This window comes from Pseudomonas sp. TR47, assembly GCF_044143025.1.
Taxonomy (GTDB): Bacteria; Pseudomonadota; Gammaproteobacteria; order Pseudomonadales; family Pseudomonadaceae; genus Aquipseudomonas; species Aquipseudomonas putida_E.
Map to the genome: position 1 here is coordinate 1 of NZ_JBHFCS010000012.1, position 112,301 is coordinate 112,301.

Below are 112,301 nucleotides of genomic sequence, written 5' to 3' on the forward strand. Positions count from 1 at the left end.
ACGATCAGGCGATCGAAGCACCACCAGCACTACCTGGATTAAGCAACTCTTTGAATTTCAAGGAGTTTCTCGTTCCGACTACGCTGGAAGTGGGGCGCATTATAAGGGGATTCGGACGCCCGTCAAGGCTTAATTCCAATAAACCTTACTATCGCTAAAAAGCAAAGCGGGGAGGCCTGTCGGCCTCCCCGCTTTTCATCACCTATATATAGCCTCAGAGCACACCAGCACTGCGCAAGCGCCCAAGCGCATCGCCATCCAACCCCAACACATCACCTAGAACTGCCTCCGTGTGCTCACCCAGCAGCGGCGGCGCACGACGATACTCAACGGGCGTTTCCGATAACCTGATAGGGCTGGCCACCTGCGGCACACTCCCAGCCAAGGCATGGGGCATGCTCACAGCCAGGCCGCGCGCAAGCACTTGCGGGTCCTGGAACATCTGCGCCAGATCATTGATCGGCCCACAGGGCACGCCTGCAGCTTCCAACTGGCTCACCCACTCAGCCGTTGTCTTGAACACCGTGGCCTGGCGAATCAACGGAATCAGCTCCGCCCGATTGGCCACCCGCAGCTTGTTGGTTGCGAAGCGTGGGTCATCAGCCCATTGAGGCTGACCAGCCACCTCGGCGAACTTGCGGAACTGGCCATCGTTGCCGACGGTAAGAATGAAGTCGCCATCTGCGGTCGGGAAATCCTGATAAGGCACAATATTAGGATGTGCATTGCCCAGCCGTCGCGGCGGGTTGCCAGTAGTGAGGTAGTTCATCGCCTGATTGGCCAGGCAGGCTACCTGCACATCCAGCAAGGCCATATCGATGTGCTGCCCGACACCGGCCTGGTCGCGATGGGCGAGGGCCGCCAGTATGGCCACGGTCGAATACAGCCCAGTCAGAATATCGGTAAGCGCTACCCCCACCTTCACAGGTCCGGCACCCTCATCACCGTCGGGGCGCCCGGTCAGGCTCATCAGCCCGCCCAGCCCCTGGATCATGAAGTCATAGCCCGCGCGCTTAGCGTAGGGCCCGGTCTGACCGAAGCCAGTGATCGAGCAATAGATAAGCCGGGGATTCACCGACTTCAGGCTCGCGTAATCCAGCCCATAGGCAGCCAGCCCGCCAACCTTGAAGTTTTCAATGACGATGTCCGACTTCGCAGCCAGCTCACGCACCAGGCGCTGCCCCTCTGGCTGAGTAAAGTCGATGGTCACCGAACGCTTGTTACGGTTGGCCGACAAATAGTAAGCCGCCTCACTGGTGTTCTCGCCTTGTACATCCTTGAGGAAGGGCGGCCCCCAGGCGCGAGTATCGTCGCCGCTGCCTGGGCGCTCGACCTTGATCACGTCGGCGCCCAGGTCAGCCAGAATCTGACCAGACCAGGGCCCAGCCAGCACACGGGAGAGGTCCAGCACCCGCAGATGAGATAGCGCGCCCATACCCTGGCTCCTTATCAATAGAAGGCCTGGATGCCGGTTTGCGCGCGCCCCAGAATCAGCGCGTGTACGTCATGGGTGCCCTCATAGGTGTTGACCACCTCAAGATTGACCAGATGACGCGCGACGCCGAACTCGTCGGAGATACCGTTACCACCCAACATGTCACGGGCCATACGCGCAATGTCCAGCGACTTGCCGCACGAGTTGCGCTTCATGATCGAGGTGATTTCCACTGCAGCGGTGCCCTCGTCCTTCATACGCCCCAAACGCAGGCAGCCTTGCAGGGCCAGGGTAATTTCGGTCTGCATGTCGGCCAGCTTCTTCTGGATAAGCTGATTGGCAGCCAGCGGGCGGCCGAACTGCTGACGGTCCAGGGTGTACTGGCGAGCGGTGTGCCAGCAGGCTTCAGCAGCCCCCAAAGCACCCCAGGAAATACCATAACGGGCAGAGTTCAGGCAGGTGAACGGACCTTTGAGGCCACGCACATCCGGGAAGATGTTTTCCTCAGGCACGAACACATTGTCCATCACGATTTCGCCGGTGATCGACGCGCGCAGCCCGACCTTGCCATGGATCGCCGGTGCACTGAGGCCCTGCCAACCCTTTTCAAGAACAAAGCCGCGGATATCGCCAGCGTCATCCTTGGCCCAGACCACGAACACATCGGCGATCGGGCTGTTGGTGATCCACATCTTGCTGCCGCTCAGGCGATAGCCACCGTCCACCTTCCTGGCACGGGTGATCATCGAGCCCGGGTCGGAGCCATGGTTGGGTTCGGTCAGGCCGAAGCAACCGATCCACTCACCGCTGGCAAGCTTGGGCAGGTACTTCTGCTTCTGCGCTTCGGTACCGAACTCGTTGATCGGCACCATCACCAGTGAAGACTGCACACTCATCATCGAGCGATAGCCAGAGTCGATACGCTCCACTTCCCGGGCAATCAGCCCGTAGCACACGTAGTTGAGCCCACTCCCGCCATATTGCTCGGGAATGGTCGCGCCCAGCAGGCCGACTTCACCCATTTCGCGAAAAATAGCGGGGTCGGTCTGCTCATGACGGAAAGCCTCCAGCACCCGCGGGGCCAGCTTGTCCTGGGCGAACTGATAGGCGCTGTCACGAACCATGCGCTCTTCTTCAGTGAGCTGCTGGTCCAGCAGCAGCGGGTCGATCCAGTTGAAGCTTGCTTTACCGGCCATGAGTGAAATCCTCGAAATAGGGGAGCAGATTCTTGTGCCTTTGATCCTAGGCCTGATCTACAACGAGGACAAACGAGGATTGCGCACGTATTAGTGATAATTTATCACTCCGAAACACACAAAAACCCCATCTTGCAAACCCTATAAGTGAGGTTGCCGTACATGCGTCGCAAGATCCCCAGTACCACCGCATTGGTCTGCTTCGAAGCGGCAGCGCGCCACGAGAGCTTTACCAAGGCCGCTCAGGAACTTGCCCTGACCCAAGGCGCCGTCTGTCGCCAGATCGGCGGCCTCGAGGGGTTTCTCAACGTGGAACTGTTCCGGCGCTCGCGGCGCGGCGTCAAGCTGACAGAGGCGGGACTGTCGTATAGCCGCCAGGTTGCCGCACAGCTGGATGCTGTAGAGCGTGACACCTTGTCGGTAATGCGCCAGCAAGGTGCCAACGTGATCGAACTGGCCGTAGTACCGACTTTCGGCACCCAATGGCTGCTGCCGCGGCTCAAGGACTTCCAGCAACGGCACCCGGATGTCACTGTCAACCTCACCAACCGCACACGGCCGTTCCTGTTTGCCGACACCACCTTCGATGCCGCTATCTATTTTGGCGATGCCGACTGGTCAGGCACGCACTCCCACCGCCTGATGGGCGAAAACCCGGTACCCGTGTGCAGCCCAGCCTTGCTGGACGGGCAAGGCATGCTCGACGCGACGCGAATCGCCCACCTGCCGCTACTGCAGCAGACCACGCGGCCCTATGCCTGGCGACAGTGGTTCAATGGTCTGGGCATGAACGTTTCCGGGGACATGACAGGCCCGCGCTATGAACTGTTCTCAATGCTGGCCCAAGCTGCCACCCACGAGATGGGCATCGCGCTGATACCACCGTTCCTGATCCAGCGGGAACTGGAGGAAGGCAGACTGGTGGTCGCTAACAGATACGCCCTGTCCAGCGACAAGGCCTATTATCTGATGATTCCCGAGCGCAAGGCCGAATCGGCGTCGCTGCGGGCATTCCGTGATTGGCTACTGGGGCAGGCACAGCATTACATCGCACCTTCCCTACCCTTGTAGTCAATTATTTTGAACACCTACAGATGTATGTTTTTGTCGCATATAAGCAAACTGTTCAGGTGAATCGAAAAACCCCGACAAAACCGCTAAACACGCGGCTTTCAGAGGGTTTTACGACCTTCGCGAGTCCATCTGCGAAATCAGCGCAAAAAATTTCAAAAAATCCCCTAATCTGCCAATAGCCCATGTTTGACGGGCTGCGCCCTATTCGTTGCGACATACGGTCACAGGGTGACTTGTAGTTTTAACTTCGTTTCGCTCCAGAACCGGTTGAAGGCCCCTGGGTTCGTCTGCAAAATGCTCCGCCCGCCCTGGATTCGGCGGACTGGCGCTCAACAGCCAAACCCGCGCACCACCCGAAGTGCGCTGGCTTCTATAAAGACAAAAAGGTCACCGCAGGAGAAATAGTCGTGCACATTGGTGTTCCTCTCGAGACGCAGACCGGTGAGACAAGGGTCGCTGCGACCCCGGAAACCATCAAGAAACTGATTGGCCAGGGCCATCAGGTCACCGTCCAACGGGGGGCAGGGCTCAATGCCAGCATTCCGGACAGTGCCTATGAGGCCGTGGGCGCTTCCCTGGGAAGTGCAGCCGATGCCTACGGCGCCCAACTGGTCCTCAAGGTGGTCGGTCCCAACGACCAGGAGCTGGCCCTGATCAACAGCGGCAGCCTTCTGGTGGGCATGCTCAACCCATTCAACAACGAGCTGATCGGCAAGATGGCAGAGCGCGGTATCACTGCCTTCGCCCTGGAGGCCGCGCCGCGTACATCCCGGGCCCAGAGCTTGGACGTGCTGTCGTCCCAGGCCAACATCGCCGGTTACAAGGCCGTGTTGCTGGCTGCCCATCATTACCCGCGCTTCATGCCCATGCTGATGACCGCCGCCGGTACTGTGAAAGCCGCGCGCGTGCTGATCCTGGGCGCTGGCGTTGCCGGCCTGCAGGCCATCGCCACCGCCAAGCGCCTGGGCGCAGTCATCGAGGCGTCCGACGTACGCCCGGCTGTCAAGGAGCAAATCGAGTCGCTGGGCGCCAAGTTCATCGACGTGCCCTACGAGACCGATGAGGAGCGCGAGTGCGCAGAAGGCGTCGGCGGCTATGCCCGGCCAATGCCGGCCAGCTGGATGCAGCGCCAGGCCCAGGCCGTGCATGAGCGAGCCAAACAGGCCGACATCGTCATCACTACGGCGCTCATCCCCGGCCGCAAGGCACCGACCCTGCTCAGCGCCGAAACCGTGGCGCAGATGAAACCAGGCTCGGTGGTCATCGACCTGGCCGCTGCCCAAGGCGGTAATTGCCCGCTGACCGTGGCCGACCAGGTCGTGATGGAAAACGGCGTGACCATCGTCGGCCCGACCAACCTGCCGGCCCAGGTGGCAGCAGATGCCTCGGCACTGTATGCACGCAACCTGCTGGATTTCATGAAGCTGCTGTTCGACAAGGACGGCGCGCTGGTCATCAACCTCGAAGACGACATCGTCGCCGCGTGCCTGATGTGCCGCGACGGCCAGGTCGTGCGCAAGAACGGCTAAGGAGCACGACAATGGAAGACATGCTGATTTCCCATGGCATCTACAACCTGATCATCTTCGTGCTGGCCATCTATATCGGCTACCACGTGGTCTGGAACGTGACCCCGGCACTGCACACACCCCTGATGGCGGTCACCAACGCCATCTCGGCCATCGTCATCGTCGGCGCCATGTTGGCTGCTGCGCTGACCGTGACCCCGGCCGGCAAGCTGATGGGCACCCTGGCGGTGGCCCTGGCTGCGGTCAACGTGTTCGGTGGCTTCCTGGTCACCCGTCGCATGCTTGAGATGTTCAAGAAGAAAACCAAGAACGAGGCGCAGAAGTAAGCATGAGCATGAATCTGGTAACGCTCCTCTACCTCGTCGCCTCGGTCTGCTTCATTCAGGCGCTCAAGGGCCTGTCGCACCCGACCACGTCGCGGCGCGGCAACCTGTTCGGCATGATCGGCATGGGGATCGCGATCCTCACCACGGTTGGCCTCATCTATAAGCTTGGGGCAGAGCTGGCAACTGCCGGGATTGGCTACGTCATCGTCGGCCTGCTGGTCGGCGGTACCGCAGGCTCGATCATGGCCAAGCGCGTAGAAATGACCAAGATGCCGGAGCTGGTCGCCTTCATGCACAGCATGATCGGCCTGGCGGCGGTATTCATTGCCATCGCGGCAGTACTCGAGCCGCAATCGATGGGCATTGTCGCCAGCATCAGCGACCCGATACCCACCGGTAACCGCCTGGAGCTGTTCCTTGGCGCTGCCATCGGTGCAATCACTTTCTCCGGTTCCGTGATCGCGTTCGGCAAGCTGTCGGGCAAGTACAAGTTCCGCCTGTTCCAAGGCGCACCGGTACAGTTCGCCGGCCAGCACAAGCTGAACCTGATTCTGGGCCTGACCACGATTGCCCTGGGCCTGCTGTTCACCTTCACCGGCCACTACAGCGCCTTCACCTTGATGCTGGTCCTGGCCTTCATCATGGGTGTACTGATCATTATCCCGATCGGCGGTGCAGACATGCCGGTGGTGGTGTCGATGCTCAATAGCTATTCGGGTTGGGCGGCGGCCGGTATCGGCTTCTCGCTGAACAACTCGATGCTGATCATCGCCGGCTCCCTGGTGGGCTCCAGCGGTGCGATCCTCTCGTACATCATGTGCAAAGCGATGAATCGCTCGTTCTTCAACGTCATCCTCGGCGGCTTCGGCGGGGATACCGATACCGGCGCAGCGCAAGGCTCGAAAGAGCAGCGCCCGGTGAAGTCTGGCTCGGCCGACGACGCGACCTTCCTGCTGAGCAACGCCGACACGGTGATCATCGTGCCCGGCTACGGCCTGGCGGTAGCCCGTGCCCAGCACGCGCTCAAGGAGCTGACCGAGAAGCTGACCCACAACGGCGTGACCGTGAAGTACGCGATCCACCCGGTGGCAGGGCGCATGCCCGGGCACATGAACGTACTGCTGGCCGAGGCCGAAGTGCCCTACGACCAAGTGTTCGAGATGGAAGACATCAACGCCGAGTTCGGCCAGGCCGACGTAGTGTTGGTGCTGGGCGCCAACGACGTGGTCAACCCGGCGGCGAAGAACGATCCAAAGTCGCCGATCGCGGGCATGCCGATCCTGGAGGCGTACAAAGCCAAGACCATCATCGTCAACAAACGCTCCATGGCCAGCGGCTACGCCGGCCTGGACAACGAACTGTTCTACCTGGACAAGACCATGATGGTGTTCGGTGACGCGAAGAAGGTCATCGAGGATATGGTCAAAGCCGTCGAGTAACCCCGCTTCCACCACCCAGTGGACTATAAAGAAGCCCCGGCGAGATCCCTCCCGGGGCTTTTTCATTTTGCTGATCCAGATCAATGGCTCTATTCCCGGGCTCCTCATACGACCATGGTCGCGGGACGGCGCCGGGGTAAATCTCTAGACTGCGCTGCAGTAGCTTCAGTAGCCCGAGATAACAATCCATGTACCGTGATCGTATCCGCTTGTCCTCCCTGCACAGCAAGGTAATGAGTGCGGCTGACGCCGCTGGCCTGATCGAGGACGGCATGACCGTCGGCATGAGCGGGTTCACCCGCGCCGGCGAAGCCAAGGCCGTACCGCATGCCTTGGCCGAACGCGCCAAGCTGTCGCCTCTGAAAATCAGCCTGATGACCGGCGCCAGCCTGGGCAATGACCTGGACAAGCAACTGACCGAGGCTGGCGTGCTGGCGCGCCGCATGCCGTTCCAGGTCGACAGCACCCTGCGCAAAGCCATCAACGACGGTCAGGTGATGTTCATCGACCAGCACCTGTCGGAAACCGTCGAGCAACTGCGCAACCAGCAGCTCAAACTGCCGGACATCGCGGTAATCGAAGCGGTGGCCATTACTGAACAGGGCCACATCGTGCCGACCACTTCGGTGGGCAACTCGGCGAGCTTCGCGATCTTCGCCAAGCAGGTGATTGTCGAGATCAACCTGTCGCACAACGCCAACCTCGAAGGCCTGCACGACATCTATATCCCGACCTATCGCCCAACCCGCACGCCGATCCCGCTGGTGAAAGTGGATGACCGCATCGGCAGCACCGCAATCCCGATCGACCCCGCCAAGATCGTCGGCATCGTCATCAGCGACCAGCCAGATTCGCCCTCCACCGTGCTACCGCCGGACGATGAAACCCAGGCCATCGCCGACCACCTGATCAACTTCCTCAAGAACGAAGTGGATGCAGGCCGCATGACCAACAGGCTCGGCCCGCTGCAAGCCGGCATCGGCAGCATCGCCAACGCGGTGATGTGTGGCCTGATCGAGTCGCCGTTCGAAGACCTGACCATGTACTCCGAAGTACTTCAGGACTCGACCTTCGACCTGATCGACGCTGGCAAGCTGAGTTTTGCCTCGGGCAGCTCCATCACCCTGTCGGGCCGTCGCAATGCCGACGTATTCGGCAACCTGGAGCGCTACAAGGACAAGCTGGTACTGCGCCCGCAGGAGATCTCCAACCACCCTGAAGTCGTGCGCCGCCTTGGCATCATCGGCATCAACACGGCGCTGGAGTTCGACATCTACGGCAACGTCAACTCCACGCACGTCTGTGGCACCCGGATGATGAACGGTATCGGTGGCTCCGGCGATTTCGCCCGTAATGCCCACCTGGCCGTATTCGTCACCAAGTCGATCGCCAAAGGCGGCGCGATCTCCAGCGTGGTGCCTATGGTGAGCCATGTCGACCACACCGAGCACGACGTGGACATCCTGGTGACCGAACAGGGGCTTGCCGACCTGCGGGGCCTCGCGCCACGGGAACGGGCACGGGCGATCATCGATAACTGTGTCCACCCGGATTACCGTGCAGCGCTGAACGACTATTTCGATCGCGCTTGCCTGCGTGGCGGCCACACTCCGCATATCCTGCGTGAGGCGCTGAGCTGGCACGAAAATCTGGAAGAAAGTGGGCGCATGCTCGCCAGCTGATCTGTAGCAGCGGCCTGCCTTTGCCCGAGGCCGCCACGCATTCCGGACGCCATAGCAATACCTCGAGGGCTGCTCTGCAGCCCTTTCTCGGCACAAGCCCGATTCAGCAAGCACTGAATAAGATAAAACTGTACTACTGTACCGTTAATTCGCCACGCTCCCGCCTGCTCAAAGCCATATAAAACCTGAAAAAGCACCATAACGGTGCAGACCAGTACAGTTGCGCCTGTTTCGAGTGCAACAGTAGGGTTACACAGTTAACTGAACCATCGTAATGCAGTAGAACTGTATCTACTGTTATGGACAGCAGAGGAGGATCATTGGCATCAGTTAAACCACTCCCTAGTCCCGCCATAAGCGGAAGGATGAAACATCATGGAACGTACCCTCAGTTCCGGTCTCGTTTTCGAAAACAACGCCCAGCAAACCAACGCTTCGCTGCCGCTGCGCGCGCTCTCTACCCTGCTGCTGTGGCAGCGCCGCATGGCCAGCCGCCGTCAGCTGGCGCGTCTCGATGCCCGCCTGCTGGCCGATGCCGGTATCAGCGAGTCGCAGCGTTACGAGGAGCTGAGCAAGCCGTTCTGGCGCTAAGCACCGGCTCGCCGGCTTCAGCTGGCACCGTGAATCCCAAACCCGTTGCAGGAGACTGCAGCGGGTTTTTTTATGGGGTAACTCCCGGCCACCCTTGAAGCAGAGCCTGCCATCACTGAACAAGTACAATTTTCAAAGTATCAAAATAGACCATAACAGTTACCTTGTGCGCCGTTCATTGACATCCATAAATTCCGGCGCGTGATACGCTTGACTGGGCGGTCTGGTAAAAACCAGATGTTCAAAGCCACCGTGACGAACCGTGTGAGCGTCCAATAAGCAGATCCACCCGAATCTTCCCCAGGAGTGCACGACCATGACCCGTAATTACCTGATTGGCGCAGCCCTGCTGCTCGGCCTGGCCGGCACTGCCCACGCCACCAGCTTCATTGTCACTACTGATGCAGTCGTTGGCGCGGTTGCCGCCTCCACCGACGCTACCTCCGATGTGTCCTCGTCTTTCCGTGATGACAAGATCGTTCAGGCCGCTCGCGATGATGCGGCCAGCTACGTGGGCAGCCAGGGCGCCATTCGCGGCGCCAAGCTCGAGAGCGCTTTGCTGCACATCCGCTCGAGCATGCCAGCCCTGCAGGCCAGCGATGCGCAATTGGCCCAGGCCATCTTGGCGATCTGACCTGCTACAGCCCACAAGCGCTGGCCCTGGCCGGTACTTGTGGGCTAGCCTTCGACGTTCCTGTTCCTGTCGTAAGAAAGCCAATGCGTTATCTGTTGCCGCTGCTGTTTTCCGTAGTCGCCATGGGCAGTGCCCATGCCATGGACACCACCACGCAAGGCCTGGTCATCACAGGCTACGTCACCAGCCAAGTCACGACTGCCCCATTCGACCGAAAGCTGGTCAGGCAGGCTCGCGACGATGCCGCGGCCTTCGTCGCCAGCGACGGCCTGATTCACGGAGCACGCCTGGAAGCAGCACTCAAGTCGCTGCGCCATGACGGCGGCCGTCAATCTGTCGGCGACCTTGAACTGGCAGAAGCAATTCTCGTCCAATCACTAAATCTGACTCCCTGCATTTCCGGAGATGCTCCATGCGTAAACCGCTGATCGCCGCTACCCTCGGCATGTTGCTGCTGGCCGACCTGGCCCAGGCACAAACTCTGGTGGCCACCAGCAACATCATCGTGCGGGCCTTTGGCCGCTCGATCGACTTCACCTCTGACACCACCACCTCGATCCGCGACTCCAAGGTCGTGCGTGAAGCCCATGACGATGCCGCCAGCTTCGTCGCCAGCAACGGTGATATTCGTGGCGCCCAGCTTGAGGCCGCCTTCAACACCCTGCGCGAACGCGTGCCTGAAGCGCGCGGCGCCAGCGACCAGGTGCTGGCCGAAGCCATCCTGGCACTGTGAACCGCGTACGTGCCTGGTTGCTCGGCTGCGCCCTGACGCTGCTGGGCACGCCCGCCCTGGCCGGCCTGCAGCTCGAGCTGCAGGCAGCCGGCCTGGCCCCACAGCAGGCTCAAGCCACCCAAGCCCTGCTTGATGAGGCTTTGGCCAAGCTCCCTCCCCGCTTCAAGCAACAGCTCGACCGGCGCATTGAGGTCAGCTGGAGCGACAACATGCCAGCCGATGCCTACGGGCAGGCCTCCTTGGTCTCGACCCTGCAGCTCAACCGGCGCCTGCTGCCCGGCCTGACTGACGGCAGTGCTGCACAGGAGCGCACCAACCGTCCGCATGGCACGGTGCGTGAGGAGTTGCTGGCTACAGTCCTGCACGAACTTACCCACATATACGACCGAGCCCGGCTCTGGCCCAGTGCTGAACATTCGCTGATCGCCCGCTGCAAGCGCCAGCAAGGCACCGTTGGCAAGGTCGGTCTTCCCGAGCAATGCCGCGGCCAGGCCGAGCGCCGCTTTACCCTGAGCGATGACCCGCGCCTGCTCGACCTGGCCGGCTGGCAGCAATACGTCGGCCGCCGCGGTGAGCGCGAACAGCACAATGGCCAGTTCCTGCGCAGCCCCGACAGCTATGAGCTGAGCAGCCCCAAGGAATACATCGCGGTCAACATGGAGTACTTCCTCCTGGACCCGAGCTACGGCTGCCGTCGGCCAGCACTCAATCAGTACCTGGCTGATCATTTCGGCTGGGCGCCCGAGCAGGCAACGTGCGCCAAGGGCTTGCCATTCCTCAACGCCGGCAGCGACTTCGCCCGCCAGCCGTTGGGCGAAATCGACCCGGAACGGGTCTATGAGGTGGACTTTCTCCTGGCCGAGGCCAACCAGAACCTGGTGAGCCGCTGGGGCCACAGCATGCTGCGCCTGGTGATCTGCAAACCCGGCCGGCCTCGCGGGCCAGACTGCCGACTGGACCTCGACCAGCACCTGGTGCTCTCCTACCGTGCCTTCGTCAATGACGTTCAACTGTCCAGCTGGGATGGCCTGGTTGGCGCCTATCCGTCGAGGCTGTTCGTGCTACCGCTGGCCCAAGTGATCGACGAATACACCAAGACCGAACTGCGCAGCCTGGCGTCGGTGCCGTTGAAGCTCAACCGCGACGAAATTGAAAATCTGGTACGCCAGGCCGCCGAGATGCACTGGAGCTATGACGGCAACTACTGGTTCCTGTCCAACAACTGTGCGGTGGAGTCATTGAAACTGCTGCGCAGCGGCACCGCCAACCCGCGCCTGAACGACCTCGACAGCATCATGCCCAACGGTTTGCTTGCAGTATTGAAGGGCCGGGGGCTGGCCGATACCAGCGTGCTCGACGACCCGCGCGAAGCCTTGCGCCTGGGCTACCGTTTCGACTCGTATCGCGACCGCTATCAAGCGATGTTCGATGTGCTGAAGCAACAGCTGCCAGTCAAGCAGGACAAGGTCGAGGACTGGCTGGCCCAGGACGCCGAACAGCGCCGCGGCTGGTTCTTGCAAGCCGACCTGCGCACCAGCGCCGCCTTGCTTCTGCTGGAACAGGCCAGCCTGCGCCGCCAACTGCTGCTGGCTCAGGATGAAGTGAAGCAGCGCTATCTGAATGCGGCCGCGCTGAAAGATGGCAGTATCAACAAGGCCGACCAGACCCTGAAGCAGATGCTCGCCAACAGTGGCTTCCTCAGCCGCCCGGCCGAACTGCTGGATACAAAGGGATACGGGCTGCCGCAGCCGGATGAGCGCAAGCATCTGGAAAAAGTCAGTAGTGAACGGCAGGCCCAGTTGCTGCGCTTGAGCACTGACCTGGACAGAGAAGTCAGGGCGCTGCTGGAGCCTTCGCGGGCCAAGGAAATTGCTGCGGTCGAGGCCAATGTGAAGCTGATTGGTGAGCACCTGCGGGCGCTGCACAAGGCAGCAGGCGGCCTGCAACTGCCTTGATTGCCCTCCTGGCCCTGTCGCCGGCAAACCGGCGACAGGGCGGGCAATGCCATCCAGAGGCTAGCGTTTTTCCTCTTCCTCTTCAGGCAAACCTTCATCCACATGCAGCCAGGGCAACCGGCTCCCGGTCCAAATGTGCCGCGTGGCCCGCACCCGTTCCGGGTGGTCCAGCGTCGCTACCGTTACATCGATGCTGCCCGGGCTATGCGACGTCACCAACGCCACATGTGCACCACAATCACCGCAGAAGTAGCGCTTGCAACTGGCCGGAGCCACATAGCACTGCGGCCTGCCCGCCACCCATTGGAAACCGGAGCGAGGCACGGTGAGCCAGGTCACCAGCAGGCCGCCGCTGACCCGCCTGCAGATCGAGCAATGGCAATGGGCGATATCCGTCAACTCACCCTTCAAGCAATAGCGCAAGGCGCCGCAATGGCAGCCACCTTCAGTTACATCAGACATCTCCTACCTCCCGTCGCCCTTTTCCTGGCGAAAGCTGGCTGAAAGCTTGCCCCCATAGGATAGCCACCACTACCGGCACAAGACCGGTCAGCCAGGGCACCCGGAATCTTCCGCGCCCGGCCCAATCAACAACAACAATGGTGATTCTGATGTATTCCTGTGCCCGCCCTTTCGCAGTAACCCTCCGCTTGCTCCCCGCGCAGCGCTCAACGCGCTGATTCGCCCGATCGACTTTCCTTTCGCCGCGCCACGCCTGGAGTATTGCCATGCTGACCTTCCTCGGCTTTGCCATGGTCATCACCTTCATGTACCTGATCATGACCAAGCGCCTGTCGGCCTTGATCGCGCTGATCCTGGTACCGATCCTGTTCGCCCTGTTCGGTGGTTTTTCCGCCAAAATCGGCCCGATGATGCTCGAAGGCATCAGCAAGCTCGCGCCCACCGGCGTCATGCTGATGTTCGCCATCCTTTACTTCGCCCTGATGATCGACTCCGGCCTGTTCGACCCGGCGGTGCGCAAGATCCTCAAGCTGGTCAAGGGCGACCCGCTGAAAGTCTCGGTCGGCACCGCCGTGCTGGCCCTGGTGGTCTCGCTGGACGGTGACGGCGCCACCACCTACATGATCTGCTGCGCCGCCATGCTGCCCCTGTACAGCCGCCTGGGCATGAGCCCGCGGATCATGGCCGGCCTGATCATACTCGCCGGTGGGGTAATGAACATGACCCCATGGGGCGGCCCTACTGCCCGCGCAGCCAGTGCCCTGCACGTAGACCCTTCGGACATTTTCGTACCGATGATCCCGGCCATGGTCTTTGGCGTGCTGGCGATCCTGGCCATCGCCTACATGTACGGCAAGCGTGAGCGTGCCCGCCTGGGTGAACTGCACCTGCCTACCGACGACATCGATCACAGCGAAATCACCGTGTCGCAGTTCCCCGACGCACGCCGGCCGAAGCTTCTGTGGTTCAACGGTGCGCTCACCGCTGCGCTGATGGCTGCACTGATCGCAGGCCTGCTACCACTGCCGGTGCTGTTCATGATCGCCTTCAGCATCGCCATGATCGTCAACTACCCTTGCCTTCAGCAGCAGAAGGACCGTATTGCCGCCCACGCTGGCAGCGTACTCGCCGTGACCGGGCTGATCTTCGCCGCCGGTATCTTCACCGGCATCCTGTCGGGCACCGGCATGGTCGAGGCCATGTCCAAAAGCTTGCTGGCGGTCATTCCCGAAGCGCTGGGCCCTTACCTGGCGGTGATCACCGCGATCGTGAGCATGCCGTTCACCTTCTTCATGTCCAATGACGCCTTCTATTACGGCGTGCTGCCGGTGCTGGCCGAAGCGGCCAGCCACTACGGCATCAGCCCGGTGGAAATGGCCCGCGCTTCGATTGTCGGCCAGCCGGTACACCTGCTGAGCCCGCTGGTACCCTCGACCTACCTGCTGGTGGCGCTGGCAGGCATCGAATTCGGTGATCATCAGCGCTTCACCCTCAAGTGGGCAGTACTGGTGTGCATGTGCATAATGCTCGCCGCACTGCTGATGGGCATTTTTCCGCTGTTCAGCAGTCTGTAAATAAACGCCTGTCACCGCAACGCGAAGTGCCCTGTGCAGGGGCGCTTCGCCACTATCGTTCGAAGGAATACACATGGAATGGCTGACCAGCCCGGAAATCTGGGTTGCCTTTTTCACCCTCACTGCGCTTGAGATCGTTCTCGGTATCGACAACATCATCATGATCTCGATTCTGGTCAGCCGCATGCCCAAGCACATGCAGGCGCGCACCCGAATCTTCGGTCTGGCCCTGGCCATGGTCACCCGCATTTTGCTGTTGCTGTCGATCACCTGGGTCATGCGCCTGACTGCCGACCTGTTCGTGGTATTCGGCCAGGGCATCTCGGGCCGCGACCTGATTCTGTTCTTTGGCGGCCTGTTCCTGCTGTGGAAAAGCTCGCAGGAGATCTACCACGGCCTGGAAGGCGAGGACGAAAGCGGTGACGAGCCCAAGGGCAAGGGCGGCACGTTCCTCTTCACCATCATTCAGATCGCCATCATCGACATCGTGTTCTCCCTGGACTCGGTGATCACTGCTGTAGGCATGGTTTCGCATGTGCCGGTGATGGTCGCAGCAATCATCGTTGCAGTACTGGTGATGATGTTGTGCGCCGGTGCCATCAGCAACTTCATCGACAAGCACCCTTCGCTGAAGATGCTTGCGCTTTCGTTCCTGATCGTCGTAGGTACCGTGCTGATCGCCGAATCTTTCGATGTGCACGTGCCCAAGGGCTACGTCTACTTCGCCATGGCGTTCTCCCTGGGGGTGGAGGCCATCAACATCCGCATGCGCACCGCCATGGCGCGCAAGCGCGGCAAGGAGCAAGACGCAGTTAAATTGCGCAAGGACATTCCGGGTCAGTAAGCACCGCGAACGCAGTATTCGAGGGCCCTCATCAGGGCCCTTTTTCATGCCTTGGGTTTCGTGACAGACAGGTTTCAAATACTGGCCGAGCATGCCAAGCTGGCGACAGGCCCGCAAAACAACTAAAGCTTGAGTAAGCACTGGATAAAAACACCCACCCCCGGGCCAGGCTTACCGCTTCACCCATTGGCTCCGCCTTTGGAGCCCGGATAAGAGGGGGCTACACCATGCTGACCCTGCTCAACCTGCTTTCCGCCGTCGCGTTGCTGGTATGGGGCACGCACATCGTCCGTACCGGCATCCTGAGAGTGTTCGGCTCCAACCTGCGCCGGGTCCTGAGCCAGAACATGAACCGGCGGCCATTGGCATTCATCGCCGGTATCCTGGTCACGGCCGTAGTGCAGAGCAGCAACGCGACCGCCATGCTGGTGACGTCATTCGTGGGTCAGGGCTTGATGGCCATGACCCCGGCCTTGGCAATCATGCTCGGTGCAGATGTCGGCACTGCACTGATGGCCAGGGTGCTTACCCTGGACCTTTCATGGCTCTCGCCGTTGCTGATATTCCTGGGTGTGATCTTTTTTCTGTCGCGCAAGCAAACGCGCGCGGGCCAGCTGGGCCGGGTAGGCATCGGCCTGGGTCTGATCATTCTGGCGCTGGAACTGATCGTTCAGGCGGCTACCCCCATCACCCAGGCTCAGGGTGTGAAAGTGCTGTTCGCCTCATTGACCGGAGACATCCTGCTCGATGCTTTGGCTGGCGCAGTGTTCGCCATGGTTTCGTACTCCAGCCTGGCAGCAGTGCTGCTGACCGCTACCCTGGCCGGCGCTGAACTGATCAGCCTGCCAGTGGCCATCGGCCTGGTGGTCGGCGCCAACATCGGCAGCGGGCTGCTGGCCTTTCTCAGCACCAGCATGCAGAACGCCGCGGGCCGGCGAGTGGCCTTGGGCAGCCTGTTGTACAAGCTGATCGGCCTGGTGCTGATCATTCCGGTGCTCAATCCACTGGTGGCGTGGATGGACTCGCTGAGCTTCAGCCCACAGGAGCTGGTGATCGGCTTCCACCTGCTCTACAACACGCTGCGTTGCCTGGTCCTGCTGCCCACCGTCAAGCCCATGGGGCGCCTGTGCAACTGCTTGTTGCCGGAGCGCGAGAACGGTAACGGCCAAGTGCGCCCACGCCACCTGGACGCCTCGGCACTCACCACACCCAGCCTGGCCTTGGCCAATGCTGCCCGCGAAACGTTGCGCCTGGGCGATATCGTCGACAGCCTGCTCGAGGCCATGCTCAACGCCCTGCGCGGCACCCAGACCGCCCTCCCACAGCAGGTCCGTGCCCTGGGCGAAGATGCCGAAGCGCTGTACAGCGCCATCAAACTGTACCTGGCCCAAATGCCCCGAGAAGACCTCAGCGATCAGGACAACAGGCGCTGGGCCGAAATCATCGAACTGGCGATCAACCTCAAGCTGGCCTGTGACCTGGTCGAACGCATGCTGCGCAAGGTCCAACAGCAGAAGACCAGCCAACGCCGGGAGTTTTCCCAGGTCGGCCTGCAAGAGCTGGCCGGCCTGCAAGAGCAATTGCTGACCAACCTGCGCCTGGGCCTTTCGGTATTTCTCAGCGCCGACCCAGAGAGCGCACGCTTGCTGTTGCGGGAAAAACGCCGCTTCCGTGCCCAGGAAAGACGCCTGGCCCATGCCCATGTCAGCCGCCTGCAACGCAAGGTAGTGCAAAGTATCGAGACCAGTTCGCTACACTTGGAGCTGATCGCTGACATGAAGCGGTTGAACTCTTTGTTCTGCAGCAGTGCCTATGTGGTACTGGGTGGCTCGGACACCGGCGGGCTAATGCTCGACAGTGTGCCGGACGAAGCCCGCCTACCCTGATCTCGCCTACCTGGAGACCCAAGCTCGCCCATGCGTTGCCTGACCTTCGTTTGCCTGCTGATCTGTAGCCTGCACTCCTTCGCCCTCGATCGTTCGCGGGTCGAGGGCTACCTGCTGCCCAACGGTCTGCAGGTTATTCTTAAATCCGGCTACGAACGCGATCATGTGGCGATCCGCCTGGTGGTGGGTGTGGGCCTGGACGACTTCGACTGCGAGCAGAAAGAGCTGCCGCACCTGCTCGAGCACTTGCTGTTCAGCGGCATCGACGAGACCGGTGAGGGCGGCCTGGAAGAGCGCCTGCAGGTTTTGGGTGGCGAATGGAATGCCTTCACCAGCAGCGCCGACACCACCTTCGTCATCGAGGCCCCGGCGCGCAACCAGCGCAAAGTGCTCGACCTGCTGCTGGCGGTACTGCGCGACACCCGCATCGACGCCAAGGCGTTGGCCACGGCCAAGCGCATCATCGAACGTGAAGACGGCGGCCACTATGGCCATCTGCAACGCTGGCTCGACCGCCAGGACATCGGCCATCCGGCCAGCGATCAGTTGGCAACCGAACTGGGCCTCAAATGCCCGGAACGCTCCAACCTCGATGGCATGACGCTGGAGCAGGTGCAGGCCCTGCGTGATCGCTGGTACGCCGCCAACAACATGACCTTGATCATGGTTGGCGGCCTCGATCGGCTGCTGCCGGCCTACCTGGAGCGCACCTACGGCGAGCTGCCCGCCACCGAGCCGCAGGAGCGGCGCAACCTGGAAAGCATCAGCCAGCAGGCCGAACAGCGACGCGACCTGACCCGTGGTTTTCTGGGCGACAGCGTCAAACTGCACTGGTTGTTCATCGAGCCGGTACTGGACAACGACCACCAGTCGACCCTCGACCTGCTCTCACGCTATCTGGACTGGGCCCTGTACGACCAGTTGCGCCTGCGTAACGGCCTGTCCTATGGGCCTTCGGCACAACGCGAAAGCTTTGGCGACAGCGGCCTGCTCAGCCTGAACGCTGACCTTGAGCGCGACGACGTCGACGAGGCGGTCAAGGTGATGCAGAAACTGTTCGACCACTTGCGCGAGGACGGCCTTGATCCGGATACATTCGCCCGTATCAAGGAGGCCGCCGTCGCCAAGGAAAGCTGGAGCACCCAGGGCAACAGCGCGCTGGCCGATTATTACTGGGGGGCACTCAACGCCTACAGCAACGGGCGCTTTGCCGACCCGGCCCGGCAGCTGCGACAGGTCAGCCTGGAGCAGGCCAACGAGGCGCTGAAGGCATTGCTCAAGGATGAGGGTTATCTGCGCATCGAGAAGCCGTTGCTTGGGTATGACGAGCTGTATGGGCTGATTGCGCTGCTACTGGGGGTGATCCTGGCTGCCGGGCTGCTACGTCGCCGGCGTACTTCACCCCAACCACCGAGCGGTGCTACACGGCAGCGGTGATTCGGCGGTATCCTTTCGCCAGTACCGGCCTCTTCGCGGGTTTACCCGCGACGGCGCGGCACAGTCACCCTATCACTCTGTTGTATACCCATGCCCCCTATTCCCCATATCGTCCAGCGCGTCATCGAACTGCTCAAACGCTACCCCGGCATCATCGCGCTCGGCGGTTTCCTCTCCGGTATCGGCAGCTTCATTCTGGTCGACCGCCAGGCCAGCCTGGCCAGCTGGGTCGCCATTCTCATGCTGGTGAGCTGGATCTGGCTGATGCTGGAGAACACCCTGACAGGCCTGTTCGCCCGCACCTTCAAACGGGAAATTCCTCAGCCGCTGCTGCGCTACGCGACGCAGATGATCCACCAGGAAAGCCTGTTCTTCGTACTGCCGTTCTTTTTCATCACCACCACCTGGAACAGTGGCCAACTGGTATTCACCGGCCTGCTCGGTGCCGCCGGGCTGGTCTCGATCATCGACCCGCTGTACTACAAGTGGCTGGCACCGCGGCGCTGGCTGTTCATGGCGCTGCACACCCTCACCCTGTTCGCCGCGCTGTTGACGGCCCTGCCGATCATCCTGCACCTGACCACCGCGCAAAGCTTCAAGCTGGCACTGGTTGCGGCCATGGTGCTGTCGTTCCCGAGCCTGGCCAGCAGTTTCCCGATCAACACCTGGCGGCGCGGCGTGGCGCTGGTACTGGTGACCCTCGCGGTCGGCGGGGGCGGTTGGTTACTGCGCTCGTGGGTCCCACCGGCCACCCTGTGGATGACCGAAGTGGCGGTCAGCACAGAGGTATTGAACCGCCAGCCCGGCGAATCGCTGGATGAAGTTGCCGCCAGCCGCATTCGCAGCAGCGGCCTGTATGCCTACACCGCCATCAACGCACCGCGCGGCCTCAACGAGCGCATCTACCACGTGTGGCAGAAGGACGGCAAGGAAGTGGACCGTATCGCCCTGGATATCCATGGCGGGCGCAAGGAAGGCTACCGTGCGTGGACCCACAAGCAGAACTTCCCGCCAAACCCCGCAGGTAAATGGCAGGTGCGCGTACTGACCGAAGATGGCCAAGTGATCGGTGTGCTGCGCTTCAAGGTGGTAGACGACGCGCCGGCGAAGTAAGCGCTCCTGTGGGGGCCGGCTTGCCGGCGATTGGGCCGCAACGCGGCCCCAACAGCACTCAGCACATTTCAACAAACCCCGCCATGCCTGCTGCGCTATGATCAGCCTCTACGCCTGTCAGATGCATGGAGCCTATGACCACCCCCAGCGCCACTCTGGACACCAGCAGCCAACCGGCCTGCCTGCGCATTGCCGGTGACTGGACCCTGGCCCACTACGCCAGCCTCAAGCGCGACAGCGAACACCTGCGCACCCAATACGGCGCCGACGCCGTAGCCGATCTCAGCCAACTGGGCCAGCTCGATACCGCCGGTGCCTCGCTACTGGCTGAGCTGCTGGGCTCTGAGCGCCTGTCGCACTGCACTCAACAGCTGCCCGCTGCCAGCCGCGCCCTGCTCAAGAACGTCTACTGCTCGGTTCAGGACTACTGCATCCCGGTAAAGGAACCCGAGCGCCCTGTGCTGCTCCTGCTGCTGGAGCGCATCGGCCGCGCGGTCAATACGTTGTGGCAAGACACCCTGCAGTTGCTCGGCTTCATCGGCCTGATCCTGGAGACCCTGCTGCGCCGGGCCTTGCAACCGCATCGCTGGCGGCTCACCCCGGTTGTCTCGCATATCGAGCAGACAGGTCTGGACGCCGCGCCTATCGTCGCGTTGCTGACGTTTCTGGTGGGCGCGGTGGTCGCCTTCCTCGGGGCGACCGTGCTGGCCGATTTCGGCGCAACCGTATTCACCGTCGACCTGGTGGCGTTCTCGTTCCTGCGCGAATTCGCCGTGTTGCTGACTGCCATCCTGATGGCCGGCCGCACAGCCAGTGCCTTTACTGCCCAGATCGGCTCGATGAAGGCCAACGAGGAGATCGACGCCATCCGTACCCTGGGCCTGAACCCGATCGAACTGCTGGTCGTACCCCGGGTGCTGGCACTGCTGATCTCGCTGCCGCTGCTGACCTTCGTCGCGATGATCTGCGGCATCGTCGGCGGTGCTGTGGTGTGCGCGCTTTCACTGGATATTTCGCCGGCCATGTTCCTCTCGCTGCTGCAAAGCGATATTGGCGTGCAGCACTTTCTCGTCGGCCTGGCCAAGGCACCTTTCTTCGCTTTCCTGATCGCGGCCATTGGCTGCCTGGAAGGCTTCAAGGTCAGCGGCAGCGCTGAGTCGGTAGGCGCCCATACCACCTCCAGCGTGGTGCAGTCGATCTTCGTGGTCATCGTGCTCGACGCAGTGGCTGCGCTGTTCTGCATGGAGATGGGCTGGTGAGTACCCCGGAAGCAGTGATCCAGGCGCGGGGCATCTGCAACCGCTTCGGCAGCCAGAGCGTGCACGAAAACCTCGATCTGGACCTTTACCGCGGTGAAATCCTGGCCGTGGTTGGCGGTTCGGGCAGCGGCAAGTCGGTGCTGTTACGCAGCATCATAGGGCTACGGCTGCCGAATGAAGGCCAGATCAAAGTGTTTGGCCAGAACCTGGCCGGCCTGCATGAAGAGCAACGCTCATTGGTCGAACGGCGCTTTGGCGTGTTGTTCCAGAAGGGTGCGCTGTTCTCCTCGCTGACCGTCATCGAGAACGTCGCATTGCCACTGATCGAGCATGCAGGCCTGTCGCGCGCCGATGCAGAACACCTGGCCGGGGTGAAGCTGGCCTTGGCCGGCCTGCCGATTTCGGCCGCAGACAAATACCCCTCTTCACTGTCTGGCGGCATGATCAAGCGCGCCGCACTTGCCCGCGCACTGGCCCTGGACCCGGACATCCTGTTCCTTGACGAACCCACTGCCGGCCTCGACCCGATCGGCGCCGCCGCCTTCGACCAACTGATCCTCACCCTGCGCGACGCCCTGGGCCTGAGCGTGTTCCTCATCACCCACGATCTGGACACGCTCTACACCATCACTGACCGCATCGCGGTACTGTCGCAGAAGAAGGTGCTGGTGGCAGGCCCGCTGGCCCAAGTCGAACAGACCGACGACCCGTGGATTCACGATTACTTTCACGGCCCACGCGGACGGGCGGCTGAACAGGCCGCCAACCGTGCCGGGCAGGAGCGCTGAACGATGGAAACCCGAGCTCATCACGTCCTCATCGGCCTGGTCACCGTGCTGGTGGTGGCCGGTGCCATGCTGTTTGGCCTGTGGCTGACCAAGTCCAGCGTCGACGACGCCTTCAAGGACTACGAAGTGATCTTCAACGAAGCCGTCTCCGGGCTGTCCCGCGGCAGCCCCGTGCAATACAACGGCATCAAGGTCGGTGACGTGACCAGCCTGCGCCTGGACCCCAAGGACCCGCGCCGGGTGCTGGCCCGGGTTCGCCTGAGCGGCGATACGCCGGTCAAGGAAGACACCCAGGCGAAACTGACCCTCGCCGGCGTCACCGGCAACTCGTTCATCCAGCTCAGCGGCGGCACTCCGAAAAGCCCAGAGCTCAAGGGCAAAGACGGCAAGTTGCCAGTGATAATCGCCTCGCCCTCCCCCATCTCGCAGCTACTCAATGACAGCAGCGACCTGGTCACCAACATCAACCTGCTGCTGCACAATGCGAACCAGATGTTCTCGGAAAACAATATCGACCGCCTGAGCAACACCCTGGCCAATCTGGAACAGACCACCAGTGCGTTCGCCAACCACAAAGGCGGCATTTCCCAGGCCATAGAACAGCTGGCCCAGGTCGGCAAACAGGCCAACGCCACGCTGGCCGAAACCCAAGCGCTGATGCGCAATGCCAACAGCCTGCTCGGCACCCAGGGCAAACAGGCCATCGGCAGCGCCGAGCAGGCCATGCAATCGCTGGCCGCCAGCACTGCGACCATCAACAGCCTGCTCAATGACAACCGCCAGTCCATCGACGACGGCGCGCAAGGCCTCAACCAGCTGACACCGGCCATCCGCGAACTGCGTGAAACCCTCAACTCACTCAAGGGCATTTCCCGACGCCTGGAAGCCGACCCGAGCGGCTACCTGCTTGGCCGCGACAACAACAAGGAGTTCCAGCCATGAAGCTGTCGCTGCGCCTGCTGGCCCTGACGGCCGCGCTGAGCCTGTCTGCCGCCTGCTCGATCCTGCCCCAGAGCGAGCCTGTGGATATCTACCGGCTGCCGGTCAACCAGGCCAGCCACAGCGCGACCCCGGTGCCATGGTCGTTACGCTTGAACAAGCCGCTGGCAAGCGAAGTGCTGGCCGGGCCACGCATCGCTGTGATCCCCAAGGGCGATGTGGTCAGCAGCTACAAAGGCGCCCGCTGGAGCGACCCGGTGCCGTTGCTGTTACGCAACCGCCTGCTCGATGGCTTCCAGCGCGACGGGCGTGTACAGCGTCTGAGCGCCGACGACAGCAACCTGCAGGCCGACTATGAACTGGCCGGTGAACTGCAGGCATTTCAGAGCGAGTACCGGCCAACCGGTACGGTGGAGGTGGTGATCCGCTATGACGCGCGTCTGGTTCACGGGCGCAGCCAGCGAATCCTTGCCAGCAAGCGTTTCGAGGTGCGTCAGCTGCTGGCAGATACGCAGCTTTCGGCCGTGGTGGCCGGCTTCGGCATGGCCAACGATCAACTCGCCGCGCAGGTGGTGAACTGGACCGTCGCGCAAAGCGCTCAGGCTCAGGCAAAGAACCAATAGCAGACCAGGATGGCCGCAATGACACCGGACAGTTCGGCCAGCAAGGCGCAACCTACGGCATGGCGCACGCGCTGGATGCCGACAGCACCGAAATACACCGCCAGCACGTAGAACGTGGTTTCGGTGCTGCCCTGAACGGTAGCGGCTACCAGTGCCGGGAAGCTGTCCACGCCGTGGGTCTGCATGGTCTCGATCAGCATCGCCCGCGCCGCACTGCCGGAGAACGGCTTGACCAATGCGGTCGGCAGGCCCTCGACGAAGCGGGTGTCCATACCCATCCAACTTACCGCGTGACGAATGCCATCCAAGGCCAGCTCAAGGGCCCCGGAGGCGCGCAGCACACCAACGGCTACCAGCATGGCCACCAGGTAGGGCAGCAGGCTCTTGGCCACGTCGAACCCTTCCTTGGCGCCTTCGACAAAGGCCTCATACACCTTCACCCGCTTCAGCGCACCGATCACCAGGAACAGCATGATCACACCAAACAGCGTGAGGTTGCCCAGGACAGACGACAGGCTGGCCAGCGCAGCAGCCGACAGGGTACCGAGGAAGGCCATGAAGCCGCCCAGCAGCAGAGCACCCGGGATCATGTAGGCCAGCACCACCGGGTCCCACAGGCGCAAACGCTGCATCACCGCCACTGACAGCAGGCCGACCAGGGTCGAAACGCTGGTCGCCAGCAGGATCGGCAGGAACACCAGGGTCGGGTCAGTAGCGCCTTGCTGGGCGCGGTACATGAAGATGGTGACCGGCAGCAGGGTCAGCGATGAGGCATTGAGCACCAGAAACAGGATTTGCGCGTTGCTCGCGGTGGTGCTGCTGGGGTTGAGCTCCTGCAGGGCGCGCATGGCTTTCAGGCCGATCGGCGTAGCGGCGTTGTCCAGGCCCAGGCCGTTGGCAGCAAAGTTCATGGTGATCAGGCCCAGTGCCGGGTGGCCGGGTGGCACTTGCGGCATCAGCCGGGCGAACAGCGGGCCGAGCATTTTGGCGAGCCATTCTACGATACCGGCCTTTTCCGCAATCTTGAGGAACCCCAGCCAGAGGGTAAGGGTGCCGAACAGCAGGATCATGACTTCGACCGAGAGCTTGGCCATGGCGAAGATGCTCTCGACCATCGCGGCGAAAATGCCGGCGTTGCCGCCCACCAGCCATTGGGCCAGGGCCGATACGGCCGCCACCAGGAAAAAGCCAAGCCAAAGGCAGTTGAGCATCCGTGTGTTCCCCCTGAAAAGTGCCTGAATGATAACGCACCAACGGCTGCTTTAGCCTGCGCTGGCCACATCGCAGGTTCGCTGGCGATGAGGCCCTTACAGACAGCAAAAAGCCCCGAATAAATCGGGGCTCAATGTTCAACGCCTCAGGTTCAGCGCTTGGCGGTCTCGCCAACCAGCGCCGCTTCCTTCTTGTCCGCAATCAGCGAGGCGTAGTATTGCTCGCCCTTGGCGGCGTCGTACATGCCTTCCCAACGAGCGATCACCAGGGCAGCCAAGGCATTGCCGACCACGTTCAGAGCGGTACGCGCCATGTCCATGATGCGGTCGACACCTGCGATGAAGGCCAGGCCTTCCAGCGGGATGCCTACGCTGCCCAAGGTTGCCAGCAGGACCACGAACGATACGCCCGGCACACCGGCAATACCCTTGGAGGTCACCATCAGGGTCAGCACCAGCAGCAATTGCTGGCTCCAGGACAGGTCAATGCCGTACAGCTGGGCGATGAAGATCGCCGCGATGCTCTGGTACAGGGTCGAGCCGTCGAGGTTGAACGAGTAACCGGTCGGTACCACGAACGAGCAGATCGACTTCGGCGCACCGTACTTTTCCATCTTCTCGATGACACGCGGCAGCACGGTTTCGGAGCTGGACGTGGAGTAGGCCAGGATCAGCTCATCTTTCATGATGCGCATGATCTTGATTACCGAGAAGCCAAAGATGCGTGCGACAAGGCCCAGCACCATGAAGGCGAAGAAGGCGATGGCGAAGTACACCAGCAGCACCAGCTTGGCCAGCGGCAGCAGCGAGCTGAAGCCGAAGTTGGCGACCGTCACGGCGATCAGGGCGAATACGCCGATCGGGGCGTAGTTCATGATCATGTGGGTGACCTTGAACATGGTCTCCGACACGCCCTGGAAGGTACGCACCAGCGGCTCGCGCAGGTCTGCCTGCAGGCTCGACAAGCCCAGGCCGAACAGCACCGAGAAGAAGATGATCGGCAGCATCTCGCCACGCATCAGCGCCGCGAAGATGTTCGACGGGATCAGGTTCAGCAGGGTCTCGATGAACGCATGCTCATGCTGCACCTCGGCGGCGGTCGCCTGGTACTTGGAGATGTCGACGGTGCCCAGGGTGCTCATGTCGATGCCGGCGCCCGGGTGGAACAGGTTTGCCAGCACCAGGCCGACAACGATGGCGATGGTTGTCACCACCTCGAAGTAGATGATGGTCTTCAGGCCGATGCTGCCCAGTTTCTTCGCGTCGCCAACCCCGGCGATGCCCACGATCAGCGACGAAATCACGATCGGGACGACGATCATCTTGATCAGGCGAATGAAGATGTCACCGGCGGGCTGGAGAACGTTGCTGATCCACCATGCCTTTTCTGCACTGAAATGATTCAGTAGCGCGCCGATTGCAACGCCCAGGACCAGACCGATGACGATCTGCCAGGCGAGGCTCAATTTTGCCTTCTTCATGTCTTTACCCTTTGTTCTAGTGATCACGGGCACCGACCGGAAAAGCACGTAACAGAGCCGTTGGCAACGTCACGGGCATCGTACAGCTTCCGTCCGGAGGCCTCATGTAAGGACACCGCAAGCGAGCGACAGGGCGCTCGGGCCAGCGAAAAGGCGGCAACTATTGCGATGGGCAAGGACGAAATCTAATGCCGGAAGCGCATACCCCATGCCGATTCGACATACAGCAATGCGTCAAAATGAGGCATTCGCAAGTCATTGATTTATAACGTTCGGAAACCCGAACACGACCAAACCGCCAGATCTCGGCTGATTTGGCAGTACGCAAAAGAGGACATTGATGGCCTGTTCGACAATCCGAATGGCCGAAATGACACCTGACAACGGCAGCGTTGAGCGAAAAAAAATTGATGTGCGGTCAAGACAAAATGTGTCTCAGCAGGAAAAAGCTGAAAGGGAGATGTTGAAATGAAGATGGCATCTCGGAAGTCAGGCCAGCTCTATGTGGGAAAACTCACTGCTGACCTGAACCTCCGATTTTGCCTTGCCTGACCCGGCCCATTGCTGGAGGCACTCCCTGTACCCCTAGGCCACTCCGATCCTGCAACAATCAGAACAGCCCGGCCCCTTGGTCATGTGCGGCCCCTCCTCGGGGCAGCGCATCATAGAAGCGAGAACTATAGAAAGGTTCCACTTCTATTACGTGACAGTGCGCGACCAATCGTCCCTGACACTCAGTACCAGTTCGGGTCACGCTTGAGCTGCTCCTTCAGCATCGCCTGCATGCCTTCATCCGGCTCACCCAGCCAACGATACTGCGCATGGCGGGTTGGGGCCTTGTCACTCGGCAGGCCCTCGGGTACCTCCACCAGCATCCCGTAGGCATCGTCCTTGTCCCAGCTGAACGCTACGATCAGGCGTTTGTAGGTGCAGTTGTCCTTGGACTCACACAGCGGTCCGACCAGATATTTGTCACCATCCTCGGTCACCGCGGACATCTGCTGCTGCGCACTGCCCGTCAGGTTGATCACCCAGTCGGGCAGGCGTTCCTCGCCTTTGATCGCGTCCTGCCAGGTCTCCCGGTACTCAGGGTCAGAGCCGAGCAACTTGTCGGCGCTGACCTGGCCATCATTGGCCGCCATCGCCGCTGCGCTACCCCCCAACAGCAGAGCGGCAGCTACGGCGTTGCAAAGCTTCCTGCTCATCGTCAACCTCGACCACGTCCAAAGAAGAAGGAGGCTACGAACAGGACCAGGAAGACAATGAACAGGATCTTCGCGATACCCGTGGCAGCGCCGGCGATACCACCGAAGCCGAGTACGGCGGCGACAATGGCGATGATGAGGAAAGTGATAGCCCAACTCAGCATGATGCTTCTCCTTTCTTTTTTGAAATCGATCCGGTCGGTGTCGAAACCGCAGCGCCTTAGAACACCCAGCGTTGCTGGGGCACGACTTTTTCGACTGTGGCCGGCGAGGTGTTGGCCGAAGGCAGCTTTTGCGCTGCCCTCACCAATGTATTGGCACGTGTAGCCTGGATTTGCGCCAGCAGCGCAGTCTGCGCCGCAACCTGCTCAGTGAGTCGCGCGGTCTGCCAGCTGTAGTAAAAAAGGCCTGCGGCCAAAGCCAGCAGCAACGCCATCCCCAGTATCAGGAACTGGCGCAGTGGCAGTGCGGCGATCTGCGAACGGTTGACGGATTGGCGGTTCATGCCGGCTTCTCCTGCTGTAATTTTTCTATTCAAACCTGAACAGGTAATTGCAGCCTGCGTGCCAGTGGCTCGATTTCTAATAAATCCTTATAAATCAGATACTTATACAAACACATGATTGGGCCTGAGGACGTATCCTGCACGATGCCCGTCTTGGCGTCGTGCGTATTGCACGATTCATCCTTCAACCTTGGTCGCCACCTTGAGCAGATCGGCATCCACCCCACGTACGCCAATGATTTGCCGCGCGATCTCAACGGCGATGGTTTTCTGCTCGCTGCTGACCACCTCACCCGACAGCCGCACCATGCCGCCCTCACTGGCCACCTTGATGTTCAGGCCATCAAGGTTGCGGCTGAAGCGGAAGCTGTTCTGGATCTTGTCGATCACCCAACTGTCACTTGGCTGCGGCCCGGTGGACACGCCCACCGGCGTTTCGCGAGCCTGGGCCATGGCTGCGGAATCCAGACTGACCAGGTTGTTGACCAGGTACACACCGTCAGTGGTCCGCGCCACCACCCCAGCCAGTTCCTTGGCTTCAGCGCTGTCGACCTTGCCGCGCAGGGTGATCACACCTTCACTGCTCTGTACCTCGATAGGCGCCTTCTGCGTCGTACGGCTCCACAGCAGACGGGCACGAATGACGGCAGCCAGGGTTGCATCCTCAACACGCTGAGCGTAAGCCCGCAATTCGAGCGGGCGCTCGACCAGCCCGGCGTTGACCTGCAACTGGTTATCGACCTGTTCGATGCCTCGAGTCGCCTGTGCGACGTGTTCGGCCAGCTGGCGCTCAACCTCATTCTCGACCTCACCCGTCAGGCGTGCCCGCTGGCCATCCACCTCGACCTCAATGCGAAACGGGTTGAGCATGCGGTTGAGTGCCAGCGCAGTCTGTAGGGAGCCCTCCAGGCGGGCATCCTGAACCGGGTCGGCAAACGCTGGGGTGCAAATGGATAACAGGCTGGCCGTCAACACAGCCGTTCGAGTGGTAAAAGGCATGACCGCACTCCTTCTGTAGGCTAAATCCACAAATCATCGCAACCAATGTGCCACCTCGATGCTCTAAGGCAATCATTGAGATATCGCGGGTTCACGGCATTCTTTGGCCATTGGCTAGCATGCATAGGACAGAATCCTTCAGAATTGACCATGCAACTTGCCCGATTTTTCCCACACTAAATGAAGATCTTTCCCAAAGGAGCGCTGGAAATGGAATCAGCCCAGGACAACCAAGGCCGTATTCTGCTTGTGGATGACGAGTCCGCGATCCTGCGCACCTTCCGCTACTGCCTCGAAGATGAAGGCTACAGCGTGGCCACCGCCAACAGTGCCGCGCAGGCCGAAGCCTTGCTCCAGCGCCAGGTGTTCGACCTGTGCTTCCTCGACCTGCGTCTGGGTGAAGACAACGGCCTGGATGTGCTGGCACAGATGCGCATCCAGGCACCGTGGATGCGGGTGGTGATCGTCACCGCGCATTCGGCCATCGACACTGCAGTCGATGCGATCCAGGCCGGTGCCGCCGACTACCTGGTCAAACCCTGCAGCCCCGACCAGTTGCGCCTGGCCACAGCCAAACAGCTGGAAGTCCGCCAATTGTCGGCACGCCTGGAGGCGCTCGAAGGTGAAGTGCGCAAGCCCAAAGACGGCCTGGACTCGCATAGCCCGGCAATGATGGCCGTGCTAGAAACCGCACGTCAGGTAGCCACCACCGACGCCAACATCCTCATTCTTGGCGAATCGGGGACCGGCAAGGGCGAACTGGCCCGCGCCATTCACAGCTGGAGCAAGCGTGCACGCAAGGCCTGCGTGACCATCAACTGCCCGTCGCTGAACGCCGAGCTGATGGAGAGCGAATTGTTCGGCCACACCCGCGGCGCATTCACTGGCGCCAGTGAAAGCACGCTGGGCCGCGTCAACCAGGCCGATGGCGGCACGCTGTTTCTCGACGAGATCGGCGATTTTCCCCTGACATTGCAACCCAAGTTACTGCGTTTCATCCAGGATAAAGAGTATGAGCGGGTAGGCGACCCTGTCACCCGACGCGCCGATGTGCGCATCCTCGCGGCGACCAACCTGAACCTGGAAGAAATGGTCCGCGAAAGCCGCTTCCGTGAAGACCTGCTCTACCGCCTGAACGTCATCACCCTGCACCTGCCGCCCCTGCGCGAGCGCAGTGAGGACATCCTTACCCTGGCCGATCGCTTCCTCGCCCGTTTCGTCAAGGAGTACGCGCGCCCTGCCCGCGGCTTCAGCGACGAAGCCCGCGCCGCGCTGCTCAATTACCGTTGGCCTGGCAATATCCGCGAACTGCGCAACGTGGTCGAACGCGCCAGCATCATCTGCCCACAGGACCGGGTAGAGATCATTCACTTGGGTATGGGCGAGCAACCTGCCGGCAGCGCTCCCCGGGTTGGTGCGGCGCTGAGCCTGGATGAACTGGAGCGTGCCCACATCGGCGCTGTGCTGGCAGCCAGTGACACACTGGACCAGGCCGCCAAGACCTTGGGTATCGATGCCTCGACCCTGTACCGCAAGCGTAAGCAGTACAACCTATGAGATGGCCGATGAAGCTGCGTACGCGGCTTTTCCTCAGCATTTCAGCGCTGATCACAGTCGCTCTGCTGGGCCTGATGCTAGGTTTGGTCAGCGTGTTGCAAATGACTGCCGCGCAGCAAGCTTCGGTGAGCAATACCACCCATGTCCTGGAAATAGGCTTGAAGCTTCGGCAGAACCTGGGCGAGCAACTGATGCTCATCCTCGATGCGCAAACTTCGCCTCAGAGCCTGCGAGCGCTGCAAGACAATTTCCAGGACCTGCTTGACCAAGGGCTTGCACAAGGCGGTGAACGTACCGGCTTCAACAAGGCCAGCAGCAACTATCAGGCCTTCCTGAGTGCCTATCGCCAAAGCCCTGCACCGGCAAACAGCATGGGTGCCGACCAGCCACTGGGCGCCGCGTTCAACCAAGTGCGCACCGACCTGATCGATTCGCACAAGCTTGCCATCGATTACATCACTCGCAGCGAACAACAGTCCCGCGACCGCGCTTTACTGGTCAGTGGTGTACTCGGCCTGACGGGCTTGGTGGTGCTTATGCTCGGCTTCTTTACCGCACACAACATCGCCCGCCGCTTCGGGCAACCCATCGAAGCCCTGGCTAAAGCTGCAGATCAACTCGGCCAAGGTAACTTCGATGTCACGTTGCCCGTCAGCCAAGCCATAGAAGTCAACCAGCTGACCCGCCGCTTCGGGCTGATGGCCGAGGCGCTGCGCAAGCACCAGGAGACCAACGTCGATGAACTGCTGGCCGGCCAACAACGCCTGCAGGCTGTGCTCGACAGCATCGACGATGGCCTGCTGATCATCGACCGCCAAGGCAACCTGGAGCATCTCAACCCGGTCGCCCAGCGCCAGCTCGGCTGGAGCAACAACCGCCTGGGCAGCCCCTTGGCAGAGGCACTGCAGCGCCCAGAGCTGGAGCAACAGCTGCGCCAGGTGCTGCGCGGCGGTAGCCTGGACCGCCCACCTGAGGACCTGAGTATCGAGGTTGATGAAGAGTCACGCCTGCTGTCCTACAGCCTGACCCCGGTCAGCCACCCGCAAGGACCGATTCTCGGTGCCGTGATGGTGCTGCACGATGTGACCGAGCAGCGCGCTTTCGAGCGTGTGCGTAGCGAGTTCGTACTGCGCGCCTCCCACGAACTGCGTACGCCGGTCACCGGCATGCACATGGCCTTCGGCCTGCTGCGAGAGCGCGTGAAGTTTCCACCTGAGGCGCGTGAGAATGACCTGTTGGAGACCATCGGCGAGGAAATGCAGCGCCTGACCCAACTGATCAACGACCTGTTGAATTTTTCACGCTACCAGAGCGGGCTGCAAAAACTCGAACTCGCCCCCTGTGCCATCGACGAACTGCTCGAACGTGCCCAGGTACGGTTCAGCGAGCAGGCATCAGTCAAGCAGATCGAGCTGATCAAGGCGCTGGAGCCGCCGCTGCCTCGGATCCATGCCGACATCGCCCAACTGGATCGTGTGCTCGACAACCTGCTACACAACGCCATTCGGCATACCGGCAGCGGGGGGCGAATCCGCCTGCATGCGCGACGCCACGCGGAGCGCGTCATCATCAGCGTCGAGGACAATGGCGAAGGCATTGCCTACGGACAGCAGGGGCGCATTTTCGAACCCTTTGTACAGGTAGGGCGCAAGAAGGGCGGGGCCGGGCTGGGGCTGGCATTGTGCAAGGAAATCGTGCAATTGCACGGCGGCCGCATGGGCGTCTTCTCCCGGCCCGGGCAGGGAACACAGTTCTACATGGCTCTTCCGGTGTGATTTCTTGACCTGCAGAGGTCGTTGAGGCAACGCCTTGCCGGCCACTGCAAGTACGCTCACGGTTCATCATCTATCCGTGGCCTGCGGACTTGCCGGCCTCGCGTCACCAACTCGACGAACTGCCGGGCGTTGAGCGGATGGGCGAAGAGCCAGCCTTGGCCATAATTGACACCCTCGCTGTTGAGCAGCACTGCCTGGGCCTCGCACTCTATGCCTTCGGCTATCACCCGTAGATGAAGGTCATGGGCCATGCGAATGATATGAGGCGCCACGCCACTGCTGGCGGCATCGTGCCCGAGCGCGTCGATGAAGGCCTTGTCGATCTTCAGGCAGTCCACCGGCAAGGTCTGCAGATAAGCCAGGCTGCAGTAGCCAGTACCGAAGTCATCGATCAACACCTGATGCCCCACCGCACGAAGCGCCTGCAGGTTGTCACGGGCCACCACCACATCGATCAGCCCCCGCTCGGTAACCTCGAAGGCAATCTGGCTGGCAGCCACCCTGTGCAGTGCCAGCAACCGTGCAGCCACCCGGCCGATGCGCGGGACCATCACATCACAGGCCGCCAGGTTCACCGAGATGTAAAGGTTGCGGTGCGAACGCAGCAACTGGCCAAGTTGCTCAAGCACCCGTTGCAGGACGAAATCGGTGATCTGGCGAATCTGCCCGGTATTTTCAGCCAGCGGAATGAACAGGTCCGGGCTGGTCAGGGTCCCGTCAGGGCGCCGCCAGCGTACCAGCGCCTCAGCGCCCACACAGCGCCGGCTGTCGAGTTCGATGATCGGCTGATAGAGCACCTGCAGTTCACCGCGGCGCAAAGCGTTCTGCAATTCTGAACTCATGGAACGCCGCTGCAGGATCAGTTGCAGTACCAGCCAACCGATACAACAGGCCGCCAGAACGCTGCCTGGGAACAATAGCCAGAGCATGCCGTTCATCCGCAGTGGCAGGCTGGCTCGTGGGGCGATCAGCACGAGCTGGTAATCGGGCGATTTGGTCAGCATGCGATAGACAAGGCGGTCATGCAGTTCGAACAACGAATTGCCACTGGGTGGCGGCCAATTGTCAGCTGGCGGCCAGACTTGTGGCGGGCCCAGTACCGGTATCGCTCTGGTGCCATTGTCCAGCACCACCAACAGGCTACCTCCGGGCGGCAGGTCAACCACGTCGGTCAAGTGCCCACGCGACGTAGAAACCAGGAAGTTGCCACGTGCAAGCATCAACGCGGCAAGGTTCTCGTTGGGTTCGGTGGTGGTATTGAGCCAATAGCTGTAAGTCGGGCCCTGGATGTCCGGAGCCCGCGTGGGCACGAAAGCCCGTGCCCCCCCGCGGTTGGAGCAGGCGACATTGACGTCTACGTATGCCGCCTCATAAATGAAACGCGAGCCCAGCCCAACTTGCTGCAACAACGCCAGCATCGCCGGGTTGCAGCCGCGCAAAGGCTGCGCCTGCAGGTCGTCGACACCCTCGCGCAACTGGCCGAAAACCTGTTCGAGGCGGTCAAGAAAACGCTCGCCCTGCGCATTCATCTGCGCACTCTCGCTCTGCTTCATCTGCTGCAGCGCAATACCGATACTGGCAGTCAGCAACACCGCAGCGCTGGCCAACGCTGCCAGAGAGGCCAGCATCCAGGGACGGTAAAAAAATTGGCGCAACGCGGTAATCAGAGCCGACATGGGCAGCATCCAGTTGATATACAGGGTATAGCAACTGAATGGCGTATTGGCTTGGCCGTTTGGCGGAGCCCAAGGGCGCGCGGAGGATCAGCGCATCCGGTTGAGTACTTGAAGCATGGCAGCTGTCTGCGCATCGGGCATGCCGTCGAAGCGCTGTGGCCGGAAACGCATCTGGAACGCCGCAATGACATGGCGGGTAGCCACATCGAGCTGCCCGGTCTGTTCGATGGCGTAGCCGAAGCGTGCCAGCTCTTGCTGGTACCAAGCCATGCTCGGTGGATTGGCGTTGAAATACGCCTGCTGGCGCGCCACGGCATTGGGCTCTGGCCATACCCCAAGCCCCGCATCGGCAAGACGCTTCCATGGGAACAACGGCCCCGGATCCAGTTTGCGCAAGGGTGCGATATCACTGTGGCCAATGATATGGCGAGGGTCGATGTTGTTACGTTTGACGATATCCTTGAGCAGCGCGATCAAAGACTGAATCTGCGCTTCGCTGTACGGATACCAGACTCGCCCATTGGGCGTGGTGTCAAAGCCTGGGTTGACGATCTCGATACCGATTGAGCTCGAGTTCAACCAGGTTCGCCCCTGCCATTGGCTGTCCCCGGCATGCCAGGCACGACGGCTTTCATCGACCAGTTGATAAACCGTGGCTGGGCCATCGCCTATCAGGTAGTGGCTGCTGACCTCGCCATGGGTTAGCAGCGCCAGCGAGCGTTCCAGCGAGGCATTGGTGTAATGCAGCACGACGAACTGGATGCGGTTGTCATGGTTGGCCGAGGGATGGCTGCGGTCGATACGCAGGCCGGTCGAACAACCGGCCAGTACGATCAGCAAAAATGCAGTGAACAACGCTTTCATGGAAGAAGCCAGGGTAATTAGCAGTGACGCATTAGCATAACGTATGCGCACCCGGCTCACCCGCTCAGCTTTGTTCCACCCGATTACGGCCCAGGTCCTTGGCCCTGTACAGCGCTGCATCAGCACGCTTGAGCACCTGATCACCGCGCTCTCCCGAGCGGAATGCGCTCAAACCGATGGAGGCGGTGATAACCACCCGTTCGCCCTTGAAATGGAACGGACACGCTTCGATCGCGGCACGCAGCACCTCGGCCACTTGCGCAGCTACGGTGGGTGACGTCTGCGCCAGTAACAGTACGAACTCCTCGCCACCGAAACGGGCGATGAAATCGCGCGGCCGCAGGCGCTTGCGCAACTGGTCAGCGACGATCTTCAGTACCTTGTCGCCCGCCAGATGGCCATAGCTGTCATTGATGCGCTTGAAATGGTCCAAGTCGAGAATCGCCATCGCCAAGTGGCCGCCGTTCTCCTGCCAGGCCTGCATTTCGCGCTCTACCTGCTCGCTCCAGGCCGCGCGATTGGGCAGCCCGGTCAGCGGGTCGATCAATGCCTTCTGCCGCTGTTCCTCCAGGTGTTCGCGGTAGCCGAGGGCCTCCTGCTCCATGTTAGCGACGCGCTCGGCCAAGCCCTGAAGGCGCCCGGCGAGCTCCTGTTCGCGGCGGTCACGTTCATGCTGATGCTCATCCATGGTGCCCAGCAGCCCTTCCAGGCGGTTCTCGAGAATGTGCTTGAGGCTGTCCACATCGGCCGCCCCCTGCACGCTGCTTTGCAGGCCATCGACCTGCTCACGCAGTTGGCTGTCCAGCTCGCGCGCAGCAGAACTGTTGTCGGCATGACCGGCACTGGCTTCATGAAGGTGGCTCTGGAAGCTTTCCAGACGCTCATTGAGCTGCTGCAGGTAAGTCTCGAATTCGTGTTGCCCGCTGTCGGTGATGGCCAGCATGAGCACGGCCAGGTCATCGAGCACCGGGATCAGCTCGTACCAGTTCAGCCCCCGCGCCACGCGCTCGCGCATTTCCAGGGCTTGGGCCTTGTGGCGTTCCGGCAGGCTGAGGTCATCGAGCAGGCCGATCAGGGTTTGCTCGATATGCGCGGCAACCTGACTGTAGGGCGGCTCGACTGCGTCAGGGAGTGAATAGGGTCCGTCTTCGCCGAAGGTTTCTTCCAGGGGCTTGAGCGCTTGAGGCTCATCGACCTGTATTGGCAGCTCGGTTCGAGCGCCCTCGAGGCGCTGCGGTTGCTCAGCGCAGACGGGTGCAACCTCGACCGGCTCCTGTGCGTGCGGCTCAGGCTCGCCTGGAGCGGGCGGTGCGGCAACAGGCGTTTCAGGCACCACAGGCACCACAGGCACCACAGGCACAGGGTCATGAACCTCAGGTGCTACCAACGGCTGCAGCTCGTCGATATCCCGGGGGGGTAGATCCACCAGCACCGGCCCGTCCGGCAATGGCTGCAGTTCAGGCGCAGCGATTACAGAAGGGGCCGCCGGTTCTACAGCGTTTACACCCTGTGGTTCGCTCTCACGGTTGCCGAACAAGCGCTGCAAAAAGCCCGGCCTGGCATCCTCATCCGGCCTGTTCAACGATGACAGCGCCCGCCCCTGCAACCCGCTCAGCTCTCCGAGCAGCGGCGGCAACTCGCGCGACTGGCTGACGCCGCCGTCGAGTTTCTTCGCCAGTTTCTTGAGCGACCGCGATACGTCACCGGACAACGGCAGGCCTTGCAGTTGTGTCACGAGCGCGGTCAGCGCATCGCTGACCTGGTTCATGCGGGTTTCGCGGCGCTGCTCGGAGTCGAGCACGGCCTTTTCAAGACGCGGGATCAACCCTGCAAGGCCGGCATCCATGTTGTCGCTGCGAATGACCTCACGCATTTCCTTCATGCATTGGTCCACCGCCTTGTCGCTGCCTTCTGCGGCCAAGGTACTGCGCACCAGGCCCCGACGCAGCAGGTCAAGCCGCGCTGCCCATCGGCGCTCCAGCTTTTCCTGCTGTTCGATGCTTTTAAGGTATTTTTCTTTCCAGCGCTCGGCTTCTTCGGTCATGCCTGGATCCGCAACGGGTGATGCATCGGTGGGCTATGGTTACACGCTGTCGGCGCACGGCTGGAACTCTTGAGTGCTCCAATGGCCTTTTGCTGATCTAGCTCAGGGCCGGAAGCGTATCCACAGTCAATGCATCAGGCAATCGGATCTCTACGGCGACCGGGAGATGGTCGGAAATAGGCTGGGCCAGCACCTCGACCCGCTCCAGGGTCAGGCTCGGGCTGAGCAGGATGTGGTCCAGGCACCGCTGCGGGCGCCAGCTGGGGAAGGTGGCTTCGACCTGAGGTGCAATCAGGCCCAGATCACGCAATGGAGAATGGTCGAGCAGGTCGTTGGCATGGGTGTTCATGTCGCCCATCAGGACCTGATGGCGGTATCCACCGATCAGTTCACGGATGTAAGCAAGCTGGCGGGCGCGGGTCCTGGCACCAAGCGCAAGATGCATCATGACCACGATCAGCGCGTCCTCGCCTTCGCCGAAGCGCACCAGGATCGCACCGCGGCCGGAGGGACCGGGCAGAGGATGATCTTCCAGCAGATGCGGCTTGAGGCGGCTGAGCACCCCATTGCTGTGCTGGGCGAAATGCCCAAGGTTGCGGTTGAGCTGTTGGTACCAGTAAGGGAAGCCCCCCAACTGGGCCAGGTGCTCCACCTGATTGACGTAACCAGAACGAAGGCTGCCGCCATCTACTTCCTGCAAGGCCACCAGGTCGAAATCATTGAGCAGGTCGCCGATTTTCTGCAGATTGCCGGCGCGCCCGGTGTGCGGCAGCAGATGCTGCCAGCTGCGGGTCAGGTAATGCCGATAGCGCTCGGTACTGATGCCGACCTGGATATTGAAGCTGAGCAGCCGCAGGCGACCATCTTCCGGCAGGCCATTGGCCTGCAGATGATGCTCGTTGACCTGCGGCTGATGCAGGCCAATACCACGCGCGGCTCTGAAGCGGGGCATGGGTTCGCCGCTTACTTAGCGGCGCGCTCCTTGTCGATCAGTTGGTCAGCGACGTTCAGCACGCCTTCCGGGCCCTGAGCGGTGCCGAGGTCAAAACGGTACTTGCCGTTGACCACCATGCTAGGTACGCCGGTGATTTCGTACTTCTTCGCCAGCTCTTTGGCCTGGTTGACCTGGCCCTTGATGGCGAACGAGTTGAAGGTGGCGATGAACTTGTCCTTGTCGACGCCCTGGGTGGCGAGGAAGTCAGCCATGTCCTGGGGATCGGTCAGGCGCTTGCGCTGGTTCTGAATGGCATCGAACACTGCGGCGTGAACCTTGTGCTCGACGCCCATGGCTTCGAGGGTCAGGAACATTTGGCCGTGGGCGTCCCATGCACCGCCGAACATCGCCGGCACGCGTTTGAAGTTGACGTCCTTCGGCAGCTTTTCAACCCAAGGGTTGATCACCGGCTCGAAGTGATAGCAATGAGGGCAGCCGTACCAGAACAGCTCGACCACTTCGATCTTGCCGGGAACGGACACCGGAACAGGGTTGCTCAGCTCGAGGTACTCCTTGCCGGCTGTGGCAGGCTCCGCAGCCTGAACGGCGGACATACCGAATACGCTGGCGGCGACCAGCGCAGCGCTGAGAATCAGTTTACGCATGCTTTACTCCTGATCAGTCTTTGGTCGCCTCGACACGACCTGTACTGAGACAGGTCGGGAAGGGCCCGAGTTCTGTAGTGTACCGGCTGCGGACTGAAAAAAGGGCGGTCCGCGCCGCCCTTTCATCTTTAGCGTTGCAGCATTAACCGAATGTTAATGCGCAGATAGCTCAGTGAAGGCCCTGGATATAACTGGCCAACGCTTCGATATCATGGTTGCTCAGCTTGCCGGCTATGGTCCGCATGGTCATGGCATCACCATCATTGGTGCGGTTGCCTTCACGGAAGTCGGTGAGCTGCTTGGTCACGTACTGCGAATGCTGGCCACCCAGGTGTGGAAAGCCGGCCAGCGCGATGCCTGCGCCATTGGGCGAATGGCACCCGGTGCAGGCAGGCATGCCTTTTTCCAGATCGCCGCCATTGAACAGCGCCCAGCCACGCTCGACCAACTTGGGGTCGGCGGCGCCGACGCTGCCTTTCTGGCTGGCGAAGTAGGCGGCGATGTCGGCCAGGTCCTGGTCATTGAAGTTGGCCAGCATGCCGGTCATCTCCAGCACGGTACGCTTGCCGGACTTTATGTCATGCAACTGTTTTTCGAGATAGCGCTGGCCCTGGCCGGCCAGTTTCGGAAAATTGGGTGCCAGGCTATTGCCGTCGGGGTTGTGGCAGGCACCACAGATGGCGGTCTTGGCCTGGCCGGCGGCGGCGTCGCCTTTGACAGGTTCTGCAGCATTGGCCGCACCTGCGACACCCATGGTCAACAGCAGACTCACGACTAGTTTGTTCATCAGCTAATCCAACACGGCTAAGGGTGAAATGTTATGTATCGGGACTGCCGCTCATCCAAAGGATGACCAAACGGTAGTCCTCGGCACTGCAGTCCCTGCACAATCCACGCGGCGGCATAGCCTTGAAACCCTGAGTCACATGTGCCATGAGTACCTCCATGCCTTGCGCCAGCCTTGGCTCCCAGGCTGCCCGGTCACCCTTCTTGGGCGCCTGTGGCAACTGCCCGGCGTGACAGGCCGCACACGTGCGGTTGTACAACGCCTCGGGATCCTGTGTAGCCTGTGCGCTGAAAAACGGCAGGAACATACCGACAGCTAGCAGCCATTTCGCCATGCGGAACGACCTGACAGGGTTGGGGGACGCGCTGCGTTCTGATGCGCGAGCTATTGTTCGACACCCCATGCCCGTTCTCCTTCGCTGGGAGAATGAGCACACAAATACTGGGGCATTATATACTTCCGCCATCCAAACGGAAACGACACCGCTTGCCGGCCTAGGCTTTGGCAACACCCACATCGGATATCCCATGCAAGTCAAGAACCCCATCCTCGGCCTCTGCCAGAAAGCCACATTCGCCCTCAGCGCTGCCAAGGTCGAACAATGCCCGGACGACCAGGGTTACGAGGTGGCTTTCGCCGGCCGTTCCAACGCCGGCAAATCCAGCGCCCTCAATACCCTGACTCATGCCAGCCTGGCGCGAACCTCGAAAACTCCAGGGCGCACCCAGCTGTTGAATTTCTTCAGTCTGGACGATGAACGGCGTTTGGTCGACCTGCCAGGTTACGGATATGCAAAAGTGCCGATCCCGCTCAAGCAGCATTGGCAGCGTCACCTTGAGGCCTACCTGGGCAGCCGCGAATGCCTGCGCGGCGTCATCCTGATGATGGATGTGCGCCACCCGATGACCGACTTCGACAAGATGATGCTCGACTGGGCCAGGGCAAGCGGCATGCCTATGCACATCCTGCTGACCAAGGCCGACAAGCTGACCCACGGCGCAGGCAAGAACACCCTGCTCAAGGTGCAGTCGGAAATCCGCAAAGGTTGGGGGGATGGCGTGACCATCCAGCTGTTCTCGGCCCCCAAGCGTCTGGGGCTGGAAGAGGCCTACAAGGTGCTGGCGGGCTGGATGGAGCTGGAAGACAAGCCGGTAGCCTGAAGCGACGTCATCGCCGGCAAGTCGGCTTCCCACCCTGTGGGGGCCGGCTTTTGGCGATAGTGCCGCCATCGTCACCCCCAAATTTCGGGCAAAAAAAACCCCGGACTTCGTATGGGGAGGGGGAAGTTCGGGGTCCAAGTCCGGACCGCTAGGGCGGGGTCCAGATATCTGCCAACACTTAACACAACATAGGAGCATCGAAGGGCTTCACCAGCCATTCAGTTACTCTGAGTTCCGCTTCACCGGTTTAGTTCCAGAGCCCTCAAAACTATTTGCGATAGTTTCATGAAACCGTAGCACTAATGGCATCGAGCCATGCCAGGATCCGCGTCGCTGCAACCCGGATCCTACACAGGTTTCCCTGCTCAATCAGTGAGCTTCGTCCCAATTCGAACCAACGCCGACTTCGACCAGCAACGGTACATCCAGTTGCGCGGCCTTGCTCATGTGCCCGCGAATTTCATCTTTCACCTGTTCGACCAGGTCTTCGCGCACTTCAAGCACCAATTCGTCGTGTACCTGCAAGATCACACGAGCATCGAGGCCGCTTTCGCTCAGCCAGTTGTCCACGTTGACCATTGCCCGTTTGATGATGTCGGCGGCGGTACCCTGCATCGGTGCGTTGATCGCCGTGCGCTCGGCGCCCTTGCGTAGGGCCGGATTCTTGGCGTTGATGTCCGGCAGGTAAAGCCTGCGGCCGAACAAGGTCTCGACGAAGCCTTGCTCGGCAGCCTGGGCGCGGGTGCGTTCCATGTAGGCCAACACGCCTGGGTAACGGGCGAAATAGCGGTCGATGTAATCCTGCGACTGCTTGCGGTCTACGCCGATCTGCTTGGCCAGGCCGAAGGCGCTCATACCGTAGATCAGGCCAAAGTTGATGGCTTTGGCGCTACGACGCTGATCGGTGGTGACCGCTTCCAGGGCTACGCCAAAAACTTCCGCAGCCGTGGCACGGTGCACATCCAGGTCATTGCGGAAGGCGTGCAGCAGGCCTTCGTCCTTGGCCAGGTGGGCCATGATGCGCAGTTCGATCTGCGAATAGTCCGCCGCCAGCAACTTGTAGCCCGGGCTGGCGATGAACGCCTGGCGGATACGCCGGCCTTCGGCGGTACGGATAGGGATGTTCTGCAGGTTCGGGTCGCTGGACGACAGGCGCCCAGTGGCGGCCACGGCCTGCTGGTAAGACGTATGGATACGCCCGGTTCGCGGGTTGATCTGCCCCGGCAACTTGTCGGTGTACGTGCTCTTGAGCTTGCTCAGGCTGCGGTACTGCATCAGTACCTCCGGCAACGGGTAGCCTTGCTCGGCCAACTCGTCCAGGACTGCTTCGGCCGTGGAAGGCTGGCCCTTGGCGGTCTTGCTCAGCACCGGCATGCCGAGCTTGTCGTAGAGGATCGAGCCGAGCTGTTTGGGCGAGCCGAGGTTGAATTCCTCACCCGCCAGCTCGAAGGCCCGACGCTCGAGTTCGGCCATTTTCACGCCCAGCTCACCGCTCTGTATCTGTAACAGGGCAGCATCAACCAGCGCGCCCTGGCGCTCGATCTTGGCCAGCACCGGCACCAGCGGCATCTCGATATCCATCAGCACCGGCTGCACGCTCGGTGTCTGCGCAAGGCGGGCCTGCAGCGCCTGATGCAGGCGCAGGGTAATGTCGGCATCTTCGGCGGCGTAAGGGCCGGCCTTGTCCAGGTGGATCTGGTTGAAGGTCAGCTGTTTGGCGCCTTTGCCGGCGATGTCTTCGAACGCGATGGTGGCGTGGTCGAGATACTTCTGCGCCAGGCTGTCCATATCATGACGGGTCGCAGTGGAGTTGAGCACATACGATTCAAGCATGGTGTCATAGGCCACGCCCTGCATCTGGATCGCCGGCGAGCCATTGGCAAGGATGTTGATATCGTATTTGGCGTTCTGCCCTACCTTTGCCTTGGCCGGGTCTTGCAGGAGCGGCTTCAATGCCAGCAACACGGCTTCGCGATCCAGTTGCACCGGCGCGCCTTCATAGTCGTGTGCCAACGGTACGTAAGCCGCTTCATGGGGTTCGACAGCGAAGGACAGGCCGACCAGCTGTGCCTTTTGCGCATCGAGGCTGGTGGTCTCGGTATCGAAAGCGAACAGTGGCGCCTGACGCAGCTTTTCCAGCCAGGCATCGAAGCGAGCCTGATCGAGGATGGTTTCGTATTTCGGCTCGACCGTGGCCGCAGGCGCCTGCACAGGCGCAACTTCATCGCCGGCCCTGGCCGCGTCCCGCTGAACGTCGGCGATCCAGCTCTTGAATTCCATCTCGGTATAAAGCGCCAGCAGCGCTTCACGGTCCGGCTCGCCGCACACCAGGGCGTCCACTTCGATATCCAGCGGCACGTCGACTTTGATGGTCGCCAGTTCGTAGGACAAAAACGCCGCGTCACGGTGTTCTTCGAGCTTGGCCGGCAGGGTCTTGGCGCCACGAATCGCCAGTGCCGGCACCTTGTCCAGGTTGGCGTACAGGTCGCTGAGGCCGCCGCCGATACCGGTCAGCAGCCCTACTGCGGTTTTTTCACCGACCCCAGGTACGCCTGGGATGTTGTCGACCTTGTCGCCCATCAGGGCGAGGAAGTCGATGATGTGCTCCGGGCCGACGCCGAACTTCTCATGCACGCCAGCCACATCCAGCACACTGCCCGTCATGGTGTTGACCAGGGTAACGTGGCCGTCCACCAGCTGCGCCATATCCTTGTCACCGGTCGAGATGATCACTGGCCGCCCCTGTGCCGCACTGCTGCGCGCCAGCGTGCCGATCACGTCGTCGGCCTCGACCCCCTCGACGCACAGCAGCGGGTAACCCAGAGCCTTGACGCTGGCATGCAGCGGCTCCACCTGCACCCGCAGGTCGTCCGGCATGCTGGGGCGGTTGGCCTTGTACTCGGCGAACATGGCATCGCGAAAGGTACCACCCTTGGCATCGAACACCACGGCGAACAGGCTGTCGGGGTATTGCTTGCGCAGGCTCTTGAGCATGTTCAACACACCCTTGACCGCGCCGGTGGGCATGCCCTTGGAAGTGGTCAGCGGGGGCAGCGCGTGGAAGGCGCGGTAAAGGTAGGAGGAACCGTCCACCAGGACGAGGGGCGCTTGGCTCATGAGCAGAATCAACCTTTTCGGCGGGTCCGGAGCTAGAATAGCCGGATCAATGACGACAAAGGGACAAGGTTATCATGCGTACACTCAATCGCCTGTTACTGCTCAGCCTGTTGGCAACCATGCCAGTCGTCACCCTGGCGGCGGACGACGCCCCCTCGGCAGATCCCGAGGTGACCATTCGCACGGAAGGCGATAAAACCATCCAGGAATACCGGCAGAACGGCTTCCTGTATGCGATCAAGATCACGCCGAAAAACGGCAAGCCTTATTTTCTGGTACGCGCCGATGGCTCTGATGGCAATTTCATTCGTTCCGACCAACCGGACATGCTGATACCGTCCTGGAAGATCTTCGAGTGGTAATCTGACGCGTACCGTTCACATCAACCTGGCACTTCCCGGCGGAAGTGCCCGTATGGGCATTCTTTCATCATGTCAGTCTTCACCCCCGTGACCCGGCCTGAGCTGGAAACCTTTCTGGCGCCGTATCAGCTGGGCCGTCTGCTCGATTTCCAGGGCATTGCCGCCGGCACCGAAAACAGCAACTTCTTCGTCAGCCTCGAACAGGGGGAGTTCGTCCTGACGCTGATCGAGCGCGGCCCCAGCGAGGACATGCCGTTCTTCATCGAACTGCTCGACACGCTGCACGCCGCCGATATGCCGGTGCCTTACGCCATACGTGACCGTGACGGCAATGGCCTGCGCGAGCTGTGCGGCAAGCCGGCACTGCTGCAACCAAGGCTGTCGGGCAAGCACATCAAGGCGCCGAACAACCAGCACTGCGCCCAGGTAGGTGAGCTGCTGGCGCATATCCACCTGGCCACCCGCGAGCACGTCATCGAGCGCAAGACCGATCGCGGCCTGGACTGGATGCTCGCCAGCGGTGCCGAGCTGATGCCGCGCCTCACGGCAGAACAGGTTGCCCTGTTGCAGCCGGCGCTGGACGAAATCATCGCGCACAAGGCGCAGATCCTGGCATTGCCGCGGGCCAACCTGCATGCCGACCTGTTCCGCGACAACGTGATGTTCGAAGGCACCCATCTGACCGGCGTGATCGACTTCTACAATGCCTGCTCGGGGCCGATGCTGTACGACATCGCCATCACCGTGAATGACTGGTGCCTGGATGAAACCGGCGCGATCGATATGCCTCGTGCCCAGGCCCTGCTGGCGGCCTATGCAGCGCTACGGCCGTTCACGGCAGCCGAGGCCGAGCTCTGGCCACAGATGTTGCGGGTCGGGTGCGTGCGCTTCTGGCTGTCGCGTTTGATCGCGGCCGAGTCGTTTGCCGGGATGGATGTGATGATCCATGACCCGAGCGAGTTCGAGGTGCGTCTGGCGCAGCGCCAGCAAGTGGCTTTGCACCTGCCGTTCGCGCTCTGACCGAAGCGCCACGGCTCTCGGTAGGAGCGGCCTTGTGTCGCGAAAGGGCCGCAAAGCGGCCCCGGATATCGCGCTGCCGCAGACATGTCTGGGGCTGCTGCGCAGCCCATTCGCGACACAAGGCCGCTCCTACAGCGCCTATGCAAATGGCTTAAAGCTGCTCCAGGCACCCTGCCAGCTCTGCGCCCAGCTTTTCCAGCAAACGCTCGTAGCCCTTGGCATCCACTGGGTCATTCCCGCCCAACGCATCCAGCTCAGCCAAGCGCACCGGCAGCCCGGCCGTCAGCGTCTCAGCCAAGCGCGGTCGCAGCGGCGGCTCACTGAACACACAGGTCTTGCCCACTTCCTGCAGACGCTTGCGCATGGCAGCGACATGCTGCGCCCCCGGCTGCACTTCGGCCGCCACGCTGAACACACCCGCGTGCTTGAGCCCATAAGCAGACTCGAAGTAGTCAAACGCTTCGTGGAACACGAAGTAAGGTTTGTCGGCAATACCCGCCACCCGGGCCTTGATGCGTGCATCCAGGCTATCGAGGCGTGCAGTGAAGGCCTTCAGGTTGCTCTGGTAGCGCGCGGCATTGGCAGGGTCCGCCGACGCCAGGTCCGCCGCCATCTTCGCCGCAATCACCCGGGCGTTAACTGACGACAACCATAAATGCGCGTCCAGGCTGCCCGGACGATGATCGTGGTCATGCTCATCGTGGTCTTCTTCATCGTGTGAATGGCTGTCCTCGCCAAAGTGGCGCAACTGCATGCCCGGCAGCGACTGAACAGCCACGACAGGTTTGCTGCGGCTGCCCAACACCCGCGGCAGGAAACCTTCCATGTCGGGGCCGATCCAGTACAGCAGGTCGGCATCGCCGACGCGGCGCACGTCGGATGGGCGCAGGGCATAGTGGTGCGGCGAGGCGCCAGGAGGCAGCAGCACCTCGGGGCTACCAACCCCGTCCTGCACAGCGGCGGCAATCTGCTGCAACGGTTTGATACTGGTCAGCACACGCACGTCGGCTTGCGCCGAGCAGGCGATAAAAGCGACAAAAAGCACAAGCAATCGGGACACGGTGAATACTCGACTCGTCAGAAACAGGTAACATAATAACGTCTCCATCCAGAACCGTCGCTGCTCATGTCCATCACGCCGCTGGCCCACCGTCCCCACGATCACTCTCATTGCGTGCACAGCGCCCTGACCGAGGCCGAGGTGCTGTGCACCCGCCAGGGCCTGCGCCTGACCGCACTGCGCCGGCGTGTGCTGGAGCTGGTATGGCAAAGCCACAAGCCGCTGGGCGCCTACGACATCCTCGCCGTGCTCAGCGAACAGGATGGCCGGCGTGCTGCGCCACCAACCGTTTATCGGGCGCTGGATTTCCTGCTGGAAAACGGCTTGGTACACCGCATCGCTTCACTCAACGCCTTCATCGGTTGTAGCCACCCCGAGCACGCGCACCAGGGCCAGTTCCTGATCTGCCGCGAATGCCACGTCGCCATCGAACTGGAGCAGGACAGCATTAGCGATGCGATCATCGCCAGCGCCAAAGGCGTGGGTTTCAGCGTGGAAACGCAGACGGTGGAAATCGTCGGCCTGTGCGGCAATTGCCGGGGCGCCGCATGAGCGATGCACTGATCCGTCTGGAGCAGGTCGGCGTCACGTTCGGCGGCGAGGCCGTGCTCGACAGCATCGACCTGTCGGTGGCACCCGGCCAGATCGTCACCCTGATCGGGCCCAACGGCGCAGGCAAGACTACCTTGGTCCGTGCTGTGCTCGGGCTGCTCAAGCCGCACCGCGGCACAGTGTGGCGCAAGCCGAAACTGCGTATCGGCTACATGCCGCAAAAAATCCAGGTGGACGCCACGCTGCCGTTGTCGGTGCTGCGCTTTCTGCGCCTGGTACCCGGTGTAGACCGGCAGGCAGCGTTGTCGGCACTGCAGGAAGTGGGCGCCGAACAGGTCATCGACAGCCCGATCCAGACCATTTCCGGCGGCGAGATGCAGCGCGTGCTGCTGGCCAGGGCGCTGCTGCGCGAGCCCCAGCTGCTGGTACTGGATGAGCCGGTACAAGGCGTCGACGTGGTCGGCCAGACCGAGCTGTACAACCTCATCACTCGCCTGCGCGACCGCCATGGTTGCGGGGTATTGATGGTCTCGCACGATCTGCACCTGGTGATGAGCGCCACCGACCAGGTGGTCTGCCTCAACCGGCATGTGTGCTGCTCCGGCCACCCCGAGCAGGTCAGCAACGACCCCGCCTTCGTCGAACTGTTCGGCCAGAACGCACCGAGCCTGGCCGTCTACCACCACCACCACGATCACAGCCACGACCTGCATGGCTCGGTGGTCGCCCCTGGCACCCATGTTCACGGAGACCACTGCAAGCATGGCTGATTTTCTTCTTTACGCCCTGCTCGCGGGTCTTTCCCTGGCGCTGGTGGCTGGCCCGCTGGGCTCCTTCGTGGTGTGGCGGCGCATGGCCTATTTCGGCGATACCTTGTCCCACGCAGCGCTGCTGGGCGTGGCCATGGGCTTCGTGCTGGACGTCAGCCCGGCGCTGGCGGTAACCGTGGGGTGCCTGTTGCTGGCGTTGCTGCTGGTAACCCTGCAGCAACGCCAGCCATTGGCGTCCGACACACTGCTCGGCATCCTCGCGCCCAGCACCTTGTCGCTGGGCCTGGTGGTGCTGAGCTTCATGCACGACGTACGCATCGACCTGATGGCCTACCTGTTCGGCGACTTGCTGGCCATCAGTACCACTGACCTGGCCTGGATCCTGGGCGGCAGTGCGCTGGTACTGCTGCTGCTTGCAGTCCTTTGGCGACCGTTGCTGGCGGTTACCGTCCACGAAGAGCTGGCCATGGTTGAAGGCCTGCCGGTCGCTGGCCTGCGCCTGGCGCTGATGCTGCTGATTGCCGTGGTCATCGCCGTCGCCATGAAGATCGTCGGCGTGCTGTTGATCACCTCCCTGCTGATCATTCCTGCCGCTGCGGCACAGCGCCACGCGCGCTCGCCGGAGCAGATGGCAGTGGGGGCCAGCCTGCTGGGCGTCACGGCCGTCTGCGGCGGCCTGGCCATGTCCTGGTTCAAGGACACCCCGGCCGGCCCATCGATCGTGGTCTGCGCGGCAGTGCTATTCTTGCTGAGCCTGGCCCTGCCCAAACGCTGAAACCCGGGGTGCGCCATGGCACACCCTGCAACCTTTTCGCGGGTAAAGGGTCTGTAAGACTTGTTTTCGAGCGTGCGCACCTGGGTGTAGACTTGCTCGCTTTTTGCGCAAATAGAGAGTCGCAGGAATGAAGCCGTTCGCATCCCGTTATCTGCTTGTTGCCGCGTTTTCCCTGTTCCTGGCCGCTTGTTCAAGCGCGCCGGTCGAGCAGCCCGGTGCACCTGCCCAAGCCGATGCCTGGCAGCAGCTGCAGCAAAGTATCAACAGCAATGAACTGGCCACAGCCGAAGATCAGCTTGCCTCGCTGCAGGCTCAATCGCCCGACGATGGCCGCCTGGAACAGTACCAGCGGCAGTTGGCTGAGGCTTACCTCAAACGCAGCCAGGTCGTCCTTCAGAAGGGTGACGTCAACGCTGCCGCAACCGCGCTGGCACGTGCCCGCGCACTGATGCCGCAGGCACCTGCCGTGACTGGCGGTGACGCGGTCTCACAGGCACGCAAGGCTGAGCTGGAAAAAGCCGAGGCCGCCCTGAAAGCTGCCGAGGCCAAGCCCAAGGCGCGGGTGATCGACCCGACCGCGCCTAGCACGGTCATTGCACTGAAGACCACGGACATCCGGGCCATGCGCCGGCAGCTCGATGAAATTGCCACTGATGTGGTGAATTATCAGTGCGACGTGGTGTTCCAGGTACCTCGCACCGAAGATGCGCCTTGGTTGAAGAGCTTGCTGGAAAAGCGGGTTCGCAAGATCGACAGCGGCTTCGCACTTGAGCAAAAACACGAGATTCAGCGCAAGTTGCCCGCTCAGGTGGTATTGGTACCGCATCAGCGTTGAAACTTCTGGGGGCCCATCGCCGGCAGCCGGCGATGGGTACCAACGCAGCGTCTTACGCAGGGATCGCCTCTGCAGCCGCCTCCCGCTCCCAGACCCGATGCCCTTCCACGGCTTTGACGAAGGCATCCACTGCCTTCTGATCATCCCCAAGCAACAAGCCTTTGTCCTCCTTCAGGCCCAAGCTGCCCAGCAACGCTTTGGCCTCTTTGGCCAACACGATCGCCTTCAAATGCTTGTAACCCTCGAGCAGGAAGTGCTTGGCCACACCACTGCCGCTCAAGGCATCGATTGAAGCCTTGCCTCCCGGCACCACTATCCCGTCGAACATGATCGACGGCATACCCTCGATCGAAGCATCCACCGGCAATTGCTTGCCATCGGCGCTCTTCACCGGCGCCGAGGATGGCCCCAGCAGCATGGGCCGCGCGCTTTGTGCTTCGAGCGCCTTGACCAGCCTGTCGACGCTCGCGGCGTCCACGCCATCGGCGACCACAACGGCAATCTTGCGTCCCTTGATGCCCACATCTCCAGGGTGGTTCATCTGGCTCAAAGCCTTGGACTGCGCAAGCTTGCTACCTTTGACCTGAACCGTGCCCTGCTTGGGCGCCGGCAAGCCGAGGTTGGCCGCCACAGCCGCTGCCAGCTTCAGGTCGATATTGGCCAGGATCTCATTGACCTCACGCGCGCGGATTGCTTCGCGCTCCACCTTGCCCAACTCGAAGCTGTAGGCCTTGATGATGTGCTGCTGCTCGGTCGGGCTCATGCTCTGGAAGAACAGCCGCGCCTGCGAGAAATGATCGCCGAACGACTCGCTGCGCTGGCGGATCTTGTGTGCCTCGATGCGCTCCTGATAGCTCTCGAAGCCACCATCCTGCGCCGCCGGCGGCGTTTCCCGCGGCCAGCCGCCATCGATCGAGTTGGGCTCGTAGGAAGCACGGCCCTTGTCGATGGTCATGCGGTGCATGGCGTCGCGCTGGCTGCTGTGGTTCGGCGCTACCGGCCGGTTGATCGGGATCTCGTGGAAGTTCGGGCCGCCAAGGCGGCTGATCTGTGTGTCGGTATAGGAGAAGAGCCGGCCCTGTAGCAGCGGGTCGTTGCTGAAGTCGATGCCCGGCACGATATGGCCAGGGCAGAAAGCGACCTGCTCGGTCTCGGCGAAGAAGTTGTCCGGGTTGCGGTTGAGCACCATCTTGCCGAGCGGCGTCACTGGTACCAGTTCCTCGGGGATCAGTTTGGTCGGGTCGAGCAGGTCGAAATCAAACTTGTGCTCATCGGCCTCTGGGACGATCTGCACGCCCAGTTCCCACTCGGGGTAATCACCCGTCTCGATCGCGTCCCACAGATCGCGGCGATGGTAGTCGGTGTCCTTGCCTGCCAGCTTCTGGGCTTCGTCCCACAGTACCGAATGCACACCCTGGCGTGGCTTCCAGTGGAACTTGACGAAGCTGGCCACGCCTTGGGCATTGATCAGGCGGAAAGTATGCACGCCAAAGCCTTCCATCATCCGCAGGCTCCGCGGGATGGCTCGGTCGGACATCGCCCAGATGACCATGTGCGCCGACTCAGGCACCAGCGAGACAAAATCCCAGAACGTGTCGTGGGCTGAACCGCCCGTGGGCATTTCATTGTGCGGCTCAGGTTTGACCGCATGCACGAAGTCGGGAAACTTGATGGCATCCTGAATGAAAAATACCGGCATGTTGTTGCCAACGAGGTCAAAATTGCCCTCATCGGTGTAGAACTTCACAGCAAAGCCACGCACGTCGCGCACCGTGTCACCCGACCCGCGCGGGCCTTGCACGGTGGAGAAGCGCACGAAGACCGGGGTTATCTTTTCGGGGTCCTGGAGGAAACCGGCCTTGGTCAGTTCGCTATGGTTGCCGTAGCTCTGGAAGTAGCCGTGGGCACCGGTACCTCGGGCGTGGACGATACGCTCGGGAATGCGCTCATGGTCAAAGTGGGTGATCTTCTCGCGCATGATGAAGTCTTCGAGCAGCGATGGCCCACGAGCACCAGCCTTCAGGCTGTTCTGGTTGTCGGCTACCTTCACACCCTGGTTGGTACGCAAGGCCTGGCCAGTGGCATCGCTGCGAAACGCCTCCAGGCTCTGCAGCTTGGCGTTGGTGTTGGCGCGGTCGGGGGTTTGCGTGCCGGCGGCCTCACTGTGCTTGGGCGCGTCCGTTTTCTTGCTGGTCATGGTCGGCTCTCCTCATCAGTCTTCAGGCTTGCCCTCTGCGGGCTCGTTCCAGTAGTGACTAGAGGGCTTTGGCGAGCGTTCAATCGGGATTACCAGTTGTCGCGTTATGCCTGATGGATTGGTCCATTACGAAATAAATGCTAAGAACAACTATTGGAAAAGGCTAAAATGCGCCACCCCAGCCAACCGCTGACCCAAATTCCATGCGCCCCACAAGGTTCGCTACGTGATCGAGTTCCAACATGTACACAAGACCTACCGCGTCGCCGGTAGGGAAATCCCCGCTCTGAACCCAACCAGCCTGACCATCGAAGACGGCCAGGTGTTCGGCCTGATCGGCCATTCCGGCGCAGGCAAAAGCACCATGCTGCGCCTGATCAACCGGCTGGAAGAGCCCTCTGGCGGGAAGATCATCGTCGACGGCGAAGACGTTACCGCCTTCAACGCCAACCAGCTGCGCGGCTTCCGCCAGCAAGTCGGGATGATCTTCCAGCACTTCAACCTGCTGGCCTCCAAGACCGTCGCCGACAATGTCGCCCTGCCGCTGACGCTGGCGGGCGGGCTGTCGCGGGCCGAAATCGACAAGCGCGTCACCGGGCTGCTGGCCCGCGTGGGCCTGTCGGACCACGCCAAAAAGTACCCGGCGCAGCTCTCTGGCGGCCAGAAGCAGCGCGTCGGCATCGCCCGCGCCCTGTCGACCAACCCGAAGATCCTGCTGTGCGACGAAGCCACCAGCGCCCTGGACCCGCAAACCACCGCATCGGTGCTGCAGTTGCTGGCCGAGATCAACCGTGAGCTGAAGCTGACCATCGTGCTGATCACCCACGAGATGGACGTGATCCGCCGTGTCTGCGACCGCGTAGCGGTGATGGACGCCGGCCATATCGTCGAGCAAGGCTCGGTGGCCGACGTGTTCCTGCACCCGCAGCACCCCACCACCAAGCGCTTTGTCCAGGAAGACGAGCAGGTCGATGAAGGCGAGCAGCGCGACGACTTTGCCCACGTGCCAGGCCGCATCGTGCGCCTGACCTTCCAGGGCGACGCCACCTACGCGCCGCTGCTGGGCACCGTGGCCCGCGAAACCGGGGTGGATTACAGCATCCTCGCCGGGCGTATCGACCGCATCAAGGATGTGCCCTATGGGCAGCTGACCCTGGCCGTCACCGGCGGCGACATGGAAGCGGCGTTCGACCGCTTCACGGCAGCTGACGTACATATGGAGGTACTGCGTTGATGGACGCCCTGAATTTCTTCGCCAACGTCGACTGGGCCGAAATCTGGCTGGCCACCATCGACACCATGATCATGCTGTTCGGCTCGCTGTTCTTCACCGTGCTGCTGGGCCTGCCACTGGGCGTGCTGCTGTTCCTCTGCGGGCCGAAGCAGATGTTCGAACAGCGGGGCGTGTATGCGCTGCTGTCGCTGGTGGTCAACATCCTGCGCTCGTTGCCGTTCATCATCCTGCTGATCGTGATGATCCCGATCACTGTGCTGATCACCGGTACCTCGCTGGGCGTTGCCGGCGCCATCCCGCCGCTGGTGGTGGGTGCCACGCCGTTCTTCGCCCGCCTGGTGGAAACTGCCCTGCGTGAAGTGGACCGCGGCATCATCGAGGCCACCCAGTCGATGGGCGCCACCACCCGCCAGATCATCACCAGTGCGCTGTTGCCGGAGGCCCGCCCGGGCATCTTCGCGGCCATTACCGTCACCGCCATCACCCTGGTCTCGTACACCGCCATGGCCGGCGTTGTCGGCGCTGGCGGCCTGGGCGATCTGGCCATCCGCTTCGGCTACCAGCGTTTCCAGACCGATGTAATGGTGGTCACCGTGGTACTGCTGCTGGTTCTGGTTCAAGTACTGCAGAGCGTGGGCGACAAACTGGTCGTGCATTTTTCCCGTAAGTAACCCCAATGGGGTCGGCCCGGCCGACCCGTTCGGGGGCCGTCGCGGCCCTCACAAGGAGTGATTCATGAAGAAGCTGCTTGCTGTCGCTGCCGCTGTCGCGGCGTTCTCGGCCCACGCCGGTGACCTGACTGTCGCCGCCACCCCGGTGCCGCACGCCGAAATTCTCAACTTCGTCAAACCGCAGCTGGAAAAAGAGGGTGTAAACCTGAAGGTGAAAGAGTTCACCGACTATATCCAGCCGAACGTACAAGTCGCAGAGAAGCGCCTTGATGCCAACTTCTTCCAGCACCAGCCGTACCTGGATGAGTTCAACAAGGCCAAGGGCACCAACCTGGTCAGCGTTGCCGGCGTGCACATCGAGCCGCTGGGCGTCTACTCGGCCAAGATCAAGAAGCTCGACGAACTGCCTTCCGGTGCCACCGTGGTCATCCCCAACGACGCCACCAACGGCGGCCGTGCCTTGCTGCTGCTGGACAAGGCCGGCGTGATCAAGCTCAAGGACAACAGCAATATCCTGTCGACCGTGAAGGACGTTGTCGCGAACCCGAAGAACGTGAAGTTCCGTGAGCTCGAAGCGGCCACCATCCCGCGTGTACTGACCCAGGTCGATGCTGCCCTGATCAACACCAACTACGCGCTGGAAGCCAAACTGAACCCGGAAAAAGACGCGCTGGCCATTGAAGGCAGCGACTCACCGTACGTGAACATCCTAGTTGCCCGCCCGGACAACAAGGACTCGCAAGACATGAAGAAACTGGCGGCTGCGCTGCATTCGCCTGAGGTGAAGCAGTTCATCACCGAGAAGTACAAAGGCGCTGTAGTGCCGGCGTTCTGATCAGAAATCCCCGGGCCGCTTTGCGGCCCCAGGATTTCATCGGCATGCAAAAACCGTCGGCCTGCTTTGCAGGCCTTTGGCGACACCAGGCCCCTCCTACCTCCAGGCCTTGCGCAAGCGCATCAACGCCTCAGCAATCTCTCCCTCTGGCACTGCCGCAAACCCAAGCACCAACCCCGCGCGTTTATCCACAGGCACCTCGCTGTCCTCAAGCCAGTAACTGCTGAGCGGATTCACTTCCACTCCCACCGACTCGGCCTTGGCCACCAGTTCCTGCTCGCGTGTAAAGTTATCCACATCGACTTTCACATGCAGCCCCGCTGCCACATCCGGCATCCCCGCAAGCCCTGGCACGCCCACAGGCCACCCTGCCTTCAGCACATTGCGCCGGCTCAACGCCGCACGGCGCATGCGGCGTATATGCCGCTGAAAGTGCCCCTGGGCCATGAACTCGGCCATCACGCACTGGGTTCCCACCTCGGAATGCCGCACTGCCAGCGCCCTGCCCTGGCTGAAAGCCTGCACCAACCGCGCCGGCAATACCAAATAGCCAAGGCGCAGCGCTGGGAAAGCGATCTTGCCAAAGGTACCGACGTACAGCACCCGCCCTTGCCGGTCCAAAGCCGCCAACGGCGCCAGCGGTGCTCCGTTGTAACGGTACTCGCCGTCATAGTCATCTTCGATGATCCAGCCATCCTGGCGCTCGGCCCAGGCCAGCAACGCCAAGCGCCGGGCCAGGCTCATGGTCACCCCCGTCGGGTACTGGTGCGCCGGGGTGACGTAAACCAAGCGACAGTCGCCAGCGAGGGCAAGCCTGGCGCAGTCGAGGCCCTCTTCATCTACCGGCACCCCCCTCACCCGCCCGCCCGCTACTGCAAACGCATGCCCGGCGGCACGATACCCGGGGTTTTCCACAGCCACCTCATCCCCGGGCTGCAACAACAACTGTGCACAAAGACTTATTGCCTCCTGCGCACCACTGGTGATCACAATTTGTCCAGCCGTGCACGACATCCCCCTCGACCGACGTAGATACGCAGCGATCAATTCACGCAGTAACGGCTCGCCCGCCGGGTCGCCATAGCCAAGCTGCGCTGGATCGGGATTTCGCCAGAAGCCCGCTTGCAGCTTGGCCCAGACCTCAAAGGGGAACAGATCGAAGGCCGGAACACCTACCCGAAACGCCCGCGGCGGGCCAACTTTTGGGAATGGCAGATGGTTACTTTTCAGACGCTCCAAACGCTCACTGGAACGCCCACATCTGGATAAATCATCAGTGCTTTCTGAGCATTTTGTGGATAAACCTGTTGATAAGCCATGGGATAACCCTGTGGACAGTTGTGTGGATAGTTTCGGCAGATGGCAAACATAGGTGCCATCTCCAACCCGGCTTTCTATGTAGCCTTCGGCATACAGTTGGTCATAGGCACGCACCACGCTGTTGCGCGAGAGCGCGAGCATGCCCGCCAGGTCTCGTGTCGACGGCAGGCGCGTGCCGCTGCTCAAGCGCCCATCCAGCACGCGAGCGCGCAGCGCTTGATAGAGCTGCTGACTCAACCCTCGGCGTTGATCGAGGACGATCCCGGCGGGATCGAATGGCAATACCAAAGGGCGCTCGCTCATCACAATGGACCTATCAAAATCATCACCAATGGCTCTTAACCTGAACCAATAGCCTGCCTACGATGAAGCCAATCGACAAGGATCCGCCCATGTACAACAGCAAACCGCACCAGGAACACAACCTTGAGCGCCTGCATCAACAGATGCGGGAAACCCGCCTGGCCCTGCTGGTCACCCACGGCGAGCAAGGTCTGCTGGCCAGTCACATACCCGTGTTGATCGATACCAGCGAAGGTGACTTGGGCACCGTTTACGGGCATCTGGCCCGTGCCAACCATCAGTGGCAGGCCTTGGAGCAAGGTGTAGAAGCCTTGTTGGTTTTCGCCGGCCCTGACGCTTATGTCAGCCCCGGCTACTACCCGAGCAAGCTCGACAACCCCAAGGTTGTGCCCACCTGGAACTACTTGGCGGTGCATGCCTACGGCGTCGCTGAAGTAGTGCAGGGCGGCCCCGACCTGCTGGATATCGTCAGCCGCCTGACCGACCTGCACGAGCAAGGACGCAGCACCCCATGGAAGGTCACCGATGCACCCAGCGATTACATCGAAGGCATGCTCCGCGCCATCGTCGGCTTCCGCCTGCCCATCGCACGTCTGCAGGGGGCACGCAAACTCAGCCAGAACCGCTCGGCGCAGGACATCGAAGGCGTACGCCAAGGGTTGGCCAGCAGTACCGATCAGCTAAACAATCAACTGGCGGCGCAGATGCGCACGCCCTGAAGGAACAGCCCCATGCCCAACGTCATCCTGCGCCCCGTCAGCGCCAACGACCACGCCGCGTGGCTGCCCCTGTGGCAGGCCTACCTGCGCTTTTATCAAACCGAACTGGCCGATGAAGTCAGCGCCGTGACATGGCAACGCATCCTCGACTCGCAGGAGCCAACCCACTCGGCGCTGGCCTGGATCGATGGCAAGGCGGTAGGCATGGTCAACTGGATCTATCATCGAACCAACTGGAGCATTGCCAACGCCTGCTACCTGCAGGACCTGTACGTTGACGGTAAGCAGCGCGGCCTGGGCGTTGGCCGGCAACTGATCGAACTGGTCAACGCCAGTGCCAAAGCGGCCGGCTGTTGCAAGGTGCACTGGCTGACACATGAAACCAACGCTACCGCCATCGGCTTGTACGAGCAGGTCGCCGAGCGACCCGGCTTCATCCAATTTCGCCAAACGCTGTGAGACGGGAGCAACGCATGAGTCAACCCAATAACTGGCAACCTGCAGCCCTGCCCCAGGCCGAGCCCCTTGAAGGGCGTTTCATCCGCCTGGAGAAGCTCGATCCGGCGGGTCATGCGGACGATCTCTGGGAGGTGCTGCAAGGTCCGCACTGCGACCCAGCACTGTGGGACTACCTGCCCTATGGCCCGTTTGCCGAGCGCGGTCCGTTCGATCAATGGCTTGCAGACAATGCCGCCAGCCGCGATCCGCTGTTTTACAGCGTCATCGACCGCAGCAGCGGCCAGGTACAAGGCATTCTGAGCCTGATGTCGATGGTGCCTGCCCATGGTCGCATCGAGATCGGCCATATTGCCTTTGGCGCAGCCATGCAACGCACCCCCAAGGGCACCGAGGCGGTATACCTGCTGGGCAAGCTCGGTTTTGAACTGGGTAATCGCCGACTGGAATGGAAGTGCAACAACGCCAATGCCCGCTCCAAGCGCGCAGCGGAGCGCTTTGGCTTCATCTACGAGGGTGTGTTCCGCAATCACATGGTGATCAAGGGCCAGAACCGCGACACGGCCTGGTACTCGATTACCGATCAAGAGTGGCCTGCAGTGGCGGCCGCTTTCGAGCGCTGGCTGAGTGCCGACAACCAGCGCCACGAGGGTCAGTCGAAAACGCTGGAAGCCTGCCGGGAGCAGGGCTGAGGCTCAGCTCAGGTTACGCTTGAGCTCAGCGATGTGCTCTGGCCCGATGCCACAGCATCCGCCGAGCAAGCTGGCGCCGCGCTGGCGCCAATCCTGGGCCCAGCTCAGGTAACCCGGCGGGTCGAGGTCTTCGCGCAGCTCATCCAGGCCATCGTTGGCGGTGGCGTCCTTGGGTTGCGGCGGGAAGGCGTTAGCGTAGGCTCCGATGGCGATATCCACACCCAGGCGCTCGAACACTTCGCGCGCAGCGTCGATGGCAGCACCGATCACTTCCGGCTGGCTGCAGTTGAACAGCATGGCTTTGACGCCCAGCGTTGCTACTGCTTCGGCAGCTGCGGTCACACTTTCACCAGAACGCAGCTGCGGTACGTCGCCGACCTCTTCATCCTGCAAGGTGAACGATACCCACAACGGCTTGCCATCTGCTGGCAACTGGCCGGCAATTGCCTGCACTTCTGCGATCGCACTCTGGGTTTCGGCCAGCCACAGATCGACATACGGTGCCAGGCCCACCACGAGTGGGAGCAATACCTCGGACACGCGCTGTGGCTCGAACAGGTCAGGGCGGTAGGAGCCGAACAGCGGAGGCAATGAGCCAGCGACTCGCACTGGCCGTGGGCTGGCATCCGCCGCAGTACGTGCCAGCTGACCAGCGGTGGCGGCCAAGGCGAAGCCTTCATCAGCGAAGCGGTCTTCACCAATATGGAACGGCACCACTGCATAACTGTTGCTGGTGATCACCCCAGCACCGGCTTCGATATAGGCCGCATGCACCGCCACTACGGCTTCCGGCGCTTCGCTCAGTGCAAGTGCCGACCACTCCGGCTGGCGGAACGGCGCGCCTCGGCGCTGCAGCTCCCGACCCATACCGCCATCAAGAATTTCCAACGTCCGATCGCCCATATAACTTCCGCTTATATTGATATGAATAATATTCACTGGTGGCTTTAAACTTATAACTATTAAGTATCGAAATCTGATTTTTTAACAACTTTTTCCAGGTGTCTTCATGCGTTTGCCTTCCTTGATTTGCGCAGGCCTTCTGGCCCTGAGCGCCACCTCTGCAGCCTTTGCCGGTGCCACACTGGACCGCGTCGAGTCGCGCAAGGAAGTCGTCAACGTACTGATGGAGAGCTACCCGCCGTTCTCCTTCCTCAATGAACAGAACCAGCTCGATGGTTTTGACGTCGATGTGGCCAAGGCGGTCGCGGCCAAGCTCGGCGTAAAGCTGCGACTGGAAACACCCTCCTGGGATGTCATTGCTGCGGGCCGCTGGAGTGGTCGCTACGACCTGTGCATCTGTTCGATGACGCCAAGCAAGGCCCGCGCCGAGGTGTTCGACTTCCCGGTGGAATACTACGCCTCGCCTGCGGTGATCGTGGTCAACGCCAAGGATGAGCGGATTCACACGGCCAAGGACCTCGACGGCCTCAAGGTCGGCCTGACCAGCGCATCCAGCTATGAGAGCTACCTGAACAAGAACTTGGTTATCGAAGGCGCGGAAGACAAGAAGATCGAGTACCCCTTCGACTTCGTCCAGATTGCCCCCTATGACACCGACAACGTCGCCTTCCAGGACCTCGGCCTGGGTGCAGGCGTGCGCCTGGATGCGATCCTGACCAACTTGGTGACCGCGCAGCCACGCCTGGCCCAGGACAAGCGCTTCAAACTGGCAGGCGCGCCGCTTTACGAAGAGCCCAACTCAGTCGCCATCGAGAAAGGCGATCCAGAGTGGGACGCCAAGCTGCGGCAAGTGTTCGCCGAGCTGAAGGCCGATGGCACGCTGGCCAAGCTGTCGCAGAAGTGGATCGGCGCCGACATCAGTAAATGAGCGCCCATCAACCTGCACCCAAGCCCGTCGCCTCCGCGACGGGTTCACGCCTGTTCGGCTTTCGCACCCGTCTGTACCTGACGTGGCTGGTACTGCTGTTGCTGTTCGTGGGTTTCTTTCTCAGCTTTGATCTGAAATTCTCGATCATCGTCGAGAAGTTCCCCAACCTGGCAGGCTTCAAGCTGGGCCCCAATGGCTTCCTGCAGGGCGCTGCGCTGACCCTGTTCCTGTGCTTGTGCTCTATGGTGGTGTCGGTGCTGTTGGGCTTTGCCGCCGCCCTGGCACGGTTGTCGAAGAGTGCGCTGCTGTTCGGCGTGGCCAGCTTCTACACCTCGTTCTTCCGCGGCACGCCGCTGCTGATCCAGATCCTGTTGATCTACCTCGGCTTGCCCCAAGTAGGCCTGGTGCCAGGTGCAATCGCAGCGGGCATCATCGCCCTGTCGCTAAACTATGGCGCTTACCTGAGCGAAATCTTCCGAGCCGGCATCATTGGCGTTGCCTTGGGCCAGCGCCAGGCAGCGCTCGCCCTGGGCATGCGCCCGGTGGCGATCTTCTGGCACATCACCCTGCCCCAGGCAATGCGCACCATCATCCCGCCGAGCGCCAACCAGTTCATCTCGATGCTCAAGGACTCGTCGCTGATTTCGGTGATGGGTGTCTGGGAAGTGATGTTCCTGGCCCAGTCGTATGGGCGCTCAAGCTATCGCTACCTGGAGATGCTGACGACAGCTGCAGTGATCTACTGGGTGCTGTCGATCCTGCTCGAACTGGCCCAGGCCAGGCTGGAGCGGCATTTTGGCAAGGGCTATCAGCGCTAGGTCCAGCGCAACCGAGGGGTATTTGAGCTAGCGCCGCCCGCATCGCAAGGGGCCTGACAACCACCCAAAAAAAGGGGAGCATCCGCTCCCCAGAGGTTAACCGCTTGTAGATGAGGGCTTATGTCAGCCCTCGATCTCGATCAGGATCTCACCCGGCGTCACGCGATCGCCCTTGGCCACGTGGATGGCAACGACCTTGCCGGCGATGGCCGCCTGCACTTCGGTTTCCATCTTCATCGCTTCGGTGATCAGCACTGCCTGGCCGGCCTTGACTGTGTCGCCTTCCTTGACCAGCACATCGACGATGTTGCCCGGCATGGTAGTGCTGACGTGGCCTGGCGCGCTGGCCTGCTTGCGCTTGCTGCTGCCGCCGCCGACAAACTCGTTGAGGGGCTCGAACACCACTTCTTCCGGCATGCCGTCGATCGACAGGTAGAAGTGGCGCTTGCCTTCGGCCTTGACGCCAACGCCGGTGATGTCGACGCGGTAGGTTTCACCGTGCACGTCGATGACGAACTCGGTCGGCACACCTTCACCCCCCGGGGCGGCGACCGCACCGGCTTCCGGGATCGGCAGCAGCGCTTCGGGGGTCAGGGTGCCGGCTTCACGCTCTTCGAGGAACTTACGGCCAATGTCCGGGAACATGGCGAAGGTAAGCACATCTTCCTCGCTGTGCGCCAAGGCGCCGATGTCGGCACGCAGTTTGGCCATTTCCGGCTTGAGAAGATCGGCCGGGCGCACATCGATCACGTCTTCGCTGCCGATCGCCTGGCGGCGCAGTTGCTCGTTGACCACGCCAGGCGCCTTGCCGTAACCGCCTTGCAGGTACAGCTTCACTTCGTTGGTGATGGTCTTGTAGCGTTCGCCGGCCAGTACGTTGAAGAACGCCTGGGTACCGACGATCTGCGAGGTCGGGGTCACCAGAGGTGGGAAGCCAAGGTCTTCTCGCACCCGCGGGATCTCGGCCAGCACTTCGTTCATGCGGTTGAGCGCGCCCTGCTCCTTGAGCTGGTTGGCAAGGTTGGAAATCATCCCGCCTGGCACCTGGTTGACCTGTACGCGGGTGTCCACCGCAGTGAACTCGCTTTCGAACTGGTGGTACTTCTTGCGCACGGCATAGAAGTACAGGCCGATTTCCTGCAGCAGTTCCAGGTCCAGACCGGTGTCGAACTCGCTGCCCTTTAGCGCGGCGACCATCGATTCGGTACCCGGGTGGCTGGTCCCCCAGGCAAAGCTGGAGATGGCGGTGTCGATATGGTCAGCACCGTTTTCCACAGCCTTGAGCTGGCACATGGCGGCCAGGCCGGCAGTATCGTGGGAATGAATGAACACAGGCAGCGACTGCTCGGCCTTCAGCGCCTTGACCAGCTCGCCGGTGGCATACGGGGTCAAAAGGCCAGCCATGTCCTTGATCGCCACCGAGTCGCAACCCATGGCTTCCATCTGCTTGGCCTGGTTCACGAAGGCTTCGATGGTATGCACCGGGCTGGTGGTGTAAGCGATGGTGCCTTGGGCGTGCTTACCGGCAGCCTTCACCGCCTCGATGGCCACGCGCAGGTTACGCACGTCGTTCATTGCGTCGAAGATGCGGAACACGTCGATACCGTTGACCGCCGCCTTGGCGACGAACGCCTTGACCACGTCATCGCTGTAGTGGCGGTAGCCCAGCAAGTTCTGCCCGCGCAGAAGCATCTGCAGGCGGGTATTGGGCAGCGCATTGCGCAGTTTGCGCAGGCGCTCCCACGGGTCTTCCTTGAGAAAGCGCACGCAAGCATCGAAAGTGGCGCCGCCCCACACTTCCAGCGACCAGTAGCCGACCTTGTCGAGCTTGTCGCAGATCGGCAGCATGTCTTCGGTCCGCATGCGGGTAGCCAGCAGGGACTGGTGGGCGTCACGCAGGATTGTGTCGGTAACAAAGATCTTCTTGGACATTCTTATCTCCTCATGGCGACAAGCTTGAAGCTACGAGCCGCAAGAAAAAGCCGATTCGCTTCAACTTGCAGCGGGTCGCTCACAGCTTGCAGCTGCATTCATAGGCCTGCGTGGGCAGCGATGGCGGCGGCGATGGCCAGGGCCAGCTCTTCGGGTTTGCGCTTGATCGAGTAGTTGGTCAGTTCAGGGTGGCTTTCGACGAAGCTGGTGTTGAACTGGCCGCTACGGAATTCCGGATTGCGCAGGATTTCCTGGTAGTACGCGGCGGTGGTCTTCACCCCTTGCACGCGCATGTCGTCCAGGGCCCGCAGGCCACGGTCCATGGCTTCTTCCCAGGTCAACGCCCACACCACCAGTTTCAGGCACATGGAGTCATAGAACGGTGGGATGGTGTAACCGGTGTAGATCGCTGTATCGGTGCGCACACCCGGGCCGCCAGGGGCGTAGTAACGGGTGATCTTGCCGAAACTGGGCAGGAAGTTGTTCTTCGGGTCTTCGGCGTTGATGCGGAACTGCAACGCGTAGCCGCGGTGCTGAATGTCTTCCTGCTTGACCGACAGCGGCAGGCCCGAGGCGATGCGGATCTGCTCGCGGACCACGTCGATACCGGTGATTTCTTCGGTGATGGTGTGCTCGACCTGCACACGGGTGTTCATTTCCATGAAGTACACCTCGCCATCGGCGAGCAGGAACTCCACAGTACCGGCGTTCTCGTAGTTCACAGCCTTGGCTGCCCGGACCGCCAGGTCACCGATGTAGGCACGCTGTTCGGGGGTGAGCTGGGGGCTTGGGGCAATTTCGATGAGCTTCTGGTTGCGGCGCTGGATCGAGCAGTCACGCTCGAACAGGTGCACCACATTGCCGAAGCTGTCGCCCAGGATCTGTGCCTCGATATGCTTGGGGTTGACGATGCACTTTTCCAGGAACACTTCCGCTGAACCGAAGGCCTTGGTAGCTTCGGAGATGACGCGGGGGAAGTTCTGCTCCAGCTCTTCACGGCTGTTGCACCGGCGAATGCCCCGGCCGCCACCGCCGGAGGTGGCCTTGAGCATCACTGGGTAACCGATACGCTCGCCTTCGCTCAGGGCTTCGTGGATGTCGGCAACGTTGCCTTCGGTGCCTGGGGTAACGGGCACGCCGGCCTGAATCATGGTGCGGCGCGCTTCGGTCTTGTCGCCCATGCGGCGAATGACGTCGGCGGCCGGGCCGATGAACTTGATACCGCGCTCGGCGCAGATCTCTGCCAGCTCCGCGTTTTCCGACAGGAAACCGTAGCCCGGGTGCAGGGCATCACAGCCGGTTTCCACAGCAAGATTCACCAGCTTGCGCGGGTTCAGGTAACCAGCCAGCGGCTCGGCACCAATGCTGTAGGCCTCGTCAGCGCGCTTGACGTGCAAGGCGTGACGGTCGGCGTCGGAATAGATCGCGACAGAGCGAATGCCCATCTCGGCGCAGGCACGCACGATGCGGACTGCGATTTCACCCCGGTTGGCGATCAGGATTTTTTTTATCACTGGAGTCTTCCCAAAGCCGTAGGAACAGTCGAGCCGGTTCTACCGGTCGGCGCGTGACCAAGCGTCGCTGGCCAGTCGCACATTCACCCTAGCGCTGTAGGTCGATAAACAAAAATCAATATTTGTTAGAGACTATATTAGCAAAAGCTTATAGTTAGGTAACAAGGTTTTACCGGAGCCTAGAATAAAAATGCGTAAGTCCTTGATGCGTATGACTTTGCGTCAGTTGCAGGTCTTCAATGAGGTGTGCGATTTGCGCTCATACAGCCGCGCCGCCGAGGAGATGGCGCTGACGCAACCCGCCGTTAGTCTACAAATTCGTCAGCTGGAAGAGCTGGTAGGGCAGCCGCTGTTCGAATACGTCGGCAAGAAACTTTACCTGACCGAAGCCGCCGAGGCGCTGCAGCGCGCCAGCCGGGACATCTTCGGGCGCCTGGAAAGCCTCGACATGCAGCTTTCCGACATGCAGGGCTCACTGCAAGGGCAACTGAAACTGGCGATCGAATCCAGCGCCAAATACTTCGTCCCACACCTGTTCGCCGCCTTCAAGCAACGTCACCCGGAGGTCAACCTGACCCTTACCGTGGTCAACCGCGCCCAGGCGATTCGGCGCCTTTCCGACAACCGCGACGACCTGATCATCATGTCCATGGTGCCGCAGGACATGGGCCTGGAGTTCCTGCCGTTTCTCAACAACCCGATCATCGCCGTGGCGCCGCCGGACCATGCGTTGTGCAAACTGGAGCAGTTGCGCCTGCAGGACCTGGAGCCTCATACACTGCTGGTCCGTGAACAGGGCTCAGGGACGCGCAAAGCCTGCGAGGAGTACTTCAAGGACAAGCGTGTGCACTTCACCCAGACGCTGGAGGTAGCGTCGGCCGATGCCCAGCGCGAATGCGTCATCGCCGGCCTTGGTATCGCCCTGCTGACCCGCCATGCAGTGAACATGGAGCTGGCCATGGGCGTGCTCAAGGAATTGCCAGTGGAGGAACTACCGCTGTACCGCAGCTGGTGTGTGGTGCAGGCCAAGGCCAAGCGGCAGTCACCGGTAGCCTTGGCCTTTCTGGCTTTCATTCGCAGCGAACGTGCGCTGATCAGCGCGCTTGTTGAGCGCTTTTCGGGGAAGCTGCCGCTGAAGTCTGCCACACCGTGAGGGCTTGCAGCTCCGGGTAGTCTGCAAGGTCGCGCAGCAGTTGACGTTGGTCGCAGTAGCTTTCGATCGCACGGCGGTACTCCATGCGGCGCTGATCTTTTTCCTGCTGTTTGCGAGCCTTGGCGCTAGGTAGGTAAGAGCCATCGAAATCACGAGCCATGCCTGTCTCCCTGATCGAGTGCGGGGAGTTTCAGACTGGCTCGAGCGCTTTACCGTTTTGCTGAGGATTGGTGACAAATCGATGAAATTTGCAGATTCTTCCGCAATTGCCGATCAGTCATCCATCGCCTTGATCGACTTGGGCGACAACCGCAGGCTGCGCAAGCTGCGCTTCACACTCTTGAGGTGATTGACCAGGCTCGGCCCGCGGGCCATGGCCACGCCCATGGCCAGCACATCGATCACTACCAGGTGGGCGATACGCGAGGTCAGCGGGGTGTAGATTTCAGTGTCTTCGTGCACATCGATCGCCAGGTTGACGGTCGAAAGCTCGGCCAGTGGGGTCTGGCTGGGGCACAGGGTGATCAGGTTGGCGCCGCTCTCACGCACCAGGTTGGCGGTGATCAAAAGGTCCTTGGAGCGCCCGGACTGGGAAATGCATACCGCCACGTCACCCGGCTTGAGGGTGACCGCCGACATGGCCTGCATGTGCGGGTCGGAGTACGCGGCGGCACTGAGCAACAAGCGGAAAAACTTGTGCTGCGCGTCTGCAGCAACCGCGCCGGATGCACCAAAGCCATAGAACTCCACACGTTGCGCCTGCGCCATGGCACTCACCGCCTGTTGCAACGCGTGCGGGTCAAGGTGCTCGCGCACTTCCATCAGGGTGTGCAAGGTAGTGTCGAAAATCTTCAGGCTGTAATCGGCAACCGAGTCGTCCTCATGGATGGCGAACTGCCCGAAGCTGGCGCCGGCAGCCAGGCTCTGCGCCAGCTTGAGCTTGAGGTCCTGAAAACCTGAACAGCCGATCGCCCGGCAGAACCGCACGATGGTCGGCTCGCTGATACCCACGCTGTGTGCAAGGTCCGCCATCGAGCTGTGCATGACGGCAGCCGGGTCCAGCAGCACGTGGTCGGCCACTTTCAGTTCCGATTTGCGCAGCAGGTGGCGCGATTGGGCGATATGTTGCAACAGATTCACGGGCTGGACTCGGTTATGATCGGCTGGCCGGGATGTAGCTTTCTTGTAGTTATACTACATGGACGCCAACCCGCCCAGTTAAACGAACGTGGAGAGTGGTGGTTTGACTATTCCTTGCGACATTCTGGTGTTCGGCGGCACTGGCGATCTGGCCCTGCACAAACTGCTGCCGGCGCTCTATCACCTGTATCGCGAGGCACGCCTGAACATTGCCGTGCGCATCATTGCCCTGGCCCGGCGCAACCTGTCGCGCAACGAGTACCTGAAGCTCGCCGAACGCCATTGCCGAGTGCAGATCGCCCGGAGTGATTTCGACGAAGAAGTGTGGCAACGCTTTTGCGCACGCCTGGACTACTTTCCCATGGACGCCGCGCAAAGTGCCGACTTCGGGCGCCTGGCGCGCTACCTCGGCGAGCCTGGCGGGCTGACCCGCATCTATTACCTGGCCACCGCGCCCAATCTGTTCGTGCCGATTGCCAACCACCTACGGGTGGCGGGCCTGGCCGACCATGAGGCGCGCATCGTGCTGGAAAAGCCGATTGGCCATTCGCTGGAGTCGGCCACCGCCATCAACGAAGCGATCGGCGCGGTGTTCGAGGAATCTCAGGTGTTTCGCATCGACCACTACCTGGGCAAGGAGACCGTGCAGAACCTCATGGCTCTGCGTTTCGCCAATGCGCTGCTTGAACCGGTGTGGCGCAACGGGCAGGTCGATCACGTGCAGATCAGCGTCTGTGAAACCCTCGGCGTAGAAAACCGAGGCGGCTACTACGATCGGTCCGGGGCCACCCGCGACATGCTGCAGAACCACCTGCTGCAGCTGCTGTGCCTGGTAGCCATGGAGCCGCCTGCGCAGTTCGAGGCCGAGGCGGTACGCGACGAGAAGGTCAAGATTCTGCGCGCCCTCAAGCCAATCACCGGCCAGGACGTTCAGGACAAGACCGTGCGCGGTCAGTACGGTGCCGGGCACATCGGCGGCCAGGAAGTGCCCGCCTACTACTTCGAGAAGGACGTGGACAATGACAGCGACACCGAAACCTTCGTCGCCGTCCACGCCCACATCGACAATTGGCGCTGGGCTGGCGTGCCTTTCTATCTGCGCACCGGCAAACGCATGGCACGACGCTCGTCGCAGATCGTCATCCAGTTCAAGCCCGTCCCCCACGAGCTGTTCAACGGTGGCCAGGTCAACCAGCTGTTGATCCGGCTACAGCCCGACGAGCGCATCAGCTTGCGCATGATGACCAAAAGCCCCGGCAAAGGCATGCGCCTGGAGCCGGTGGACCTTGACCTCAACCTGGCGCAGGTGTTCGGCCAGACGCGTCGCTGGGAAGCCTATGAACGCCTGCTGCTGGACGTGCTGGAAGGTGATTCGACGCTGTTCATGCGGCGTGACGAGGTGGAAGCCGCCTGGGCTTGGGTCGACCCGATCATCAAGGGTTGGGAGGAGCATTTTCAGGCCCCCCGCCATTATGCGGCCGGCAGCAATGGCCCAGACCAGGCCAACAGCCTGTTGGCCAGGCACGGCAGGCACTGGCATGGCTGAAGAGGTACGCCACGCAACGATGGGCGGCGGCGCGGCAGGGTGAATATTTATACAGTAGGCGTTTGCCCCGTAACCGGCCTGCCCCTAGAATGGGCGGATGCACACAGATGACCTCTCCCTCCTGCTGAACTCCCTCAACGATGCCCAACGCCAGGCCGTCGCGGCCACGCTCGGGCGTCAGCTGGTGCTTGCTGGCGCCGGTTCCGGTAAAACCCGCGTGCTGGTGCACCGCATCGCCTGGCTGATCCAGGTCGAACAGGCCTCGCCGCACTCGATCCTGTCGGTGACCTTCACCAACAAGGCCGCCGCCGAGATGCGCCAGCGCATCGAGCAATTGCTGGGCATCAACCCGGCCGGCATGTGGGTGGGCACCTTCCACGGCCTGGCGCATCGGTTGTTGCGCGCTCACTGGCAGGAAGCCCGTCTGGTGCAGAACTTCCAGATCCTCGACAGTGATGATCAGCAGCGCCTGGTCAAGCGGGTGATCCGTGAGCTTGGCCTCGATGAGCAGCGCTGGCCCGCGCGCCAGGCCCAGTGGTTCATCAATGGGCAGAAGGACGAAGGCCTGCGCCCACAGCATATCCAGCCCGGTGGCGACCTGTTCCTGGGGACCATGCGCAGCATCTACGTGGCCTACGAGCAGGCCTGCGAACGCGCCGGGGTGATCGACTTCTCCGAGCTCCTGCTGCGGGCCCTGGACCTGTGGCGCGACCACCCGGGCCTGCTCGAACACTACCAGCGGCGCTTCCGTCACCTGCTGGTGGACGAGTTCCAGGACACCAACGCCGTGCAGTACGCCTGGCTGCGCCTGCTGGCTGGCAAGGGCGGCGGCAGCCTGATGGCCGTGGGCGACGACGACCAGTCGATTTACGGCTGGCGCGGCGCCAAGATTGAAAACATTCACCAGTACACGGCTGACTTCCCTGATGCCGAGATGATCCGCCTGGAGCAGAACTACCGCTCCACCGGCGGCATCCTCAAAGCCGCCAACGCGCTGATCGCAAACAACAGCGGGCGCCTGGGCAAAGAGCTGTGGACCGACCTGGGCGAAGGCGAGCCTCTGACCCTTTATGCGGCTTACAACGAGCATGACGAAGCGCGCTACGTGGTCGAGACCATCGAGAGCCTGATCAAGCAAGGCAATTCGCGCAGCGACATCGCCATTCTTTATCGCTCCAACGCCCAGTCGCGCGTGCTGGAAGAAGCGCTGCTGCGCGAGCGCATCCCCTACCGCATCTATGGTGGGCAGCGCTTCTTCGAGCGCGCCGAGATCAAGAACGCCATAGCTTACCTGCGCTTGATGGAAGGCCGTGGCAACGACGCCGCGCTCGAACGGGTAATCAATGTGCCGCCGCGTGGCATCGGTGAAAAAACCGTCGAGGCCATCCGCGAACATGCGCGCCACGGTCAGTTGTCGATGTGGGGCGCCATGTGCCAGTTGCTGGCAGCCAAGGCACTCAAAGGCCGGGCCGCCAGTGCATTGGGCGCTTTCATCGAGCTGATCGAGAGCCTGGCTGGCAAAGTCGCGGACATGCCCCTGCATACCATGACGCAGACGGTCATCGAGCAGTCTGGCCTGATCATCTATCACCAGGAAGAAAAGGGTGAAAAGGGCCAGGCACGGGTAGAAAACCTTGAGGAACTGGTCAGCGCCGCTCGCAACTTCGAAACCACTGACGATGACGCCGACCTTTCGCCGCTGTCGGCCTTCCTCGGCCATGCTTCGCTTGAAGCCGGCGAGGCCCAGGCTGACGAGCACGAAGACAGCATTCAGCTGATGACGTTGCACAGCGCCAAGGGCCTGGAATTCCCCTACGTCTTCTTGGTGGGCATGGAAGAAGGCCTGTTCCCGCACAAGATGAGCCTGGAAGAGCCAGGCCGCCTGGAAGAAGAGCGCCGCCTGGCGTACGTGGGCATTACCCGCGCCATGCGCCAGCTATTTATGACCTATGCCGAAACGCGTCGCCTGTATGGCAGTGAGACCTACAACAAGGTCTCACGATTCGTACGTGAAATTCCGCCTGGCCTGGTTCAGGAAGTGCGTCTTTCGAACAGCGTCAGCCGCCCGTTCGGCGGCGCCAAGAGCACCAGCGCGAGCAGCCTGTTCGCCAATGCCAACATTCCGCAGACCGCTTTCAATCTGGGCCAGCGGGTACAACATTCGGTATTCGGTGAAGGCGTGATCCTCAACTTCGAGGGTTCCGGCGCACAGGCGCGTGTGCAGGTGAACTTTGCCGAAGGCAGCAAGTGGCTGATGCTTGGCTATGCCAAGCTCGAAGCTATCTGAAGCCTGTGGGGCGCGCTGAAATATTTAGGCAAAAGCTGGAAACATTATGTCGCTGGTCATGTGCACAGGAACCTGTGCAACATGACGCGCGTGCAATCCACAACAGGGGAAATCCCATTTATGCAACGTTTTCTTAGCATCGCACTGGCGCTTTGCGTCGGCCTGACGCTGAGCCTGGACGCCAACGCCAAGCGCTTCGGCGGCGGCAAGAGCTCGGGCTCCGCGCCTATCCACCAGACCCGCCAGGCTACGCCAACCACGCCCGCCGCTGCACCGACCGCTCCTGGCCGTGCACCGGCCGCCGCCAGCGGTGCTTCGCGCTGGCTGGGCCCACTGGCCGGCCTCGCCGCCGGTGGCCTGCTGGCGTCCATGTTCATGGGTGACGGCTTCGAGGGCCTACAGATCATGGACTTCCTGATCGTCGCCCTGATCGCGTTCCTGGTGTTCCGCTTCATCGCCGCACGGCGCCGCCAGCAGCAGCCGCAGATGGCCGCTCCGGGCCACGCACCGTTCCAGCGTGAAGCCCACGGCCAGCCTGCCCAGCCGTCGATCTTCGGTGGTTCGGCTGCACCTGCAGCGCCAGCCGCGCCGGTCATCAACGCCCCGGCCTGGTTCAACGAGCAGAGCTTCCTGGCCGCAGCCCGTAGCCACTTCCAGTCGCTGCAGCAGCACTGGGATGCCAACGAGATGGACAAGATCGCCGAGTTCGTCACCCCGCAGATGCTCGAGTTCCTCAAGCGTGAGCGTGCTGATCTGGGTGATGGTTTCCAGGCTACCTACATCGATAATCTCGATGTGCAACTGGACGGTGTCGACGATCGTGCCGACCGCACCGACGCCACCCTGACCTTCCGTGGCGTGTCGAAGACCTCGCGCTTCGACCAGGGCGAACCTTTCAGCGAAAGCTGGCACATGGTTCGTGCCCCGGGCGAGAACCAGCCTTGGCTGGTCGCCGGTATCCGCCAAAACGGTTAACCGTCGCACGTTGCACAAAAAACCCCGGGCTAGCCCCGGGGTTTTTGCTTTTGCCAGACCGCCCTACTAGGGTATAACGCGCAGCGATGTCATCAAGGTTGGAGGAAATGAACCGTGGAAGAAGTGATCGAACAACTCCGTGAAGCCAATGAACCGGTACCGGTGCCCCTGGAGCTTCCCGACGAGGACCAACTGGTCGAGATCGAGGAACAACTGTTCATCAACATTCCGTTCGTATTCAAAGAATTCCTCTTGACCGTCAGCGACGTGGTGTACGGCTCCCTGGAACCGGTCACCGTCACCGATCCCCAGTCACATACCTACCTGCCCGACGTGGCCGCCAATGCCTGGGATGCTGGAGTACCGCGTGACCTGATCCCGCTGTGCCAGGACGGCGACAATTTCTACTGCGTCGAGGAAGACGGCACGGTGGTGTTGTGGGATGCCGACGAGGAAGGGGTTGGTGAAGACAGCTGGGAATCGGTCTGGCACTGGGCACGGGACGTCTGGCTGGAAAGCTGATGACTTGCACGGTCGCCAGGCTTTAAGCGCCTGGCGACATCGTTACCGCTCCGTCCACTCCGACAATGGTGGAATCCAGCGCAGATACCCTCCCGCTCAGTGCGTGTTTTCCCGGCTGTTTTCCAGCGTCTCCAGCAGGGCGATCTGCATCCGCGAATGCACACGGATGAACCAGCGCCACAGCACCGCCACCACTATTGCGGCCACCACGGCAATGATCAGCAGCAATTCGTTGGTCGGCAGGATGCTTGCCGACAACGCCGACAGCAGCAGGAAGATGACCAGCAGTGACAGCAGCGGGATCACTTCGGCCACTACACGGCGAACGCGCTGGGTATGGCGCCCTGCCATTTCCGGTTTGACACCCATCTCCGCCAACAGCATCGACAACGCTTTGAGCTTGCGATAGGCAGCGATAAGGAAGGGCAGCGACAACAACAGCGCCGCGCCCCAGATTATCGCCTTTTGCTGGCTGACATCGCTCACCCATTCACTGAGCCAAGTACCGATACGTACAGCGAAATAGCCGCCGCTGAAGAAAATCGCGATCACCAGCGCCAGGTTGACACCCACCTGCAGCAGGATGCGCCGGATCATCGCGGCCAGCATCGCGCTTTCACCCTGCGGCTGGATACTGCGCAGCCATTCGCCATACAGCGACAGCACGCGCGACAGCCGGCTCGGCATCACCTTGCCCAGCTTCAGCGACAGCGGGTCCGCAGCGCGGATGAGATAGGGCGTGAGCAACGTGGTGATGGCCGAAACAGCCACCGCAACCGGGTAGAGGAAGTCACTGGTAACCTGCAGCGTCATGCCCAAGGCCGCAATGATGAAAGAGAACTCGCCGATCTGTGACAGCCCCATGCCCACGCGCAGCGAGGTACGGCCGTCGTTGCCGGCAATGAATGCACCCATGCCGCAGGACAGCATTTTGCCCAGCACCACCGCTACGGTGATCACCACAATCGGCCAGGCGTAGTCGAGCAGCACGTTCGGGTCGATCATCAAGCCAATGGCGACGAAGAATATGGCGCTGAACAAGTCACGTACCGGCTCGATCAGCCGTTCGATCTTCAGCAACTGGCGGGATTCGGCCATGATCGCACCGATCAGGAAAGCCCCCAGCACCATGCTGTACTCGAGTTTGACCACCAGCAGGCAGAAGCCGAAGCACAGGCCCAGGACGGTGATCAGCAGCATCTCGTTGCTTTCGAATTTCGCCACGTAGGCCAGCAGTCGCGGCACCAGCAAAATGCCGATGACCAGCGCCACGATCATGAACAGTGACAGCTTGCCGACCGTGGAAAAGACCTCACCGGAACTGACCGTACCGCTGACCGCAATCCCCGACAGCAGCGCGATAATGCCGATGCCCAGAATATCCTCGACGATCAGCACGCCGAAGATCAGCTGCGCAAAACGCTCGTTTTTCATCTTCAGGTCGTTGAGTGCCTTGACGATGATGGTGGTCGAGGAAATCGCCAGGATCGCACCGAGGAACAGCGAGTCCATGGTGCTCCAGCCAAACCAGCGGCCGATCTCGAAACCGATCCAGATCATCAGGACGATTTCCAGAAACGCTGCAATGAACGCCGTGGCCCCCACCTTGAACAGCTTGCGCAGGCTGAACTCAAGCCCCAGGCAGAACATCAGGAAGATCACCCCCAGCTCGGCCAGGGTCTTGATGGTGTCTTCATCGTGAATCAGGCCGAACGGCGGGGTGTGCGGGCCGATGATGAAACCGGCAACGATATAGCCCAGCACTACTGGCTGCTTGAAGCGATGAAAGAGGATGGTCACTACCCCGGCGACCAGCATGATCACTGCCAGATCCTGGATGAAGCTGATGGCATGCATGGCGCGATACTCCTTTTCGTTGCCCGGGCAAACCGCTCCTCTGCCAAGGCAAACCCGAGCGAGCAGCAAATACATACTGTATTGAGTGCAGGAAGGCCCATGTTGCATGGGCTTACTCAGGTTAACATCGCACCCAACCGCATAATGCCGATGCAATATGTGGAAACAGATCGGCCGTTCAACGGCCCCTGATGGCATGATCGGCGTGACGACGGCGCTTCTGTCGACGTCCCGTATCAGGAAGGCAACTTCAAGAGGGGAAACAGAAAGTGTCAGCAGATACCCGCCCCGATTCAGCGCAACCTCACCGTGAGCACACTATGGAACCTGGAAACGCCCAGCTGAGCATGACCGTCCTGATGACCCCGGACATGGCCAACTTTTCTGGCAACGTACATGGCGGCACCCTGCTCAAGTATCTCGATGAAGTGGCCTATGCCTGCGCCAGCCGCTATGCCGGCAGCTATGTGGTAACCCTGTCGGTCGATCAGGTGATTTTCCGCGAGCCGGTGCACGTGGGCGAACTGGTGACGTTCCTGGCCTCGGTCAACTACACCGGCAATACCTCCATGGAGGTGGGCATCAAGGTGGTGACCGAGAACATTCGCGAACGCTCGGTGCGGCATTCCAACAGCTGCTTTTTCACCATGGTCGCGGTCGACGACAACCGCCGCCCGGTCCCGGTCCCTGCGCGTCAGCCGCAGTCCAGTGAAGAAAAGCGCCGTTTCCTGCAGGGCCAGCAACGCCGGCAGATCCGTCAGGAGCTGGAAAAGCGTTACCAGGACCTGAAGACCGACGCCCTTTAAAACGCCAGGGGCTGCGCCTCGAAGCGTACACGCGGGTGAGCGATGCGGTCCTGAGCGCGCACCAACTGCAGTTCGTAGCTGGCGCAGGCCTGGGTTTCCAGCAGCACCTCATGCACAGCTGCCGCGGTGTATTCGAAGGCTTGCACCCAGCTGTCGCCCAACAGCACCCGGGCCAGGAACAGCCCTGAGGTCAAGTCCCCTACCCCGACCGGCTGGCGAGGGAATGCCAGCAGCGGGCGGCGCAAGTGCCAGCTGTGGTCATGGGTGACCAGCAACATTTCAAACATGTCTTCGCAACGCCCCGGGTAGGCCAGGTGCTTGACCAGCACAACCTGCGGGCCACGCTCGAGCAGGCCGCGAGCCATGTCCACGCAATCTTCCAGGCTTTGCGCGCGCCGGCCACAAAAACTGTCCAGCTCCAGCTGGTTGGGGCACAGGATGTCAGCCTGGGCAACCGCATCGTCCAGCAGGAACTCGCTCACCTCCTGGGGCACGATGCAGCCCTTCTCCGCATGCCCCATGACCGGGTCGCACAGGTACAGCGCCTTCGGGTTGACCGCCTTGATCCGCTCTACACCTGCCAATATCGCCCGCCCCTGTTCGGCGCTACCCAGATAGCCCGAGAGCACGGCATCGCAATGCCCCAGTTCGCCAATGTTGGAAATGCCTTCCACCAACGCAGGAATTTGCGCTGGAGCAAGCACTTCGCCCGCCCACTGGCCATACTGAGTGTGGTTGGAGAACTGCACGGTATTGAGCGGCCAGACATTGACCCCGATACGCTGCATGGGGAACACCGCGGCGCTGTTGCCGGCGTGGCCGAACACCACGTGGGACTGAATGGCGAGCAGGTGCGGAGTGCGTTTCATGCGGGCGTTTTCCAAAGCTGTTTCAAGGATTGTGCGTCGCGCAGTATGAACTCGATTGCCACCTGTACGACAGACCAGGGACGCAGTTAAGCTGGATCGACCTGTTTGGAGCATACGCAAATGTTGACCCTGGAGAATCTCTTCGTCCTGATGCTGGTGGCCACGGCAGGCGCTTGGTTATGGCACAACCACGGGCTGCGCGAGAAAGCCCTGGAACGGGTCAAACAGCATTGTGCCAAGCTGGATCTGGAGCTGCTCGACGATGCCGTCGCGCTCAAGCGCATCGCATTCCTGCGCGATGCCAACGGCAGAAAGCGCCTGGCCCGCGTGTATGCCTTCGAGTTCACTGTCACCGGCGAACAACGCCACCCGGGCACGGTGACTCAGTTTGGCGCTCATAGCGTGCAGATCGAGCTGGCGCCCTACCCGTTCGAGATCAATACGCCGCCACGGGCCGACAACGTGATCGAGATGAAGCAATGGCGCCAGGAACACAATCGCTGGCACAACTGATCACACCACCCGGCAAGCCTCCAGCGCAGCCTGCAGCGCTTGAAGGGGTTGGGGCTGGTCGAAAATAAGCTCAATGCGCGTGTCCTTGCGCCAGTCACTCGGCTGCCAAGCCGGCAAATTGCCGTCAAGGCCGTTGAAAGACTGCCACCCCTGCGGGCTGTGGATAACACCTTTGGCCCGACGCCATGAGTGAGAGTCAAGCAAGCCACGCAGGGCCTGTGGATCGAATTGCTGGCTTGGGTGCCAGCGCCAGCCGACACTCCAGCCGCCCTCACCTTGCTGTGCATGACAGATTGGCTGACGTGGGTCTATCCACAGGGCGCCTGCGGCCGCTTGGTGATTGTCCACAACCCTTTTATCCACAGCAGCATCGCTCACGGCGGCTGTGGATGAATAAGGAAGCCTGGAAACTGCTAACAGCCCCTGCTCTGTCCAAACGCCCTGTTTCGCTGCAAATTCCTTATTTATCAACAACCTACTATTTTCATCAACAGCCTCGCTCTTATTGAAAACGACCAGCGCCGCGGCTGCCAGGGCCTGCTGTTGCGCATCAGGTAACGGCTCACCTCGCGCCAGCGCTTGAGCATCCACAACCATCACCATCGGCTGCAGCGTCAGCACTCCAACCCAGGGGGCCTGATTCAGTTGAGCCAGTAACTGCAAGGGGTGACCAAGACCCGAAGGTTCAATGAACAGCCGGTCGGGCCGCGCCTTGCGCAACAGGCGCCCCAGCCCGACCTGAAACGGAGTGCCATTGACGCAGCACAGGCATCCACCCGCCACTTCGGCAATGGCAACCCCATCTTCATCACGGCTGAGCAGGGCCGCATCCAGGCCGATCTGGCCAAACTCATTGACCAGTACGGCCCAACGCTCGCCGGCCGGGCGCTGAGCCATAAGCTGACGGATGAGGCTGGTCTTGCCTGCACCCAAGGGGCCAGCGATGACATGGGTAGGAATGTTCTGCAGCATGCGTTTACTTCAGGCCGGAATTCACTCCACTATGCCCCGTCACGCCAACCAGTCAAGGCTGAGCAACAGGCGAGGATCATGGCCAGCCGGCGAGCGATGGATCAGGCCTGCCCCTTCGTTGCCTACCCATTTTTCGCCCTTCAGCAGCGCAACATCACCCGCTTGCAGTCGTTGGATGTTATCCACAGGTGCCGGTGCGAGCTGCAATCCGGCTCGTTCGATGGCTCCTTCGCACAGCCATTCGCTGCCGCAGCCCACATAAGTCGTGAGCAGGCGCACAGGCACGTTATCCACATGAAAGCGCGGGCACATGGCATTGTGCAGTACCCGCACGCGCAGACCGACCCGACGTGCACCCAACAGGCACGTATAGGCTGAAATCAGCCAGCACACATCTGCGACGAAACTCTCATAGCCCTGCAGATCAGCCGCTTCCCCCAAAAAGCCCGGCAGTAACGGCGGCTCATGCTCATGCACCTCGAGCACCCGCTGGTCCGCCAACGGTTGGCCGAGGCTGACCACCAATCCCGCGAAGTCTTCAACCTGGGCAGGCAAGCGTCGCTGCCAGACTGCCAGGTTCACGCCCTCTTGAAATATGTCGGTGAGTACCCGAGGCGATTCGCCGTGTACTTGGCGGATATCCACAGGCTGAGCCGCTGGCGTCATGCTGCCTCCTCGGTGTGCCATCGACCGAAAGGATCCGGCAGGCGCAGCCAGCCCGCATGGCCCATTTCCATCTCGTCATCGGTCAACAAGCAGGCATCCAGGTCTGTGGATAACTGGGCAAAGTCGATATTCTGCCCAATGAACACCAGCTCCTGACGGCAGTCACCACTCTCAGCCACCCAGTGTTCAAGAATTTCTGCAGCGCTCTGTTCGTCCTGCGGCCAGTGTTCCTTTGGCACAAAACGCCACCAGCGACCGGCCAGTCCATAGCGCATCATGCCGCCAGCCTGCGACCAGCTGCCAGCCTCCTGAAACTTGCTGGCCAGCCAAAAGAAGCCTTTGGAGCGCAGTAACCGGCCATTGCTCCATTGCTTGTGGATAAAATCAAAGAAGCGTTGTGGGTGCAGCGGCCTGCGAGCTTGCCAGGTAGTAGCGGCAATGCCGTATTCCTCGGTTTCCGGCACATGCTCACCGCGCAGTTCCTGAAGCCATCCAGGTGCCTGTGCAGCCTGCTCGAAATCGAAAAGGCCGGTATCCAGGATCTGTGCCAGCGGCACCTGGCCCATGACCATCGGCAAAATCTGCGCTCGGGCATTGAGGCTGCGCAAAATGGCGATGAGCTCCTCGCGCTCATGCTGGCTGATCAGGTCGATCTTGCTCAGCAGCAGTACATCAGCAAACTCCACCTGTTCGATCAGCAGGTCGCTGATCGATCGCTCATCGTCGTCCCCCAAGGTTTCGCCACGGCTCGCCAGGCTGTCCGCCGCCTGATAATCGCGCAGGAAGTTCAGGCCATCGACCACCGTCACCATGGTGTCCAGCCGTGCCATGTCGCTCAAGCTACGGCCCTGCTCATCGCGGAAAGTGAACGTCTCAGCTACAGGCAGCGGCTCGGAGATGCCTGTGGACTCGATCAGCAGATAATCGAACCGGCCTTCATTCGCCAGCCGTGCGACTTCCTCCAGCAGGTCCTCGCGCAGGGTGCAGCAGATGCAGCCGTTGCTCATCTCAACCAGCTTTTCTTCAGCCCGATTCAGGCTGACATTACGCTGGACCTCACTGGCATCAATGTTGATTTCGCTCATGTCATTGACGATGACTGCGACACGCAGGTTGTCGCGATTACGCAGGACGTGGTTGAGCAAGGTGCTTTTACCGGCACCCAGGAAGCCGGAAAGCACAGTAACGGGAAGACGATTGGGCATGGCGAAACCTCTACAGGCAGACGCATTCGAAACGATGCATTGCACAATGTTATAAAGTAACAATACAATTTCGCCAAGCCGTTCTCGTCGGATGAGTACCCGGAGATGGAAATGAACCTGTCACCTGCCGCCCTGTTGCTGCTGCTCGCTGCGCCTACATCCTTGCTTGCGATGCCTCAGCAAAACACGCTGGCGGTATGTACACGCAGCGCGACGCTGTTGGCCTGCAAGGGCGCCAATGGCAGTTACTACAGCGTGCGTACGGAGGGCAGCCACTTCTACCTGCGCGGTTTCGACAGTGCGACGCGCCGCTTATGGGCGCAAACCAACAGCCGCTATGGAGCGCTGACATTCTTCACCGGCCTGGCCAGCGATGGTGAAGCCTGGGTTGGCTACAGCCGCCGAGTTGGCTGGACCTCTCTTAACCGCGTTTCCAGCTCCAACGGCCAACGGTTCAATCTGCATTGCAGCCTGGTCGGTGGCTGCCGCTGACATTTCTTTTATCTGGTATTGCCAATGACTAGCCTGACGCTCCCCGATATCGCCGCACAGACACATCAGTATGCTACGCCACTGGCCTGGGTGGGCATGTGCGGGATCGCCCAGCTCGTGCACTTCGACGGGCGTAGCGTGGCGGCCATGGCCGATGCAGGTGTAAGCCTGGAGGATGGCGCCTCGCGCGGTATTCATATGTCCCGGCTGTACCTGTCACTGGAGCGTCTCGAACGTCAATCGCTGACTCCGTTGGCAATCCGCCAGATACTGGCAGATTTTTTGGCTAGTCATGAGGGCCTATCCCATGCCGCCTACCTGCGTTTGACCTTCGATCATTTGTTGAAAAGGCCGGCCCTTGTCAGCCCATTGGCAGGATGGAAAAGCTACTCGATCACCGTGAATGCCAAGGTTGAAAATGGAATGTTCCACGTGGAACTATCGGTTCGCGTGCCTTATTCGTCGACCTGCCCATGCTCTGCGGCACTTGCACGGCAATTGATTCAGCAACAATTCCAGGCAGACTTTTCCGGGCAGGCAATGAACCGAGAGGCGGTCGTGGAGTGGTTGGGCAGCAGCCAGGGCATCGTTGCTACCCCCCACAGCCAACGGAGCCTGGCTGAGGTTCACGTACGATTGGGCGAAAGCCTGGAAGTACTACCGGTCACGGAGCTGATCGACCAGATTGAGGCAAGCTTGGGCACCGCCGTTCAAACAGCCGTGAAACGCGCAGACGAACAGGCATTCGCCTTGGCCAACGGACAGAACCTGATGTTCTGCGAAGATGCCGCCCGCCGCCTGCATGAAGCGTTGCGACAGATGGAATGGACCACGGCCTTCAAGCTGCGCGTGGTACATGCAGAAAGCCTGCATGCCCACGACGCAGTAGCCGCCAGCCATTGGCAATGGTGAGCTCTTCAGGTACGCGGCTTTACTGTTCCACAGTCATTTCCCAGCCATACCGCACGGGTATTCATACTGCCCCGTTGCTGAACGCCCGAAGCATTGAATGTCCCGTTGACCTGGGTAGTGAACTCCTTATCGCTGAGGAAAGTAGCCTGGCCGGTACCCTGAGCTTTTGGGCAACTGAACTGAAACTTCCAGACATTGCCGGTCCGGTCGGTAATCTTTTGCGTGCAGCCTGACTGAGGGTCCTGCAAGGGAATATCGTTTGTTTTCACCTGCTCCGGCGTCAGGCAGGAACGCACGCCATTACCTGCTACCGCGATGCCCTGCTTGGCCAGCGCCCCTTCCATCATAGCCCTCTGCTCGGGCGGCAGGTTCTTCAGTTGGCCAAGCATGAACTGCATGTCCGGCAACTGCTTACCGTCGACCTGCATGTTGCTGGTGGTGAGCTCCCACAGACCAGGCTGCAACATCTGCGCATGCACCAGTGGGCTAGCCAGGCCAAAAGCCAGGGCCAGCATTGGCAGACGAATCTTCATGGACGAACGCTCCTCAAAATAACCGGCTCATGGCCGGGCAAAGGCTTAGACGGCAAATCCGCTTTCAGGTTGCAAGGCGGCCCTGGAAGTGTTCTGTTATCTGCTGTGTATTTGCCAAGCAGGATGCGTATGGATTACCACAGCCCCTACTTCTTCGGCTATGTGCTCGGGCTCGTTCACTTGCTTGGCATCATCGCCGCGCTGCATGCGGTGTTTACCGTGCGTACTGCCCAAGGGGCCATCGCCTGGGCCATGTCGCTGTTCTTCATTCCCTACTTCACCCTCATCCCCTACCTGGTATTCGGTGCCCGCTCCTTCAATGCCTACATCAAGGCTCGGCGCCAGGCCAACCAGGAAATGCACGTGGCCATGGCCAACCTCAACTGGCGGCCATGGGTGGAGGAAGCCCTCACCGCTCGGGAGTCACAGAGCTACGCCGCCCTGCGTGCCATGCCGAAACTTGGGCGAATGCCATGCCTGGCCAATAACCAAGTGAAGCTGTTGATCGATGGCAAGGCCACCTTCGACGCCATCTTCGCGGCTATCGAACAAGCGCGAGAAGTGGTGCTGGTACAGTTCTTCATCATCCACAACGACACCCTCGGCAAAGCACTGCAGCAACTGTTGCTGCGCAAAGCGGCCGATGGCGTGAAGGTGTTCGTGCTGTATGACAGGGTTGGCAGCCATGCCTTGCCCGCCAGCTACAGCCAGAGCCTCAGAGACGCAGGTGTACAGATCCATGCCTTCGCCACCCGCCGCGGCTGGTTCAATCGCTTCCAGGTGAACTTCCGTAACCACCGCAAGATTGTCGTGGTCGATGGGGTCACCGGTTTCATCGGCGGGCACAACGTCGGTGATGAATACCTTGGCGGCAACCCCCAGCTCTCGCCCTGGCGTGATACCCACGTGCAGATCGGCGGCCCGGTGCTGGCCTGCCTGCAGGAGTCTTTCGCCGAAGACTGGTACTGGGCAACGCGTCAGCTACCGCCACTGATCCTGCCGGACACCTATCCTGACAATGGTGTGCTGTGCCAGGCCCTGGCCAGCGGGCCGGCAGATTCCCAGGAAACCTGCTCACTGTTTTTCATCGAAGCCATCCACTCCGCGACTCGCCGCGTATGGATCACCAGCCCCTACTTCATTCCCGACGAGGCCGTGTTCGCCGCACTGCGCCTGGCCGTGCTGCGCGGTGTGGATGTGCGCATCCTGATTCCAGCGCGGCCTGACCATCGGATCGTTTACGCAGCCTCCAGCCTGTTCGCCTTCGAGGCCGTACGGGCGGGGGTACGCATGTTCCGCTATCAGCCAGGTTTCCTTCATCAGAAGGTGGTGTTGGTGGACGACGAGGTCAGTGCTATCGGTAGTGCCAACCTGGACAACCGCTCGTTCCGGCTCAACTTCGAAATTACCCTGCTGACCGTGGATCGGGATTTCGCGGATCAGGTCGAAACGATGTTGACCACTGATTTCGAGAAGGCCAGGGAAATTACGCCTGAGGACAGCAGTAAAACCCACCGCATTCAACAGCTAGGGATGCGTATTGCGCGGTTGATTTCGCCGATACTCTGATAGGTAACCGGGGCCGCTGAAGCGCCCCGGGGGAATCAGCGATACAGGTCTTCACGCGTCCAGGGCAGGTCATGATGCCCATCGGCGTAGGGTTTGACGGCAAGGATCTGATGCAGGTTGATCCAGCCCTTCTGGAATGCGTAGGCGCAGCCGGCCAGATACAGACGCCAGATGCGCAGGGTCTTCTCCGGCACCAGCGCGGCAGCCTTGTGCAACTGGTTCTCCAGGTTTTCGCTCCAGTGGTGCAAGGTCTTGGCGTAATGCAGGCGCAGGCTCTCGACGTCGACGACCTCCAGCCCGGCCGCACAGATACTTGCACTGATCATCGACAAGTGCGGCAGCTCACCGTTGGGGAATACGTAACGGTCAATGAACTCACCCGCCCCTCGCCCCACCGGACGGCCATCGACATGCTTGGCGGTGATGCCATGGTTCATCACCAGGCCGCCCTCTCGCACAGCGCCAAACAACTTCTGGCTATACAGCGCCAGGTTGGCATGCCCGACATGCTCGAACATGCCAACGCTGACCACCTTGTCGAAGCGGCCATCCTGAGGAAGGTCGCGATAATCGAGGATCTGCAGGTCGACCCTGTCGGCCAGGCCTTCTGCCTTGACCCGTTGCCGCGCCAGCTTGAGCTGCTCTTTGCTCAAGGTAATGCCGAACACTTTCGCCCCGTACTCACGTGCGGCAAAGCGTGACAGCCCACCCCAACCGCAGCCGACGTCCAATAGGTAGTCATCGGTTTGCAGGCGCAGCTTGCGGCACAAGTGGTCAAACTTGTCCTGCTGTGCCTGATCGAGGGTGTTGTCCTGCTCACGGAAGTAGGCGCAGGAATACGCCATGTCCTGATCGAGCCAGAGTTGATAGAACGCGTTGGAGACGTCGTAGTGGTAGGAGATGGACTTGGCGTCTGTGCGCTTGTCGTGAGCCACACGCTGTGGCGGTGCATCATCTTCCCCCGTCAGCAAGGCTTCGCTCAGCTCATCGCACACCCGAATGGCTTCACCGATATCGCCCTCCAGCTCCAGCTTGCCTTCCACGAACGCGGCGCCCAGCTGGTCCATGGTTGGATGGGTCAGCTGAGCGATCAGCTGAGGCTCCTTGACGAGGATGGTGACCTGCGGACTGGGCCCCAGATCGAACTGGTTACCGTCCCACAATTTCAGACGAAGTGGCAGATGCAGGCTCTGCAGCGCCGGCGGAAGTTGCGCAAGCATGAACGACCCTCCTTCTGGGCTCGATACATGAAATTTCGAACACCACCGAAACAGGGTAGTTCATTCGTGCGAAGTTTCCGCTGAACGAGACCAAGGTCTAGAACCAACTGATCTTATGAACACCTCAGATTGTATACAATTTAGCGCTCTCAGCTTAACCTTGTGTTCATCTCGCGCTTCTTCATCTGGAGTAGAAAACCCATGAAATCCTATGACGTGGTGATCATCGGCGGTGGCCCCGGCGGCTACAACGCGGCGATTCGTGCCGGGCAACTGGGCCTGAGTGTCGCCTGTGTGGAAGGCCGCTCGACCCTTGGCGGTACCTGCCTGAATGTCGGCTGCATGCCGTCCAAGGCATTGCTGCATGCCTCGGAGTTGTATGAGGCTGCCAGCGGTGACGAGTTTGCCCACCTCGGCATCGAAGTGAAGCCAACCCTGAACCTCGCCCAGATGATGAAACAGAAGGACGAGAGCGTGACTGGCCTGACCAAGGGCATCGAGTACCTGTTTCGCAAGAACAAGGTCGACTGGATCAAAGGCTGGGGCCGCCTCGATGGCGTCGGCAAGGTCATTGTCAAAGCCGAGGACGGCAGCGAGACGCCGTTGCAAGCCAAGGACATCGTCATCGCTACCGGCTCCGAGCCCACTCCCTTGCCAGGCGTGACTATCGATAACCAGCGCATCATCGATTCCACGGGCGCCTTGGCCCTCCCCGAGGTGCCCAAGCACCTGATCGTGATCGGCGCTGGCGTCATTGGCCTGGAGCTGGGTTCGGTGTGGCGTCGCCTGGGCAGCCAGGTCACCGTCATTGAATACCTCGACCGCATCTGCCCCGGCACAGATGAGGAAACCGCAAAGACCCTGCAAAAGGCCCTGGCCAAGCAAGGCATGGCCTTCAAGCTCGGCAGCAAGGTGACCCAGGCGACGGCCTCGCCCGACGGGGTCAGCCTGACGCTGGAACCGGCCGCCGGCGGCGCTGCAGAAACACTTCAAGCCGACTACGTACTGGTTGCCATCGGCCGTCGTCCTTATACCCAAGGCCTGAACCTGGAAAGCGTCGGGCTGCAGACCGATAAACGCGGCATGCTCACCAACGAGCATCATCGCACCTCGGTGCCCGGTGTCTGGGTCATTGGTGACGTCACCTCCGGCCCGATGCTGGCGCACAAGGCCGAAGACGAAGCGGTCGCCTGCATCGAGCGCATCGCCGGCAAACCCCACGAGGTCAATTACAACCTGATCCCCGGCGTGATCTATACCCGCCCCGAGCTGGCCAGCGTCGGCAAGACCGAAGAGCAACTCAAGGCAGAGGGCCGCGCCTACAAAGTGGGCAAGTTCCCCTTCACCGCCAACAGCCGCGCGAAGATCAACCATGAGACCGAAGGCTTCGCCAAGGTCCTCGCTGATGCCAACACCGATGAGGTACTGGGCGTGCATCTGGTCGGCCCAAGCGTCAGCGAGATGATTGGCGAGTTCTGCGTGGCGATGGAATTCTCAGCCTCGGCTGAAGACATCGCCCTCACCTGCCACCCGCACCCGACCCGCTCCGAGGCCTTGCGCCAGGCGGCGATGAATGTGGATGGGATGGCGATGCAGATCTGAGGTTCGAAACCCCGGAACGACGAACCTCCGATGGGGGTTTTTACAGCGAGTTCACATAACTGAAGCTGTTGCGGCAGGCCCCAAATCATGGGGCCTGTGGTCCGGTCCAGTCTTCAAAATATTTCTCCCGACTGCCCCCCTGGAGACTGAACGGATCATTAATATAGAGCGGCTGATAATAATAATGAGTGGAACCCCAAGCCGTGAAAATCCAGCCTCTTCCGCCGCTCAACAGCCTGCATGCGTTTGAGTCTGCAGCCCGCCATTTGAGCTTTACCCTTGCTGCCAAAGAACTGAACGTCACCCAGGGTGCCATCAGCCGTCAGGTTCGCCTGTTGGAAGACTACCTGGGCAAGGCACTGTTCACCCGCACCACCCGCACCATGACCCTCACCCACACCGGCACGCAGTACTACGAAACGGTGCGCGAGTGCATGTTGCACCTGGCCCGTACCACGGGCGAGATTCGCCAGTGGCATGGCAACCAGCAAGTGACGGTGGCCACCAGTACCGCCATGGCCTCACTCTGGTTACTGCCCAAGGTGTCGGAGTTCCAGAGTGCCCATGAAGACATCGATCTGCGGATCATCGCCCACGATCATGTGAAGGATTACGCCAGGCTCGAGAGCGACCTCGCGCTGTACTACTGCAACCCACCGCCAAAGGACATGACTGTCACGCCGCTGTTCTCGGAAAAGATCTTTCTGGTATGCAGCCCGGCCTATCTGGCCAGGCATCCGCAACTGAGCAGCATCGAAGGTTTGGCGACGTGCACCTGGCTGTGGCTTGAGGACTCCCAGCGCGACTGGGTAGGTTGGCCGGAGTGGTTCAAACGCCTGGGGTACCAGCCGATGACGCCCAAGCACCGCGTGAACATCAACAGCTACAGCATGTTGATCCAGTCGGCGATCAGTGGCCAGGGCGTGGCTCTGGCCTGGGGCAACCTGGTGGACGATGCGTTGAGCAGCGGCGCGCTGGTCATGCCCAACGATGTGGTGCTGCAGACCGATGCCAAGTTCTGCCTGCTGGAGTCGACCAACGAGCGGGGCCCCCGTGAAAGCGTGCGGCTGTTCCGGGACTGGTTGATGGCCCAGCCATCCGTGCAGAAATAGGCTGCCAGAAAAGCCCAAGACCGACAGCGGATGACTGCCAGTCTTGGGTATCCATACCGGGTTGGGCTCAGCTGGCTTTCTTCGCCGTCAGCCCCCCATCAAGGCCCCCGCCCGTCAGTGTGCCCGTCACCGGGGTGATGCCCTGAGGGATGATCTGCGGGATTGGCATGCGCCCGCCCGGCGGTGTATCGAGCACGCCTTCAGCCATTTCCTGGCGCAAGCTGCGCATCAGGGTGTAACTGATAAGCAGGATGAACCCCGCAATGGGCAAGCCCGCTGCGATGCTTGCCATCTGGATCGCCTTGAGCCCTCCCGCCATCAGCAGGGCCGTAGCAATGGCACCCTCCAGAATGCACCAGAGCAGGCGGATACTCTGCGGCGGGTTGGCACTGCCCATGGAGTTCAACGTACACAGCACCTGGGTGCCGGAGTCAGCCGAAGTGATGAAGTACGTCGCAAGCAGGATACAGACCAGCACGCTCAGCACCTTGCCCAACGTACCTGCTTCGATCTTGTGCAGCAGGGTGAACATGGCGGCGGTGGTTTCCTGCTTGGTCGCCAGCAACACCGTGCCACCTTCGAACTTGGCCTTGTCGCCCTGCAGTTCGCCGCTGGCTACCTGCTGCTCGTGGTGCTGGCGGTCGACCTGTTCGGTCTTGAGGGCTGCACCCCCGAACACCGACATCCAGACAATGGTCACCAAGGTTGGCACCAACAGCGCGCCAGCAATCAGTTCACGAATGGTGCGGCCCTTGGAGATCCGGGCGATGAACAGACCTACAAACGGCCCCCAGGTCATCCACCACGGCCAGTAGAAGGCCGTCCACCAGTTCTGCCAGCCACTGTCCTTCTGGGCATCGCTCCAGAAGCTCAAGCCGACGATGTGCTGGGCATAGTCGCCGGTGCTTTCAAGCATCAGGTTGAGAATGTAGCGCGTCGACCCAAGCAGCAGGATCAACACCACCAGTATCACCGACAGCAGCATGTTCCATTCCGACAGGCGCTTCATGCCACGCGAAACACCAGCCATCACCGATACGGTGGTCACCAGGGTAATGAGCACGATCAAGGTGACTTGCACCCCCAGGCTGATGGGCAGGTCGAACACCTGGCTCAAGCCGGTGTTCATCTGCACCACACCCAGCCCCAACGACTGGGAGACACCGAATGCAGTGATCACCACTGCAAGGATATCGACCACGTGACCGATAGGCCCATAGATGCGCTCACCGATCAGTGGGTAGAGGATCGAGCGCATGCTCAGCGGCAAGCCCTTACGATAGGCAAAGTACGCAAGACCAAGGCCCACGATGGTAAAGATTGCCCACGGATGCAGGCCCCAGTGGAACAAGGTGATGCGCATGGCGGTGGTCGCCGCTTCGTCGGTCAGGCCCGTGGCAAAGGGGTTGCCCGCGTAATGCCACATGGGCTCTGCAACCGACCAGAAGATCAGGCCGATGCCCATGCCACCACTGAACAACATGGCGATCCAGGAGCCGAAGCTGAACTCAGGCTTGTCGTCGTCACGCCCTAACTTGATGTGCCCGAACTGGCTGCACATGAGATAAAACAGTAACCCCAACACACCAGTGACCGAGATCAGGTAGAACCATTTGAAGTTCTGCAAGATAAAGTCGGAGGCACGTTGAAAGGCAGCAGCCGCGTGTTCTGCGAACAGGGCGCAAAACAGCACGAAAAGTACAACGGCCAGCAACGACCATATCGTCACGGTGGGATTGAGGCCTTTGAGCAGGCCAGATTCGGCACGCATGGGTTATCCCCTATTGTTTTTGTTCAAGGGTTTTATGTCACGGCTGGATAGCGCCGCTGCCACAGGCAGGTGCCAGATCCCTGGCGGCGGTCCTCCCGTAGGCCCAAGGCACGGCACGCTCCCTTGGGCCCTGACAAAATGGGAGAATCACCCACACTTCGACAAACTATTTCTTGTCATCAATTGATTACAAAAAATCATAAACGTGGGCAATCCAGAAGATGACCGTTCATCAACTATTCCTTTGCGAAGACCCTAACCTGCGCGCAAATCATTAATGATTAAAACTGATAAATAACGCTGAAATAAATCGTTTGTCGAGCCCTCCTTCTCTTGCTGAAACTGGCGCCAGGCATCAAGGCACTGCCTGCCGTGCATCTGACAAGAGAAAACAAAAATGACCGTATCGACTGATTCCCGCCTTATTCCCGTCCACGCCCTGGAAACCGTTCTGGCACCGATCCATGAAGCCCATGGCCTGACCAATGAGTTCTACACCGACCAGCGCTATTTCGAGCTTGAGCGCGATGAAGTGTTGGGGCGCAACTGGGCCTGTATCGGTTTTGCCAGCGACCTGCCGACCACCAGCTACGTCAAGCCTGTGGACTTCATGGGCCTGCCGCTGTTGATGATGCGCAACCGCGAAGGCCTGGTGCAGGTGTTCCATAACGTCTGCAGCCACCGCGGCGTGAAACTGGTGCAGCAGGCGGGTGAAGTGCAGGGCGTGATCCGCTGCCCCTACCACTCCTGGACCTACGACCTCAATGGCGGCCTCAAAGGCACACCGCACGTCGGCGGGATCAATCAGCACAAGGACGAGCGTTTCGCCTGCGAAAAGCATGGCCTGAAGGCACTGCGCACCACGATCTGGATGGACATGGTGTTCATCAACCTGTCCGGCGATGCACCGGCCCTTGAAGATCAACTCAAGCCACTGACCGAGCGCTGGACCCAGTTCCTGGGCAGCGACGGCATGAACCTGCTGCGCCGTGAAGCGAACAGCGGCGCCATGAGCATCGAGGTCAACTGCAACTGGAAGCTCGCGGTCGAGAACTACTGCGAGGCCTACCACTTGCCGTGGGTACACCCGAGCCTGAACAGCTACTCGCGCCTGGAAGACCACTACAACATCATGTTCGAGGAGTTCGCCGGCCAGGGCAGCCACGCCTACAACCTCTCGGCCGTTGCCGGCACCCATTTGCCGATTTTCCCATCCTGGCCACAGGAGCGCCTGCGCACCGCCGAGTACGTGGCGTTCTTCCCCAACGTGCTGCTCGGCATCCAGGCCGACCACGCCTTCGCCATGATGCTGGAGCCCGTGGCCCCAGGCAAAACCATCGAACACCTGCGCCTGTTCTATGTCGGCGATCAGGCCCTGGACAGCCACTACGACGCCTCGCGCAAAGCCGTGATGGAGTCCTGGCGCGTGGTGTTCGCCGAAGATATCGCTTCGGTCGAAGGTATGCAGAAGGGCCGCCTCTCCCCTGGCTATAGCGGTGGCGCATTCTCGCCGGAAATGGACCTGCCGACTCACTACTTCCACAAGTGGGCTGCCCGCCAATTGCTCGACTGCGCGCAGCGCGCCTGAGGTGATCACCATGCATTCGATAGCCCCGCACTGGCTGAACTTCATCGACGGCCAGTGGACCGACAGTGAGCAGCACCTGACCATCCACAACCCCGGCACCAGCGCACCTGTGGCGACCGTCGCCCAGGCCAGCGTGGCCGACGCCGAACGCGCCCTGCAGGCCGCCCGACGCTGTGCCGACAGCAATGTGTTGAGCCGCGTGCGGCCGGCGCAGCGTGTGACCTGGCTGCTTGAGATTGCGGCGCAGATTCGCGCAATCACCGATGAAGGCGCCTGGGTGCTGTGCCAGGAAAACGGCAAGAGCCTGCGTGATGCGCGTGACGAATTCGTCGAAGCTGCGCGCTACTTCGAGTATTACGCCGGCATGGCCGACAAGATCGAAGGCAAGTCGATTCCGCTGGGCGACGGCTACATGGACTTCACCGTCTACGACCCGATGGGCGTGTCGCTGCAAATCGTGCCGTGGAATTTCCCGGTGTCGATCTGCGCGCGCTCCCTGGCCCCGGCCCTGGCGGCGGGCAACGCTGTGGTGATCAAGTCGCCGGAGCTATCGCCGCTCGGCCTGTGCGTGCTGATGCAGGCCATCGAGCGTGCTGGCCTGCCGCAGGGTGCGGTCAACCTGATCTGCGGCCGGGGCCGTGAAGTGGGGGCCTATTTGGCCGGCCATCGCGACGTCGACCAGATCGTCTTCACCGGCTCTGTTGCTACCGGCCAGAGCATTTTGCGTTCCGCCGCCGACCACGCTACCCCCAGCGTCATGGAGCTGGGCGGCAAGTCGGCTGCCCTGGTGTTCCCCGATGCCGATCGCGAGCAAGTGATCAACAGCGTGAAAAGCGGCATTTTCTTCAACGCAGGCCAAGTATGTTCGGCCATGTCACGCCTGTTGGTGCATCGCTCGGTCTACGACGATGTTGTCGCTGATGTCGTGGCAATGGCAGAGGGGTTGAGCGTCGGCCTGGGCCAGGACAACCCGGACCACACACCGGTGATCTCTGCAGGCCAGCTCGAGGGTATCGAAGCCCTGTGCCAGCGGGCCCAACAGCAAGGCGCCGTCGTCGCAACCGGCGGCGAGGCCATCTCTGGCCTGCGTGGGCACTACATGGCGCCGACGGTACTGCGCGATGTAACCCCGGACATGGAGATCGCCCAGGCCGAAGTGTTCGGCCCGGTGTTGGCAGTGATGCCCTTCGACAGCGAAGAGCAGGCCATCGCCATTGCCAACGGCACCGTCTTCGGGCTGGTGGCAGGCGTGTTCACCCAGGACCTCAACCGCGCTCTGCGCTGCGCACGGCGCCTGTGCGCCGGCCAGGTGTTCGTCAACGAGTGGTATGCCGGTGGCATCGAAACCCCGTTTGGCGGGGTCGGGCTCTCGGGCTTCGGACGGGAAAAAGGCCAGGAGGCGCTCTACAGCTACGTCAGGACCAAAAACCTGGCCGTGCGTATCAAGGGCGAGTGAGGAGGTAACGCGATGAAAACCTGGCTCTGCATCATCTGTGGCCTGATCTACGACGAAGCCAAAGGCTGGCCCGACGACGGCATCGCCCCCGGCACCCGCTGGGAAGATGTGCCCGAGGACTGGCTGTGCCCTGAGTGCAAGGTCGGCAAGGCCGACTTTGAAATGATCGAACTGAGCACTCCGATTGCTGCTGTGGCGGCGGCGCCGGTCATCCAGGCGCAACCTGTGGTCGTCGCCCGCCCGGCGCAACCGGTGGTCATAATCGGTAGCGGCCATGCCGGCTATGGCCTGGCACAAGCCCTGCGCAAGGCCGACCCGCAGCTGGAGATTCGCGTACTGACCCAAGAGTCGGGGCATATCTACTCCAAACCTGCCTTGTCGATCGCCCTGGCCCAAGGGCGCACTGCTGCAACCCTGGCAACTGAAAGCCCGCTGGCGATCGAGCAGCGATTGGGCATTCGAATCTATGCCGGATGCAAGGTCGAGCGTATTGATACCCAGGCGCGACGGCTGCATACCAGCCTAGGCGAAATGGACTACGGCCAACTGGTACTGGCCAGCGGTGCTTCTGCGGTGCGGTTGCCTATCGAGGGGTGCGCCGAGGCGCTGCTCAGCGTCAACAACCTGCACGATTACCAGGCGTTCCGCCAACGTCTCAAAGATGTAAAGAGCGTGGCAATTCTGGGTGACGGGTTGATTGGCTGCGAGTTCGCCAACGATATGGCGAGCAATGGCTACAAGGTGCGGGTGATCGGCCTGGGCGCCTGGCCCATGGAGCGCCTGCTGCCCGAGGCGGCAGGCCAGCACTTGCAGCAGGCGCTTTCGGGCCTTGGCGTGCAATGGAATCTGCGCACCACCTTGCAGCGCATCGAGCGCAACAGCGACGGCTACCAACTGACTCTGGCCGACGGTCAAGTGGTCGAGGCAGACCTGGTGCTCAGCGCAGTGGGCTTGCGCCCCAACCTTGAACTGGCGCTAGAGGCCGGCCTGGACTGCGGCCGGGGGATCAAGGTCGATGCACAACTGCAGACCTCGCACCCGGGCATATACGCCTTGGGTGACTGCGTCGAGATCAATGGCCAGTTGCTGCCCTACCTGGCGCCGATCAACGAGGGTATTCGTGCCCTGGCCAAGACGTTGCTGGGCCAACCGACCGCTGCCCACTACCCACTGGCGCCTGTGACCGTGAAAACCCCGGTTGCCCCACTGTGCCTGCTGACGCCACCCGGTGACTGTCAGGGGCAATGGCGTTGCGATCCGACCAGCGATGGATTGAGCGCGGCGTTCCACGACCACGCCGGTGCCCTGCGCGGGTTCGTGCTGCTCGGGCGCCAGGCGCAACTGCAACGTAATACCTGGCTGCAAAGCTGCCAGGACACCCAGCAACATGTGGCCTGAGGCCGAACCATGAACAGTATTGTCAATCTGCCTCACGACGACCGCAGCTGCGGTTGGTACGCCGCGCTGCCTGAGCCGGCACCGAGCAAGCGCCTGAGCGGCGAACAGAATGCCGACCATGTAGTGATCGGTGCAGGCTTCGCCGGGCTTGCGGCCGCACGGCGGCTGGCCGAGCACCTGCCACAGGCGCGCATTATCCTGGTGGATGCCCAGCGCATCGCCTATGGCGCCTCGGGTCGCAACTCGGGCTTTGTCATCGACCTGCCGCACAAGTTCGCTCTGGAGCATCCCGACCCGCAACACAAGCAGCGCCTGCTGGGGCTGAACCGGGCCGCCATCGACCAACTGCAGACCTTGATCGACCGTCATGGCATCGAGTGCCAGTGGTCTCATGCGGGCAAGTACCAGGGCGCGGTGGGCGAGCGTGGCCAGGGCTACCTGGACCATTTCGAAAAACTCATGGCCGACCTGGGTGAGCCCTATCGCGTGGTGGAGCGTGACGAACTGGCCGGCGTACTCGGTAGCCGCTACTACAGCCGTGCTATCTATACCCCGGGTTGTTACTTGATGCAGCCTGCCGCCCTGGTCCGTGGCCTGGGTGGTGCGCTGCCGGCCAACGTCGAAGTGCTTGAAGAGTCGCCCATCCGCTCACTCGAGAAAGACCCCAGCGGCAAATGGCTGCTGCGCGGCGACAACGGACTGATCCGTACCCCGCAGGTATTGCTGGGCACCAGCATTTTCACCCAGGAGTTCGGTTACCTGCGCAACCGCCTGCTGCCGGTGATGACCTTCGCCAGTTGGACACGGCCGCTGAGCGATGCCGAGATGGCAGCAATCGGCGCCCAGGCCGACTGGGGGCTTACCCCTGCCGACCACGCCGGTACCACGGTGCGCATGACCCAGGACCGACGCCTGATCATTCGCAATACCTACAAGCACGTTCCTCGCTACGGCCGTAGCATCACCGATACCGCCCGCAACAAGATTCGCGATGATCATCGCAAGGCGTTCGAGGCGCGCTATCCACAACTCAAACAGGTGCCGTTCACGCATACCTGGGGCGGTGCCTATGCGATCTCGCGCAACTTCACCAATTACTTCGGTCAACTCGATGACGGCGTCTACGCAACCGCCTGCGACAACGGCGTTGGTGCCGCCTGGGGCACCATTTCCGGCACGCTGCTGGCCGACATGGCAGTGGGCGCGGACTCGCGGCAATTGAGCGACATCCGCGCCGTGACCGGGATGCCCTCACGCAACCCGCCTGAGCCGTTCCTGGGCCTGGGCGTGCGCACTCGGATTCGCTGGGCAGCGTTCAACAGCAGGCGCGAAGTATGAGCCGCGTGCCGAGCGGCAAAGGCCCGGTGCGCCTGGTCGATCATCGCGACCTGGATTTTGCCCAGCGTGGCGGCCCGCCGGGTGACGCGTGGGTCGCACGCGCCATCAGCAACGAAGTGTCGCCCAACCTGGGCGTAGGCTTTGCCCGCTGGGCAGGTGCCGAAGTGGCCTGGACGGTGCTCTACGACGAAGTGATTTTCGTCATCGAGGGCTGCTTTGAGCTCCAGGCCAACGGCGAGCTGTATCGGGTATCGCCCGGCCAGGTGTTGTGGATTCCCGAAGGCACGCAACTGGTTTATGCAGGCCACGCGCTGTTCGGCTATGTGGTGTACCCGGGCGACTGGAAACAGCGTCACGGCCTTGCCTGACTACCGACCCTTTCCCTGGGGAAGCCAATTGTTCGCACTAAGTAAAAGGTTCGGTACGATTTATGTCGCTGCCTTGTTGATGCAGCTGGGCTCCAGCCTGCTGATGACCTACCTGGCCCTGCGCCTGGATGCCGCCGGAGTGGCACAGTTGTGGGGCGGCGCGCTGATGGCCGCAAACGCGTTGGGGATGGTGTTCGGAGCTCGCTCCGGCTACTGGCTGATTGGCCTGGCCGGCCATGCGCGGGCCTTTGTGGTGAGCGCCGGGGTGATAGTGACTGCGGTGCTTACGCACCAGCTCAGTGATGGCTTGCCGCTGTGGCTTGCCCTGCGGTTTATCGTGGGGGCAGCGATGATGTGCCAGTTGATGGTCATCGAGAGCTGGCTCAACGACTGTGCTCCGGTTAACCGGCGAGGCGGCGCCATGTCGCTGTACATGGTGGCCAGCTATGTCGGCATGATGCTTGGCCAGCTGATGCTGAGCCTTGGAGATGGGTTGCACACACTGGCGCTGACAGGCGTGGCCATTGCCTTTGCCATTGGCTTGATCCCAGTGGCCCTGCACAGCGGCGCCCAGCCGAGCGGTATCAGCCAGGCTCGGATCAAACCGATGCTGTACCTGCGCCGGCTTCCTCAATCGTTGTTCACCATCCTTGCTTCGGGATTGCTGAACGGCTGCCTATATGGGCTGACCCCAATCTTCGCCGCGCAACTGGGCTTTACCCCGGCGCAGGTTGGGCAGTTCATGGCCATCAGCATTGCCGCCGGGCTGCTGGCGCAGCTGCCGCTGGGCAAACTGTCGGATCATTTTTCGCGCATCACGCTGATCCGGGCTACGGCCTTATTGCTGTGCATCGCTTACCTGCCGCTGGCTCTGGGCCTGGCATCAGGACAGCTGTGGATAATGTTGGCGGGCGCCACCATCGGTTTCTTGCAGTTCTGCCTGTATCCACTGGGTGTGGCGCATGCCAACCACAATCTGGAGCCTGAGCTGCGTGTAGCGGTGGCTGGGGTATTGCTGATGACGTTTGGCATTGGCGCCACCATCGGGCCCTTGATTGCCAGTGCGATGATGGAGCAATCCGGGCCGCAGGCGCTTTATATCTTCAGCATTGGCGTGGCGGCGATGGTGACGTGTTTTATAAGAGAGAAGCGCAGCGTGGGTGGGTCACTGGCAGGGGCAGCATAGCCTTAGGTGTGCATGTTGCGTTTTCCGCTGGGCGAACAACTGCAGGCTGTCGCAGTAGCTACGCCAGTTCCCGCCTGGGGGTGTCTGCTCATCCAGGATGAGTACACCCATCATCGAAGGGTTGCGATATATTCGGAAAAGCGTATATTCGAAAAAACATATAGGCGCGGATTGGCAAGATCCGCGTCCTGTTTGTTTGTACCGCAAACGCAGCTCGCTCGCCAAGCTTTGCTCCGGCACACGAACCCTGTGCATTTCGACGCTTTCAGCGCAGCGACCAGTGACAAACACGATGCCTTCCGACACACCCTTCACGAGATCCATGAGCGCATCAAAATGTTCGTCCTTGTGAAGACCAAATACTGAGTAACCCATGACTGACTCGCTGACCCCTACCAAGGTCTTCAAATGCCTCGCCGACGAAAACCGCATTCGGATGATGCTGCTGATCGCTCGCGAGGAAGAACTCTGCGTCTGTGAACTGACCTGCGCGCTGGAAGAAAGCCAGCCCAAGGTTTCCCGCCACTTGGCGCAGCTGCGCACCTGTGACCTGGTGGAAGACCGCCGCCAGGGCCAGTGGGTTTATTACCGGCTGCATCCATCGCTTCCCGCCTGGGTACGTGAGGTCCTGGCGACGACGCTGGAAGCCAACCGCGAATGGCTGAGTACCAGCACCAAACGTCTGGACTCCATGGGTGACCGCCCACAACGCGTCGCCTCGTGCTGCTGATCCTTGCCGAGAAGAACCGATGAAAGTTCTGTTCCTCTGCACAGCCAATAGCTGCCGCAACACCCTCTGCGAGACCGCTTTCAGCCACCTGGCGCCTTGTCTCAGGAGTAAATCATGACCGAACACCACATCCCCAACATCGACAACGATCTGGTCGACCTGCCGACCGCAGACAAACTGACAGTCGAGCAAAAGTCCACCCATAAGCCTCGCATTCTGCTGCTGTACGGATCGACCCGCGAACGCTCCTTCAGCCGTCTGCTGACGGAAGAAGCAGCCCGCCTGCTGGAGCACTTCGGTGCCGAGACGCGAATTTTCAATCCGTCCGGCCTGCCATTAGCGGACGACGCCCCCGATGACCACCCCATGGTCAAGCAGCTGCGCGATCTGGTGCTGTGGTCCGAAGGCATGGTCTGGTGCTCGCCAGAACGCCACGGTGCAATGACCGGCGTGTTCAAGTCGCAGATCGACTGGATTCCACTGAGCATGGGCGCCGTGCGCCCGACCCAAGGCAAAACCCTTGCGGTGATGCAGGTCTGCGGTGGCTCGCAGTCTTTCAACGTGGTCAACCAGCTGCGTGTCCTCGGCCGCTGGATGCGCATGTTCACCATCCCTAACCAGTCGTCCGTGCCGAAGGCCTATCTGGAATTCGATGAGGCGGGCCGCATGAAGCCCTCTTCGTACTACGACCGTGTCGTCGACGTGATGGAGGAGCTGGTGAAGTTCACCCTGCTGCTTCGTGACCGCTCCGACTACCTGGTCGATCGCTACTCCGAGCGCAAGGAGTCGGCAGAGGAACTGTCCAAGCGTGTCAACCAACGATCCATTTGAGGCTTTCTGAGCAGGCAACTGCACCCGTACCCCGTGCTAGCAACGCTGCGCACGTTGGGTACATCAACCAGTTCAGCGACACCCTCTGACCTTTCGCTAATCGCGATCCGAGAACAAGAACATGGCTATCAAAGTAGGTATCAACGGGTTTGGCCGTATTGGTCGCTTGGCGCTCCGCGCGTCCTGGGACTGGCCAGAATTCGAGTTTGTGCAGATCAATGACCCGGCCGGTGACGCCGAGACCCATGCCCATCTGATCAACTTCGATTCGATCCACGGACGCTGGCACCGTGAAGCCCGCGCAGAAGGTAACGTGGTAGTGATCGAAGGCAAGCGCATCAAGGTCACCGCGAACAAGACCATCGCGGACACAGACTGGTCGGGCTGCGATCTGGTCATCGAGGCCAGCGGCAAGATGAAGTCGGTAGCCGTGCTCCAGGCCTACCTGGATCAGGGCGTCAAACGTGTGGTGGTCTGCGCTCCAGTGAAGGAGAAAGGCGCACTGAACGTGGTGATGGGCGTCAACCAGCACCTGTTCGACCCGGCGCAGCACCGTATCGTCACCGCCGCTTCTTGCACCACCAACTGCCTGGCCCCGGTGGTCAAGGTGATTCACGAGAACCTGGGCATCCGCCACGGCTCGATCACCACCATTCACGACCTCACCAATACCCAGAGCATCCTCGATACACCGCACAAGGACCTGCGGCGCGCGCGTGCCTCAGGCATGAGTCTGATACCGACCACGACAGGCTCGGCCACCGCAATCGCCGAGATCTTTCCCGAGCTGCGCGGCAAGCTGAATGGTCACGCCGTGCGTGTACCGCTGGCCAATGCCTCGCTGACAGACTGCGTGTTCGAAGTGGAACGACAGACGACGGCTGAAGAGGTCAACGCGCTGCTGAAAGCCGCTGCCGAAGGGCCGCTGAAGGACATCCTGGGCTACGAAGAGCGCCCCTTGGTGTCCATCGACTACCGCACCGATCCACGCTCCTCGATCATCGATGCGCTGTCCACCTTGGTGGTCAACGGTACCCAGGTGAAGATCTACGCCTGGTACGACAACGAGTGGGGCTACGCCAACCGTGCAGTTGAGCTGGCACGCTTGGTCGGCGCAGCGGAGTAAACAGCGATCATGAAGGCGTTGTCAGCCCTGCCTGCACAAGTGCGTCAGTACCTGCTGGTTACCGGCAATTACTGGGCCTTCACCCTCACCGACGGCGCATTGCGCATGCTGGTGGTACTGCACTTCCATTCGCTGGGCTACACGCCGCTGCAGATCGCGGCGCTGTTCCTGTTCTACGAAGTGTTCGGCGTGATCACAAACCTGGTGGGCGGTTACCTCGGCGCCCGCCTGGGGCTCAACCGCACCATGAACATCGGCCTTGGCATGCAGGTTGTGGCCTTGCTGATGCTCACGGTACCGGCAACCGGGCTGACGGTGCCGTGGGTGATGGCCGCCCAGGCGCTATCCGGCATCGCCAAGGACCTGAACAAGATGAGCGCCAAGAGCTCCATCAAGCTCCTGGTGCCGGACAGCCAGCAAGGCACGCTCTACAAGTGGGTGGCCATCCTCACGGGCTCCAAGAACGCGCTCAAAGGCGTCGGCTTCTTCCTCGGGGGAGCACTGCTTGCGCTGCTTGGTTTCACCCTGGCGGTGCTGGCCATGGCAGCAGTACTGGCTCTGATCTGGATCGGCAGTTTGATGCTGCTGAAAAAGGACTTGGGCAAAGCCAAGGCCAAACCGAAGTTCCGCGACATGCTGTCCAAGAGCCGGGCCATCAACATCCTCTCGGCCGCACGGCTGTTTTTGTTCGGTGCCCGGGACGTCTGGTTCGTCGTGGCGTTGCCGGTGTACCTGAGCACGGCGTTTGGCTGGGACTTCTGGCTGGTCGGTGGTTTCTTGGCCGCGTGGGTGATCGGCTATGGCATCGTCCAGTCGCTTGCCCCTCACATCACCGGCAAGAAGCGCGGTCATGTGCCCGACGGCAGAGCGGCCTTCATCTGGGCAATCGCCCTGGCCGGGCTGCCTGCGCTCATAGCCGTGGGCCTGTCAGCAGGCTGGTCGGCGCAGGTAGTGCTGCTCGGTGGGCTGATGCTGTTCGGCGTGCTGTTCGCGGTGAACTCATCGCTGCACAGCTACCTTATCGTCAGCTATGCAAAGGAAGACGGCGTCTCCCTGGATGTAGGCTTCTACTACATGTCCAACGCCATGGGCCGGCTGGTCGGCACGCTACTCTCAGGTTGGGTGTTCCAAGCCTATGGGCTGGAGGCCTGCTTGTGGGTTTCCAGTATGTTCGTATTGGCAGCCGCGCTCATCTCGACCGGATTGCCTCTCGCACAGCCATCAAGCGGAAGTACGGGGAATTCACACCCAAAGATCTAAAAGTAAGGGAGCCAGTAGCGGCTCCCTCTGATCAACACCAATTTTGACCGTCCTGCGACAGTTCTCTAAAACCAATAGGGTCGAACGCTGCCGCGCTTATTCCACCGTCACCGACTTAGCCAAGTTACGCGGCTGGTCAACATCAGTGCCCTTGAGCACCGCCACGTAGTACGACAGCAACTGCAGTGGAATGGTGTACAGGATCGGTGCCAGCGCGTCAGCGATGTGCGGTACCTTGATTACATGGGTACCTTCGCCATTGCTCATACCGGCGTGCTCATCGGCGAACACCACCAGCTCACCACCCCGGGCGCGGACTTCCTGCAGGTTCGACTTGAGCTTCTCCAGCAGCTCGTTGTTCGGCGCTACCGTTACCACCGGCATGTCGTTATCCACAAGCGCCAGCGGGCCATGCTTGAGCTCACCCGCCGGGTATGCTTCAGCGTGGATGTAGGAAATCTCTTTGAGCTTGAGCGCACCCTCCATTGCAACCGGGTACTGCGCACCACGGCCCAGGAACAGGGTGTGGTGCTTGTCGGCGAACAGCTCGGCGATCTTTTCGACGGTGTGGTCCATGGCCAGGGCTTCGCCCAGGCGTGCCGGCAGGCGACGCAGCTCTTCGACCAGCTCCGCTTCCACACCAGCCTCGAGGGTGCCACGCACCTGGCCCAGGGCCAGGGTCAGCAGCATCAGCGATACCAGCTGGGTAGTGAACGCCTTGGTCGACGCCACGCCGATTTCCGGGCCGGCCAGTGTCAGCAGGGTCAGGTCGGATTCGCGTACCAGCGAGCTGATACCCACGTTGCAGATGGCCAGGCTGCCGAGGAAGCCCAATTCCTTGGCATTGCGCAGGGCAGCGAGGGTGTCGGCAGTTTCGCCAGACTGGGAAATCGAAACGAACAGGGTGTCCGGCTGGACCACCACCTTGCGGTAGCGGAACTCACTCGCTACTTCGACCTGGCAAGGGATGCCGGCCAAGCTTTCCAGCCAGTAACGGGCAACCATGCCGGCGTGGTAGCTGGTACCACAGGCCACGATCTGCACGTTGCGCACCTTGGCGAACAGTTCAGCAGCCTGTGGGCCAAAGGCCTGGACCAGCACATGGTCCTTGCCCAGGCGGCCTTCCAGAGTGCGCTGAACCACGGTCGGCTGCTCGTGAATCTCCTTGAGCATGAAGTGGCGATATGCGCCCTTGTCAGCGGCTTCGGCGCCTTCGTGATACTGCACGGTTTCGCGCTGGACCGCGTTGCCGGCCTGATCCCAGACCTTCACCTGGTCACGGCGGATCTCAGCGATGTCGCCCTCCTCCAGGTACATGAAGCGGTCAGTGACCTGGCGCAGCGCCAACTGGTCGGAAGCCAGGAAATTCTCACCATGGCCAAGGCCAATCACCAACGGGCTGCCACTGCGCGCGGCAACCAGACGATCGGGTTGTTTCACGCTGATCAGCGCCAGGCCATAGGCACCGTGCAGGCGCTTGACCGCTGACTTCAGTGCGTCCGCCAGGTCCGGGATGGTCTTGAGGGTATGGTGGATCAGGTGGACGATAACCTCGGTATCGGTTTGCGAAACGAACACATAGCCCAAGCCTTTGAGCTCTTCGCGCAGCTCTTCATGGTTTTCGATGATGCCGTTGTGTACCACTGCCACTTCTTCACCCGAGAAATGCGGGTGCGCATTGCCCTCGGTCGGTGCGCCGTGGGTAGCCCAACGGGTGTGGGCAATGCCCAACTGGCCGATCAGCGGGTCGGCAGCGTTGGCAGCGTCCAGTTCAGCTACCTTGCCGATGCGGCGCCGGCGCTGCAGTTCACCTTGCTGGGTATAAACGGCAAGGCCGGCGCTGTCGTAGCCGCGGTACTCGAGCCGCTTGAGGCCTTCGATGAGAATGGCGGTGATGTTGCGTTCAGCTACGGCGCCAACGATTCCACACATGATTATTTCTCCTGGCTGATCGCGGCGCAGATCAGGTTGACGCCGCGGGCTTGAATCTGTTCGCGTGCCGCTGCTGGCAGGCGTTCGTCTGTAATGAGGGTGCTGACACTGCCCCAAGGCAGTTCAAGATTGGGGATCTTGCGCCCGACCTTGTCGGATTCGACCATCACGATCACCTCGCGGGCCACTTCGGCCATGACTCGGCTCAGGCCCAGCAGCTCATTGAAAGTCGTGGTGCCGCGGTTGAGGTCGATGCCATCTGCGCCGATGAACAACTGGTCGAAATCGTATGAGCGCAGTACCTGCTCGGCGACCTGGCCCTGGAACGACTCGGAGTGCGGGTCCCAGGTGCCGCCGGTCATCAGCAGTACCGGTTCATGCTCAAGCTCGCTAATGGCGCGGGCCACGTTCAAAGAGTTGGTCATCACCACCAGGCCTGGCTGGCGGCCGAGCTCCGGGATCATCGCGGCAGTAGTGCTGCCACTGTCGATGATGATCCGCGCGTGTTCACGGATACGGCCGACAGCAGCGCGGGCGATGGCTTTCTTGTAGGCAGACACTGGCTGTGCGGTTTCCCCAAGCATCTCCTGCGGAACCGGTACCGCGCCGCCGTAGCGACGCAGCAGCAAGCCATTGGCCTCGAGGGCAGCGAGGTCCTTGCGTATGGTGACTTCCGACGTTTCAAAGCGCTTGGCCAATGCGTCCACACTGACCTCACCTTGCTCGCTGAGCATGGCCAGGATGTTGTGACGGCGTTGGGGGGTATTTCGTTTCGACATGGGCGCTTAAGTTTCGATTCGAAAGATAATGATTGCAATCAAAACCTATGAGAGAGATTTCGTCAAGGCTGTCGATCTGAAAAATCACCGGCCTGTAGATAAATAAATGCCACCGATCGCGGTGCAGCGGCTTGCCCCTCCGATGCCTTTACAGCCAATAAAAAAGCCGACTTATTCACACAAGTCGGCTTTCGATCGAACGGGCTGTGGATAATCAGCCCTTCTTGATCTTCTCCGGCCGCTTCCAGCCCTCGATGTTACGCTGACGCGCACGTCCCACGGCAAGTTGCCCAGCCTCGACAGTCTGGGTAATCGTCGAACCCGCCGCAGTCGTGGCCCCCGCCTTGATATCCACAGGCGCCACCAACGAGTTGTTCGAACCGATGAACACATCCTCGCCCATCACAGTCTTGAACTTGTTGGCACCATCGTAATTGCACGTGATGGTGCCAGCACCAATATTGGTGCGTGCCCCGATCTCGGCATCACCCAGGTAGCTCAAGTGACCCGCTTTGGCGCCTTCACCCAGGTGGGCATTCTTCAGTTCGACAAAGTTACCCACATGGGCCTTGGCATCCAGCACGCTGCCCGGGCGCAGACGCGCGAACGGGCCGGCATCGCTACCCTCGCCCATCACGGCGCCTTCAATATGGCTGTTGGCCTTGACCACCACGCCTTTGCGCAGGGTGCTGTCCTTGATCACGCAGTTAGGCCCAATCTGAACGTCGTCCTCGATCACGACCTTGCCTTCGAGGATGACGTTGATATCGATCAGCACATCGCGACCAACGGTCACTTCACCACGCACGTCGAAACGAGCCGGGTCACGCAGGGTCACACCCTGTGCCATCAATCGTCGGCCTTCGCGCAGTTGATAGTGGCGCTCGAGTTCGGATAGCTGGCGCCGGTCATTGGCACCCTGCACTTCCATCGGGTCGTGCGGTTGTTCGGTAGCCACCACCAGGCCATCAGCCACTGCCATGGCGATGACGTCGGTCAGGTAATACTCACCTTGGGCGTTGTTGTTCGACAAACGCCCCATCCAGTCGGCAAGGCGAGCGGCTGGCAGGGCCAGGATGCCGGTATTGCCTTCCTTGATCGCTTTCTGCACATCGCTGGCGTCCTTGTGCTCGACGATCGCAGTCACCTTGCCTTGGGCATCACGCACAATGCGCCCGTAGCCGGTCGGGTCTTGCAGGTTAACGGTGAGCAGGCCCAGCTGCTGGTCGGTGGCCTTGGCCAGCAGGCGTTGCAGGGTTTCCACTTCAATCAGCGGTACGTCGCCATACAGCACCAGCACCGTGTCGGCAGTGATCGCCGGCAGCGCTTGGGCAACGGCATGCCCGGTACCCAGTTGCTTGTCCTGCATAACGAAATTCAGGTCGTCGGCTGCCAGGCGCTCACGCACCTGCTCCGCACCATGGCCAATCACTACGTGAATGCCTTGAGGCTGAAGCTGCCGTGCGCTGTGGATAACATGACCGAGCATGGAATTGCCGGCCACCGGGTGCAGCACCTTGGGCAGCGCCGAGCGCATGCGGGTACCTTGGCCGGCGGCGAGAATAACGATATCGAGTGACATTGACTGGCTACCAATCCTGGGCGGTCAGAGAAATGACCGAGGGGGAATTCGGAAAAAGAAAAAGGGTAGCCGAGGCTACCCTTTTACTCAATCGCAACAGCAGTGATCAGCCGGGGCCGATTACTTGCCTTTGCGCATTTGCTGGACGGTACGCAGCTGAGCTGCGGCCTCGGCCAGACGTGCGGCGGCGGCGCCGTAATCGAAGTCCGCGCCTTTCAGACTCAGGGCGTTCTCGGCAGCCTTGAGGGCTTCCTGAGCCTGAGCTTCATCCAGGTCTGTAGCACGTTGCACGGTATCGGCAAGCACCTTGACCATGTTCGGCTGAACCTCGAGGAAACCACCAGAGATGTAATACACCTCTTGGGCGCCACCCTGCTTGGTCAGCGTGATCGGACCTGGCTTCAGATTGGTGATCAGAGGCGCGTGGCCTGGAGCGATACCAAGATCACCCAGGTTACCGTGCGCAACCACCATCTCGACCAGACCGGAGAAAATCTCTCCTTCCGCGCTGACGATATCGCAATGGACTGTCATAGCCATCTGCTTGCCTCAACCTGATAGCGCCCCTTGCGGGGCGCAGGAATTACAGTTTCTTGGCTTTCTCGATCGCTTCGTCGATGCTGCCGACCATGTAGAACGCTTGTTCTGGCAGGTGGTCGTAGTCACCTTTGAGGATGCCGCTGAAGCCAGCGATGGTGTCTTTCAGGGAAACGTACTTACCTGGCGAACCGGTGAAAACTTCGGCCACGAAGAACGGCTGCGACAGGAAGCGCTGGATCTTACGAGCGCGGGCTACCAGTTGCTTGTCGGTCTCGGACAGTTCGTCCATACCCAGGATCGCAATAATGTCCTTCAGCTCTTTGTAGCGCTGCAGAACATACTGAACGCCACGAGCAGTGTCGTAGTGCTCATTGCCGATCACGTTCGGGTCCAGCTGACGCGAAGTCGAGTCCAGTGGGTCGACCGCTGGGTAGATACCCAGGGAGGCGATGTCACGGGACAGAACGACGGTGGCGTCCAGGTGGGCGAAGGTGGTCGCTGGCGACGGGTCGGTCAAGTCGTCCGCTGGTACGTATACGGCCTGGACGGAGGTGATCGAACCTTCCTTGGTGGAGGTGATGCGCTCTTGCAGAACGCCCATCTCTTCAGCCAGGGTCGGCTGGTAACCTACTGCCGAAGGCATACGGCCCAGCAGTGCGGATACTTCGGTACCGGCCAGGGTGTAACGATAGATGTTGTCGACGAACAGCAGAACGTCGTTACCTTCGTCACGGAACTTCTCAGCCATGGTCAGGCCGGTCAGCGCTACGCGCAGACGGTTTCCTGGTGGCTCGTTCATCTGACCGTAGACCAAGGCTACTTTGTCGAGAACGTTGGAGTCCTTCATCTCGTGGTAGAAGTCGTTACCCTCACGAGTACGCTCACCCACACCAGCGAACACGGAGTAACCGCTGTGTTCCATGGCGATGTTACGGATCAGTTCCATCATGTTTACGGTCTTGCCGACACCGGCACCACCGAACAGACCAACCTTACCACCCTTGGCGAACGGGCAAACCAGGTCGATAACCTTGATGCCGGTTTCCAGCAGGTCGTTGCCGCCTGCCTGGTCAGCGAACGAAGGCGCTGGCTGGTGGATACCGCGACGCTCTTCTTCGCCGATCGGGCCGGCTTCGTCGATCGGGTTGCCCAGTACGTCCATGATACGGCCCAGGGTGGCCTTACCAACAGGAACGGAAATGGCAGCACCGGTGTCGACGACATCCAGACCGCGCTTCAGGCCTTCGGTCGAGCCCATCGCAATGGTACGAACCACGCCGTCGCCCAGCTGCTGCTGAACTTCCAGGGTGGTTTCCGCGCCTTGTACTTTCAGCGCGTTGTATACACTCGGCACGACGTCACGTGGGAATTCCACGTCGATGACGGCGCCGATGATTTGAACGATACGTCCGCTACTCATAGCTGGATCCTCTGAATATGTGAACCGTTAAACCGCGGCAGCGCCGCCGACGATTTCCGAGATCTCCTGGGTGATCGCAGCCTGACGCGCCTTGTTGTAGATCAACTGGAGCTCTTTGATCAAATCACCGGCGTTGTCTGTGGCGTTCTTCATCGCGATCATCCGGGCCGCTTGTTCAGCAGCGTTGTTCTCGACCACCGCCTGGTATACCTGCGACTCCACGTAACGCACCATCAAGCCGTCCAGCAGCTCTTTTGCGTCGGGTTCGTACAGGTAATCCCAGTGGTGCTTGAGTTCCTGATCCGGGGTTGCCACCAACGGTACCAATTGCTCGACCGTCGGCTTCTGGGTCATGGTATTGATGAACTTGTTCGAAACCACGCAGAGGCGATCGATACGGCCGTCCAGGTAGGCGTCCAGCATCACTTTGACGGAGCCGATCAGATCGTTGATCGATGGCTCTTCGCCCAAGTGGCTGATCGCGGCTACGACGTTGCCGCCAAAGATGCGGAAGAAAGTCGCACCCTTGCTGCCGATCACGCACAGGTCGATTTCCACGCCCTGTTCGCGGTTCGCGTTCATGTCCTTGACCAGGGCCTTGAACAGGTTGGTATTCAAGCCACCGCACAGACCACGGTCACTGCTCACCACAATATAACCGGCACGCTTTACAGGGCGCTCGATCATGAAGGGGTGGCGGTATTCCGGGTTGGCGTTGGCCAGATGACCGATCACCTGGCGGATACGCTCCGCGTAAGGACGGCTAGCAGCCATGCGCATTTGTGCCTTGCGCATCTTGCTGACCGCCACTTTCTCCATGGCGCTGGTAATTTTTTGCGTGCTTTTGATGCTCGCAATCTTACTGCGAATCTCTTTTGCGCCTGCCATGTATCACCTATCAGGTTAGCAAGCGGGGGCCTGAGCCCCCGCTGCGGCTTACCAGGTCTGGGTGGCCTTGAACTTCTCGATACCGGCTTTCAGGCCTGCGTCGATTTCGTCGTTGAAGTCACCCTTCACATTGATCTTCGCCATCAGTTCAGCGTGATCACGGTTGAAGAAGGCGATCAGTGCTTGCTCGAAGCTGCCGATCTTGGAGACTTCTACGTCAGTCAGGAAACCACGCTCAGCGGCGTACAGCGACAGGGCCATGTCCGCGATGGACATTGGCGCGTACTGCTTCTGCTTCATCAGCTCGGTAACGCGCTGACCATGCTCCAGCTGCTTGCGGGTCGCTTCGTCCAGATCGGAGGCGAACTGGGCGAATGCAGCCAGTTCACGGTACTGAGCCAGAGCGGTACGAATACCACCGGACAGCTTCTTGATGATCTTGGTCTGAGCAGCACCACCTACGCGGGATACCGAAACACCGGCGTTCACTGCAGGACGGATGCCCGAGTTGAACATGGCCGATTCCAGGAAGATCTGACCGTCGGTGATGGAAATCACGTTGGTCGGAACGAACGCGGAAACGTCGCCAGCCTGAGTTTCGATGATCGGCAGCGCAGTCAGGGAACCGGTTTTGCCAGTTACAGCACCGTTGGTGAACTTCTCGACGTACTCTTCCGAAACGCGCGATGCACGCTCCAGCAGACGGGAGTGGAGATAGAACACGTCGCCTGGGTACGCTTCACGTCCTGGTGGACGGCGCAGCAGCAGGGAGATCTGACGGTAGGCAACGGCCTGCTTGGACAGGTCATCGTAAACGATCAGTGCGTCTTCGCCGCGGTCACGGAAGAACTCGCCCATGGTGCAACCGGCGTATGGCGCCAGGAATTGCAGTGCGGCGGATTCCGAAGCACTGGCAACCACCACGATGGTGTTGGCCAGGGCGCCGTTTTCTTCCAGCTTGCGAACGATGTTGGCAACGGTGGAACGCTTCTGGCCGACAGCAACATAAACGCAGAAAATACCGGAGTCTTTCTGGTTGATGATGGCGTCGATGGCCATGGCGGTCTTGCCGATCTGACGGTCACCGATGATCAGCTCACGCTGGCCACGGCCGACCGGGATCATGGCGTCGACGGACTTGTAGCCAGTCTGTACAGGCTGGTCTACCGACTTACGCCAGATCACGCCTGGAGCAACTTTCTCGACCGCGTCGGTCTCGGTGTTGCCCAGAGGACCTTTGCCATCGATCGGGTTGCCCAGTGCGTCGACTACGCGGCCCAGCAGTTCCTTACCAACCGGAACTTCCAGGATGCGGCCGGTGCACTTGGCGCTCATGCCTTCGGCGAGGGTGTCATAGGCACCCAGGATCACTGCACCTACGGAGTCTTGCTCCAGGTTCAGGGCCATGCCGTAGACGCCGCCAGGGAACTCGATCATTTCGCCGTACATGACGTCGGCCAGACCGTGGATCCGCACGATACCGTCGGAAACCGAAACGACGGTACCTTCGTTACGGGCTTGGGAGCTCACATCGAGGTTGTCGATGCGGCCCTTGATGATTTCACTAATTTCGGAAGGATTGAGTTGCTGCATTGCTCTGCTGCCCCTTCAAACTCAAGATTTCAATGCTTCGGCCAGTTTCGCGATTTTGCCGCGAACAGAGCCATCGATTACCAGGTCACCAGCGCGGATGACGACGCCGCCAATCAGGCTGGCATCCTCCGACGCGTGCAGGCGCACTTCCTGGCCTAACCGTGCACTGAGAACCTTGGCGAGTTTGTCTTGCTGTTCTTGGTTCAACGCGAAGGCACTGGTGACTTCCACGTCCACGGATTTCTCTTGCTCGGCCTTGTACAGGTCGAACAGAGCGGCAATCTCCGGCAGAAGCAGGAGACGGTCGTTTTCCGCGGCAACATGAATGAAATTCTGTGCCTGTGCATTGAACTTGTCACCGCACACGTCAATGAACGTGGCGGCCTTTTCTGCGCTCGTCAGTCGCGGGGCCTTGAGCAGGCGCTGCATGGTGTCGTCTTGCGACACCGCAGCAGCCAGGCCGAGCATGGCTGACCAATTGGCCAGTTGCTGATGGGCCTGGGCATGCTCAAAGGCAGCCTTAGCGTAAGGTCGGGCCAACGTGGTCAGTTCTGCCATGATCGCCCTCGCTTAAATTTCAGCGGCCAGTTTGTTAACCAGCTCCGCATGCGCGTTTTGATCGATTGTGGCGCCAAGGATCTTTTCAGCACCGCCAACGGTCAGGGCACCCACTTGGGCACGCAGGGCGTCTTTGGCACTGTTCAGTTCCTGTTCGATCTCGGCCAGAGCCTGAGCCTTCACACGGTCAGCTTCGACGCGGGCCTGTTCACGGGCTTCCTCGACAAGCTGAGCAGCGCGTTTCTTGCTTTGCTCAATGATTTCGGCTGCCTGTGCTTTAGCTTCACGCAGTTGCTGACCCGCTTTCTCTTGGGCCAGCTCCAGGTCGCGAGCTGCGCGGTTGGCAGCGTCCAAGCCGTCAGCAATCTTCTTTTGGCGCTCTTGCAGAGCAGTGATGACCGGAGGCCATACATACTTCATGCAGAAGAGTACAAAAATCAGAAAAGCAACGGATTGGCCAATCAGGGTTGCATTAATGTTCACGCCAACACCTCGCTCGGTCTTAATTCATACAGCCATCAACTCGTGGATACGAGTGATTAGCCGGCGATCTGACCAACGAACGGATTCGCGAAGGTGAAGAACAGAGCGATACCAACACCGATCATGGTTACGGCGTCGAGCAGACCGGCAACGATGAACATTTTGACCTGCAGCATCGGAACCATCTCAGGCTGACGAGCAGCGCCTTCCAGGAATTTGCCGCCCAGCAGGCCGAAACCAATGGCGGTACCCAGAGCACCCAGGCCGATCAGCAGAGCAACAGCGATAGCGGTCAGACCAACTACAGTTTCCATCTTTCCTCCCGACTTTTACGTCGTATTGGTTAGGTTTTTAGTTTGAAGCGGTAAAACAAATCGTTTGGAACAGCTGCCCTTGCGGACTTTTAAAGCCCTCCCCCCAAACGAGCGGGGAAGGCTATCAGACACGCCAGGCGGTCTTAATGGTTATCTTCGTGAGCCATCGACAGGTAGACGATGGTAAGCATCATGAAGATGAAAGCTTGCAGGGTGATGATCAGGATGTGGAACACAGCCCACGCCCACTGCAGCACCACACCCAGGCCGCTCAGCCACAGAAGGCCGGAGCCGAACATCACGGCGATCAGGATGAACACCAGCTCGCCGGCGTACATGTTGCCGAACAGTCGCAGCGCCAGCGAGATCGGCTTGGCGATCAGGGTGACGAACTCGAGCAGGAAGTTGACCGGAATCAGCAGGATCTGCACGAAGATGTTCTTGCTGCCGAACGGGTGCAGGGTCAGCTCACCGATGAAGCCGCCCAGGCCCTTGACCTTGATGCTGTAGAAGATGATCAGGGCGAACACGCAGAAGGCCATTGCCAGCGTCGCGTTCGGGTCGGTGGTCGACACGGCGCGGAACGGAATGTGCGGATCACCGGAAATCAGGATGGCCAGCTGAGGAATCCAGTCGACCGGTACCAGGTCGACGGCGTTCATCAGGAATACCCAGACGAAGATGGTCAGTGCCAGCGGCGCAATCACCGGGCTACGGCCGTGGAAGGAGTCCTTCACGCTGCCGTTGACGAAATCGACCATCACTTCGACGAAGTTCTGCAGACCGCCAGGCTGGCCGGAGGTCGCCTTCTTCGCCGCCATGCGGAAGATGAACAGGAAGATCAGACCCAGCGCGACGGACCAACCCAGGGTGTCCAGGTGGAACGCCCAGAAGCCCATTGCCTTGGCTTCTGCAGCCGAATGGGCGAAGCCCCAGCTGCCGTCTGGTAGTTGACCGTAGGTCAGGTTCTGCAAGTGGTGCTGGATATAGCCCGAAGCGGTTTCTGCTGCCATGGTTGCCTCAAACGCCCTAAGGTCTCGAAAGTCTTTTATTCATCAGCAGGGGCGCAAACCAGCTGACCAAAAGGGTCAACACGAAGACGCCGAAGACTGCTAACGGCGCCAGTGGCTTCACTCCTGCGAAGGTCAGTGCGAACAGCACTGCCGTCAAAATCATCTTGCCGGCCTCGCCTGCGTAAAACGACTTGACGATGGCCTGCGCCGCCCGGGCTCCGCTAAAGCGAAAAGCCTTCCAGGCGAAATACATATTCGGCAGCCAGGCAATCAAACCTCCGCAGAGACCTGAATATCCACTGACTGCCCCTTTCCACTGCCACAACACCAATGTTGCCAGCAGCAGCACGACAAATTGAGCCAGCAGTACCGGAAAAACCGCCCAGCGATGGAAAGGCAGGCGGTTTGGCGTGCGGATTTCCATCACAACTGCTCCTCAGAAGTCGACCAACAAGTCAGTAACGACTTGGCATAAATTGTGCCGACAAAATGCGCGCAGAGTATAGGGGTGGATTAACCCCTATTCAACTCTTGGGTAGTGATTTCCGACTGCGCGCTACAACTGGAATTGTTTCAGCGGATGTGAGCAAGGACGCCCTGCAACTCGTCGAGCGAGTTATAGCGAATAACCAGCTGGCCTTTTCCCTTGTTTCCGTGACGAATCTGCACCGCGGAGCCCAGGCGCTCTGCGAGCCTCTGTTCAAGGCGCTCGATATCCGGATCAGGTTTGCTCGGTTCTACCGGGTCAGGTTTGCCACTGAGCCACTGGCGCACCAGTGCCTCGGTTTGGCGCACGGTAAGCCCGCGTGCGACAACATGACGCGCCCCTTCTTCCTGGCGATCTTCTTCAAGACCGAGCAAAGCACGTGCGTGGCCCATCTCCAGATCACCATGGGCAAGCATGGTCTTGATCGCTTCAGGCAGCGAGATCAGGCGCAGCAGATTGGCCACGGTAACCCGCGACTTGCCCACGGCATCGGCTACCTGCTGCTGGGTCAGTTCGAACTCCTGTTGCAGGCGCTGCAGGGCCAGGGCCTCTTCCAACGGGTTGAGGTCCTCTCGCTGGATGTTCTCGATGAGGGCCATGGCGATGGCCGCTTCATCAGGCACTTCCCGCACCATCGCCGGGACGGTGTCCAGGCCAGCCTGCTGCGTGGCCCTCCAGCGGCGCTCACCGGCAATGATCTCGTAGCGGTTGCCATCGATCGGGCGCACCACGATCGGCTGCATCACACCGTGCGTGCGAATCGAGTGCGCCAGTTCTTCCAGCGCCTGCGGATCCATGTCACGGCGCGGCTGGTATTTACCGCGCTGGATCAACTCGACCGGCAGGTGTTGCAGTTCTTTCTGGTCGATCTTGACAGCCTGCTCTTCGAGCGCGCTGACGGAAGGACCACTGAGCAGTGCATCCAACCCACGTCCGAGACCCCGTTTCTTAACGGCCATGCGGATTCCTTAAGTTGTTTGTGCAGTGCGTGATTGACGGCGTTGACGGCGAACCAGTTCCCCGGCCAGGGCCAGATAGGCCAGTGCGCCACGCGATTGCTTGTCGTAGGCCAGCGCCGGCATGCCAAAGCTCGGTGCCTCGGCCAAGCGGATGTTGCGCGGAATGACGGTATCGTAAAGCTGCTCGCCGAAGTGCTCCTTGAGCTGCGCCGATACATCGTTGTTCAGGCTAAGACGCGGGTCGTACATGGTGCGCAGCAGCCCTTCGATCTTCAGCTCCGGGTTCAGACGGGCGGCAATGCGCTTGATGTTATCCACAAGGTCGCTGAGACCTTCCAGTGCGTAATACTCGCACTGCATCGGGATGATCACACCATCGGAGGCGACCAGGGCATTGAGCGTCAGCATCGACAGCGACGGTGGGCAATCGATGAGGATGAAGTCGTAATTCTCGCGGATCGGCGCCAGGGCGTTGCGCAGGCGGCTCTCCTTGACCTGCATTTCCAGCAGCACCACTTCCGCGGCAGTCAGGTCGCGGTTGGCCGGCAGCAACTGGAAGCCACCATGCTCGGAGTAGTGCATGGCCTGGGCAAGGTCGCATTCCCCGATCAGCAGGTCGTAGACCGAGTGTTCGAGTTCGTGTTTGTCCACACCGCTGCCCATGGTGGCGTTGCCCTGCGGATCGAGGTCGATCAGCAGCACACGACGCTTGGTCGCAGCCAGCGATGCGGCGAGATTGATACAGGTGGTGGTTTTACCCACTCCACCTTTCTGGTTCGCGATTGCGAATACCTTAGCCATTGTTGCGTGTGTTCCCAGTCATGCCTTGCGGCGCAGTATCAGCAGATGGCGCTGGCCCTGGCAACCTGGAACGGTCAGGGCCTGCTCGCTTTCCACTGTGAAGTCTGCGGGCAATGCTACCAGTTCATCGGCAGGATGCAGCCCCTTCATTGCAAGCCATTGCGTCCCGGTGTCGCCCAAGTGGCGGGTCCAGTTGGTGAAGTTCTCCATGCTGCTGAAGGCGCGAGAGATGATGCCGCTGAACGGCTGTGCTGGCTGGAAGGCCTCGACCCGGCTGTGGATAACCGTGAGGTTGTCCAGTTTCAGCTCCATCTTCACCTGGGTGAGGAAGCGGGTTTTCTTGCCGTTGGCGTCCAGCACGGTTACGCGTTTGTGCGGATGCAGGATAGCCAATGGAATCCCGGGCATGCCACCGCCGCTGCCGACATCAAGCCAGCTATCGCGATCGCTGTGGATAAAACCCATTACGCTGAGGCTGTCCAGCAGATGGCGCGAAACCATCTCGTCCGGGTCGCGCACGGCCGTCAGGTTGTAGGCTTTGTTCCATTTGATCA

106 protein-coding genes and 2 pseudogenes (1 of these 108 running past the window's edge) are annotated in these 112,301 nt (G+C 60.9%); 60 read left to right on the forward strand and 48 right to left on the reverse strand.

The genetic code is table 11. The features are described from left to right. Positions 1–214: 214 nt before the first annotated feature. Together ACEWE8_RS14170 and ACEWE8_RS14175 are read right to left on the reverse strand one after the other, a co-directional pair. Positions 215–1,435, reverse strand: a complete 1,221-nt coding sequence (locus ACEWE8_RS14170; protein ID WP_046786713.1) for a CaiB/BaiF CoA-transferase family protein — start codon at positions 1,433–1,435, stop codon at positions 215–217. Positions 1,436–1,449: 14 nt separating this feature from the next. Next, positions 1,450–2,631, reverse strand: a complete 1,182-nt coding sequence (locus tag ACEWE8_RS14175) for an acyl-CoA dehydrogenase (RefSeq protein WP_012316821.1) — start codon at positions 2,629–2,631, stop codon at positions 1,450–1,452. 162 nt (positions 2,632–2,793) lie between these two features. Between ACEWE8_RS14175 and ACEWE8_RS14180 the strand changes: the two genes are divergently transcribed. The 10 genes from ACEWE8_RS14180 to ACEWE8_RS14225 all read left to right on the forward strand — a co-directional run bounded on the left by ACEWE8_RS14180 (position 2,794) and on the right by ACEWE8_RS14225 (position 12,594). Beyond that, the gene (locus ACEWE8_RS14180; RefSeq protein ID WP_046786714.1) at positions 2,794–3,702 is read left to right on the forward strand and encodes a LysR substrate-binding domain-containing protein; all 909 of its coding nucleotides are present in this window, start codon (positions 2,794–2,796) and stop codon (positions 3,700–3,702) included. A 410-nt stretch (positions 3,703–4,112) separates the two neighbouring features. After that, entirely contained in the window at positions 4,113–5,234 is a 1,122-nt protein-coding gene (locus ACEWE8_RS14185; RefSeq protein ID WP_039604735.1) for a Re/Si-specific NAD(P)(+) transhydrogenase subunit alpha, read from the forward strand. Positions 5,235–5,245: 11 nt separating this feature from the next. Further along, entirely contained in the window at positions 5,246–5,560 is a 315-nt protein-coding gene (locus tag ACEWE8_RS14190; protein WP_012316824.1) for an NAD(P) transhydrogenase subunit alpha, read from the forward strand. A gap of 2 nt (positions 5,561–5,562) precedes the next feature. Beyond that, on the forward strand, positions 5,563–6,999 hold the full coding sequence (locus ACEWE8_RS14195; protein WP_042111833.1) for an NAD(P)(+) transhydrogenase (Re/Si-specific) subunit beta: 1,437 nt from the start codon (positions 5,563–5,565) through the stop codon (positions 6,997–6,999). A gap of 188 nt (positions 7,000–7,187) precedes the next feature. Next, positions 7,188–8,681 carry an acetyl-CoA hydrolase/transferase family protein gene (locus ACEWE8_RS14200; RefSeq protein ID WP_039604671.1) on the forward strand — a complete coding sequence of 498 codons (1,494 nt, stop codon included), beginning with the start codon at positions 7,188–7,190 and terminating at the stop codon, positions 8,679–8,681. Between the two features lie 375 nt (positions 8,682–9,056). Continuing rightward, on the forward strand, positions 9,057–9,272 hold the full coding sequence (locus ACEWE8_RS14205; RefSeq protein WP_012316827.1) for a DUF1127 domain-containing protein: 216 nt from the start codon (positions 9,057–9,059) through the stop codon (positions 9,270–9,272). A gap of 316 nt (positions 9,273–9,588) precedes the next feature. Beyond that, on the forward strand, positions 9,589–9,906 hold the full coding sequence (locus ACEWE8_RS14210) for a DUF2388 domain-containing protein (RefSeq protein WP_046786715.1): 318 nt from the start codon (positions 9,589–9,591) through the stop codon (positions 9,904–9,906). An 83-nt stretch (positions 9,907–9,989) separates the two neighbouring features. Then, the gene (locus ACEWE8_RS14215; protein WP_046786716.1) at positions 9,990–10,334 is read left to right on the forward strand and encodes a DUF2388 domain-containing protein; all 345 of its coding nucleotides are present in this window, start codon (positions 9,990–9,992) and stop codon (positions 10,332–10,334) included. Further along, complete coding sequence (locus tag ACEWE8_RS14220) at positions 10,319–10,639, forward strand: DUF2388 domain-containing protein (RefSeq protein ID WP_012316830.1); 321 nt, start codon at positions 10,319–10,321, stop codon at positions 10,637–10,639. Before ACEWE8_RS14215 ends, ACEWE8_RS14220 begins: the two co-directional genes overlap by 16 nt. Further along, complete coding sequence (locus ACEWE8_RS14225; protein ID WP_046786717.1) at positions 10,636–12,594, forward strand: DUF4105 domain-containing protein; 1,959 nt, start codon at positions 10,636–10,638, stop codon at positions 12,592–12,594. Before ACEWE8_RS14220 ends, ACEWE8_RS14225 begins: the two co-directional genes overlap by 4 nt. A gap of 60 nt (positions 12,595–12,654) precedes the next feature. Here the strand turns inward: ACEWE8_RS14225 and ACEWE8_RS14230 are convergent, their stop codons facing one another. After that, positions 12,655–13,056 carry a GFA family protein gene (locus ACEWE8_RS14230; protein WP_046786718.1) on the reverse strand — a complete coding sequence of 134 codons (402 nt, stop codon included), beginning with the start codon at positions 13,054–13,056 and terminating at the stop codon, positions 12,655–12,657. Between the two features lie 266 nt (positions 13,057–13,322). On the opposite strand from ACEWE8_RS14230, the gene ACEWE8_RS14235 reads away from it, so the two are divergent. The 9 genes from ACEWE8_RS14235 to ACEWE8_RS14275 all read left to right on the forward strand — a co-directional run bounded on the left by ACEWE8_RS14235 (position 13,323) and on the right by ACEWE8_RS14275 (position 23,519). Further along, positions 13,323–14,630: a CitMHS family transporter gene (locus tag ACEWE8_RS14235; RefSeq protein ID WP_012316833.1), complete on the forward strand. Its 1,308-nt coding sequence runs from the start codon at positions 13,323–13,325 to the stop codon at positions 14,628–14,630. A gap of 73 nt (positions 14,631–14,703) precedes the next feature. Next, on the forward strand, positions 14,704–15,474 hold the full coding sequence (locus ACEWE8_RS14240; protein ID WP_012316834.1) for a TerC family protein: 771 nt from the start codon (positions 14,704–14,706) through the stop codon (positions 15,472–15,474). 227 nt (positions 15,475–15,701) lie between these two features. Next, positions 15,702–17,360: a Na/Pi cotransporter family protein gene (locus tag ACEWE8_RS14245; RefSeq protein ID WP_046786720.1), complete on the forward strand. Its 1,659-nt coding sequence runs from the start codon at positions 15,702–15,704 to the stop codon at positions 17,358–17,360. Between the two features lie 30 nt (positions 17,361–17,390). Next, positions 17,391–18,797, forward strand: coding sequence for a pitrilysin family protein (locus ACEWE8_RS14250; protein WP_046786721.1), 1,407 nt, complete (start codon positions 17,391–17,393; stop codon positions 18,795–18,797). A gap of 90 nt (positions 18,798–18,887) precedes the next feature. Beyond that, on the forward strand, positions 18,888–19,910 hold the full coding sequence (locus ACEWE8_RS14255; RefSeq protein WP_046786722.1) for a DUF5924 family protein: 1,023 nt from the start codon (positions 18,888–18,890) through the stop codon (positions 19,908–19,910). Between the two features lie 125 nt (positions 19,911–20,035). After that, positions 20,036–21,169: an ABC transporter permease gene (locus ACEWE8_RS14260; protein WP_046786723.1), complete on the forward strand. Its 1,134-nt coding sequence runs from the start codon at positions 20,036–20,038 to the stop codon at positions 21,167–21,169. After that, positions 21,166–21,957 (forward strand): ABC transporter ATP-binding protein, encoded by a 792-nt coding sequence (locus ACEWE8_RS14265; protein WP_046786724.1) that lies wholly within the window; start codon positions 21,166–21,168, stop codon positions 21,955–21,957. The genes ACEWE8_RS14260 and ACEWE8_RS14265 overlap by 4 nt, the downstream gene beginning before the upstream one ends. Before the next feature lie 3 nt (positions 21,958–21,960). Further along, complete coding sequence (locus tag ACEWE8_RS14270; RefSeq protein ID WP_046786725.1) at positions 21,961–22,899, forward strand: MlaD family protein; 939 nt, start codon at positions 21,961–21,963, stop codon at positions 22,897–22,899. After that, a complete protein-coding gene (locus ACEWE8_RS14275) occupies positions 22,896–23,519 on the forward strand; it encodes an ABC-type transport auxiliary lipoprotein family protein (protein WP_046786726.1) in 624 nt (207 codons plus the stop codon). The genes ACEWE8_RS14270 and ACEWE8_RS14275 overlap by 4 nt, the downstream gene beginning before the upstream one ends. Here ACEWE8_RS14275 and ACEWE8_RS14280 read toward each other — a convergent pair. From ACEWE8_RS14280 to ACEWE8_RS14305, 6 genes are all read right to left on the reverse strand, one after another. Continuing rightward, positions 23,501–24,730 (reverse strand): nucleoside recognition domain-containing protein, encoded by a 1,230-nt coding sequence (locus ACEWE8_RS14280; RefSeq protein ID WP_046786727.1) that lies wholly within the window; start codon positions 24,728–24,730, stop codon positions 23,501–23,503. The two genes, ACEWE8_RS14275 and ACEWE8_RS14280, sit on opposite strands and share 19 nt — an antisense overlap. Positions 24,731–24,882: 152 nt before the next feature. Continuing rightward, entirely contained in the window at positions 24,883–26,211 is a 1,329-nt protein-coding gene (gltP, locus tag ACEWE8_RS14285; RefSeq protein WP_046786728.1) for a glutamate/aspartate:proton symporter GltP, read from the reverse strand. 734 nt (positions 26,212–26,945) lie between these two features. Continuing rightward, entirely contained in the window at positions 26,946–27,416 is a 471-nt protein-coding gene (locus ACEWE8_RS14290; RefSeq protein WP_046786729.1) for an inhibitor of vertebrate lysozyme family protein, read from the reverse strand. Between the two features lie 2 nt (positions 27,417–27,418). Then, entirely contained in the window at positions 27,419–27,580 is a 162-nt protein-coding gene (locus tag ACEWE8_RS14295) for a DUF1328 domain-containing protein (RefSeq protein ID WP_003252966.1), read from the reverse strand. A gap of 56 nt (positions 27,581–27,636) precedes the next feature. Beyond that, entirely contained in the window at positions 27,637–27,921 is a 285-nt protein-coding gene (locus ACEWE8_RS14300) for a hypothetical protein (RefSeq protein ID WP_046786730.1), read from the reverse strand. A gap of 177 nt (positions 27,922–28,098) precedes the next feature. After that, on the reverse strand, positions 28,099–28,920 hold the full coding sequence (locus ACEWE8_RS14305; protein WP_046786731.1) for a BON domain-containing protein: 822 nt from the start codon (positions 28,918–28,920) through the stop codon (positions 28,099–28,101). 210 nt (positions 28,921–29,130) lie between these two features. On the opposite strand from ACEWE8_RS14305, the gene algB reads away from it, so the two are divergent. Then, entirely contained in the window at positions 29,131–30,477 is a 1,347-nt protein-coding gene (gene algB, locus ACEWE8_RS14310) for a sigma-54-dependent response regulator transcription factor AlgB (protein WP_046786732.1), read from the forward strand. Next, positions 30,474–32,252 (forward strand): KinB sensor domain-containing domain, encoded by a 1,779-nt coding sequence (locus tag ACEWE8_RS14315; protein WP_046786733.1) that lies wholly within the window; start codon positions 30,474–30,476, stop codon positions 32,250–32,252. The genes algB and ACEWE8_RS14315 overlap by 4 nt, the downstream gene beginning before the upstream one ends. Positions 32,253–32,308: 56 nt before the next feature. On the opposite strand, the gene ACEWE8_RS14320 is transcribed toward ACEWE8_RS14315, so the two are convergent. The 7 genes from ACEWE8_RS14320 to ACEWE8_RS14350 all read right to left on the reverse strand — a co-directional run bounded on the left by ACEWE8_RS14320 (position 32,309) and on the right by ACEWE8_RS14350 (position 39,556). Further along, positions 32,309–33,928: an EAL domain-containing protein gene (locus tag ACEWE8_RS14320; protein WP_046786734.1), complete on the reverse strand. Its 1,620-nt coding sequence runs from the start codon at positions 33,926–33,928 to the stop codon at positions 32,309–32,311. Between the two features lie 87 nt (positions 33,929–34,015). Continuing rightward, positions 34,016–34,792 (reverse strand): N-acetylmuramoyl-L-alanine amidase, encoded by a 777-nt coding sequence (locus tag ACEWE8_RS14325; RefSeq protein WP_223255135.1) that lies wholly within the window; start codon positions 34,790–34,792, stop codon positions 34,016–34,018. A 64-nt stretch (positions 34,793–34,856) separates the two neighbouring features. Continuing rightward, positions 34,857–36,836 carry a GGDEF domain-containing protein gene (locus ACEWE8_RS14330; protein ID WP_046786735.1) on the reverse strand — a complete coding sequence of 660 codons (1,980 nt, stop codon included), beginning with the start codon at positions 36,834–36,836 and terminating at the stop codon, positions 34,857–34,859. Positions 36,837–36,933: 97 nt separating this feature from the next. Continuing rightward, positions 36,934–37,788: an endonuclease/exonuclease/phosphatase family protein gene (locus ACEWE8_RS14335; protein ID WP_046786736.1), complete on the reverse strand. Its 855-nt coding sequence runs from the start codon at positions 37,786–37,788 to the stop codon at positions 36,934–36,936. Between the two features lie 11 nt (positions 37,789–37,799). Next, complete coding sequence (gene dsbA, locus ACEWE8_RS14340; protein WP_046786737.1) at positions 37,800–38,435, reverse strand: thiol:disulfide interchange protein DsbA; 636 nt, start codon at positions 38,433–38,435, stop codon at positions 37,800–37,802. 169 nt (positions 38,436–38,604) lie between these two features. Beyond that, a complete protein-coding gene (locus tag ACEWE8_RS14345) occupies positions 38,605–39,222 on the reverse strand; it encodes a cytochrome c (RefSeq protein WP_046786738.1) in 618 nt (205 codons plus the stop codon). Positions 39,223–39,253: 31 nt separating this feature from the next. Next, the gene (locus ACEWE8_RS14350) at positions 39,254–39,556 is read right to left on the reverse strand and encodes a cytochrome c5 family protein (RefSeq protein ID WP_046786739.1); all 303 of its coding nucleotides are present in this window, start codon (positions 39,554–39,556) and stop codon (positions 39,254–39,256) included. Between the two features lie 193 nt (positions 39,557–39,749). Between ACEWE8_RS14350 and yihA the strand changes: the two genes are divergently transcribed. Beyond that, positions 39,750–40,382: a ribosome biogenesis GTP-binding protein YihA/YsxC gene (gene yihA / locus ACEWE8_RS14355; protein ID WP_012316856.1), complete on the forward strand. Its 633-nt coding sequence runs from the start codon at positions 39,750–39,752 to the stop codon at positions 40,380–40,382. 369 nt (positions 40,383–40,751) lie between these two features. Here yihA and polA read toward each other — a convergent pair whose 3' ends face one another. Beyond that, positions 40,752–43,499 carry a DNA polymerase I gene (gene polA, locus ACEWE8_RS14360; protein ID WP_046786740.1) on the reverse strand — a complete coding sequence of 916 codons (2,748 nt, stop codon included), beginning with the start codon at positions 43,497–43,499 and terminating at the stop codon, positions 40,752–40,754. Positions 43,500–43,573: 74 nt separating this feature from the next. Between polA and ACEWE8_RS14365 the strand changes: the two genes are divergently transcribed. Together ACEWE8_RS14365 and ACEWE8_RS14370 are read left to right on the forward strand one after the other, a co-directional pair. Beyond that, positions 43,574–43,861 (forward strand): DUF2782 domain-containing protein, encoded by a 288-nt coding sequence (locus ACEWE8_RS14365; RefSeq protein ID WP_012316858.1) that lies wholly within the window; start codon positions 43,574–43,576, stop codon positions 43,859–43,861. Between the two features lie 69 nt (positions 43,862–43,930). Then, on the forward strand, positions 43,931–44,881 hold the full coding sequence (locus ACEWE8_RS14370) for a homoserine kinase (RefSeq protein WP_012316859.1): 951 nt from the start codon (positions 43,931–43,933) through the stop codon (positions 44,879–44,881). A gap of 151 nt (positions 44,882–45,032) precedes the next feature. Here the strand turns inward: ACEWE8_RS14370 and ACEWE8_RS14375 are convergent, their stop codons facing one another. Further along, positions 45,033–45,989, reverse strand: coding sequence for a zinc ABC transporter substrate-binding protein ZnuA (locus ACEWE8_RS14375; RefSeq protein WP_046786741.1), 957 nt, complete (start codon positions 45,987–45,989; stop codon positions 45,033–45,035). A gap of 18 nt (positions 45,990–46,007) precedes the next feature. On the opposite strand from ACEWE8_RS14375, the gene zur reads away from it, so the two are divergent. The 4 genes from zur (at position 46,008) to ACEWE8_RS14395 (ending at position 48,873) form a co-directional block, all read left to right on the forward strand. Continuing rightward, complete coding sequence (gene zur, locus ACEWE8_RS14380; protein WP_046786742.1) at positions 46,008–46,493, forward strand: zinc uptake transcriptional repressor Zur; 486 nt, start codon at positions 46,008–46,010, stop codon at positions 46,491–46,493. Continuing rightward, the gene (gene znuC, locus ACEWE8_RS14385; RefSeq protein ID WP_046786743.1) at positions 46,490–47,263 is read left to right on the forward strand and encodes a zinc ABC transporter ATP-binding protein ZnuC; all 774 of its coding nucleotides are present in this window, start codon (positions 46,490–46,492) and stop codon (positions 47,261–47,263) included. The genes zur and znuC overlap by 4 nt, the downstream gene beginning before the upstream one ends. Continuing rightward, positions 47,256–48,038, forward strand: a complete 783-nt coding sequence (gene znuB / locus ACEWE8_RS14390) for a zinc ABC transporter permease subunit ZnuB (protein ID WP_046786744.1) — start codon at positions 47,256–47,258, stop codon at positions 48,036–48,038. The genes znuC and znuB overlap by 8 nt, the downstream gene beginning before the upstream one ends. Before the next feature lie 127 nt (positions 48,039–48,165). Beyond that, complete coding sequence (locus tag ACEWE8_RS14395; protein ID WP_046786745.1) at positions 48,166–48,873, forward strand: PA5502 family lipoprotein; 708 nt, start codon at positions 48,166–48,168, stop codon at positions 48,871–48,873. A gap of 52 nt (positions 48,874–48,925) precedes the next feature. Here ACEWE8_RS14395 and katE read toward each other — a convergent pair whose 3' ends face one another. Beyond that, positions 48,926–51,070 carry a catalase HPII gene (katE, locus tag ACEWE8_RS14400; RefSeq protein ID WP_115273178.1) on the reverse strand — a complete coding sequence of 715 codons (2,145 nt, stop codon included), beginning with the start codon at positions 51,068–51,070 and terminating at the stop codon, positions 48,926–48,928. A gap of 226 nt (positions 51,071–51,296) precedes the next feature. Here katE and ACEWE8_RS14405 point away from each other — a divergent pair, with 226 nt between their 5' ends. The 3 genes from ACEWE8_RS14405 (at position 51,297) to ACEWE8_RS14415 (ending at position 53,810) form a co-directional block, all read left to right on the forward strand. After that, the gene (locus ACEWE8_RS14405) at positions 51,297–52,304 is read left to right on the forward strand and encodes a methionine ABC transporter ATP-binding protein (protein ID WP_046786747.1); all 1,008 of its coding nucleotides are present in this window, start codon (positions 51,297–51,299) and stop codon (positions 52,302–52,304) included. Then, complete coding sequence (locus ACEWE8_RS14410) at positions 52,304–52,975, forward strand: methionine ABC transporter permease (protein ID WP_039603885.1); 672 nt, start codon at positions 52,304–52,306, stop codon at positions 52,973–52,975. Before ACEWE8_RS14405 ends, ACEWE8_RS14410 begins: the two co-directional genes overlap by 1 nt. 64 nt (positions 52,976–53,039) lie before the next feature. Further along, positions 53,040–53,810, forward strand: a complete 771-nt coding sequence (locus tag ACEWE8_RS14415) for a MetQ/NlpA family ABC transporter substrate-binding protein (RefSeq protein ID WP_012316868.1) — start codon at positions 53,040–53,042, stop codon at positions 53,808–53,810. A 96-nt stretch (positions 53,811–53,906) separates the two neighbouring features. On the opposite strand, the gene ACEWE8_RS14420 is transcribed toward ACEWE8_RS14415, so the two are convergent. Beyond that, on the reverse strand, positions 53,907–55,433 hold the full coding sequence (locus tag ACEWE8_RS14420) for a PLP-dependent aminotransferase family protein (RefSeq protein WP_046786748.1): 1,527 nt from the start codon (positions 55,431–55,433) through the stop codon (positions 53,907–53,909). 89 nt (positions 55,434–55,522) lie between these two features. On the opposite strand from ACEWE8_RS14420, the gene ACEWE8_RS14425 reads away from it, so the two are divergent. From ACEWE8_RS14425 to ACEWE8_RS14435, 3 genes are read left to right on the forward strand one after another with little or no spacing between them, the layout of a single operon-like run. Continuing rightward, positions 55,523–56,152 (forward strand): FMN-binding negative transcriptional regulator, encoded by a 630-nt coding sequence (locus ACEWE8_RS14425; RefSeq protein WP_046786749.1) that lies wholly within the window; start codon positions 55,523–55,525, stop codon positions 56,150–56,152. 12 nt (positions 56,153–56,164) lie between these two features. Then, positions 56,165–56,611, forward strand: coding sequence for a GNAT family N-acetyltransferase (locus ACEWE8_RS14430; protein WP_046786750.1), 447 nt, complete (start codon positions 56,165–56,167; stop codon positions 56,609–56,611). A gap of 14 nt (positions 56,612–56,625) precedes the next feature. Continuing rightward, positions 56,626–57,300, forward strand: coding sequence for a GNAT family N-acetyltransferase (locus ACEWE8_RS14435; RefSeq protein ID WP_046786751.1), 675 nt, complete (start codon positions 56,626–56,628; stop codon positions 57,298–57,300). Between the two features lie 3 nt (positions 57,301–57,303). On the opposite strand, the gene ACEWE8_RS14440 is transcribed toward ACEWE8_RS14435, so the two are convergent. Continuing rightward, on the reverse strand, positions 57,304–58,203 hold the full coding sequence (locus ACEWE8_RS14440) for a homocysteine S-methyltransferase family protein (protein WP_046786752.1): 900 nt from the start codon (positions 58,201–58,203) through the stop codon (positions 57,304–57,306). Between the two features lie 106 nt (positions 58,204–58,309). Here ACEWE8_RS14440 and ACEWE8_RS14445 point away from each other — a divergent pair, with 106 nt between their 5' ends. Together ACEWE8_RS14445 and ACEWE8_RS14450 are read left to right on the forward strand one after the other, a co-directional pair. Beyond that, positions 58,310–59,131: an ABC transporter substrate-binding protein gene (locus ACEWE8_RS14445; RefSeq protein WP_039604255.1), complete on the forward strand. Its 822-nt coding sequence runs from the start codon at positions 58,310–58,312 to the stop codon at positions 59,129–59,131. Further along, complete coding sequence (locus ACEWE8_RS14450; protein WP_046786753.1) at positions 59,128–59,949, forward strand: amino acid ABC transporter permease; 822 nt, start codon at positions 59,128–59,130, stop codon at positions 59,947–59,949. Before ACEWE8_RS14445 ends, ACEWE8_RS14450 begins: the two co-directional genes overlap by 4 nt. Before the next feature lie 123 nt (positions 59,950–60,072). On the opposite strand, the gene oadA is transcribed toward ACEWE8_RS14450, so the two are convergent. Both oadA and ACEWE8_RS14460 read right to left on the reverse strand, forming a co-directional pair. Then, positions 60,073–61,881 carry a sodium-extruding oxaloacetate decarboxylase subunit alpha gene (gene oadA / locus ACEWE8_RS14455; protein ID WP_046786754.1) on the reverse strand — a complete coding sequence of 603 codons (1,809 nt, stop codon included), beginning with the start codon at positions 61,879–61,881 and terminating at the stop codon, positions 60,073–60,075. A gap of 98 nt (positions 61,882–61,979) precedes the next feature. Next, positions 61,980–63,395, reverse strand: coding sequence for an acetyl-CoA carboxylase biotin carboxylase subunit (locus ACEWE8_RS14460; RefSeq protein WP_046786755.1), 1,416 nt, complete (start codon positions 63,393–63,395; stop codon positions 61,980–61,982). A 205-nt stretch (positions 63,396–63,600) separates the two neighbouring features. Between ACEWE8_RS14460 and ACEWE8_RS14465 the strand changes: the two genes are divergently transcribed. Beyond that, on the forward strand, positions 63,601–64,548 hold the full coding sequence (locus ACEWE8_RS14465; RefSeq protein WP_177433161.1) for a LysR family transcriptional regulator: 948 nt from the start codon (positions 63,601–63,603) through the stop codon (positions 64,546–64,548). Here ACEWE8_RS14465 and ACEWE8_RS14470 read toward each other — a convergent pair. Then, complete coding sequence (locus tag ACEWE8_RS14470; RefSeq protein ID WP_080952139.1) at positions 64,490–64,708, reverse strand: PA3496 family putative envelope integrity protein; 219 nt, start codon at positions 64,706–64,708, stop codon at positions 64,490–64,492. The genes ACEWE8_RS14465 and ACEWE8_RS14470 overlap by 59 nt on opposite strands. Positions 64,709–64,821: 113 nt before the next feature. After that, complete coding sequence (gene hexR / locus ACEWE8_RS14475) at positions 64,822–65,688, reverse strand: transcriptional regulator HexR (RefSeq protein ID WP_012316879.1); 867 nt, start codon at positions 65,686–65,688, stop codon at positions 64,822–64,824. 103 nt (positions 65,689–65,791) lie between these two features. Between hexR and zwf the strand changes: the two genes are divergently transcribed. The 4 genes from zwf (at position 65,792) to ACEWE8_RS14495 (ending at position 71,018) form a co-directional block, all read left to right on the forward strand. Beyond that, positions 65,792–67,234, forward strand: a complete 1,443-nt coding sequence (gene zwf, locus ACEWE8_RS14480; RefSeq protein ID WP_046786757.1) for a glucose-6-phosphate dehydrogenase — start codon at positions 65,792–65,794, stop codon at positions 67,232–67,234. A gap of 97 nt (positions 67,235–67,331) precedes the next feature. Then, complete coding sequence (uvrD, locus tag ACEWE8_RS14485; RefSeq protein ID WP_046786758.1) at positions 67,332–69,521, forward strand: DNA helicase II; 2,190 nt, start codon at positions 67,332–67,334, stop codon at positions 69,519–69,521. A gap of 120 nt (positions 69,522–69,641) precedes the next feature. Beyond that, entirely contained in the window at positions 69,642–70,496 is an 855-nt protein-coding gene (locus ACEWE8_RS14490) for a Tim44 domain-containing protein (RefSeq protein ID WP_012316883.1), read from the forward strand. A gap of 114 nt (positions 70,497–70,610) precedes the next feature. After that, the gene (locus tag ACEWE8_RS14495; protein ID WP_046786759.1) at positions 70,611–71,018 is read left to right on the forward strand and encodes an SMI1/KNR4 family protein; all 408 of its coding nucleotides are present in this window, start codon (positions 70,611–70,613) and stop codon (positions 71,016–71,018) included. 96 nt (positions 71,019–71,114) lie between these two features. On the opposite strand, the gene ACEWE8_RS14500 is transcribed toward ACEWE8_RS14495, so the two are convergent. Next, positions 71,115–72,875 (reverse strand): cation:proton antiporter, encoded by a 1,761-nt coding sequence (locus tag ACEWE8_RS14500; RefSeq protein ID WP_046786760.1) that lies wholly within the window; start codon positions 72,873–72,875, stop codon positions 71,115–71,117. Between the two features lie 320 nt (positions 72,876–73,195). On the opposite strand from ACEWE8_RS14500, the gene ACEWE8_RS14505 reads away from it, so the two are divergent. Further along, positions 73,196–73,681: an acyl-CoA thioesterase gene (locus ACEWE8_RS14505; protein ID WP_012316886.1), complete on the forward strand. Its 486-nt coding sequence runs from the start codon at positions 73,196–73,198 to the stop codon at positions 73,679–73,681. Here ACEWE8_RS14505 and pdxY read toward each other — a convergent pair. Beyond that, entirely contained in the window at positions 73,678–74,550 is an 873-nt protein-coding gene (gene pdxY, locus ACEWE8_RS14510) for a pyridoxal kinase PdxY (RefSeq protein WP_046786761.1), read from the reverse strand. The genes ACEWE8_RS14505 and pdxY overlap by 4 nt on opposite strands. Positions 74,551–74,670: 120 nt before the next feature. Between pdxY and ACEWE8_RS14515 the strand changes: the two genes are divergently transcribed. Beyond that, positions 74,671–75,063: a DUF3301 domain-containing protein gene (locus ACEWE8_RS14515; RefSeq protein ID WP_012316888.1), complete on the forward strand. Its 393-nt coding sequence runs from the start codon at positions 74,671–74,673 to the stop codon at positions 75,061–75,063. Here ACEWE8_RS14515 and ACEWE8_RS14520 read toward each other — a convergent pair whose 3' ends face one another. From ACEWE8_RS14520 to zigA, 3 genes are read right to left on the reverse strand one after another with little or no spacing between them, the layout of a single operon-like run. Continuing rightward, a complete protein-coding gene (locus ACEWE8_RS14520; RefSeq protein WP_046786762.1) occupies positions 75,064–76,035 on the reverse strand; it encodes a GTP-binding protein in 972 nt (323 codons plus the stop codon). Positions 76,036–76,074: 39 nt separating this feature from the next. Further along, positions 76,075–76,701 (reverse strand): DUF1826 domain-containing protein, encoded by a 627-nt coding sequence (locus tag ACEWE8_RS14525; RefSeq protein WP_046786763.1) that lies wholly within the window; start codon positions 76,699–76,701, stop codon positions 76,075–76,077. Beyond that, positions 76,698–77,906 (reverse strand): zinc metallochaperone GTPase ZigA, encoded by a 1,209-nt coding sequence (gene zigA / locus ACEWE8_RS14530; protein WP_046786764.1) that lies wholly within the window; start codon positions 77,904–77,906, stop codon positions 76,698–76,700. The genes ACEWE8_RS14525 and zigA overlap by 4 nt, the downstream gene beginning before the upstream one ends. 111 nt (positions 77,907–78,017) lie before the next feature. On the opposite strand from zigA, the gene ACEWE8_RS14535 reads away from it, so the two are divergent. Both ACEWE8_RS14535 and folE2 read left to right on the forward strand, forming a co-directional pair. Then, on the forward strand, positions 78,018–78,398 hold the full coding sequence (locus tag ACEWE8_RS14535; RefSeq protein WP_046787058.1) for a hypothetical protein: 381 nt from the start codon (positions 78,018–78,020) through the stop codon (positions 78,396–78,398). A 24-nt stretch (positions 78,399–78,422) separates the two neighbouring features. After that, positions 78,423–79,310: a GTP cyclohydrolase FolE2 gene (folE2, locus tag ACEWE8_RS14540; protein WP_046786765.1), complete on the forward strand. Its 888-nt coding sequence runs from the start codon at positions 78,423–78,425 to the stop codon at positions 79,308–79,310. Between the two features lie 5 nt (positions 79,311–79,315). Here folE2 and ACEWE8_RS14545 read toward each other — a convergent pair whose 3' ends face one another. Next, positions 79,316–79,843, reverse strand: coding sequence for a DUF3617 domain-containing protein (locus ACEWE8_RS14545; RefSeq protein ID WP_039602348.1), 528 nt, complete (start codon positions 79,841–79,843; stop codon positions 79,316–79,318). Positions 79,844–79,972: 129 nt separating this feature from the next. Here ACEWE8_RS14545 and cls point away from each other — a divergent pair, with 129 nt between their 5' ends. Next, entirely contained in the window at positions 79,973–81,412 is a 1,440-nt protein-coding gene (gene cls / locus ACEWE8_RS14550) for a cardiolipin synthase (protein ID WP_046786766.1), read from the forward strand. Between the two features lie 35 nt (positions 81,413–81,447). Here the strand turns inward: cls and cfaB are convergent, their stop codons facing one another. Next, entirely contained in the window at positions 81,448–82,632 is a 1,185-nt protein-coding gene (cfaB, locus tag ACEWE8_RS14555) for a C17 cyclopropane fatty acid synthase CfaB (protein WP_046786767.1), read from the reverse strand. 201 nt (positions 82,633–82,833) lie between these two features. On the opposite strand from cfaB, the gene lpdA reads away from it, so the two are divergent. Together lpdA and ACEWE8_RS14565 are read left to right on the forward strand one after the other, a co-directional pair. After that, positions 82,834–84,234 (forward strand): dihydrolipoyl dehydrogenase, encoded by a 1,401-nt coding sequence (gene lpdA / locus ACEWE8_RS14560; RefSeq protein WP_046786768.1) that lies wholly within the window; start codon positions 82,834–82,836, stop codon positions 84,232–84,234. A 203-nt stretch (positions 84,235–84,437) separates the two neighbouring features. Beyond that, positions 84,438–85,346, forward strand: coding sequence for a LysR substrate-binding domain-containing protein (locus ACEWE8_RS14565; protein WP_046786769.1), 909 nt, complete (start codon positions 84,438–84,440; stop codon positions 85,344–85,346). A 67-nt stretch (positions 85,347–85,413) separates the two neighbouring features. Here the strand turns inward: ACEWE8_RS14565 and ACEWE8_RS14570 are convergent, their stop codons facing one another. Next, positions 85,414–87,117, reverse strand: coding sequence for a BCCT family transporter (locus ACEWE8_RS14570; RefSeq protein ID WP_395589317.1), 1,704 nt, complete (start codon positions 87,115–87,117; stop codon positions 85,414–85,416). Positions 87,118–87,514: 397 nt separating this feature from the next. Between ACEWE8_RS14570 and ACEWE8_RS14575 the strand changes: the two genes are divergently transcribed. From ACEWE8_RS14575 to arsJ, 12 genes and pseudogenes are all read left to right on the forward strand, one after another. Continuing rightward, positions 87,515–88,705, forward strand: coding sequence for an aromatic ring-hydroxylating dioxygenase subunit alpha (locus ACEWE8_RS14575; protein ID WP_046786771.1), 1,191 nt, complete (start codon positions 87,515–87,517; stop codon positions 88,703–88,705). Between the two features lie 10 nt (positions 88,706–88,715). After that, entirely contained in the window at positions 88,716–90,161 is a 1,446-nt protein-coding gene (locus ACEWE8_RS14580; protein ID WP_046786772.1) for an aldehyde dehydrogenase family protein, read from the forward strand. 12 nt (positions 90,162–90,173) lie between these two features. Further along, positions 90,174–90,335 (forward strand): annotated as a pseudogene (locus ACEWE8_RS14585) (rubredoxin); the annotation flags it as partial. Next, complete coding sequence (locus ACEWE8_RS14590) at positions 90,324–91,559, forward strand: FAD-dependent oxidoreductase (RefSeq protein WP_223255142.1); 1,236 nt, start codon at positions 90,324–90,326, stop codon at positions 91,557–91,559. The pseudogene ACEWE8_RS14585 and the gene ACEWE8_RS14590, both read left to right, overlap by 12 nt. 9 nt (positions 91,560–91,568) lie before the next feature. Then, positions 91,569–92,897: an FAD-binding oxidoreductase gene (locus tag ACEWE8_RS14595; RefSeq protein ID WP_046786774.1), complete on the forward strand. Its 1,329-nt coding sequence runs from the start codon at positions 91,569–91,571 to the stop codon at positions 92,895–92,897. Further along, a complete protein-coding gene (locus tag ACEWE8_RS14600) occupies positions 92,894–93,265 on the forward strand; it encodes an ethanolamine utilization protein EutQ (protein ID WP_046786775.1) in 372 nt (123 codons plus the stop codon). Before ACEWE8_RS14595 ends, ACEWE8_RS14600 begins: the two co-directional genes overlap by 4 nt. A 28-nt stretch (positions 93,266–93,293) precedes the next feature. Beyond that, the gene (locus ACEWE8_RS14605; RefSeq protein ID WP_052750449.1) at positions 93,294–94,451 is read left to right on the forward strand and encodes an MFS transporter; all 1,158 of its coding nucleotides are present in this window, start codon (positions 93,294–93,296) and stop codon (positions 94,449–94,451) included. A gap of 373 nt (positions 94,452–94,824) precedes the next feature. Further along, complete coding sequence (locus tag ACEWE8_RS14610) at positions 94,825–95,181, forward strand: metalloregulator ArsR/SmtB family transcription factor (RefSeq protein WP_115273196.1); 357 nt, start codon at positions 94,825–94,827, stop codon at positions 95,179–95,181. Further along, positions 95,147–95,278: pseudogene (locus ACEWE8_RS14615) on the forward strand (arsenate reductase ArsC); the annotation flags it as partial. The gene ACEWE8_RS14610 and the pseudogene ACEWE8_RS14615, both read left to right, overlap by 35 nt. A 17-nt stretch (positions 95,279–95,295) precedes the next feature. Further along, the gene (gene arsH / locus ACEWE8_RS14620) at positions 95,296–96,012 is read left to right on the forward strand and encodes an arsenical resistance protein ArsH (protein WP_046786778.1); all 717 of its coding nucleotides are present in this window, start codon (positions 95,296–95,298) and stop codon (positions 96,010–96,012) included. A gap of 121 nt (positions 96,013–96,133) precedes the next feature. Further along, positions 96,134–97,138, forward strand: coding sequence for an ArsJ-associated glyceraldehyde-3-phosphate dehydrogenase (locus ACEWE8_RS14625; protein WP_046786779.1), 1,005 nt, complete (start codon positions 96,134–96,136; stop codon positions 97,136–97,138). A 9-nt stretch (positions 97,139–97,147) separates the two neighbouring features. Then, positions 97,148–98,398 carry an organoarsenical effux MFS transporter ArsJ gene (gene arsJ, locus ACEWE8_RS14630; protein ID WP_046786780.1) on the forward strand — a complete coding sequence of 417 codons (1,251 nt, stop codon included), beginning with the start codon at positions 97,148–97,150 and terminating at the stop codon, positions 98,396–98,398. Between the two features lie 96 nt (positions 98,399–98,494). Here arsJ and glmS read toward each other — a convergent pair whose 3' ends face one another. From glmS to rsmG, 15 genes are all read right to left on the reverse strand, one after another. Next, positions 98,495–100,330, reverse strand: coding sequence for a glutamine--fructose-6-phosphate transaminase (isomerizing) (gene glmS, locus ACEWE8_RS14635; RefSeq protein ID WP_046786781.1), 1,836 nt, complete (start codon positions 100,328–100,330; stop codon positions 98,495–98,497). 2 nt (positions 100,331–100,332) lie between these two features. Beyond that, positions 100,333–101,109, reverse strand: coding sequence for a DeoR/GlpR family DNA-binding transcription regulator (locus ACEWE8_RS14640; protein WP_039602579.1), 777 nt, complete (start codon positions 101,107–101,109; stop codon positions 100,333–100,335). Between the two features lie 214 nt (positions 101,110–101,323). Further along, positions 101,324–102,691: a bifunctional UDP-N-acetylglucosamine diphosphorylase/glucosamine-1-phosphate N-acetyltransferase GlmU gene (glmU, locus tag ACEWE8_RS14645; RefSeq protein ID WP_046786782.1), complete on the reverse strand. Its 1,368-nt coding sequence runs from the start codon at positions 102,689–102,691 to the stop codon at positions 101,324–101,326. 120 nt (positions 102,692–102,811) lie between these two features. Continuing rightward, positions 102,812–103,231 (reverse strand): F0F1 ATP synthase subunit epsilon, encoded by a 420-nt coding sequence (locus ACEWE8_RS14650; RefSeq protein ID WP_012316945.1) that lies wholly within the window; start codon positions 103,229–103,231, stop codon positions 102,812–102,814. Between the two features lie 43 nt (positions 103,232–103,274). After that, complete coding sequence (gene atpD, locus ACEWE8_RS14655; protein WP_016489910.1) at positions 103,275–104,651, reverse strand: F0F1 ATP synthase subunit beta; 1,377 nt, start codon at positions 104,649–104,651, stop codon at positions 103,275–103,277. Positions 104,652–104,678: 27 nt separating this feature from the next. Continuing rightward, a complete protein-coding gene (gene atpG / locus ACEWE8_RS14660) occupies positions 104,679–105,539 on the reverse strand; it encodes a F0F1 ATP synthase subunit gamma (protein WP_046786783.1) in 861 nt (286 codons plus the stop codon). A 48-nt stretch (positions 105,540–105,587) separates the two neighbouring features. Further along, entirely contained in the window at positions 105,588–107,132 is a 1,545-nt protein-coding gene (atpA, locus tag ACEWE8_RS14665) for a F0F1 ATP synthase subunit alpha (protein WP_021785310.1), read from the reverse strand. A 21-nt stretch (positions 107,133–107,153) separates the two neighbouring features. Beyond that, positions 107,154–107,690 carry a F0F1 ATP synthase subunit delta gene (locus ACEWE8_RS14670; RefSeq protein ID WP_003253191.1) on the reverse strand — a complete coding sequence of 179 codons (537 nt, stop codon included), beginning with the start codon at positions 107,688–107,690 and terminating at the stop codon, positions 107,154–107,156. Between the two features lie 12 nt (positions 107,691–107,702). Further along, positions 107,703–108,173 carry a F0F1 ATP synthase subunit B gene (locus ACEWE8_RS14675; RefSeq protein ID WP_395589318.1) on the reverse strand — a complete coding sequence of 157 codons (471 nt, stop codon included), beginning with the start codon at positions 108,171–108,173 and terminating at the stop codon, positions 107,703–107,705. A gap of 56 nt (positions 108,174–108,229) precedes the next feature. Continuing rightward, on the reverse strand, positions 108,230–108,487 hold the full coding sequence (gene atpE, locus ACEWE8_RS14680; protein ID WP_003097235.1) for a F0F1 ATP synthase subunit C: 258 nt from the start codon (positions 108,485–108,487) through the stop codon (positions 108,230–108,232). Positions 108,488–108,630: 143 nt separating this feature from the next. After that, complete coding sequence (gene atpB / locus ACEWE8_RS14685; protein WP_003260030.1) at positions 108,631–109,500, reverse strand: F0F1 ATP synthase subunit A; 870 nt, start codon at positions 109,498–109,500, stop codon at positions 108,631–108,633. Positions 109,501–109,516: 16 nt separating this feature from the next. After that, positions 109,517–109,924, reverse strand: coding sequence for a F0F1 ATP synthase subunit I (locus ACEWE8_RS14690; protein ID WP_012316950.1), 408 nt, complete (start codon positions 109,922–109,924; stop codon positions 109,517–109,519). 149 nt (positions 109,925–110,073) lie between these two features. Continuing rightward, positions 110,074–110,946, reverse strand: coding sequence for a ParB/RepB/Spo0J family partition protein (locus tag ACEWE8_RS14695; RefSeq protein ID WP_046786784.1), 873 nt, complete (start codon positions 110,944–110,946; stop codon positions 110,074–110,076). 9 nt (positions 110,947–110,955) lie between these two features. Further along, positions 110,956–111,747: a ParA family protein gene (locus ACEWE8_RS14700; protein ID WP_012316952.1), complete on the reverse strand. Its 792-nt coding sequence runs from the start codon at positions 111,745–111,747 to the stop codon at positions 110,956–110,958. Positions 111,748–111,765: 18 nt separating this feature from the next. Continuing rightward, positions 111,766–112,301, reverse strand: the 3' portion of a protein-coding gene (rsmG, locus tag ACEWE8_RS14705) for a 16S rRNA (guanine(527)-N(7))-methyltransferase RsmG (protein WP_046786785.1). Its footprint extends 115 nt past the window's final position; 536 of the gene's 651 nt are visible here — the last part of the coding sequence; its start codon lies beyond the right edge, outside the window; it ends in the stop codon at positions 111,766–111,768.

What these genes read in the sequence shown, in the direction of transcription:
- ACEWE8_RS14170 (WP_046786713.1), bottom strand. Translation starts at nt 1,435, where the DNA reads ATGGGCGCGCTATCTCATCTGCGGGTGCTGGACCTCTCCCGTGTGCTG.
- ACEWE8_RS14175 (WP_012316821.1), bottom strand. Translation starts at nt 2,631, where the DNA reads ATGGCCGGTAAAGCAAGCTTCAACTGGATCGACCCGCTGCTGCTGGAC.
- ACEWE8_RS14180 (WP_046786714.1), top strand. Translation starts at nt 2,794, where the DNA reads ATGCGTCGCAAGATCCCCAGTACCACCGCATTGGTCTGCTTCGAAGCG.
- ACEWE8_RS14190 (WP_012316824.1), top strand. Translation starts at nt 5,246, where the DNA reads ATGGAAGACATGCTGATTTCCCATGGCATCTACAACCTGATCATCTTC.
- ACEWE8_RS14195 (WP_042111833.1), top strand. Translation starts at nt 5,563, where the DNA reads ATGAGCATGAATCTGGTAACGCTCCTCTACCTCGTCGCCTCGGTCTGC.
- ACEWE8_RS14200 (WP_039604671.1), top strand. Translation starts at nt 7,188, where the DNA reads ATGTACCGTGATCGTATCCGCTTGTCCTCCCTGCACAGCAAGGTAATG.
- ACEWE8_RS14205 (WP_012316827.1), top strand. Translation starts at nt 9,057, where the DNA reads ATGGAACGTACCCTCAGTTCCGGTCTCGTTTTCGAAAACAACGCCCAG.
- ACEWE8_RS14210 (WP_046786715.1), top strand. Translation starts at nt 9,589, where the DNA reads ATGACCCGTAATTACCTGATTGGCGCAGCCCTGCTGCTCGGCCTGGCC.
- ACEWE8_RS14215 (WP_046786716.1), top strand. Translation starts at nt 9,990, where the DNA reads ATGCGTTATCTGTTGCCGCTGCTGTTTTCCGTAGTCGCCATGGGCAGT.
- ACEWE8_RS14220 (WP_012316830.1), top strand. Translation starts at nt 10,319, where the DNA reads ATGCGTAAACCGCTGATCGCCGCTACCCTCGGCATGTTGCTGCTGGCC.
- ACEWE8_RS14230 (WP_046786718.1), bottom strand. Translation starts at nt 13,056, where the DNA reads ATGTCTGATGTAACTGAAGGTGGCTGCCATTGCGGCGCCTTGCGCTAT.
- ACEWE8_RS14235 (WP_012316833.1), top strand. Translation starts at nt 13,323, where the DNA reads ATGCTGACCTTCCTCGGCTTTGCCATGGTCATCACCTTCATGTACCTG.
- ACEWE8_RS14240 (WP_012316834.1), top strand. Translation starts at nt 14,704, where the DNA reads ATGGAATGGCTGACCAGCCCGGAAATCTGGGTTGCCTTTTTCACCCTC.
- ACEWE8_RS14245 (WP_046786720.1), top strand. Translation starts at nt 15,702, where the DNA reads ATGCTGACCCTGCTCAACCTGCTTTCCGCCGTCGCGTTGCTGGTATGG.
- ACEWE8_RS14250 (WP_046786721.1), top strand. Translation starts at nt 17,391, where the DNA reads ATGCGTTGCCTGACCTTCGTTTGCCTGCTGATCTGTAGCCTGCACTCC.
- ACEWE8_RS14255 (WP_046786722.1), top strand. Translation starts at nt 18,888, where the DNA reads ATGCCCCCTATTCCCCATATCGTCCAGCGCGTCATCGAACTGCTCAAA.
- ACEWE8_RS14260 (WP_046786723.1), top strand. Translation starts at nt 20,036, where the DNA reads ATGGAGCCTATGACCACCCCCAGCGCCACTCTGGACACCAGCAGCCAA.
- ACEWE8_RS14270 (WP_046786725.1), top strand. Translation starts at nt 21,961, where the DNA reads ATGGAAACCCGAGCTCATCACGTCCTCATCGGCCTGGTCACCGTGCTG.
- ACEWE8_RS14275 (WP_046786726.1), top strand. Translation starts at nt 22,896, where the DNA reads ATGAAGCTGTCGCTGCGCCTGCTGGCCCTGACGGCCGCGCTGAGCCTG.
- ACEWE8_RS14280 (WP_046786727.1), bottom strand. Translation starts at nt 24,730, where the DNA reads ATGCTCAACTGCCTTTGGCTTGGCTTTTTCCTGGTGGCGGCCGTATCG.
- gltP (WP_046786728.1), bottom strand. Translation starts at nt 26,211, where the DNA reads ATGAAGAAGGCAAAATTGAGCCTCGCCTGGCAGATCGTCATCGGTCTG.
- ACEWE8_RS14290 (WP_046786729.1), bottom strand. Translation starts at nt 27,416, where the DNA reads ATGAGCAGGAAGCTTTGCAACGCCGTAGCTGCCGCTCTGCTGTTGGGG.
- ACEWE8_RS14295 (WP_003252966.1), bottom strand. Translation starts at nt 27,580, where the DNA reads ATGCTGAGTTGGGCTATCACTTTCCTCATCATCGCCATTGTCGCCGCC.
- ACEWE8_RS14300 (WP_046786730.1), bottom strand. Translation starts at nt 27,921, where the DNA reads ATGAACCGCCAATCCGTCAACCGTTCGCAGATCGCCGCACTGCCACTG.
- ACEWE8_RS14305 (WP_046786731.1), bottom strand. Translation starts at nt 28,920, where the DNA reads ATGCCTTTTACCACTCGAACGGCTGTGTTGACGGCCAGCCTGTTATCC.
- algB (WP_046786732.1), top strand. Translation starts at nt 29,131, where the DNA reads ATGGAATCAGCCCAGGACAACCAAGGCCGTATTCTGCTTGTGGATGAC.
- ACEWE8_RS14315 (WP_046786733.1), top strand. Translation starts at nt 30,474, where the DNA reads ATGAGATGGCCGATGAAGCTGCGTACGCGGCTTTTCCTCAGCATTTCA.
- ACEWE8_RS14320 (WP_046786734.1), bottom strand. Translation starts at nt 33,928, where the DNA reads ATGTCGGCTCTGATTACCGCGTTGCGCCAATTTTTTTACCGTCCCTGG.
- ACEWE8_RS14325 (WP_223255135.1), bottom strand. Translation starts at nt 34,792, where the DNA reads ATGAAAGCGTTGTTCACTGCATTTTTGCTGATCGTACTGGCCGGTTGT.
- ACEWE8_RS14330 (WP_046786735.1), bottom strand. Translation starts at nt 36,836, where the DNA reads ATGACCGAAGAAGCCGAGCGCTGGAAAGAAAAATACCTTAAAAGCATC.
- ACEWE8_RS14335 (WP_046786736.1), bottom strand. Translation starts at nt 37,788, where the DNA reads ATGCCCCGCTTCAGAGCCGCGCGTGGTATTGGCCTGCATCAGCCGCAG.
- dsbA (WP_046786737.1), bottom strand. Translation starts at nt 38,435, where the DNA reads ATGCGTAAACTGATTCTCAGCGCTGCGCTGGTCGCCGCCAGCGTATTC.
- ACEWE8_RS14345 (WP_046786738.1), bottom strand. Translation starts at nt 39,222, where the DNA reads ATGAACAAACTAGTCGTGAGTCTGCTGTTGACCATGGGTGTCGCAGGT.
- ACEWE8_RS14350 (WP_046786739.1), bottom strand. Translation starts at nt 39,556, where the DNA reads ATGGCGAAATGGCTGCTAGCTGTCGGTATGTTCCTGCCGTTTTTCAGC.
- yihA (WP_012316856.1), top strand. Translation starts at nt 39,750, where the DNA reads ATGCAAGTCAAGAACCCCATCCTCGGCCTCTGCCAGAAAGCCACATTC.
- polA (WP_046786740.1), bottom strand. Translation starts at nt 43,499, where the DNA reads ATGAGCCAAGCGCCCCTCGTCCTGGTGGACGGTTCCTCCTACCTTTAC.
- ACEWE8_RS14365 (WP_012316858.1), top strand. Translation starts at nt 43,574, where the DNA reads ATGCGTACACTCAATCGCCTGTTACTGCTCAGCCTGTTGGCAACCATG.
- ACEWE8_RS14370 (WP_012316859.1), top strand. Translation starts at nt 43,931, where the DNA reads ATGTCAGTCTTCACCCCCGTGACCCGGCCTGAGCTGGAAACCTTTCTG.
- ACEWE8_RS14375 (WP_046786741.1), bottom strand. Translation starts at nt 45,989, where the DNA reads ATGGAGACGTTATTATGTTACCTGTTTCTGACGAGTCGAGTATTCACC.
- zur (WP_046786742.1), top strand. Translation starts at nt 46,008, where the DNA reads ATGTCCATCACGCCGCTGGCCCACCGTCCCCACGATCACTCTCATTGC.
- znuC (WP_046786743.1), top strand. Translation starts at nt 46,490, where the DNA reads ATGAGCGATGCACTGATCCGTCTGGAGCAGGTCGGCGTCACGTTCGGC.
- znuB (WP_046786744.1), top strand. Translation starts at nt 47,256, where the DNA reads ATGGCTGATTTTCTTCTTTACGCCCTGCTCGCGGGTCTTTCCCTGGCG.
- ACEWE8_RS14395 (WP_046786745.1), top strand. Translation starts at nt 48,166, where the DNA reads ATGAAGCCGTTCGCATCCCGTTATCTGCTTGTTGCCGCGTTTTCCCTG.
- katE (WP_115273178.1), bottom strand. Translation starts at nt 51,070, where the DNA reads ATGACCAGCAAGAAAACGGACGCGCCCAAGCACAGTGAGGCCGCCGGC.
- ACEWE8_RS14410 (WP_039603885.1), top strand. Translation starts at nt 52,304, where the DNA reads ATGGACGCCCTGAATTTCTTCGCCAACGTCGACTGGGCCGAAATCTGG.
- ACEWE8_RS14415 (WP_012316868.1), top strand. Translation starts at nt 53,040, where the DNA reads ATGAAGAAGCTGCTTGCTGTCGCTGCCGCTGTCGCGGCGTTCTCGGCC.
- ACEWE8_RS14420 (WP_046786748.1), bottom strand. Translation starts at nt 55,433, where the DNA reads ATGAGCGAGCGCCCTTTGGTATTGCCATTCGATCCCGCCGGGATCGTC.
- ACEWE8_RS14425 (WP_046786749.1), top strand. Translation starts at nt 55,523, where the DNA reads ATGTACAACAGCAAACCGCACCAGGAACACAACCTTGAGCGCCTGCAT.
- ACEWE8_RS14430 (WP_046786750.1), top strand. Translation starts at nt 56,165, where the DNA reads ATGCCCAACGTCATCCTGCGCCCCGTCAGCGCCAACGACCACGCCGCG.
- ACEWE8_RS14435 (WP_046786751.1), top strand. Translation starts at nt 56,626, where the DNA reads ATGAGTCAACCCAATAACTGGCAACCTGCAGCCCTGCCCCAGGCCGAG.
- ACEWE8_RS14440 (WP_046786752.1), bottom strand. Translation starts at nt 58,203, where the DNA reads ATGGGCGATCGGACGTTGGAAATTCTTGATGGCGGTATGGGTCGGGAG.
- ACEWE8_RS14445 (WP_039604255.1), top strand. Translation starts at nt 58,310, where the DNA reads ATGCGTTTGCCTTCCTTGATTTGCGCAGGCCTTCTGGCCCTGAGCGCC.
- ACEWE8_RS14450 (WP_046786753.1), top strand. Translation starts at nt 59,128, where the DNA reads ATGAGCGCCCATCAACCTGCACCCAAGCCCGTCGCCTCCGCGACGGGT.
- oadA (WP_046786754.1), bottom strand. Translation starts at nt 61,881, where the DNA reads ATGTCCAAGAAGATCTTTGTTACCGACACAATCCTGCGTGACGCCCAC.
- ACEWE8_RS14465 (WP_177433161.1), top strand. Translation starts at nt 63,601, where the DNA reads ATGCGTATGACTTTGCGTCAGTTGCAGGTCTTCAATGAGGTGTGCGAT.
- ACEWE8_RS14470 (WP_080952139.1), bottom strand. Translation starts at nt 64,708, where the DNA reads ATGGCTCGTGATTTCGATGGCTCTTACCTACCTAGCGCCAAGGCTCGC.
- uvrD (WP_046786758.1), top strand. Translation starts at nt 67,332, where the DNA reads ATGCACACAGATGACCTCTCCCTCCTGCTGAACTCCCTCAACGATGCC.
- ACEWE8_RS14490 (WP_012316883.1), top strand. Translation starts at nt 69,642, where the DNA reads ATGCAACGTTTTCTTAGCATCGCACTGGCGCTTTGCGTCGGCCTGACG.
- ACEWE8_RS14500 (WP_046786760.1), bottom strand. Translation starts at nt 72,875, where the DNA reads ATGCATGCCATCAGCTTCATCCAGGATCTGGCAGTGATCATGCTGGTC.
- ACEWE8_RS14505 (WP_012316886.1), top strand. Translation starts at nt 73,196, where the DNA reads ATGGAACCTGGAAACGCCCAGCTGAGCATGACCGTCCTGATGACCCCG.
- pdxY (WP_046786761.1), bottom strand. Translation starts at nt 74,550, where the DNA reads ATGAAACGCACTCCGCACCTGCTCGCCATTCAGTCCCACGTGGTGTTC.
- ACEWE8_RS14515 (WP_012316888.1), top strand. Translation starts at nt 74,671, where the DNA reads ATGTTGACCCTGGAGAATCTCTTCGTCCTGATGCTGGTGGCCACGGCA.
- ACEWE8_RS14520 (WP_046786762.1), bottom strand. Translation starts at nt 76,035, where the DNA reads ATGCTGCAGAACATTCCTACCCATGTCATCGCTGGCCCCTTGGGTGCA.
- ACEWE8_RS14525 (WP_046786763.1), bottom strand. Translation starts at nt 76,701, where the DNA reads ATGACGCCAGCGGCTCAGCCTGTGGATATCCGCCAAGTACACGGCGAA.
- zigA (WP_046786764.1), bottom strand. Translation starts at nt 77,906, where the DNA reads ATGCCCAATCGTCTTCCCGTTACTGTGCTTTCCGGCTTCCTGGGTGCC.
- ACEWE8_RS14535 (WP_046787058.1), top strand. Translation starts at nt 78,018, where the DNA reads ATGAACCTGTCACCTGCCGCCCTGTTGCTGCTGCTCGCTGCGCCTACA.
- folE2 (WP_046786765.1), top strand. Translation starts at nt 78,423, where the DNA reads ATGACTAGCCTGACGCTCCCCGATATCGCCGCACAGACACATCAGTAT.
- ACEWE8_RS14545 (WP_039602348.1), bottom strand. Translation starts at nt 79,843, where the DNA reads ATGAAGATTCGTCTGCCAATGCTGGCCCTGGCTTTTGGCCTGGCTAGC.
- cls (WP_046786766.1), top strand. Translation starts at nt 79,973, where the DNA reads ATGGATTACCACAGCCCCTACTTCTTCGGCTATGTGCTCGGGCTCGTT.
- cfaB (WP_046786767.1), bottom strand. Translation starts at nt 82,632, where the DNA reads ATGCTTGCGCAACTTCCGCCGGCGCTGCAGAGCCTGCATCTGCCACTT.
- lpdA (WP_046786768.1), top strand. Translation starts at nt 82,834, where the DNA reads ATGAAATCCTATGACGTGGTGATCATCGGCGGTGGCCCCGGCGGCTAC.
- ACEWE8_RS14570 (WP_395589317.1), bottom strand. Translation starts at nt 87,117, where the DNA reads ATGCGTGCCGAATCTGGCCTGCTCAAAGGCCTCAATCCCACCGTGACG.
- ACEWE8_RS14575 (WP_046786771.1), top strand. Translation starts at nt 87,515, where the DNA reads ATGACCGTATCGACTGATTCCCGCCTTATTCCCGTCCACGCCCTGGAA.
- ACEWE8_RS14580 (WP_046786772.1), top strand. Translation starts at nt 88,716, where the DNA reads ATGCATTCGATAGCCCCGCACTGGCTGAACTTCATCGACGGCCAGTGG.
- ACEWE8_RS14590 (WP_223255142.1), top strand. Translation starts at nt 90,324, where the DNA reads ATGATCGAACTGAGCACTCCGATTGCTGCTGTGGCGGCGGCGCCGGTC.
- ACEWE8_RS14595 (WP_046786774.1), top strand. Translation starts at nt 91,569, where the DNA reads ATGAACAGTATTGTCAATCTGCCTCACGACGACCGCAGCTGCGGTTGG.
- ACEWE8_RS14600 (WP_046786775.1), top strand. Translation starts at nt 92,894, where the DNA reads ATGAGCCGCGTGCCGAGCGGCAAAGGCCCGGTGCGCCTGGTCGATCAT.
- ACEWE8_RS14610 (WP_115273196.1), top strand. Translation starts at nt 94,825, where the DNA reads ATGACTGACTCGCTGACCCCTACCAAGGTCTTCAAATGCCTCGCCGAC.
- arsH (WP_046786778.1), top strand. Translation starts at nt 95,296, where the DNA reads ATGACCGAACACCACATCCCCAACATCGACAACGATCTGGTCGACCTG.
- ACEWE8_RS14625 (WP_046786779.1), top strand. Translation starts at nt 96,134, where the DNA reads ATGGCTATCAAAGTAGGTATCAACGGGTTTGGCCGTATTGGTCGCTTG.
- arsJ (WP_046786780.1), top strand. Translation starts at nt 97,148, where the DNA reads ATGAAGGCGTTGTCAGCCCTGCCTGCACAAGTGCGTCAGTACCTGCTG.
- glmS (WP_046786781.1), bottom strand. Translation starts at nt 100,330, where the DNA reads ATGTGTGGAATCGTTGGCGCCGTAGCTGAACGCAACATCACCGCCATT.
- ACEWE8_RS14640 (WP_039602579.1), bottom strand. Translation starts at nt 101,109, where the DNA reads ATGTCGAAACGAAATACCCCCCAACGCCGTCACAACATCCTGGCCATG.
- glmU (WP_046786782.1), bottom strand. Translation starts at nt 102,691, where the DNA reads ATGTCACTCGATATCGTTATTCTCGCCGCCGGCCAAGGTACCCGCATG.
- ACEWE8_RS14650 (WP_012316945.1), bottom strand. Translation starts at nt 103,231, where the DNA reads ATGGCTATGACAGTCCATTGCGATATCGTCAGCGCGGAAGGAGAGATT.
- atpD (WP_016489910.1), bottom strand. Translation starts at nt 104,651, where the DNA reads ATGAGTAGCGGACGTATCGTTCAAATCATCGGCGCCGTCATCGACGTG.
- atpG (WP_046786783.1), bottom strand. Translation starts at nt 105,539, where the DNA reads ATGGCAGGCGCAAAAGAGATTCGCAGTAAGATTGCGAGCATCAAAAGC.
- atpA (WP_021785310.1), bottom strand. Translation starts at nt 107,132, where the DNA reads ATGCAGCAACTCAATCCTTCCGAAATTAGTGAAATCATCAAGGGCCGC.
- ACEWE8_RS14670 (WP_003253191.1), bottom strand. Translation starts at nt 107,690, where the DNA reads ATGGCAGAACTGACCACGTTGGCCCGACCTTACGCTAAGGCTGCCTTT.
- atpE (WP_003097235.1), bottom strand. Translation starts at nt 108,487, where the DNA reads ATGGAAACTGTAGTTGGTCTGACCGCTATCGCTGTTGCTCTGCTGATC.
- atpB (WP_003260030.1), bottom strand. Translation starts at nt 109,500, where the DNA reads ATGGCAGCAGAAACCGCTTCGGGCTATATCCAGCACCACTTGCAGAAC.
- ACEWE8_RS14690 (WP_012316950.1), bottom strand. Translation starts at nt 109,924, where the DNA reads ATGGAAATCCGCACGCCAAACCGCCTGCCTTTCCATCGCTGGGCGGTT.
- ACEWE8_RS14695 (WP_046786784.1), bottom strand. Translation starts at nt 110,946, where the DNA reads ATGGCCGTTAAGAAACGGGGTCTCGGACGTGGGTTGGATGCACTGCTC.
- ACEWE8_RS14700 (WP_012316952.1), bottom strand. Translation starts at nt 111,747, where the DNA reads ATGGCTAAGGTATTCGCAATCGCGAACCAGAAAGGTGGAGTGGGTAAA.